105 protein-coding genes and 3 tRNA genes (2 of these 108 only partly in view) are annotated in these 115,343 nt (G+C 68.3%); 39 read left to right on the top strand and 69 right to left on the bottom strand.

The features are described 5' to 3' along the window. Both OG801_RS18215 and OG801_RS18210 read right to left on the bottom strand, forming a co-directional pair. A protein-coding gene (locus OG801_RS18215) for a phosphatase domain-containing protein (RefSeq protein ID WP_406030285.1) crosses the window boundary here: on the bottom strand, positions 1-197 show its 5' end (the start). It extends 823 nt beyond the left edge of the window; 197 of the gene's 1,020 nt are visible here — the first part of the coding sequence; it begins with the start codon at positions 195-197; its stop codon lies beyond the left edge, outside the window. Between the two features lie 64 nt (positions 198-261). Beyond that, positions 262-765: a hypothetical protein gene (locus OG801_RS18210; protein ID WP_355020875.1), complete on the bottom strand. Its 504-nt coding sequence runs from the start codon at positions 763-765 to the stop codon at positions 262-264. 831 nt (positions 766-1,596) lie between these two features. Between OG801_RS18210 and OG801_RS18205 the strand changes: the two genes are divergently transcribed. Then, positions 1,597-2,085 (top strand): transposase, encoded by a 489-nt coding sequence (locus OG801_RS18205; protein ID WP_406036286.1) that lies wholly within the window; start codon positions 1,597-1,599, stop codon positions 2,083-2,085. A 108-nt stretch (positions 2,086-2,193) separates the two neighbouring features. Here the strand turns inward: OG801_RS18205 and OG801_RS18200 are convergent, their stop codons facing one another. The 15 genes from OG801_RS18200 to OG801_RS18130 form a co-directional block, all read right to left on the bottom strand. Further along, a complete protein-coding gene (locus tag OG801_RS18200; RefSeq protein ID WP_406030283.1) occupies positions 2,194-2,958 on the bottom strand; it encodes a hypothetical protein in 765 nt (254 codons plus the stop codon). Beyond that, a complete protein-coding gene (locus tag OG801_RS18195; RefSeq protein ID WP_406030281.1) occupies positions 2,958-9,872 on the bottom strand; it encodes a DNRLRE domain-containing protein in 6,915 nt (2,304 codons plus the stop codon). The genes OG801_RS18200 and OG801_RS18195 overlap by 1 nt, the downstream gene beginning before the upstream one ends. A 186-nt stretch (positions 9,873-10,058) precedes the next feature. After that, positions 10,059-11,066, bottom strand: coding sequence for a tyrosine-type recombinase/integrase (locus OG801_RS18190; RefSeq protein WP_406036285.1), 1,008 nt, complete (start codon positions 11,064-11,066; stop codon positions 10,059-10,061). Between the two features lie 121 nt (positions 11,067-11,187). After that, the gene (locus tag OG801_RS18185) at positions 11,188-11,448 is read right to left on the bottom strand and encodes a hypothetical protein (RefSeq protein ID WP_406030279.1); all 261 of its coding nucleotides are present in this window, start codon (positions 11,446-11,448) and stop codon (positions 11,188-11,190) included. 708 nt (positions 11,449-12,156) lie between these two features. After that, positions 12,157-13,482: a tyrosine-type recombinase/integrase gene (locus OG801_RS18180; protein ID WP_406030277.1), complete on the bottom strand. Its 1,326-nt coding sequence runs from the start codon at positions 13,480-13,482 to the stop codon at positions 12,157-12,159. Further along, positions 13,482-13,760: a helix-turn-helix transcriptional regulator gene (locus OG801_RS18175; protein ID WP_406030275.1), complete on the bottom strand. Its 279-nt coding sequence runs from the start codon at positions 13,758-13,760 to the stop codon at positions 13,482-13,484. Before OG801_RS18175 ends, OG801_RS18180 begins: the two co-directional genes overlap by 1 nt. A 174-nt stretch (positions 13,761-13,934) precedes the next feature. Further along, positions 13,935-14,010, bottom strand: a tRNA-Ala gene (locus OG801_RS18170). Positions 14,011-14,064: 54 nt separating this feature from the next. After that, the gene (locus tag OG801_RS18165) at positions 14,065-14,901 is read right to left on the bottom strand and encodes a hypothetical protein (protein WP_406030273.1); all 837 of its coding nucleotides are present in this window, start codon (positions 14,899-14,901) and stop codon (positions 14,065-14,067) included. Positions 14,902-15,001: 100 nt separating this feature from the next. Next, positions 15,002-15,601: a GNAT family protein gene (locus OG801_RS18160; protein WP_350836541.1), complete on the bottom strand. Its 600-nt coding sequence runs from the start codon at positions 15,599-15,601 to the stop codon at positions 15,002-15,004. Beyond that, on the bottom strand, positions 15,598-16,077 hold the full coding sequence (locus OG801_RS18155) for a molybdenum cofactor biosynthesis protein B (RefSeq protein ID WP_406030271.1): 480 nt from the start codon (positions 16,075-16,077) through the stop codon (positions 15,598-15,600). Before OG801_RS18155 ends, OG801_RS18160 begins: the two co-directional genes overlap by 4 nt. Next, positions 16,074-16,559: a cyclic pyranopterin monophosphate synthase MoaC gene (gene moaC / locus OG801_RS18150; RefSeq protein WP_406030269.1), complete on the bottom strand. Its 486-nt coding sequence runs from the start codon at positions 16,557-16,559 to the stop codon at positions 16,074-16,076. Before moaC ends, OG801_RS18155 begins: the two co-directional genes overlap by 4 nt. After that, positions 16,559-17,767 carry a gephyrin-like molybdotransferase Glp gene (glp, locus tag OG801_RS18145; RefSeq protein WP_406030267.1) on the bottom strand — a complete coding sequence of 403 codons (1,209 nt, stop codon included), beginning with the start codon at positions 17,765-17,767 and terminating at the stop codon, positions 16,559-16,561. The genes moaC and glp overlap by 1 nt, the downstream gene beginning before the upstream one ends. 10 nt (positions 17,768-17,777) lie before the next feature. Next, entirely contained in the window at positions 17,778-17,915 is a 138-nt protein-coding gene (locus OG801_RS18140) for a hypothetical protein (RefSeq protein ID WP_406030265.1), read from the bottom strand. A gap of 2 nt (positions 17,916-17,917) precedes the next feature. Further along, positions 17,918-18,367 carry a hypothetical protein gene (locus OG801_RS18135; protein ID WP_406030263.1) on the bottom strand — a complete coding sequence of 150 codons (450 nt, stop codon included), beginning with the start codon at positions 18,365-18,367 and terminating at the stop codon, positions 17,918-17,920. 67 nt (positions 18,368-18,434) lie between these two features. Next, positions 18,435-19,811: a UTP--glucose-1-phosphate uridylyltransferase gene (locus OG801_RS18130; RefSeq protein ID WP_406030261.1), complete on the bottom strand. Its 1,377-nt coding sequence runs from the start codon at positions 19,809-19,811 to the stop codon at positions 18,435-18,437. Positions 19,812-19,954: 143 nt separating this feature from the next. Between OG801_RS18130 and OG801_RS18125 the strand changes: the two genes are divergently transcribed. From OG801_RS18125 to OG801_RS18110, 4 genes are all read left to right on the top strand, one after another. Continuing rightward, positions 19,955-20,452 carry a 5-formyltetrahydrofolate cyclo-ligase gene (locus tag OG801_RS18125; RefSeq protein ID WP_406030259.1) on the top strand — a complete coding sequence of 166 codons (498 nt, stop codon included), beginning with the start codon at positions 19,955-19,957 and terminating at the stop codon, positions 20,450-20,452. Between the two features lie 59 nt (positions 20,453-20,511). Further along, positions 20,512-20,781, top strand: a complete 270-nt coding sequence (locus OG801_RS18120; RefSeq protein ID WP_160025529.1) for an FmdB family zinc ribbon protein — start codon at positions 20,512-20,514, stop codon at positions 20,779-20,781. A 102-nt stretch (positions 20,782-20,883) separates the two neighbouring features. Then, positions 20,884-21,543, top strand: coding sequence for an SAF domain-containing protein (locus OG801_RS18115; RefSeq protein ID WP_406030258.1), 660 nt, complete (start codon positions 20,884-20,886; stop codon positions 21,541-21,543). A 67-nt stretch (positions 21,544-21,610) separates the two neighbouring features. After that, the gene (locus OG801_RS18110) at positions 21,611-21,964 is read left to right on the top strand and encodes an MscL family protein (protein WP_355020855.1); all 354 of its coding nucleotides are present in this window, start codon (positions 21,611-21,613) and stop codon (positions 21,962-21,964) included. Between the two features lie 23 nt (positions 21,965-21,987). Here the strand turns inward: OG801_RS18110 and OG801_RS18105 are convergent, their stop codons facing one another. Next, positions 21,988-22,191 carry a hypothetical protein gene (locus OG801_RS18105; protein WP_406030256.1) on the bottom strand — a complete coding sequence of 68 codons (204 nt, stop codon included), beginning with the start codon at positions 22,189-22,191 and terminating at the stop codon, positions 21,988-21,990. Next, positions 22,191-24,278, bottom strand: coding sequence for an LCP family protein (locus OG801_RS18100; protein WP_406030254.1), 2,088 nt, complete (start codon positions 24,276-24,278; stop codon positions 22,191-22,193). The genes OG801_RS18105 and OG801_RS18100 overlap by 1 nt, the downstream gene beginning before the upstream one ends. Before the next feature lie 203 nt (positions 24,279-24,481). On the opposite strand from OG801_RS18100, the gene OG801_RS18095 reads away from it, so the two are divergent. Then, positions 24,482-24,557: transfer RNA gene (locus OG801_RS18095), tRNA-Arg, on the top strand. Between the two features lie 15 nt (positions 24,558-24,572). Here the strand turns inward: OG801_RS18095 and OG801_RS18090 are convergent. Further along, positions 24,573-25,763, bottom strand: a complete 1,191-nt coding sequence (locus OG801_RS18090; RefSeq protein ID WP_406030252.1) for a saccharopine dehydrogenase family protein — start codon at positions 25,761-25,763, stop codon at positions 24,573-24,575. A 176-nt stretch (positions 25,764-25,939) separates the two neighbouring features. Here OG801_RS18090 and OG801_RS18085 point away from each other — a divergent pair, with 176 nt between their 5' ends. From OG801_RS18085 to OG801_RS18075, 3 genes are read left to right on the top strand one after another with little or no spacing between them, the layout of a single operon-like run. Further along, a complete protein-coding gene (locus tag OG801_RS18085; RefSeq protein ID WP_355020851.1) occupies positions 25,940-26,701 on the top strand; it encodes a response regulator transcription factor in 762 nt (253 codons plus the stop codon). 31 nt (positions 26,702-26,732) lie between these two features. Then, positions 26,733-27,002: a DUF2277 domain-containing protein gene (locus OG801_RS18080; RefSeq protein ID WP_355020850.1), complete on the top strand. Its 270-nt coding sequence runs from the start codon at positions 26,733-26,735 to the stop codon at positions 27,000-27,002. A gap of 44 nt (positions 27,003-27,046) precedes the next feature. After that, positions 27,047-27,883, top strand: a complete 837-nt coding sequence (locus OG801_RS18075; RefSeq protein ID WP_406030250.1) for a Sir2 family NAD-dependent protein deacetylase — start codon at positions 27,047-27,049, stop codon at positions 27,881-27,883. On the opposite strand, the gene OG801_RS18070 is transcribed toward OG801_RS18075, so the two are convergent. The 7 genes from OG801_RS18070 to OG801_RS18040 all read right to left on the bottom strand — a co-directional run bounded on the left by OG801_RS18070 (position 27,869) and on the right by OG801_RS18040 (position 36,021). Next, positions 27,869-28,135 carry a hypothetical protein gene (locus OG801_RS18070; RefSeq protein ID WP_091042652.1) on the bottom strand — a complete coding sequence of 89 codons (267 nt, stop codon included), beginning with the start codon at positions 28,133-28,135 and terminating at the stop codon, positions 27,869-27,871. The genes OG801_RS18075 and OG801_RS18070 overlap by 15 nt on opposite strands. A 241-nt stretch (positions 28,136-28,376) precedes the next feature. Continuing rightward, positions 28,377-29,063, bottom strand: a complete 687-nt coding sequence (locus OG801_RS18065; RefSeq protein ID WP_141802577.1) for a metal-dependent transcriptional regulator — start codon at positions 29,061-29,063, stop codon at positions 28,377-28,379. A 101-nt stretch (positions 29,064-29,164) separates the two neighbouring features. Next, positions 29,165-29,647: a MarR family winged helix-turn-helix transcriptional regulator gene (locus OG801_RS18060; protein ID WP_406030247.1), complete on the bottom strand. Its 483-nt coding sequence runs from the start codon at positions 29,645-29,647 to the stop codon at positions 29,165-29,167. A gap of 14 nt (positions 29,648-29,661) precedes the next feature. Continuing rightward, positions 29,662-31,287: an MDR family MFS transporter gene (locus tag OG801_RS18055; protein WP_406030245.1), complete on the bottom strand. Its 1,626-nt coding sequence runs from the start codon at positions 31,285-31,287 to the stop codon at positions 29,662-29,664. 337 nt (positions 31,288-31,624) lie between these two features. After that, the gene (locus tag OG801_RS18050) at positions 31,625-33,616 is read right to left on the bottom strand and encodes an ABC transporter ATP-binding protein (protein WP_406030243.1); all 1,992 of its coding nucleotides are present in this window, start codon (positions 33,614-33,616) and stop codon (positions 31,625-31,627) included. Beyond that, complete coding sequence (locus OG801_RS18045) at positions 33,613-35,361, bottom strand: ABC transporter ATP-binding protein (protein WP_406030241.1); 1,749 nt, start codon at positions 35,359-35,361, stop codon at positions 33,613-33,615. The genes OG801_RS18050 and OG801_RS18045 overlap by 4 nt, the downstream gene beginning before the upstream one ends. Further along, on the bottom strand, positions 35,362-36,021 hold the full coding sequence (locus OG801_RS18040) for a TetR/AcrR family transcriptional regulator (protein WP_406030239.1): 660 nt from the start codon (positions 36,019-36,021) through the stop codon (positions 35,362-35,364). Between the two features lie 180 nt (positions 36,022-36,201). Between OG801_RS18040 and OG801_RS18035 the strand changes: the two genes are divergently transcribed. From OG801_RS18035 to OG801_RS18000, 8 genes are all read left to right on the top strand, one after another. Continuing rightward, positions 36,202-37,914 (top strand): S8 family peptidase, encoded by a 1,713-nt coding sequence (locus tag OG801_RS18035; protein ID WP_406030237.1) that lies wholly within the window; start codon positions 36,202-36,204, stop codon positions 37,912-37,914. A 165-nt stretch (positions 37,915-38,079) separates the two neighbouring features. Further along, entirely contained in the window at positions 38,080-38,703 is a 624-nt protein-coding gene (gene pnuC / locus OG801_RS18030; RefSeq protein WP_355022040.1) for a nicotinamide riboside transporter PnuC, read from the top strand. Continuing rightward, on the top strand, positions 38,696-39,745 hold the full coding sequence (locus OG801_RS18025) for an AAA family ATPase (RefSeq protein WP_406030235.1): 1,050 nt from the start codon (positions 38,696-38,698) through the stop codon (positions 39,743-39,745). Before pnuC ends, OG801_RS18025 begins: the two co-directional genes overlap by 8 nt. Further along, a complete protein-coding gene (locus OG801_RS18020; protein WP_355022042.1) occupies positions 39,742-41,307 on the top strand; it encodes a MoxR family ATPase in 1,566 nt (521 codons plus the stop codon). Before OG801_RS18025 ends, OG801_RS18020 begins: the two co-directional genes overlap by 4 nt. Then, the gene (locus tag OG801_RS18015) at positions 41,304-41,972 is read left to right on the top strand and encodes a hypothetical protein (RefSeq protein ID WP_406030232.1); all 669 of its coding nucleotides are present in this window, start codon (positions 41,304-41,306) and stop codon (positions 41,970-41,972) included. The genes OG801_RS18020 and OG801_RS18015 overlap by 4 nt, the downstream gene beginning before the upstream one ends. Continuing rightward, a complete protein-coding gene (locus tag OG801_RS18010) occupies positions 41,969-43,819 on the top strand; it encodes a hypothetical protein (protein ID WP_406030230.1) in 1,851 nt (616 codons plus the stop codon). The genes OG801_RS18015 and OG801_RS18010 overlap by 4 nt, the downstream gene beginning before the upstream one ends. After that, the gene (locus tag OG801_RS18005) at positions 43,812-44,438 is read left to right on the top strand and encodes a hypothetical protein (protein WP_406030228.1); all 627 of its coding nucleotides are present in this window, start codon (positions 43,812-43,814) and stop codon (positions 44,436-44,438) included. The genes OG801_RS18010 and OG801_RS18005 overlap by 8 nt, the downstream gene beginning before the upstream one ends. A gap of 2 nt (positions 44,439-44,440) precedes the next feature. Next, on the top strand, positions 44,441-45,805 hold the full coding sequence (locus OG801_RS18000) for an AMP-binding protein (RefSeq protein ID WP_355022046.1): 1,365 nt from the start codon (positions 44,441-44,443) through the stop codon (positions 45,803-45,805). On the opposite strand, the gene OG801_RS17995 is transcribed toward OG801_RS18000, so the two are convergent. Together OG801_RS17995 and pdxH are read right to left on the bottom strand one after the other, a co-directional pair. Next, positions 45,789-47,801, bottom strand: coding sequence for a beta-galactosidase (locus OG801_RS17995; RefSeq protein ID WP_406030226.1), 2,013 nt, complete (start codon positions 47,799-47,801; stop codon positions 45,789-45,791). The two genes, OG801_RS18000 and OG801_RS17995, sit on opposite strands and share 17 nt — an antisense overlap. Then, the gene (pdxH, locus tag OG801_RS17990; RefSeq protein ID WP_406030224.1) at positions 47,798-48,445 is read right to left on the bottom strand and encodes a pyridoxamine 5'-phosphate oxidase; all 648 of its coding nucleotides are present in this window, start codon (positions 48,443-48,445) and stop codon (positions 47,798-47,800) included. The genes OG801_RS17995 and pdxH overlap by 4 nt, the downstream gene beginning before the upstream one ends. Positions 48,446-48,514: 69 nt before the next feature. Between pdxH and OG801_RS17985 the strand changes: the two genes are divergently transcribed. Next, positions 48,515-49,618, top strand: coding sequence for a citrate synthase 2 (locus tag OG801_RS17985; RefSeq protein WP_355022049.1), 1,104 nt, complete (start codon positions 48,515-48,517; stop codon positions 49,616-49,618). A gap of 12 nt (positions 49,619-49,630) precedes the next feature. On the opposite strand, the gene OG801_RS17980 is transcribed toward OG801_RS17985, so the two are convergent. Both OG801_RS17980 and OG801_RS17975 read right to left on the bottom strand, forming a co-directional pair. Then, complete coding sequence (locus OG801_RS17980; protein ID WP_355022050.1) at positions 49,631-50,476, bottom strand: PhzF family phenazine biosynthesis isomerase; 846 nt, start codon at positions 50,474-50,476, stop codon at positions 49,631-49,633. A 58-nt stretch (positions 50,477-50,534) separates the two neighbouring features. Continuing rightward, the gene (locus OG801_RS17975) at positions 50,535-51,008 is read right to left on the bottom strand and encodes a GNAT family N-acetyltransferase (protein WP_406030221.1); all 474 of its coding nucleotides are present in this window, start codon (positions 51,006-51,008) and stop codon (positions 50,535-50,537) included. A gap of 43 nt (positions 51,009-51,051) precedes the next feature. On the opposite strand from OG801_RS17975, the gene serC reads away from it, so the two are divergent. Beyond that, positions 51,052-52,167 carry a phosphoserine transaminase gene (serC, locus tag OG801_RS17970; protein ID WP_406030220.1) on the top strand — a complete coding sequence of 372 codons (1,116 nt, stop codon included), beginning with the start codon at positions 51,052-51,054 and terminating at the stop codon, positions 52,165-52,167. 38 nt (positions 52,168-52,205) lie between these two features. Here serC and OG801_RS17965 read toward each other — a convergent pair whose 3' ends face one another. Together OG801_RS17965 and OG801_RS17960 are read right to left on the bottom strand one after the other, a co-directional pair. Next, on the bottom strand, positions 52,206-53,174 hold the full coding sequence (locus tag OG801_RS17965) for a hypothetical protein (RefSeq protein ID WP_406030218.1): 969 nt from the start codon (positions 53,172-53,174) through the stop codon (positions 52,206-52,208). 10 nt (positions 53,175-53,184) lie between these two features. Continuing rightward, the gene (locus OG801_RS17960) at positions 53,185-54,396 is read right to left on the bottom strand and encodes a class I SAM-dependent methyltransferase (protein ID WP_406030216.1); all 1,212 of its coding nucleotides are present in this window, start codon (positions 54,394-54,396) and stop codon (positions 53,185-53,187) included. A 240-nt stretch (positions 54,397-54,636) separates the two neighbouring features. Between OG801_RS17960 and OG801_RS17955 the strand changes: the two genes are divergently transcribed. Then, a complete protein-coding gene (locus OG801_RS17955) occupies positions 54,637-55,008 on the top strand; it encodes a DUF4267 domain-containing protein (RefSeq protein WP_355019304.1) in 372 nt (123 codons plus the stop codon). 20 nt (positions 55,009-55,028) lie between these two features. Here OG801_RS17955 and OG801_RS17950 read toward each other — a convergent pair whose 3' ends face one another. After that, a complete protein-coding gene (locus OG801_RS17950) occupies positions 55,029-57,827 on the bottom strand; it encodes an FAD-binding and (Fe-S)-binding domain-containing protein (RefSeq protein ID WP_406030213.1) in 2,799 nt (932 codons plus the stop codon). 151 nt (positions 57,828-57,978) lie between these two features. Here OG801_RS17950 and OG801_RS17945 point away from each other — a divergent pair, with 151 nt between their 5' ends. Further along, positions 57,979-59,337, top strand: a complete 1,359-nt coding sequence (locus OG801_RS17945) for an MFS transporter (RefSeq protein ID WP_406030211.1) — start codon at positions 57,979-57,981, stop codon at positions 59,335-59,337. Between the two features lie 17 nt (positions 59,338-59,354). Next, a complete protein-coding gene (locus OG801_RS17940) occupies positions 59,355-60,314 on the top strand; it encodes an ornithine cyclodeaminase family protein (protein ID WP_406030209.1) in 960 nt (319 codons plus the stop codon). A 174-nt stretch (positions 60,315-60,488) separates the two neighbouring features. On the opposite strand, the gene OG801_RS17935 is transcribed toward OG801_RS17940, so the two are convergent. Both OG801_RS17935 and OG801_RS17930 read right to left on the bottom strand, forming a co-directional pair. Then, complete coding sequence (locus OG801_RS17935) at positions 60,489-61,433, bottom strand: NUDIX domain-containing protein (protein WP_406030208.1); 945 nt, start codon at positions 61,431-61,433, stop codon at positions 60,489-60,491. Further along, entirely contained in the window at positions 61,433-62,665 is a 1,233-nt protein-coding gene (locus tag OG801_RS17930) for a geranylgeranyl reductase family protein (RefSeq protein ID WP_406030206.1), read from the bottom strand. The genes OG801_RS17935 and OG801_RS17930 overlap by 1 nt, the downstream gene beginning before the upstream one ends. A 126-nt stretch (positions 62,666-62,791) precedes the next feature. On the opposite strand from OG801_RS17930, the gene OG801_RS17925 reads away from it, so the two are divergent. From OG801_RS17925 to OG801_RS17915, 3 genes are read left to right on the top strand one after another with little or no spacing between them, the layout of a single operon-like run. Continuing rightward, positions 62,792-63,850 carry a FecCD family ABC transporter permease gene (locus tag OG801_RS17925; RefSeq protein ID WP_406030204.1) on the top strand — a complete coding sequence of 353 codons (1,059 nt, stop codon included), beginning with the start codon at positions 62,792-62,794 and terminating at the stop codon, positions 63,848-63,850. 16 nt (positions 63,851-63,866) lie between these two features. Continuing rightward, positions 63,867-64,835, top strand: coding sequence for an ABC transporter substrate-binding protein (locus tag OG801_RS17920; protein WP_406030202.1), 969 nt, complete (start codon positions 63,867-63,869; stop codon positions 64,833-64,835). Further along, the gene (locus tag OG801_RS17915; protein WP_406030200.1) at positions 64,832-65,587 is read left to right on the top strand and encodes an ABC transporter ATP-binding protein; all 756 of its coding nucleotides are present in this window, start codon (positions 64,832-64,834) and stop codon (positions 65,585-65,587) included. The genes OG801_RS17920 and OG801_RS17915 overlap by 4 nt, the downstream gene beginning before the upstream one ends. A gap of 7 nt (positions 65,588-65,594) precedes the next feature. On the opposite strand, the gene OG801_RS17910 is transcribed toward OG801_RS17915, so the two are convergent. The 4 genes from OG801_RS17910 to OG801_RS17895 form a co-directional block, all read right to left on the bottom strand. Continuing rightward, positions 65,595-66,080: a pyridoxamine 5'-phosphate oxidase family protein gene (locus OG801_RS17910; protein WP_406030198.1), complete on the bottom strand. Its 486-nt coding sequence runs from the start codon at positions 66,078-66,080 to the stop codon at positions 65,595-65,597. Positions 66,081-66,103: 23 nt separating this feature from the next. Then, positions 66,104-67,171, bottom strand: coding sequence for a glycerophosphodiester phosphodiesterase family protein (locus OG801_RS17905; protein WP_406030196.1), 1,068 nt, complete (start codon positions 67,169-67,171; stop codon positions 66,104-66,106). A gap of 30 nt (positions 67,172-67,201) precedes the next feature. Next, positions 67,202-67,666, bottom strand: coding sequence for a DUF4232 domain-containing protein (locus OG801_RS17900; RefSeq protein WP_406030194.1), 465 nt, complete (start codon positions 67,664-67,666; stop codon positions 67,202-67,204). Positions 67,667-67,971: 305 nt separating this feature from the next. Beyond that, positions 67,972-68,358: a helix-turn-helix domain-containing protein gene (locus OG801_RS17895; RefSeq protein WP_355019316.1), complete on the bottom strand. Its 387-nt coding sequence runs from the start codon at positions 68,356-68,358 to the stop codon at positions 67,972-67,974. A 109-nt stretch (positions 68,359-68,467) separates the two neighbouring features. On the opposite strand from OG801_RS17895, the gene OG801_RS17890 reads away from it, so the two are divergent. Beyond that, the gene (locus OG801_RS17890; RefSeq protein WP_406030191.1) at positions 68,468-69,349 is read left to right on the top strand and encodes an alcohol dehydrogenase catalytic domain-containing protein; all 882 of its coding nucleotides are present in this window, start codon (positions 68,468-68,470) and stop codon (positions 69,347-69,349) included. A gap of 53 nt (positions 69,350-69,402) precedes the next feature. Here OG801_RS17890 and OG801_RS17885 read toward each other — a convergent pair whose 3' ends face one another. From OG801_RS17885 to rplJ, 15 genes are all read right to left on the bottom strand, one after another. Further along, positions 69,403-73,278 carry a DNA-directed RNA polymerase subunit beta' gene (locus tag OG801_RS17885; protein ID WP_406030190.1) on the bottom strand — a complete coding sequence of 1,292 codons (3,876 nt, stop codon included), beginning with the start codon at positions 73,276-73,278 and terminating at the stop codon, positions 69,403-69,405. A gap of 86 nt (positions 73,279-73,364) precedes the next feature. Continuing rightward, positions 73,365-76,835: a DNA-directed RNA polymerase subunit beta gene (rpoB, locus tag OG801_RS17880; protein WP_378681944.1), complete on the bottom strand. Its 3,471-nt coding sequence runs from the start codon at positions 76,833-76,835 to the stop codon at positions 73,365-73,367. Positions 76,836-77,184: 349 nt separating this feature from the next. Beyond that, entirely contained in the window at positions 77,185-78,108 is a 924-nt protein-coding gene (locus OG801_RS17875; protein WP_406030188.1) for a J domain-containing protein, read from the bottom strand. Continuing rightward, positions 78,105-78,737 (bottom strand): hypothetical protein, encoded by a 633-nt coding sequence (locus tag OG801_RS17870; protein ID WP_406030186.1) that lies wholly within the window; start codon positions 78,735-78,737, stop codon positions 78,105-78,107. The genes OG801_RS17875 and OG801_RS17870 overlap by 4 nt, the downstream gene beginning before the upstream one ends. A 136-nt stretch (positions 78,738-78,873) precedes the next feature. Next, complete coding sequence (locus OG801_RS17865; RefSeq protein ID WP_406030185.1) at positions 78,874-80,142, bottom strand: MCE family protein; 1,269 nt, start codon at positions 80,140-80,142, stop codon at positions 78,874-78,876. Beyond that, positions 80,139-81,602, bottom strand: a complete 1,464-nt coding sequence (locus tag OG801_RS17860) for an MCE family protein (RefSeq protein ID WP_406030183.1) — start codon at positions 81,600-81,602, stop codon at positions 80,139-80,141. Before OG801_RS17860 ends, OG801_RS17865 begins: the two co-directional genes overlap by 4 nt. Beyond that, entirely contained in the window at positions 81,599-82,741 is a 1,143-nt protein-coding gene (locus OG801_RS17855; protein ID WP_406030181.1) for an MCE family protein, read from the bottom strand. The genes OG801_RS17860 and OG801_RS17855 overlap by 4 nt, the downstream gene beginning before the upstream one ends. Then, complete coding sequence (locus tag OG801_RS17850) at positions 82,738-83,712, bottom strand: MCE family protein (RefSeq protein ID WP_355019325.1); 975 nt, start codon at positions 83,710-83,712, stop codon at positions 82,738-82,740. Before OG801_RS17850 ends, OG801_RS17855 begins: the two co-directional genes overlap by 4 nt. Then, a complete protein-coding gene (locus OG801_RS17845; RefSeq protein ID WP_355019326.1) occupies positions 83,709-84,761 on the bottom strand; it encodes an MlaD family protein in 1,053 nt (350 codons plus the stop codon). The genes OG801_RS17850 and OG801_RS17845 overlap by 4 nt, the downstream gene beginning before the upstream one ends. Further along, positions 84,758-86,119, bottom strand: coding sequence for an MCE family protein (locus OG801_RS17840; RefSeq protein WP_406030179.1), 1,362 nt, complete (start codon positions 86,117-86,119; stop codon positions 84,758-84,760). The genes OG801_RS17845 and OG801_RS17840 overlap by 4 nt, the downstream gene beginning before the upstream one ends. Next, entirely contained in the window at positions 86,116-86,943 is an 828-nt protein-coding gene (locus tag OG801_RS17835; protein WP_355019328.1) for an ABC transporter permease, read from the bottom strand. The genes OG801_RS17840 and OG801_RS17835 overlap by 4 nt, the downstream gene beginning before the upstream one ends. Before the next feature lie 12 nt (positions 86,944-86,955). Then, on the bottom strand, positions 86,956-87,741 hold the full coding sequence (locus OG801_RS17830) for an ABC transporter permease (protein ID WP_160025586.1): 786 nt from the start codon (positions 87,739-87,741) through the stop codon (positions 86,956-86,958). Beyond that, a complete protein-coding gene (locus OG801_RS17825; RefSeq protein WP_406024396.1) occupies positions 87,741-88,727 on the bottom strand; it encodes an ABC transporter ATP-binding protein in 987 nt (328 codons plus the stop codon). Before OG801_RS17825 ends, OG801_RS17830 begins: the two co-directional genes overlap by 1 nt. Positions 88,728-89,124: 397 nt before the next feature. Beyond that, a complete protein-coding gene (gene rplL / locus OG801_RS17820) occupies positions 89,125-89,511 on the bottom strand; it encodes a 50S ribosomal protein L7/L12 (protein WP_179660967.1) in 387 nt (128 codons plus the stop codon). Positions 89,512-89,603: 92 nt separating this feature from the next. Then, positions 89,604-90,185 carry a 50S ribosomal protein L10 gene (gene rplJ / locus OG801_RS17815; RefSeq protein ID WP_355019330.1) on the bottom strand — a complete coding sequence of 194 codons (582 nt, stop codon included), beginning with the start codon at positions 90,183-90,185 and terminating at the stop codon, positions 89,604-89,606. A 242-nt stretch (positions 90,186-90,427) separates the two neighbouring features. On the opposite strand from rplJ, the gene OG801_RS17810 reads away from it, so the two are divergent. Then, positions 90,428-91,417 carry an aldo/keto reductase gene (locus OG801_RS17810; RefSeq protein WP_406030176.1) on the top strand — a complete coding sequence of 330 codons (990 nt, stop codon included), beginning with the start codon at positions 90,428-90,430 and terminating at the stop codon, positions 91,415-91,417. A 150-nt stretch (positions 91,418-91,567) separates the two neighbouring features. Further along, positions 91,568-92,782 carry an MFS transporter gene (locus OG801_RS17805; protein WP_406030174.1) on the top strand — a complete coding sequence of 405 codons (1,215 nt, stop codon included), beginning with the start codon at positions 91,568-91,570 and terminating at the stop codon, positions 92,780-92,782. Here the strand turns inward: OG801_RS17805 and OG801_RS17800 are convergent. The 3 genes from OG801_RS17800 to OG801_RS17790 form a co-directional block, all read right to left on the bottom strand. Beyond that, entirely contained in the window at positions 92,762-93,472 is a 711-nt protein-coding gene (locus OG801_RS17800; protein ID WP_406030172.1) for a maleylpyruvate isomerase family mycothiol-dependent enzyme, read from the bottom strand. The genes OG801_RS17805 and OG801_RS17800 overlap by 21 nt on opposite strands. A 10-nt stretch (positions 93,473-93,482) precedes the next feature. After that, entirely contained in the window at positions 93,483-94,358 is an 876-nt protein-coding gene (locus tag OG801_RS17795) for a phosphotransferase family protein (RefSeq protein ID WP_406030171.1), read from the bottom strand. Between the two features lie 73 nt (positions 94,359-94,431). Continuing rightward, positions 94,432-94,971, bottom strand: a complete 540-nt coding sequence (locus OG801_RS17790) for a CGNR zinc finger domain-containing protein (RefSeq protein WP_406030169.1) — start codon at positions 94,969-94,971, stop codon at positions 94,432-94,434. A 64-nt stretch (positions 94,972-95,035) separates the two neighbouring features. Between OG801_RS17790 and OG801_RS17785 the strand changes: the two genes are divergently transcribed. Then, positions 95,036-96,217, top strand: a complete 1,182-nt coding sequence (locus tag OG801_RS17785) for an MFS transporter (protein WP_406030167.1) — start codon at positions 95,036-95,038, stop codon at positions 96,215-96,217. Positions 96,218-96,228: 11 nt separating this feature from the next. On the opposite strand, the gene OG801_RS17780 is transcribed toward OG801_RS17785, so the two are convergent. The 6 genes from OG801_RS17780 to rplK form a co-directional block, all read right to left on the bottom strand. Next, positions 96,229-96,996, bottom strand: a complete 768-nt coding sequence (locus OG801_RS17780; protein ID WP_406030165.1) for an amino acid ABC transporter ATP-binding protein — start codon at positions 96,994-96,996, stop codon at positions 96,229-96,231. After that, entirely contained in the window at positions 96,996-97,808 is an 813-nt protein-coding gene (locus OG801_RS17775; RefSeq protein ID WP_355019338.1) for an amino acid ABC transporter permease, read from the bottom strand. The genes OG801_RS17780 and OG801_RS17775 overlap by 1 nt, the downstream gene beginning before the upstream one ends. Then, positions 97,805-98,596 carry a transporter substrate-binding domain-containing protein gene (locus tag OG801_RS17770; protein WP_406030163.1) on the bottom strand — a complete coding sequence of 264 codons (792 nt, stop codon included), beginning with the start codon at positions 98,594-98,596 and terminating at the stop codon, positions 97,805-97,807. Before OG801_RS17770 ends, OG801_RS17775 begins: the two co-directional genes overlap by 4 nt. Positions 98,597-98,675: 79 nt before the next feature. Then, on the bottom strand, positions 98,676-100,238 hold the full coding sequence (locus tag OG801_RS17765; RefSeq protein WP_406030161.1) for a carboxylesterase/lipase family protein: 1,563 nt from the start codon (positions 100,236-100,238) through the stop codon (positions 98,676-98,678). A gap of 154 nt (positions 100,239-100,392) precedes the next feature. Beyond that, on the bottom strand, positions 100,393-101,109 hold the full coding sequence (gene rplA / locus OG801_RS17760; protein ID WP_355019341.1) for a 50S ribosomal protein L1: 717 nt from the start codon (positions 101,107-101,109) through the stop codon (positions 100,393-100,395). Positions 101,110-101,170: 61 nt separating this feature from the next. Then, positions 101,171-101,599 (bottom strand): 50S ribosomal protein L11, encoded by a 429-nt coding sequence (gene rplK, locus OG801_RS17755; protein ID WP_355019342.1) that lies wholly within the window; start codon positions 101,597-101,599, stop codon positions 101,171-101,173. A 212-nt stretch (positions 101,600-101,811) separates the two neighbouring features. Here rplK and OG801_RS17750 point away from each other — a divergent pair, with 212 nt between their 5' ends. The 3 genes from OG801_RS17750 to OG801_RS17740 all read left to right on the top strand — a co-directional run bounded on the left by OG801_RS17750 (position 101,812) and on the right by OG801_RS17740 (position 106,105). Continuing rightward, positions 101,812-103,005, top strand: coding sequence for a lytic murein transglycosylase (locus tag OG801_RS17750; protein WP_355019343.1), 1,194 nt, complete (start codon positions 101,812-101,814; stop codon positions 103,003-103,005). 115 nt (positions 103,006-103,120) lie between these two features. Beyond that, positions 103,121-104,836 (top strand): alpha-glucosidase, encoded by a 1,716-nt coding sequence (locus OG801_RS17745; protein WP_406030158.1) that lies wholly within the window; start codon positions 103,121-103,123, stop codon positions 104,834-104,836. Between the two features lie 111 nt (positions 104,837-104,947). After that, entirely contained in the window at positions 104,948-106,105 is a 1,158-nt protein-coding gene (locus OG801_RS17740; protein ID WP_406030156.1) for a glycosyltransferase family 4 protein, read from the top strand. Between the two features lie 90 nt (positions 106,106-106,195). On the opposite strand, the gene nusG is transcribed toward OG801_RS17740, so the two are convergent. The 3 genes from nusG to OG801_RS17725 all read right to left on the bottom strand — a co-directional run bounded on the left by nusG (position 106,196) and on the right by OG801_RS17725 (position 107,429). Next, a complete protein-coding gene (nusG, locus tag OG801_RS17735; protein WP_355019346.1) occupies positions 106,196-107,002 on the bottom strand; it encodes a transcription termination/antitermination protein NusG in 807 nt (268 codons plus the stop codon). Between the two features lie 62 nt (positions 107,003-107,064). Further along, positions 107,065-107,340: a preprotein translocase subunit SecE gene (secE, locus tag OG801_RS17730; protein ID WP_160025598.1), complete on the bottom strand. Its 276-nt coding sequence runs from the start codon at positions 107,338-107,340 to the stop codon at positions 107,065-107,067. Positions 107,341-107,356: 16 nt separating this feature from the next. Further along, positions 107,357-107,429 (bottom strand) — tRNA-Trp (locus OG801_RS17725). Between the two features lie 143 nt (positions 107,430-107,572). On the opposite strand from OG801_RS17725, the gene OG801_RS17720 reads away from it, so the two are divergent. Genes OG801_RS17720 through rlmC form a run of 5 tightly spaced genes read left to right on the top strand, consistent with a single transcriptional unit; the run spans position 107,573 to position 112,139 of the window. After that, complete coding sequence (locus OG801_RS17720; RefSeq protein ID WP_355019347.1) at positions 107,573-108,856, top strand: aminotransferase class I/II-fold pyridoxal phosphate-dependent enzyme; 1,284 nt, start codon at positions 107,573-107,575, stop codon at positions 108,854-108,856. Beyond that, positions 108,853-109,914 carry an adenosine deaminase gene (locus OG801_RS17715; RefSeq protein WP_406030153.1) on the top strand — a complete coding sequence of 354 codons (1,062 nt, stop codon included), beginning with the start codon at positions 108,853-108,855 and terminating at the stop codon, positions 109,912-109,914. Before OG801_RS17720 ends, OG801_RS17715 begins: the two co-directional genes overlap by 4 nt. Before the next feature lie 15 nt (positions 109,915-109,929). Continuing rightward, a complete protein-coding gene (locus OG801_RS17710) occupies positions 109,930-110,619 on the top strand; it encodes a DUF4190 domain-containing protein (protein ID WP_406030151.1) in 690 nt (229 codons plus the stop codon). Next, a complete protein-coding gene (locus OG801_RS17705) occupies positions 110,619-111,023 on the top strand; it encodes a DUF4190 domain-containing protein (RefSeq protein ID WP_406030150.1) in 405 nt (134 codons plus the stop codon). Before OG801_RS17710 ends, OG801_RS17705 begins: the two co-directional genes overlap by 1 nt. A gap of 3 nt (positions 111,024-111,026) precedes the next feature. After that, the gene (gene rlmC / locus OG801_RS17700; RefSeq protein WP_406030148.1) at positions 111,027-112,139 is read left to right on the top strand and encodes a 23S rRNA (uracil(747)-C(5))-methyltransferase RlmC; all 1,113 of its coding nucleotides are present in this window, start codon (positions 111,027-111,029) and stop codon (positions 112,137-112,139) included. On the opposite strand, the gene OG801_RS17695 is transcribed toward rlmC, so the two are convergent. Further along, a complete protein-coding gene (locus OG801_RS17695; protein ID WP_406030146.1) occupies positions 112,136-112,495 on the bottom strand; it encodes a DUF6223 family protein in 360 nt (119 codons plus the stop codon). The two genes, rlmC and OG801_RS17695, sit on opposite strands and share 4 nt — an antisense overlap. A 171-nt stretch (positions 112,496-112,666) precedes the next feature. Here OG801_RS17695 and OG801_RS17690 point away from each other — a divergent pair, with 171 nt between their 5' ends. Together OG801_RS17690 and OG801_RS17685 are read left to right on the top strand one after the other, a co-directional pair. Beyond that, positions 112,667-113,776: a sensor histidine kinase gene (locus OG801_RS17690; protein ID WP_406030144.1), complete on the top strand. Its 1,110-nt coding sequence runs from the start codon at positions 112,667-112,669 to the stop codon at positions 113,774-113,776. Continuing rightward, positions 113,773-114,444: a response regulator gene (locus tag OG801_RS17685; protein WP_406030143.1), complete on the top strand. Its 672-nt coding sequence runs from the start codon at positions 113,773-113,775 to the stop codon at positions 114,442-114,444. Before OG801_RS17690 ends, OG801_RS17685 begins: the two co-directional genes overlap by 4 nt. Here the strand turns inward: OG801_RS17685 and OG801_RS17680 are convergent. Then, positions 114,422-115,343, bottom strand: the 3' portion of a protein-coding gene (locus tag OG801_RS17680; protein WP_406030140.1) for a UDP-N-acetylmuramate dehydrogenase. Its footprint extends 95 nt past the window's final position; the window shows 922 of its 1,017 coding nt (coding positions 96-1,017); its start codon lies off the right edge, out of view; its stop codon occupies positions 114,422-114,424. The genes OG801_RS17685 and OG801_RS17680 overlap by 23 nt on opposite strands.

The following is a 115,343-nucleotide window of genomic DNA, read 5'->3' as shown; positions in this document are numbered from 1 at the left end:
CCCGCGCCCTCGCCCTCCACGGCCTCGGAGGGCGGCGGATCGTCGACGACCCGACCGCGTACCACGACCCCCTCGGCACTCCCGTGCCCGCCGTAGCACTCGATCCGGAAGTCCGCCGGAACCCGCGACCCTGCCCGACGGAATCTCGCCGCATCCCACGCTCGCTCCAGCCCGAGCATCCATTGACGTGCCGACATGGCCACAGCCTAGAGTCCGCCCCGTCTCGACGGCTCACCGCCGCGACGGGACCAAGGGACGTGCTCAGCGCGCGTCGCGCGCACCTTGGCGACGAGCACCCTGTGCACGCGAGGACGCGTCCCGCTTGAGGCCTCCGGTCGTCCGCGTCGCGTCCCGCCGCGCGCTGGGCACAGGGGTGCCCCCGTCGTTCACGGCAGTTTCACGAGGTGGCCCTGCGCTGGTGGCGGCTCGCGCCGCGGCGATCCGTTCGGCCCGCAGCTCCTGCGAGGCCTTCCTCGCCGCCGCGCTGACCTGTCGACTGACCTGCGCCAACACGGACTCGAAGACCTCCACCTTGGCCCTAGCGCGCTGGTTCTGGTCGTAGGCCTTACCGCGTCCGCCGACGCTCTCCACCGCGGCGCTGGCACCGCGACGGTAGACCTTCATGTGCTTGCTGCGCTCGCGTCTCACCCGCTCATGAAGCTCGAGGAGCTGGTCCTCGTCGAGCTCGCGCAGGACAGCAGGGTCCGCCTCACGGACGAGAGCTGCTTCTTTCTCGGTCAGGGAATTCAGCAAAGCCTTGTTCACAGGACCCTCCGGTGCCTTCGACGACTGCGCCGCCCCCGGTTGACGCCCACGGCGCAAGCCCATGCTACGCCCGGCGCAGGGCCCCGGTCTGGCGTTCAGGACCCTGCAGGGACACGAGGGGGGGGCACAAGACGAAGAGACAGGCGAGCGGAAAGCAGAAACCCGGCCCGTTCAGCAACGAATTGCCTACTGAGACCGGGTTTCACCTGGTGGAGCTGAGGGGATTCGAACCCCTGGCCTTCTCATGCCTCCGAGATCTCTCGGTCTCATCGCATGATCATTCGGCTTCCTTCGAGAAGTCTCGCCTTGACCTGCACCGATGCCCAACGTCAGTTGATGATTCATCTCGCACTGTAGCGCGTCAGCTGGGCCCACTTCGAGACCCAAAGTGCGGAGTTTCCGCGGAGCAGTTCGGTATATCGGCGTCAAGACGTCCCGCAAGTCGGTGGACATGGCGTACAGGTCTGCCCGGAGAGAGCAATGGTCCGGGCTTTGACGTCGTCACGGACCGGGGGTTCTCTCACTCGGAGCTCATCGTGGACAGGAAAGAAGGCCTGGCCGAGCGCGACCTGTTCAGAGGCCTTCGCGTTCTAAGCGCCTGCGGCGATCGAACCCCTTACCTTCTGGTCGAGATCGCGCAGACCGACATCTCGGCCGATCTCGTCCAACTTCGGCTCAGCTCGCAGCGTCTCCGGCTCTGACCAGCAGGAACGTCCGACACTCCGGTTCCGTCACCGGTCAGGCTACCCGACTTCTCGGACAACTTCGAGGCTTCTACCAGCGCCTTCACAAGCCTGAAGTGTGGAGTTTCGTTGAGCACCGACGCGGCGAATTCGGGCTAACTATGGTCACCGCGGCGTTGAAACCGAAACACCGTCACCAGGAGTTCCTCGCGTTCCTGCGGCAGATCGACCGCGCCTACGCCGAGGCTCTCGACCAGGACGGCCAGCCGGTCGAGTTGCACCTGGTGATGGACAATACGCCGCTCACAAGCACGCCAAGGTCAAGGACTGGCTCGCCGCGCACCCCCGGTTCAAGGTCCACTTCACCCCGACCCACGCCTCCTGGATGAACCTGGTCGAGTGCTGGTTCAGCCTCGTCGAACGCCAAGCCGTCCGCCGCGGCGTGTTCAAGTCCGTCAAGGACCTCAACGCCAAACTCCGCGGCTTCATCGAGGGCTGGAACAAACGCACCCACCCCTTCGTATGGACCAAGACCGCCGACCAGATTCCTCAAGAAGGCCAACCATCCAACAACTTCAAGCTCACGCCACTAGGAGGACAGGGGCAAGCAGCTCGGCGAGACTGCTTGCCCCTGTAAGTTTCCTACTTGATGGCGGCTGTTTGTTTGCTATTTAAACTAGAGGGTTCCGGGCCATCGCGTCCCTGAACTCCCAGGCACCAAAGGCCAGGCTCGGGTGTGCCTTGCTTACCGGTTGCGCGCTGCACTGGCAGCCAACTCGAGGCTGCTGACCAGTTCGGCAACCGGCAACTTGAACCGAAAACCGGCTTGGCGAACAAGATCTACGACGAGCTCAATCCCCACATCTGACCGGTCCTCGGGGAGGACATCGAGATCGAATACCGCAGACACCTTGCACCGCCCGTTACGACGGGAAAACTTCGGAGCCTCAACGGTGCCATCCATATGCCACGCGAAAATCTCGACATAGACCGACTTGACCTCACCGCTGTCAACGACAGCCTGAAGCGCCTTGTCGCTTTCGACGATCCCCTCCGCACGTTCAAACCCGCGCGCGATGTTAGGCGCGCGGGCGGCGACCTCAGTGCTACCCGGAACCGAGAAAATCACCTTCCCGTCGGCCCAATCATGCTCAGGCTCTTCAGTCTCCGCTTCCAAGACCTCCATCAGCTCGAGCCCCCGCTCCACAGGCTCAGGAACGGTCACCACACCATCGGCAATCGCCTTTACAGTGCGGTCACGCCCGCTCGCCACGAGCATCACCGCCGCAGCCAACTTCGCATCCCCGACATAGGAACAACCCTCGCCATCGACGATATCGACCACAGACACAGCCTTGAGCGTCCTGTCCAGGTGACCCCGAAAGCCCTTGAACTGCCTCTTCGACAACAGCTGCAGCATATTGCGGAACATGACGAGGTCGTCCGAATCCTCGGCGCCTGTCGAGAGGAGTTCCCACATGATTCGTGAGCCAGTGAGCTTGGCACCCATCAGATACAACTAAAGTACTGTCCGGGCGGGCAGTGCCCATGCCTCATCGCATATTTCCAGATCAAACCAGCCTCGGCCATGCGGGCATGGTACCAGCCACGAACGTAGAACTTCGCCGACCAATCGCACTTGCTGCCGTAGTACCTTGCGCATTTGGGCAACTGGCTCGCAGGCCGGGAACTACCACCCTGGCGCGAGATTCCGTACTTGTAGGTGCGCCCCGAACTGACGTTGTAGATCCGATAAACGAGATATCTCGTCCCGTGGTACTTCCAAGCAGAACGAGCGAATGGGTTCGGGAACGGAATCGAGAAACTTCGTACCTTTACGTTGCACCCAAATGTGCAATTGCGAAGCAGGTACCAGGTCAGCATGATGAGGCCCGCAGTGACGGTGAAGATCGCCAGGAGCAAAGCCACGCCGTCATCGACCCCGGCGAAGAGACCGCTCGTGTCGGAACTGTTGACCGGATCAGCCGGGTATGTGTAGGCGGTTGCATTTCCTCCGAGCACTTTATCGACGCTGAGGAACGACCCGGAGATGGGATTGTAGAGGCGAGCTCCCATGAGCGTGAGGCCGCCGAGGTTCGTGGGTGCGCGTTGGCTGGCCCCGAGGTACCCGTATCGCGAATCTGGGTTTGAACTGCTGGGCACGGCATTGCCGAACTCGTCAGTTTCGCCGTAGCTACTTACGCCTGGTTCTGCCAGGCCGACGGTCGCGACGGTGTCCCCGTGAAGGTTCGCGAGGTTGAGGGTTGCCGTGGCATCCGTGATCGATGCCACCATGCCGGCGGTTCCGATCGAGACGTATCTCGTTGTTGACCAGTTGGTTCCGGCGTTGGTCGAGGTACGCACGACTCTCGGGCTGTCGCCGCCTGCAGCGAAGACGAACTGTTCGCGACTGGTCTCGGCGCCGGCAGTGGTGTTGGTGATGGTGTTGATGCGGCCGGTTGGGTCGAGGCCATAGCGCGTGGTTTTCGCTACCTGCGTGGGGCCGGTGTCGGTTACGCCGTCGCCGTCGGTGTCGGTTCCTGCGGTCTGTACTGTCTGAGTGAGCGACTTGGCCATGTCGTTGGCGTAGTAGGTAACGCTGAGGGGGCTGACCGAGACGTCGGACCCGTTGGACGTATCTGCGGCCGGGACAGTTTGAGTGCGGCCAAGGGCATCGTAGGTGTAGCCGGCGTCGCGGATGCGGCTGGCTGTGTCGTAGGTCGTCGTGTCCGTCGATTTCGCGGTGGTTGTCTGGCATCGGCCGATACCGGAGTCAAGTTCTCCGTCACCATCGGTGTCGGTCCCGGTAGCAGGTGCGTAGGTTGCGAGGCCGGTGCGCTCGGATGTGGCGCTGAATCCGTAGACCCGGCTGATACATCCGTCGGCTCTGGTGTCTTCGGTCTTGGTGAGTCGACCGAGAGCGTCGTAGGTATAGGCCCGGGTGGATTCCGGACTAGTGGACTCCACGACACGTCCATCGACGTCGAGCGTGTTGGTGAACTCGAGCAAGTCGCTTCCGTCACCGTTGGTGTACTCAAGCCCGGTGATGGCTCCGGCCTGGTCGCGGGTGTAGACCGCAGTGGTGCCGCCGGGATAGCTGATCTGAGCGGTGCGGTCGGCCGCGTCGTAGGAGAGCTTGAACGGGGCAGCCGAGGTGCCGTCGGCCTTGAGAATGCCGGCGTGGACGGTGGTTGCGACGCGGCGGTGCTCCCCTGAGGGCCCGTCGTAGGTGTAGGTGTAGGTGCCTGCTGAGTCGTTGAAGGAAGCGATCTGTCCGTCGACGGTGTAGGACGTAGTTGAGGTGTTCCCCAGCGAGTCGGTGTATGTGCTCACCCTGCCCCAGGTGTCGTAGGTGGTCGTGATGGCGCCATCAGTGTTGGACTGTGTGGTGGGCATGCCTGTTTTGGGGTCGTACCCGGTGGTCATTGACCGTGAATCGGCCTCGATCCCGCCACCTTGAGTGGTGGTCGTGGTGGTCTGGCTGCGCCCGAGGAGGTCATAGGAAATGGTCGTGGTCCGAGTCGTGGCCCCAGAGCTCTCCGTAACCCGTGTGGGCTGGAGGGCTTCGTCGTACGCGGCGTAGTGGGTCACCGGCATGGTTGGTGCGTCCGTCGTATCTGGCTGCGCTGCGGGACCGCTCTTGCAAAGCTGGCTCTCCCAGCCGGCACGTTCGGGGTGACCGGTGACGCCACAGTCGGGATCAGTGCTGTTCTTGGCGTAGTAGGAGAACACGGTGGCGTGCGCGTCGGCACCAGACCCGTCCGCGTTGGCGGCACCGCCCGGCTGCCGGGACTCGATGCGTCGCCCGTCGCTGTCGTGGCGTGTGATCTGGGTCGACCATGTCGGAGCCCCAGTACTGTCCGAGCCGGTCCGTGTCTTGATCTTGGTCGGCGAACTGAGCTTCCACCCGCTTCCGTCGCCCGCGACGACGGGATCATAGATATTGCGGGTGAGGGTGATGTCGTAGTCAGCACTCATGTCTGCGCTCGCGGCGGAGTCGGATTGCTCGACCACAAGGTTGAACGTTGCCTGCCCCTCGGGGAGGGCGGGCTTGTCGTCGCCTCCGAGCTCGGGAGCTTGGTCGTCGTAGACATAGTGGCTGTGGCTTCGATACTGGCCGATGCTGCCGTCCTCGAGAGTGGCGGTGTGAGCAGGACCGTACTCGTCGAGGACACGGTCACCGAGACCTTCATCGCTGCCCTCGGAACCTCCAGCGACCTTGGGCACGGGTCCGTAGACGGTGAACGCGGAAGCATCGAAAGCGACCTGCGAAGTGACTGCAGGGTCCGTAGAAGCCGCCAACGCCTGGGCTCGTCCAGCCGCGTCCAACGTTCTGTGAGTGTTGCCGGCGTTGTCGTACCACGTGGTGTCGACCAGCCATTCGCCGTCGCCGCTGCCGTCGTGGGTCACGTTGCCGTGCTTGGCCGTGTTGACGGTTTGGCCAGTGGCGTCTGTGTAGTAAAGCGAGGCGTAGGACAGGTCGGCAGTGCTTGGCGTGCTACTAGGAACACGTTCGGGGCCGAAGACGGCATAGACCTTGGCAGGTGCGGTGTCCTGGCCCCACTTGGACGTTGCGGCTGTACTCATGTCAGGAAGGCCAGCGGTACTTGTGGTCAAACCGTAGGCGATGGTCCAGATTGCCTCGGTCGTGTTCGAGGTGACGTTGGCTGGATCCAGCGGCCTGGACACGCTGGTGAGACGCCCGGTGGAGTCGTAGTCGAACTTCCAGGGTTTCTGGCCAGGTGCGGCCGCGCTCACGAGCAGAGTCCTGCCACCTACTGTGGTGTAGTCGTAGCTGGCACACAGCGCCGTCTTGGCGCCGGCACCGTCAGGGTCAGGCCCGCAGACGTCGACGAGTTGACCAGCAGCGTTGTACGAGTAGGTGGCCAGGGTGGTGAGCCCTGTCGTGCCTGCGATGCCTCGCTCGATCTTGGTGACCCGTTTGGCATCGTCGGCACCGGTGTAGGAGATCTGCAGCCAACGACACCCGCTGGTCTGCTGAACTGGCGTACAAGTGGCGGCGGCCCCAGCCTCAGTCTGGCCGATCCAGGTCGTGCCATCGACGCTACCGCTGAACGAGGCGGTACCTCCTCCATTCGCCTTCACCAAGACCCATTCCTCTGGTTCAGTGCCCGGCGTCGTGTCGGTGGCATCGGGCCGCTTCCAGGTCCATGTCGTGCTCACCTGCTGCGGACGGGTCACCACCACGCTCGATGGGGCCTGAGCCGATGCCGGCGACAGGACGAGACGCGAACCGTCTTCACCACCAGTTGGAACGAACGTAACCGGACCTGTCGGGTTGACAACATCAACGCTGTTATCTGCCGGGGTGTAGGTCTGGGACGCATTCCCAGCGGTGACAAGAACGAATGTGGCGTCTTTGGCTCGGTTGTCTACCAGATAGGCGTCAGAGTCACCTTCCGAGAGCAGCTCGGTTGACCAGCCAAGGCCGAACTCACCCGGGCTGGAGGTGGCAGCATCGTAAGAGGAGAACGTACGCCCAACCCCTGCGAGCGTGTCCACAGCATCGGTCTCGCTGAAGGCGACCTCGCCTGTCAAGAGCGCGACGCTGGCCGGTCCGAGATCAGTGGTCGGGAAGTTGTCACCGAACGCAGAGGGAACCAACTCAACGGGCTGCGCCGGCGTGCAGGCCTCTGCCGCCCCGCTGGGGTAGCTGAAGCAGACTCGAAGCTCGATATGAGACGGGGCCTTGATCTCGACGGGGTCAGCCTCGGTTCCGGCCGCTGGGTCCGCCTGCGCGGAGGCGTCCCAGTTCAAGGTTCCTGTCGCCGAGGATGCCGAGTCACTGGTGACAGCGCCATCCCACTCACCGCTGCCCTTGGTGACGTCGTCGGCCGTGTTCCATTCGGGTGTCGTGGTCGAGGTGGAGGTGTAGCGCCAGGAAACGCTGGCACCCTCTGCACCCGGAGGTCCTTCGGCAGACACTGGGAACACCCCGGTCGAGCGGGTGTCCTTGTTAGGCAGGACGAAACCGGCAGACCCTACGCCGAACGTGAAGTCGTCAGGTGTGTAGGTGTTCCCGGCTTTGTCGGTCGCGGTGACCTTCAGCATGTGGGAGCCGTTGGCGGGCACCCATGACAGGGACGCATCACCCGAGCTGTTCGCGGTCAGCATCGTGGCGGCACCGCCGTCGCGGACGACGCTGAACGACTTGGTGTCGGTGGGCCCGTTGAAGTTGAACGTGTTCGAGGCCGGCCGGTCGGTGCGCCACTGCCCGTTGGTGAACGACGACGCGGTGACCGTAACGTTGGGCTTGGCTGTATCGACCGTGAATGTCTTCGAGGCCGAGTAGCTCTTCGACCAGTCGGTTCCGTCGAAGGCGCGTGCCCGCACGGTGTAGGTCGACCCGTTGGTCAGCTTGCCGGCCGCGATCGTGGGGCAGACGTTTGTGCCGGTCGAGACTGCGTTGGCGTCGGTCGCCGTCCAGGACCACAGCGCGGTCCCGGACGCCGTCGAGCCTGCGTAGACCTCTACCGAGCCCCGCAGCTTCGCGCCGGCATCGGTGTCAGAGACCGTGAAGCAGACCTTCGGGGTCAACGACGTGGCATACGGCGCCGTGCCAGGTGAGACCACCGGAGTGCCAGCCGTACCCGGGTAGGAGTTGTAGGTCACCGACAGCGTCGGGGCCAGGGACGTATCGGTGAAGTTCGCTGACCGGTACCGACGCCAGGAACTGTTGACGTCCTCATTGACGGCCATCAACCGGAGGCCGTAGTTCTTGGTGCCGCTGGCCCAGGCCTGGACCATCGAGGTCAGGTTGAAGGACACGTCAGCGGCCGGGCACGACGAGCTGAATCCACGTGCGGTCGACATGTCGGTGTAGTTGGTGGTCGCGCCGTTGGGCTGGTTGCCCCAGGTCAATCCGGACAGGTCCCAGTTCGACGTGAGTCGCGAGGCCCGGATGGCCGATCCCGTGCAGGATCCGGAGTAGAAGTTGCGCAGCTTCATGGAGGCCGAGGTGACGTGCTTGCCGGCCCACTTGCTGTTGCCGTCGTCGAACTTCAGGTACGACCGCGCCTTGTGGCCGCCGTTGTCGTTGGTGCCGACGCGGAGCTCTTGTGAGGTCACCTGGGAGGTGGTGTAGTCCGGTGTCTGGATCCAGGTGTCTGCGTTGGGGTCGACAGTGAACGACGGGTCGACAGTGACGGGTCCGGCCGCGGCGGCGCTCTTGAGGACGTCCGCGGGGATGCCCAGCCTGATCACGGAGACACCGGTGGCTTTGCCGTTCTTGGACAGGTTGCGGGCGCTGGTCTTCGCCTTGTGCACGTGCCCTTCATCCGCTGGTTCGCCTGGCGGGGTGGTCCGCTTCGGGGGCTTCTTGCCGCGCGTCTTCAGCGCTTTGGCTGCCGGGTCGAACTCATCGGGTCCCGTGGTGGTGGCGTCCCAGTAGAGCGGCCCAGGCGCCTGCAGCACCGAAGTGCCCTTGCCCGTGAGGATCTTGATCCCGCCACTGTCGGTGGTAACCACCTCGACCGGGTCAACCTTCGAACTCTTCTGCGCGGTCACGTCGGTGACCGTCAACCCAAGGTCAAGATCGGTGATACTCGCCGCGGCGAGCGCGGCACCCTCCTCTGCCGCTCCCGCCGAGGGTGCCGTCGACTTCTGTGCCGTGGTCTGCACGGGGTTCAGGACCCACCAGTGCTCGAACCCGATGGCCGATGCGCGGACCACCAGGTCAGCGCTCCACGCCTCATCGGAGGCGACGTTCTTGTACACCGCTGTGTTCTCCGAGACCACAGGCGTCCCGAACTGCACCGGCGACCCGTCGCCGGTACCGGCATCGGTACCACCGGCAGCCAGGTCACCATCCAGACCGAACCGAAGCTCATGACCCGCCTGAGTCAGCGAGGCGAACCAGTCTGTCCCACCCGCGGTGAACGACTGCTCCACCACCGCATGAGCCGGCCGCCACCCGGCCGCGGTGCCCGGAACCTCGACGAGAGTCGGGTCAACCAGATTCCACTGAGCTGTCCCGTCGGACCCCGAGGCCCCGTCCTGCACCTGGGTCGGCTCCGATGCCGTCTCCGAGGTCCAACTGCCATCAGGGTTCGCGAACACACGCTCGGACTCACTGCGCTGCGAGATGTCCTCCACGGCCACCCCGGAGGTCCGGGCCGTCACCGAAGCCGACACCGCATCCGGGCGTCCGGGCCGGTCATCGAGATCACCAGGCCCCAACACGGGGTCATCCGCCGCTTGGACCGAAGCCGCCGCCGGCGTTACTGGTATCCACAGACCGACGACCGCCACGGCCAACGACAGGACGCCGACAAGAGCAGCCAATGTCCACGGACGGACACAACGAGCACGAAAAGAGATGAACGAGTCGACGCATAGGTCAGACCCGCAGTTAGACAGGCGCCGGATGGCATGGGAAAGCACACCGGGGTGGGGGAGGTTCACAGAACTCCTGAAGAATCGAACAATCAGAAACGCATCTCCGACCCCGAGCCGGCGAGCAAGCGGAAACGTAGCCCGTGGGGGTATTACGCGCGTCAGTTTTCGAACCCATTGTTAACCGTTTGTATCTCCCAGGTTTTCACGAAACGAGACTCCAACACCGACATCCAAACCGAAGGAAGGGCGCCGTCAGATCGCCGCTCCGTCCTCGATCCGTGCCTTGGGCCCGGGTGCCAGCCCCCGCCTCCCGCGGCGCTGCACCCGAACGCCATCACGGGACGTCGTGGGCCGTACGCTCAGTCCGCGAGGAACGCGACCAGGGTGTACGAAGGGTGCCTGTCGAGACTGTGTCGGCCGCGGTTCGTGGCGCCTGGTGGTGCGGGGGTCGGCGTGGCGGGCCGCGACTTGGACGTCCTCGAGCAGAGCGCCAGCCTCGCGGGCGAGAGTCACGAAGGTGTGCCGCAGGCTGTGCGGCGAAATCCGGTCAGCATGCTCGATCCCGGCTGCCTTCGCGATGCGCCGGATCAAGCGGAAGGCGCCGGGCTGGTCGAGCCGGGTCCCATTCTTCGTGATGAATACCGGACCCGCCTCCCGGTCGCCTACGTACGCATCGATGACGGCGGCGGTCGTCGGGGCGAGCACGACGTCGCGGCGGGCCCGCCCTTGCGGATGATCGTGAGGGTCCTCAACGACGGTCTTCGACGTGCGGGCAGGGCGTCTACGACACTGCAGACCCTCAACACCCGCTGCGGAGGTTCGATCTCGACGCCAAGCGCGAACGGTACGAGTCCGAGGTCGCGTTCGTCCGACTACCGAAGGAGGAGCAGAACGCACACACTGCTGACGCGATGCGACGACTTTCAAATCTCCTCGGCGACGAGGACTGACCCCAGGCTCGCGACCAACGACCCGTCGAGCATCTGACGAAACCAGGCGTGGGCGGTGCGCAGGGAGTGAGAGGTGACCAAGTTCTGCCCGAAGATGGATGGGATTCACTTCCGCGCATCGCGGAAGGCCCAGCCTTGCGGTCGTCGACCCCGTCGCCCTGCGAGGAACTCCGTTGAGCAAGGCGGGCGCCAGACATTCCGGCCCCCTACCAGTCGGCGCAGCAGGGCCGCGGGATCGGCCGCCACAGGGTCGGCAAACGGATCCGCTCGGTCGCTCCGATCGCAGCCGCACGGCATCTCCCCGCAGCATGCCGAGGTATCGAACGCTGACGATCACTGCCGACACCTGAATCAGCAGGCGCCAGGCACCCTCTTAGCCCTTCAAGACTCCCAGCACGCATGCGACCGTCGTCAGCGCGCGCGAACGGAGGTCAACAACTCACCTCGACCGCGGGCAGGGTGAAGGTGCCCTGGGTGATCCGACCGACCATCGAGTGCGCCGTGACGAGTCTGTTGACTGTGCGCTGGTATCGCACGTCCTCGACAATCTGACCCAGCGCGATCCGCACGATGAACTCGTCGAGCAGCACCTGCATCGCGTCCGGTGAGTCAACGATCCAGTCGATGACCTCTTGGGCTTCCTGTACCGAGATGCTCTCCTGGACTTTCCGAAGCAGTTCGGCCGTGGTCATCGGCCGCCGCGACTGGGCTCCTGTTTGGGCTGATAGCGGCGCGCGGCGCGGCTTGGGCGTCGTCCGACGCGCATGCGCACGGTTGCGGCACTGCGGACTGCAATACAGTCGCGGACGGCCTCGGCCGCCCTTACGCGGGAACTCCCGACCGCATTCCACGCAGGTCTTGATCTTTCGCGTCTGGCTCACGTCCAGCAGGTGCGCCCCACACTCCGCTCAGTGACGAAATTCCTCGATCTGCCAACCGTGTGAATATGGTGAGGTGGTGAGCGACGGCACATCGTGACACGACTGGTTCGCTGATCGACGCCAATGGCCACATGCGTACTCAGCGTTTCAGAGTCGGCAGGGTCGAACGTTGATGAGCGCTAGGCTGTACGGCCATCGTGACTCCCCATGACGACACCAGCCGTCCTGAGCAAGTCTCAGGTAAGGCCCGCCGGTCCAACCGCACGACCTCTCCGATGATTTCAGGGGAGCATGCCTCTGACCTGCATGGACGCAGATTGCTCCCCCAACCGGCTCCTAGCGATTTGCACCCAAGGAAACCATCCAGGCAACCGCCGCGATCGATCATCGAACCCGTGAAGCCTGGTGTGGCCGCGGTGGTACGGGGGTGGGACAGTACGACATCAGCCATGCGCCTTGACCCGGCTTAGGCCAGAGAGCACGGTTCCGGCGACTCACCGGAACCGCAGGCCGGCAACCTTACTGCGGGCCTTCACCTTCAGCGCCTGCAGCCGTGTCGGCGCCGACCGCGTCACCTGGCACCCCGTCCTCGAGCTGATCGATCTCGTCGAGTAGGTCTTCCTCGGCTGCAACCGCTGGTTTAGCGAGCAAGGAGCCGTCGGAGTTCCCGGACCGCAGCGTACGGTCGAGAAGGGCAGCCGGGGCCTGATCAACGGTGAGGTCCGGTTCGATGTAGTAGCCCTCGGTGATCTTCGAGGACGTGTGACCGAGGAAGGTCGCGGCGGCGTCGGTGCCGAGTCCGCGGGCTAGGACCGTGGCACCCGTGCGGCGGTACCAGCGCAGGCTGATCCCGGTTCCTTCGAGGCCGGCGAGGACGACGAACTCACGGAAGGTGCGGCGCACGTTGTAGGGGCTGAGCGGGCCGCCGATGCGGTTGGCGAAGACGGTCCGTTCCCGGTCGGCGGCCTTGATGGTCGTCAGCCGGCGCCGGATCACGACGGCGGCGAACTCGGGCACGGGGACGTAGCGGTCGGAGGCGTCGGTCTTGGGGTGTGTCTGGCGGACGACTCCCTTCTTCTTGCGGAATACGACCGTGCCGCTGACGTGGGCGACCATGCCCCGGGGGCCGTCGGTGACGTCGCAGGGTCGCAGAGCGAGGACTTCACCAGGGCGCATCGCGGTGCCGAGCAGGACCTCAATGATGTCGCGGACCTGACCGTCGCTTCTGGGCCCGGGCAGGCCTGGCTCGGTGCGCCAGGTGGCCGCGGCTTGCCGGAGCTTGGCGATCTGGACGAGGGTCAGGGCCTTGGGGGCGTTCTTCGGGCGCGGCAGTGGGGAGGTGCCCTCGACGGGGTTGCGGGTGATGGCGTCGTGGCGCAACGCGAAGGCGAACAGCAGGTTCAGCACCGTGCGGGAGTGGCTGGCCTGGGAGTAGGAGATGGCGAGCTCAGACTTGAGGAACCGCTCCACGCGGCCGGTGGTGATCTCACCGAGGGTGTAGTGCTCCATCGCGGGTCGTACGTGCAGGCGCAGTCGATCCTGGTAGGCCTCGCGGGTGCGGTCAGCGAGGTCTTGGATCTCGAGGTCCCCCAGCCACTCATCGGCGAGGTCGTCGAAGGCGCTGTCGGGGCGTAGGACCCCGGCAGCTCCGAAGGCAGGACGGGTGAGCAGACGGTTCTTGAGCCGAGCGGTGGCCAGGTTGGAGGTGCGGCCACGGACGCGGACCTGGCGTAGCCGGCCGTCGGCGTCACGCACCCGGGTCTCGGCGAGCCAGCCGCTTGGCTTGCAGCGCCGGGTGGTGATTGTGCCGTAGGTGCCGATGGTGGTGCGTGGGCGACCGGCCATCACCGACCACCTCCCGGTCCCGCATTACTATCGCCGGCGTGGTTCTGATCGTCGCAGTCCTCGAGCCGAGCGAGCCAGGACTCGATCTCGCCGATCCGGAAGCGCAGCTCACGGCCGACCCGGAACCCTCGGGGTCCGCGACCCTGGCTGCGCAGGTCGTAGATGGTCTGAGCCGGCACGTGCAGATGCTCGCACAGCTCGGTCAGGGAGAGGACCGGCTCGATGCCGGACACGAAGGGCGTGGTCTCGGTGCTGGCGTTCGTGGTGTGAGTGGTCATGCCCCTCAGGTGCGCCAGCCGCGCCACGAGACACCGAGACGGCCCGAGAGATCGCCCTCCCTCCGGGCACGGGCCACGCTCGTCGAGGGCCAAAGTGCGGAATAAACGCGGAACCGCCATCCGTACGTCCATTGGTTCAGGATGTTGGACAGCGGTTCTGACCTGCGATTTCCTTGGTGGAGCTGAGGGGATTCGAACCCCTGGCCTTCTCATTGCGAACGAGACGCGCTACCAACTGCGCCACAGCCCCAAGCGATGAGAAACGTTAGCATCTCGTCGCGGGTGTTACCCAATCAGTATGGCCTCAGGAGCCGGTGGCGCGACCGCGGGCAGCCTCGGCGGCCTCGGCCGCTGCACGCTCGGCCTCCTCGGCCTGGCGGACGAGCTCGGAGTCGGCTGCGTTGCGACCCGAGCTCCACACGCCGGTGGCGTCCAGATCGATGGTGCGGACTGTGCGGCGCGGCGCGGCCTCCTTGGAGACGTACGTCGGCAGCGGTGTCTCCACCGGCTTCCAGGATCCCGCGGGGAGGTGCTCGCCAGTGTCGTCGTGCTCGACGACGGCGACCAGATCGCCGGTGTCCTGGTCGATGTCGAAGGTGACCCGGGGCGGGGCGACCGGCTCGGGCTCGGGGAGGTCCTCGGGGAACGGGATCCGCGCCCAGACCTCACGCTGGTGGCGCACGCTGAGCCGGCAGGTGACGAGCCAGGCGACGACCAGCGCGCCCGGGATCGCGATCCAAACCGGCCCGAAGACACCGAAGCCGGCGAGCGCGCCGACCACGGCCAGACCGAGGACGAGCACACCGAGCACGATGCTGCGGCGCTTGGCCGCGGCGCGAGCAGCGCGGCGGCGTACGGCCATCGGGACGGGTCGCGGAGCGGGCTCCGGGATCGCCGCAGGCTCAGCCTCAGCCTCAGCCTCCGCCTCCGGCTTCTTCGGCGACTTCTCGGTCACCAGATCGGTGGAGTCCTTGCCGGTGGCTTCTCGCCGTGCGAGGATCCGGCGGGATTTGGAGATGGCGGCGCTGGCCCGGCTCTTGGTCCCGTCCTCGGCCGTCGCTGTCTGTTCGAGCATCTTGGGCACCAAGTACACCGCCCACGCCACGGCGAGGGCGACGAAGATGAGTGCGCTCGGGTCCACGTTAAGAAGCGTAGGAGCCATTACCAGCCCGTAGGCGGACGTGCAGTGGTGTGTCGCGTGTGACTTGTGTGATTTCAGAAGGACACGCCGAGTCAATGCCTCATTCAGGTGACAAACCGAGCCTGGCCAGCATTCCTTGGTGACATTCTTCAACCGTTATCGCGAAGATACGGTGATCTCGCCAGGCACCGTCGATATGCAGAAATCGGGGCGCATATCCGATCTCGTTGATGCCCAGTTTCTCCACGACGCGGAGCGAGTTGGAGTTCTCCGGGCGGATGCAGATCTCGATCCGATGCAGCCGCGCGGCGGTGAAACAGTGGTCGATGACCAGCGCCACCGCCAGCGGCATCACGCCGCGTCCGGCGAAGCGCTGGTCGATCCAGTAGCCGATCGAGGCGAACTGCGCGGAGCCGCGCACGATGTTGTTGACCGTGACCTGACCAGCGAAAACACCGTCGACATCGATCGCGAACGGATAGGTCACGCCACGCTTGGCCTGACGCCTAAGACGACGTACGAGGCTCGCGAACGTCGTGGGCCGCGCGCTGGATCCCGGAGGGACGGTCGCGTCCCACTGGTGCAGCCAGGCCGCCGAGCGGCGGCGCGCCTCGGTCCATGCCTTGGCGTCGGTGCGGTCGAGCGGGCGTAGGGTCACCGCGCCGTGAGAGAGGACGGCGGGCCAGCCGGGATCGGTCACTGATGGTCGCTTCCTACACTCTGCTCCACGGCGTGGGGCAGCACTGGACGAAGGACCTCGATCGCATCCTTCACGCCGCCCCGGGACCCGGGAAGGTTCACCACCACACACGCTCCGATCTGACCGGCCAGACCGCGGGACAGTAGCGCCGTCGGGATCCCCTTGGCCACTCCGGCCGCGCGGATGCCCTCGGCGATGCCGGGGATCTCACGATCGAGCAACGGGCGGGTGACCTCGGGGGTGCGGTCGGTGGGGGTCAGCCCCGTGCCGCCGGTGGTCAGGACGACCCGCGCTCCCTCCTCGGCCGCCCGGGCGATGGCCTCGCCGACCGGGTCTCCGTCGCGTACGACCTCGGGAGGGCCGACCACGAAACCGAGCTCATTTAGAAAGGCGACCAGGAGGGGTCCGGTGGTGTCCTCATAGACGCCTGCCGAGGCGCGGTTGGAGGCGACGACGACGGTCGCTTTGAGGCTCATCGCTGGCTCTGCCCGATTTCCCAGGTGCCCGACTTTCCGCCGGTCTTTTTCTCGACCCGGATATCGGTGATGACCGCTCCCTTGTCGACGGCCTTGATCATGTCCACGACGGTGAGTCCGGCGACCGCGACCGCGGTCAGCGCCTCCATCTCGACACCGGTGCGGTCGGTGGTCTTCACGGTCGCGGTGATCTCGACGGCGTCGTCAGCGACACTCAGCTCGACCTTGACGCCCGAGACCGCCAGCGGGTGGCACAGCGGGATCAGATCGGGGGTCTTCTTGGCGCCCATGATCCCCGCGATGCGGGCGACGGCGAGCGCGTCACCCTTGGGTACGCCCTCGCCGCGGAGCAGCTCGACGACCTCCGGTACGACCAGCACCCGCCCGGACGCGGTCGCCGTACGAGTCGTGACCGCCTTCTCGGAGACGTCGACCATCCGAGCCGCGCCGGTCTCATCGACGTGGGTCAACCTGTCGGCCATCAGAACTCCACGTCCAGCTCGATCACGTCCACCTCGGCGTCCTTGTCCAGCGAGATCGTCTCCGGCGGAATGACGATCAGACAGTTGGCGCCGGCGAGGTCCCCGATCAGGTGGGACCCGGGCCCACCGATCGGCGAGACACCGGCACGGGAGCCGTCGTACCAGCCGCGCAGATACTGCTCCTTGCCCTTCGGGGAGCGCACCGCGTGGGTCAGGGCGGCGCGGCGTACGGGCCTGGCCTCGGGGGTCATGCCCATCAGCCGGCGCAGCGCCGGGAGCACGAAGAGCTCGAAGGAGACGAACGAGGAGACCGGGTTGCCGGGGAGGCACAGGACCGGCACCCGCTCCTCGCCGATCCGGCCGAAGCCCTGCGGCTTGCCCGGCTGCATGCTCACCGGGCCGAACCAGACCCCCTCCGGCGTCAGCGCCTCCTTGACCACGTCGTAGTCCCCCATCGAGACGCCGCCGGAGGTCACCACCAGGTCGGCACGGACGAGCTGGTCGGAGAGCGCGGTCATGAACGCCCGCGGCTCGTCGGGCACGATCCCGACACGGTAGGCGATCGCGCCGGCACGGCGAGCGGCGGCGGCCAGCAGGAAGGAGTTGCCGTCGTAGATCGAGTCGTGGCCCAGGGTCTCGCCGGGCTCGCGCAGCTCGGTGCCGGTCGAGAGCACCACGACCCGGGGGCGCGGGCGCACCGCCACCTGCGCGCGGCCCACGGAGGCGATCAGGCCCAGATGGCGAGGGCCGAGCACCGTGCCCGCGGGGATGAGCAGATCGCCCTTGGCGACATCCTCCCCCGCGTAGCGGACGTGCTGAGCCTCCTCCGGCGTCTGCCGGATCTCGACCTCGGCGACGCCTCGGTCGGTCCACTCGTACGGCACGACCGTGTCGGCACCCGTCGGCAGCGGAGCGCCCGTCATGATCTTCGCCGCCGCGCCCGGCGGGAGCGCCAGCAGCGAGGCCTGCCCGGCACCGATCTCACCGAGCACCGGCAACCGCACCGGAGCCTCGGCCGAAGCGGTCGCGACATCGGCGTAGCGGACCGCGTAGCCGTCCATCGAGGAGTTGTCGAAGCCCGGCAGGGCCACCTCGGCATGGATGTCCTCCGCCACCGCCAGCCCGAGGCAGTCCATCAAGGGCTGCGGGTAGGCCGGCATCGGCTCGAGGTCGTCGAGAATGCGCTGGCGATATTCGTGGGGTGTCACCCCGGAAACACTAGCCGCCCGCAGCGCCGTTCTGCGTGGTCGCCTGCGCTCGGCGGGCACGGAAGTCTCGAACGTACGGCAGCAGACCACAGGCGAGGAGGAAGACTGCTCCGAAGATCAAGGTGACGGTGCCCTGGACCGGGGTCAAACTCAACCCTTGGGCACCGTCTCGGGGTAGTCGCTGGTCGGTAGCTCTCGCCCGTCGATCCGAACCTCGATGATCCGACCGCGCCAGAGGGTCGCGGCGACCGGCGTGCCGTAGGTCAGTCCCTCGATGTCCTCGCGGTCGAACTTCTCGACAGCACGGACGAAACCGGGGCTACCGTCCGGATCCAGCCTGGTGTCGCGGAGGTCGATCGAGTACCAGCTGCGGCCGCGATATCCCTCGTGATACTCGGAGCCGACGAACTCGAACTCGCCTTTCCACGTGCACGCGGCCGGCTTCGTCGGCTGGCTGTCACACGCCGGAGCCGAACGCAACGACTCCATCTCGGCTGCGGCCTCGCCATCGGGATCGTCCGGCCCAAAGGCTCCCACCGCGGTGATCACCACAGCGAGCAGCCCCCCGACGATCGGCGCCACGAGCCGTACGCTCTCCACGCCGGAAAGATGGCACAGGGTCGGGTCGCCCCGCAGAGCAACCCGACCCTTGTGGATCAGCCGTTGGTCAGTCGGACAGGACGGTGGCGGGCGCGACGCGTTCGGCGTCGGCGCCGTCGAGCGAGACCGCCCCGACGACCTGGACGCCCTTGCCGAAGGTCCAGTCGCCGTTGACGGTGAGCGAGGCCGCCTTGCGCAGCGACGGAGCGCCCTCAGGGAAGCGCTCGTCGAAGTTCGCGACGTACTTGTAGTAGTCGCCGTCCAGGTCGATGAACGGCACCACGTCGGCGACCTGGTCGAGCACGAAGTTGTCGCCGATGTCGTAGACGTCGGAGCGGAGGACCAGGAGGTCGTTGGTCGTCTTGACCGGGACGAACCGGTCGCGACCGACCTCGATCAGCTGCGAGCCCTCGAAGACCTCGATCGCGGCGCCCATGGCGGTCTCGATCTGGACGACCTTGGGGGTCTTCGGGTCGGCGGGATCGACGGTCTTCTCGTTGCGGATCAGCGGCAGGCCGAGGATGCCGTCGCGCTCGGAGAGGACCTTCTTGAGCGCCTTCAGGTCGAACCAGATGTTGTTGGTCGAGCAGTACTTGTGGCGGTTGAGGTCCTGCAGCGCCACCTTGTCCTCGTCCAGCGTCTGCGCGGTCTCACGCAGGATCAGGCGGCCGTCGGACTTGCGGCGCGCGAAGTGACCGCCCTTGCGGTCGCTCGGCGTGCGGCGTACGGCCTCGATCGCGAAGGGGGCACCGGACTTGGCGAACCAGCCGGCGACCTTCTCGTCGGGGACGGCGCCGAGGTTGTCGGAGTTGGAGACGAAGACCCGCTCGTAGCCCTGCTCGATGAGCAGGTCGAGGAGCCCTGTGTCGAGCAGGGCGGTGTAGATGTCGCCGTGGCCGGGCGGGCACCACTCGAGCTCGGGGTCCTTGGGCCACTCGACCGGGGTCAGGTTGTCGACGAGCAGGCGCGGCTCGCGGTTCTGCAGGAACTCCAGCGGCAGGCCCTCGACCGGCAGGTCCTGGTAGCGCTCGAGCGCGGCCAGGCTGTCCTCGGAGGTGCGGAAGGAGTTCATCAGCAGCAGCGGGAGACGTACGTCGTACTTCTCGCGCATGTGCAGGATCTGGCGGGCGATCACGTCCAGGAAGCTCAGACCCTTGCGCACGCACAGCAGCGACTTCGCGCGGTCCATGCCCATCGAGGTGCCGAGGCCGCCGTTGAGCTTGATCACCGCGGTGGTCGAGATGGCGGCGTGCGCCTCCTCATCGGTGACCGCGGCGTCGCTGATCGACGGGATGTCGACCGGCTCGATGGTCCCCTCCGGGATCATCCCGGTCTCACCGTGCTCGAGCTGGCGGTAGTAATGTGCGAATGTCTGCACCGCGACGTCGTCCACGCCGGCATCGCGCATCTTCGCCATTGCCTTGGCCAAACCTGGGCTACCCATAGAGGAAAGCCTAGGCTGTCGTTGTGTCGGGTTCACACACCCCTCCGGGTTCTGATAGTCCAGCCCCCGCTGACTTCGTGGGGCGCAAGACTGCCTTACGCGACCAGTTGCTGACTAGCCGGGGGCGCATCGGGCTCCCTCGGTTGGGTTCGCTCGCGCGCGCCCTGTCGCAGGTGGTCACTGATATTCCAGACGTACGCAGCGCCGGAACGGTTGCGCTCTACGTCTCGATCGGCACCGAACCGGGCACCGGACCTCTGATCGACGAGCTGGACGCGGCCGGGAAACGCATCCTGCTGCCCTGTCTGCTGCCGGACAACGATTTGGACTGGGCCGCCTACGACGGAGAGCTGGTACGGGCGCCTCGGGGGCTGCTGGAGCCTGGCGGGGAGCGGTTGGGCGTCTCCGCGATCGCCGGCGCTGACGTCGTGCTCGTCCCCGGCCTGGCCGTCGACTCGCGTGGGCGTCGGATGGGGCGTGGCGGCGGATCCTACGACCGTGTGCTGTCTCGGGTGCCGGCCGGAACCTTCACCTGCGCACTTCTCTATCCATGGGAGATCGGCGTCTCGGTGCCGGTCGAGGCGCACGACCGGGCGGTCGGAGCTGCGGCGAGCGCGGAGGGAATGCAGCGCTTCTCCTAGGCGTTCGCTAATATTGGCAGTCGCGCCCGTCGAGTGCCAGATTCTGTTCTAGGAGAAACGTGCCCACCTATCAGTACGCCTGCACCGAGTGCGGCCACGCCTTCGACCAGTTCCAGAGCTTCAGCGACGCCTCGCTGACCGAGTGCCCCGAGTGCGGCGGCAAGCTGCGCAAGGTCTTCAGCGCCGCCGGCGTCGTCTTCAAGGGCTCGGGCTTCTACCGCACCGACTCCCGCTCCGGGTCCTCCTCGTCGACGTCCTCCACGTCCTCGACGACGTCGTCCTCGAGCACCTCCTCCCCGGCGCCGGCCGCCTCCAGCTCCTCGGACTGAGACCCACCCGCGGCAGCGGGTTATCCACAAGGTCATCCACAACCTGATCTGGGCTGTGGATAGCGAGATGCGGGAATCGCGCGGGCGACTTAGCGTGCCCGCATGTTCACTCGAGTCACGTCCTTCTCCCGCCGCGTACGCCGCGGAGTCCTCGCCCATCGACGCCTGCTGGCGTTCCTGCTGACCGCATCGGCGGTCGCGATCGGGTTCTCGGCCACCCGGCCGGACCCACCCGACACCTCGACGATGGCGGTAGCGTCCCGAGATCTGCCGGTCGGCACGGTACTCACCGCCGCCGACCTCACCGACGTCTCGACCGACCCCGCCAACGTGCCCGTCGACCTCGCCGAAGCGCCGCTCGGCGAGCGCCTCGCAGCGCCCCTGCGGCGTGGCGAGCCCGTCACCGACGTGCGTCTCGTCGGTCCGGAACTGACCGAGGGACACCCCGACCTGGTGGCCGTCCCGGTCCGGCTCCCCGACGCCGAGATGGCCGGGCTGCTCCACGTCGGCGACACCGTCGACCTCTACGCCACCGACCCCGCCACCGCCGAGACCGCCCTGGTCACCACCGACACGCTGATCCTCAGCCTCCCTCAAGCCGCGGAGCCGAGCCGGGATGATTCCATGGCACAGGGAAAGACCGAGGGATTTGGCGTCACGAACACTTCGGCGGGGCGTCTGGTCATCGTCGGAGTCGCCGAGAACAGCGTCGAGGACGTCACATCAGCAGGGGTGGGTGGCTACCTCACCTTCGCGTACTGACGGCCCACGCACGCCACATCCGGGGTCTCCTTCACCTCACACAATGAGCAACAGGAGAAAGCAACACATGAACGGTTTCAAGAAGTTCCTGCTCCAGGGCGACCTGATCAAACTAGCGGTCGCGTTCATCATGGGTGCCGCGTTCGCCTCGGTGGTGACCGCGACGGTCGACGTGATCATGGACCTGATCGGCAAGGTCGGCGGCACGCCCGACTTCTCGAACTACGAGCCGGGCGGCGTCAGCCTCGGCGCATGGCTGACCGCGGTTATCGCCTTCCTCATCATGGCCGCGGTGGTCTACTTCATGATCGTCAAGCCCTACACCGCCGCCAAGGAGCGCTTCTTCCCGGAACCCGAGCCGGGCGAGACCGAGATCGACATCCTCAAGCAGATCCGCGACCGCCTCAGCGCCGCCCGCTGATCCGTTCGCGCCCAGGTGCCGTCTCACCCACCGTGGTGAGGCGGCACCTGCGATTTCAGCCATCGATCCGACGCCGACTCCTCCGACTCCGCCGACGAGTCCCGCTCGTCGCTGGTCGTCTCGGGAAGTACGTCACCGAAGATCCGCGCCAGCCTCTGCTTGCGCTTCCACTCCGGCTCCTCAGGCTCGTCCGGTTCTGCGGCCTCAGGTGAGGTGTCCTCAGCCATCAGCAGAGTCCGGCACGCTCGCGTGCAGCCTTCGCCTCTTCGGCGATCTGGGCGAGCTCCTCCTCGGAAGCACCGCTGCTGGCATCGCCCGAGGCGGTGTCCGACGACTCGCCGGACGCGGCATCGTCGCTGGGTGAGGTTTCCGCGGTCTCGCCATCGGTCACGCCGTCATCTGGAGCTGCGTCGCCTTCGCCCGAGCTCTTGCTCTTCTTGCCCGAGGCCTCGCCGGCGTCCAGCGCCCCGGCGGCGATCTTCTTGGTCAACGGCTTGTCGTTGGCGATTGCTTTGAAGACGTTCCGGGCCTTCTCCTCGTCGAGGACGACAGTGGCCTCAGGGTTCTGAGGGTCGGCGACCGTCGGAATCGTGAGGAACTTGATGTTCTCCATCCCGATGCTCTGGAACCCGACGCCGATCTGCGCCATCGTGTCGAGGTTGTCCTTGAGACCCTCGTCCATGGTCAAGCCCTTGGTCGCGGCGTTCAGGAAGCTGAGCACCTTCGTAGGACTGGAAAGGGTGTCCCCGGAGAGCAGCTTGGCCGCCATCGACCCGATGAACGCCTGTTGGCGCTTGGACCGGTCGAGGTCGCCACCGTCGCCGAGGCCATGTCGCAAGCGCACGTAGTTGAGCGCCTGTTTGCCCGTCAACTTCTGCTCACCAGCGTCGAAGTGAGCGCCGGTGTACTTGTCGTCGACCTCTTCAGGAAGGCAGACGTCGACCCCGTCGATGGCATCGACCATCCCCTTGAAGCTCGCGAAGTCGACCACCACGAGGTGGTTGACAGTGAGGTCGCACTTCTCACCACACATCTCGCTGGCCACGGACTCCAGCTGCTCGATCGTGCAGGTCGGGCCCGCCGTCGCGTACGCAGCATTCCAACGCACGTACTCAGCGGGCGCCGTCTTACCGTCCTCGGTCTTGCACGAAGGCCGATTCACCATCGTGTCGCGCGGGATCGAGACGCCGTAGGCGAACTTCCGGTTGGCGGACAGGTGCAGCAGGATGTTCGTGTCCGAACCACCGCCACTCTCACCGTCGACGCCACATCCCTTGCAGTCGCGGCTGTCCGAACCCATCACGAGGATGTTGATCGGTTCCTTCGGGCCGACGTCAGCAGCTTCCTCGCCAAGACTGACGGTGCTGATGTTCGACCGCAGGCTGCGGTAGGTGTAGACGGTGAACAGGCCGACGAGCAGCGCCAGCACGAGCAAGGTAGAGCTGAGCACCTGCCACACACTGACCCGCGGCTTGTCGCGCTCCTCGCGCTCGTCGTCCGGGTAGGGGGCGTACGGCTCCTGGTAGCCACCCTCGGGCGGATAGTCGTCGTAGGACTCGTCGTCATAGCCCGACGCGTACGCAGCGCCCCGGCGCCCCGGGGCGGGATAGGCCTCATGACGGGCCTCGTGCAGCTCATCGCGCGAGGACGTACGCCCTCGGGGCCGGTCGGCCGGGTCAGGCCGGGGCGCGACAGCGGTCGCGCCAGGGTCGTTCCAGTCGAACTCGCGCGCGGCCGGCGGGGCGAGCTGCTGGTCGGGGACCTGGGGGGTGGGAGGGGCGGGGTGAGGATCTTGGCGATACCACTCCGGCGCCGGCGCGATCGCGGTCTCCTCGACGGAGGGTACGGGGGCCGGCGGCGCGGGTATTCGGCGTCCAGGGCGCGGAGTCTCGCGCAACGGAGGGGCCACGGCCGTCGCGTCGGGGTCCCACTCCTGAGGGGCTGGAGGGGCAGGCATCGGCGACGGCCCAGGGGTCCCCCGGCCCATCGCCTGCAAGCGCTCGGCGCGGGTCGGCTCCTGCCGCACCGGTTCTGCGTGCAGCGGCTCGACGGCGGGAGGCTCGGGTTGAGCCGGCTCCTGGCGGGCCGGACGCGCAGCCCGACGGCCACCACCCGACGATCCCGATCCGGGCCCGGGAGGCGGCGGCGACACGAAGTCGGACTGCGGACGCGCAGCTCGCCGGCCACCCCCCGGCTCCGCCGACGGCTGGTCGGTCGGTACGTCGGCGACCCGAGCACCACGGCCGGAATGAGTCCCCCCAGACTCGTTGCTCTCAGGCTCGTCGGCGCCGTACATCCACTCGAATCCGGACACGCCGGAGCCTGAATCCGCACCCCCACGTCGGGGAGGCATGGAGGAGTCAGGCATAGATCACCGTCATTCGTCGCTTGTCATTGGGGGGATTCGGGTTGAGTCGACGGTGACTCAACCTACGCGAGGGCCCCAAGTTTGGCCCCTCACCGCATCGAACCCCAAACCGTAGTATCACCTGCCACCATGGCAAGATATTCGCGAATGCCCCAGTAGCTCAGTGGATAGAGCAGCCGCCTCCTAAGCGAAAGGTCGCAAGTTCGACTCTTGCCTGGGGCACCAATTCCAGATATTTCCCTATGCCACCGCGACCTGTGACGCGTCGATGACCTCGAACCGGATCCCCGCGGCCTGGAGCCGATCGAGGAGCGCATCGCCCATCGCGACCGCGGTGGTCACCGAACCGGACGTCTCGGGCAGCGTGTCGAAGGCCAGGCAGAGCGCCGACTCGGCGAGCATCTTCGCCGTCTCGGTGTAGCCGGGGTCGCCTCCGGAGACCTTGGTGTGGATCTTCCGGCCGCCGGACTCGGCGACGAAGTCGACGGTGAACCACGACTTCTCGCGGCGGCCCTCGGAGGGCCCGGTGCCCTGCTTGACCCGATCGCCCAGCTTGGCCCGCAGCGGCGGCACCTGCATCGCGAGGGCGAGGGCACCGACGCCGACCGCGCCGCCGACGGCGTACCTCAGTGTCTTGGTTCCGGCGAAGTGCGAGTAGGTGAACGCGGGGCCATAGGCCTCAAGGGCCCGGCCGGAGCGCGCGACGATGAACGGGTCGATGGTCGGCAGCGGCAGCAGCCAGTAGCCCAGTTCACGGTCGCGGCCCAACGAAGGCTTCGCCGGTCGAGACGTACGCCCCTTCGGCCGCTCTTCGAGCGCACGGCGCTCGCGCGACGCGGCCGCCATCTCCCGGGGCCGCGACATCTGCCCCAGCGCGGAGTGGAAGGTGCCACCGGAGAAGGTGGCGTTGGAGCGGACGACGCCCTTCATCGTCAGCGGCCCGGTGATCTCCCCGCCGGCGGCGAGCTCGCGCACCGTGAAGAAGGCGCCGAGGTCGTGCGGGATCGAGTCGAACCCGCAGGCGTGCACGATCCGGGCACCGTTGGCGCGGGCGACGGCGTCGTACATCACGAACATCCGGTCGACGAACTCGGGTTCTCCGGTCAGGTCGACGTAGTCGGTCCCGGCCTCGGCGCAGGCCTTGACCAGCGGCTCGCCGTACTCCAGGTAGGGCCCGACCGTGGTGATCACGACGCGAGCACGTGCCGCGAGCGCAGCCAGCGACGAGGAATCGTGCACGTCGGCCTGGATGAGCTCGACGCCAGGAGAGTCGAGCGAGTCACGGACGGCCTCGAGCCGCGACAGGGAGCGGCCGGCGAGCGCCCATCGCAGTCCCTCGGGCGCGTGCTCGGCGAGATATCCGGCCACCAGACCGCCCGTGAATCCGGTCGCGCCGAACAGGACGATGTCGAGATCGCGAGGAGACGTCATAACCGCTACCTTTCCAGAAGCAACGAAATCCGAGACGGCACGGGTCTCTCAGTGATCAAATGTTGCATCAATAGGGATACTCTTGAGCGGTTTCTTTCGGTGAATCAGCATTTGAGTGAACGACCAGGCACCATCCCCAACCACGAGATGAGTGAGACGAGCCTGTGGGCGACGCGGTGATCAGCGTTCTGCTGGCCGACGGTCACGACGTTGTGCGTGTCGGCGTGCGTACGGTCCTGCTGCCCGAATCGGACATCGAAGTCGTGGGTGAGGCCCGCACCGCCGCCGAGGCACGACCGCTGATCGCGACGCTCCGTCCTGACGTACTCATCCTCGACGCCCACCTGCCCGACGCCTCCGGGGTGGCGCTGTGCCGCGAGGCGCTCGCGATGAAGAGCGACATCCGCTGCATGATCCTGGCCACCGACGCCGACGACGAGGTGATGAGCCAGGCGATCATGGCCGGGGCGGCCGGTTACGTGCTCAAGCAGATCGAGGCGACGAGCCTGGTCTCCGGCGTACGCCTGGTGGCCAGCGGCCACACCCTCTTCGACCCCGAGGCGGCCGCCAAGGTGGTCCACAACGTCGAGGAGCGCCGCCGGATGCACGAGGTGGTCGCCGACCTGACTCCGCAGCAGCGCCGGATCCTGGTCCTGCTCGCCGAGGGCATCTCCAACCGGCAGATCGCCGACCGTCTGGTGCTGGCGGAGAAGACCGTGAAGAACCACATCACCGGTCTGCTCGCCAAGCTCGGCGTCAGCCACCGCACCCAGGCCGCTCTGATGGCGAGCCAGCTGCTCGAGGACGGCGTCGTGCCGCGGCCGGCTCCTCCGGCCGATGACGTGAGGCAGGCCAAGGGCGCCGCGCCCAACGGCGGGCCGATGCCACCGCATCCGCGCGGCCAGGCCCCCTCCCACACCCCTGGCCGATCGCGCTGACCGTCGCCTGGATCCAGGTACCGTGGATGGCATGTGCCGCAACATCCGCCCGCTCCACAACTTCGAGCCGCCCGCCACCAACGACGAGGTGGCCGCTGCCGCCCTGCAGTTCGTACGCAAGGTGAGCGGTACGACCAAGCCTTCGGCCGCCAACCAAGAGGCCTTCGACCACGCCGTCGCCGAGATCGCCCACATCACCCGGCATCTCCTCGACGATCTGGTCACCAACGCCCCCAAGAAGAACCGTGAGGCCGAGGCCGCGAAGCGCAAGGCTCGCGCCGAGGGCAGGTACGCCTCGTGACCCTCGCCCCGGGGGCGATATCCGAAGATTCGTACGCGGCAGCCATGGCCCTCCTGCAGGCCCGGCGCCTCGTGGTGCTGACCGGGGCCGGCGTCTCGACCGACTCGGGCATCCCCGACTACCGCAGCCCGGGCAGCCCGTCCCGGCAGCCGATGACGTACCAGCAGTTCATCTCTGGCCCGCAGGAGCGGCAGCGCTACTGGGCTCGCAGCCACCTCGGCTGGCGGCGGATGGGCAGGGCGGTGCCGAACGCCGGCCATCGCGCCCTGGCCGCGATCGATCCCGAGCTGCTGATCACCCAGAACGTCGACGGTCTGCACGAGCAGGCGGCACCCGAGCTCGCCAGCGGCGGCCGGATCGTGACGCTGCACGGGCGGGTGTCCGATGTGATCTGCCTGTCCTGCCGCACGCTGAGCCCGCGCCGCGACCTTCAGGAGCGGATGGAGGCGCTCAACGCAGGTTGGGCCGAGGCGCACGCGGACGTCGAGTCCCGGCCTGACGGTGACGTCGCGCTCGAGGAGACGCAGGACTTCGTCGTGCCCGACTGCGAGATCTGCGGTGGCATCCTCAAGCCTGACGTCGTCTTCTTCGGCGAGAACGTGCCCAAGGACCGGGTCGCCCGGTGCATGGCGGCGGTCGACGCGCTGGCGGAACCAGGCCTCGAACTCCGCGACGAGCGGCAGGGGAAGGGCGTGCTGCTCGTCGCGGGCTCGAGTCTCGCGGTGATGAGTGGCTATCGGTTCGTGCGCCGGGCGGCGAAGGCCGGGATCCCGGTCGTCATCGTCAACCGCGGCGCCACCAGGGGCGATGGGGACGCTGCGTACAAGCTGGAGGTCGGGACCAGCGAGTTCCTCACCACCTTGGCGTCACGCAGAGCGTGATTGGGGCAGGTCGGCCATGCGGCCGGCGGCCTCGTCGACGGAGAGTCTGGCCCCGATGAAGAAGTGGTAGACCGGGCCTTCGTCGATCAGTAGCACCTTGGCGCTGTGGTAGTCGCCACCGAGGTCGGTGAGCACGATCTCCTCGCCGCGCTCGAGGTGACGGGTCAAGCCGGTGTCGGTGTGGTGGACGGCGACTGGGCGGAACGTCTCATCCAGCTCGCGGCCGCGAGCGGGCAGATGAACGACCTCCATAGAGCTCTCCCCTCCGGAGACCCCCGCAAGTCTCGACATGACAACTGCTGAAGCCCACATCGACAATCGGGCTTCCAGCAGGCCTTGCACGTCAAACATAAGCATCTATGACGTAATCGGTCCAGAGTGATGTGCCAGATTCTGCCGACGTCGAGAGAATTTCACCCGCGGTTACAAAAGTGGGTGCAGCGTTGCCACATCGAAGACGACTCGTGGAGCCGACCAGCGACGCATCTGCGGGTCAGAGGGCCTTTACGAAGATATGGTCCGCGGCCTCGGGGATGATCTCCGCGGTCTCCCCACCGGAACCGAGCATGACCCCGTCGGGGGTCGCCTTGATGGCGACGGTCTGGTCCGGGGTCGCACCGACCCGGCGCAGGGCGCTCATCAGCGACTCGTCCTTCTGCATCTCCTCGGAGATGCGACGCACCAGGACGGTGGCGCGCTCGGAGCTCGCCGCAGCCGTGAGCGACTGGACGCCGGCCATGAAGTCCTCGTCGGCGGGCTTGCCGCCGAGCTCGTCGAGACCGGGGATCGGGTTGCCGTAGGGCGACTCGGTCGGGTCGCCGAGCAGGTCGAGCAGTCGCTTCTCGACGGTGTCGGACATGACGTGCTCCCAGCGGCACGCCTCCTCGTGCACGAGCTCCCAGTCGAGACCGATGACGTCGGTGAGCAGCCGCTCCGCGAGGCGGTGCTTGCGCATCACCCGGGTGGCCAGGCGAAGGCCCTCGTCGGTGAGCTGCAGGTGGCGGTCACCCTCGACGGTGAGCAGCCCGTCACGCTCCATCCGGGCGACGGTCTGGGAGACCGTGGGGCCGGACTGGTGCAGACGCTCTGCGATACGGGCGCGCAGCGGAACGATTCCCTCTTCGACCAGCTCGTAGATCGTGCGGAGGTACATCTCGGTGGTATCGATGAGATCGCTCACGGGCTAATCCTACATCCTTGAATCAGTCAGAAAAACCGAACCCAGCAGGGTGTGTCCCGAACGACGTCGGCCTGCAGGAGAGATCATCACGGCGCGATCCCCTAGGAGCCCTGGCGTTCTAGGGCTTCGTTGTATCTGGAAAGCATAGCGCTGAGCCGGTCGATCTCGTCCGGACTCCAGTCGGCCAGCCGGTCGTTGAAACGTACGCGACGCTCCCGGGCCACCCGCTCGAGCCCCTCACGGGCCTCGGCGGTCAGCGAGACCAGGCTGGCCCGCCCGTCCTCGGGGTCGGGATGGCGCTCGAGGAGGCCCAGGTCGATCATGGCCTGCACCATCCGGCTGACCGCTCCCTTGTCGATGCCGAGTCCGTCGACCAGCGCGGAGGCGCGTACGGGGCCACGCTCGGCGATCCAGGTCAGCATCATGTAGCCGCCGGGCGGCAGATCCGGGTGGAGCATCCGGCCGCGTGCCTTCATCGCCCGCTTGGCCCTCCACACGAGCACACCGACCTCGGACTCGAGCCGGCTGAGCGACTCACCGCGAGGGCCGTCCTCGAACTGCTCGCCCTGAGCGGCTTTGTCCATGGCTGTCATCCCTGTCATCTCCGGCCCGCTCCTCCCGCCTCGAGCTCCGCGGCGACCTCAGGAGCGATCTCATCGTCGGCGAGGTCCTCGATCGTAGTCTTGAGCGGAACCTCCTTGATACCCAGGATCGCAACCAGCGCGATGACCGCGCACGGGATGGCCACCAGGAAGAGATCGGCGGTGGCGACGGCGAAGGCGTGCTCGTAGAGGGCCTGCACCGCGCTCGGCATGCTCGCCGGATCGGCGAGCCCGCTGCCCTGCAGGCTCTGCAGCTCTTCGGGGGTCACCTTTCCGCTGGCCACCAGCTCCGGGATGCCGTCGGTGATGACGTCCTCGACCCGGTGGGAGAGCACGGCGCCGAGCGCGGCGATGCCCATCGAGCCGCCCATGGACCGGAAGAACGCGACGACCGAGGAGCCGGCACCCATGTCCTTGTTGTCGAGGTTGTTCTGCACCGCGAGGACGAGGTTCTGGTTGGTGGCACCGACGCCGAGACCGAGAACGGCCATGAAGGCGCCCACCAGGGCCAGGTTGGTGTGCTCGTCGATCGTGCTGAGCAGATAGAGCCCGATCGGCAGCATGATGCCGCCGAAGATCAGGTAGCGCTTCCAGCGTCCGGTAGAGCTGATCAGGCGCCCGGTGATCATCCCGGCACTGGAGAGTCCGAGCACCATGCAGATCGACATCAGGCCGGCGTGGGTCGGCGTCATCCCGCGAGCGGTCTGGAAGTACTGCTGCAGGTAGACAGTCGCGCCGAACATCCCGGCACCGACGAAGAACGAGGCGAGGGTGGAGAGGACCATCGTGCGGTCGCGGAAGAGGCGCAGCGGGATGATCGGCTCCTTGGCGAACCTGCCCTCGACCAGGATCGCGAGGGCCAGCACGACGACGCTGCCGGCGACCAGGGCGTACGACATCAGCGAGGTCCACGCGAAGGAGTCGCCGCCCAGGGTGACCCAGATCAGCAGCGTCGAGACGCCGGCGACCAGCAGGAACGCGCCGAGGTAGTCGATGCTGACCTCGCGGCGTACGTGCGGGAGGTGCAGGGTCTTCTGGAGCAGGATGAAGGCGACCACCGCGAACGGCACGCCGACATAGAAGACGCCGGGCCAGCCCAGCGGGGAGTCGACGACCACGCCGCCGACGAGCGGCCCGATGACCGTGGCCAGGGCGAAGACAGCGCCGATGTAACCCGAGTAGCGACCGCGCTCACGCGGGGAGACGATCGTCGCGATGATCACCTGGATCAATGCGATGATGCCGCCCATGCCGAGGCCGGCGATGACCCGGCCGGTGATGATCACCGGCATCGACGGCGCCAGACCACAGATCGCCGATCCGACGATGAACAGGCCGAGCGCGGCCTGGACCAGCACCTTCTTGTTGTAGAGGTCGGCGAGCTTGCCCCAGATCGGCATCGTCGCGGTCATCGCCAGCATGCTCGAGACGACGATCCAGGTGTAGCCACTCTGGGTGCCGCCGAGGTCGGTGACGATCCGCGGCAGGGCGTTGGCGACCGACGTACCGGACAGCATGGCGACGAAGAGCGCCATCAGAAGGCCGGAGAGGACCTCCATGATCTGGCGGTGGGTCATCTGCGGTGCCGCGATGGCCTGCGAGGACTGCTGGGACTCTGACAAGTGGGACTCGGCTCTCACGCGAATTGGTTGAACATCGACAACCAATGTACGTCGGATTAGTTGCTAAACGCAACTTGTCGCCGGTCCGGCTGATCCCAACAATGCAGAAAACGGGGCGACCCGCAGGCGGGCCTGGTGGCCAACCCGGTGGATGAGTCCGGTACGCCTGCGGGTCGGGTGGCTGCTGATGTATTGCCAGCCCCCATCCGTAGTTGGGGAAGCTGCTAGCGAGCAGCCACCTCACGCATCCAATCGTTCTTCATCTGATCGGATCACCTCCTTTCCCGTGTGGCTCTACGGTAGGCGCCGGGCCATAACGGGATCAAAGGGTTATTTCTCAAGCCGGCTCCTCGACGAGGGCGTGGCTGAACTGCGACTGGTAGAGCTCGGCGTACGCACCCTTCGCCTCGAGCAGCTCGGCATGGTTGCCCTGCTCGACGATCGCGCCGTCGCGCATGACCAGGATCAGGTCGGCGTCGCGGATCGTGGAGAGCCGGTGGGCGATCACGAACGACGTACGGTCCGAGCGCAGTGCCGCCATGGCGTGCTGCAGGAGCAGCTCGGTGCGGGTGTCGACCGAGGAGGTCGCCTCGTCGAGGATCAGCAGCGACGGCTCGGCGAGGAAGGCCCTCGCAATGGTGATCAGCTGCCGCTCGCCCGCCGAGAGGTTGCCGCCCTCGTCGGTGATCAGGGTGTCGTAGCCATCCGGCAGCGAGTGCACGAACCTGTCGACGTACGTCGCCCGGGCCGCCTCGAGGAGGTCTTCCTCGGTCGCGTCCGGCCGGCCGTAGCGGATGTTGTCGCGGATCGTACCTTCGAAGAGCCAGGTGTCCTGGAGCACCATGCCCGTGCGTTCACGCAGGTCGGAACGGGGAATCGAGGCGATGTCGACGCCGTCGAGGGTGATCTGCCCGGCATCGAGCTCGTAGAACCTCATGATCAGGTTGACCAGGGTGGTCTTGCCGGCACCGGTGGGGCCGACGATCGCGACGGTCTGCCCGGGGCGGGCCACCAGGGACAGGTCCTCGATGAGCGGCCGGTCCTTGTCGTAGGAGAAGCTCACGTGCTCGAACCGGACCTCGCCGGCCCCGGCGCCGTTCCGGGGAGCGCCGACATCGGGCGTCTGCTCCTCTGCGTCGAGCAGCTCGAAGACCCGCTCGGCCGAGGCGACGCCCGACTGGAGCAGGTTCATCATCGAGGCGAGGGTGGTGATGGGTTGGGTGAACTGACGCGAGTACTGGATGAAGGCCTGCAGCTCACCGAGGCTCAGGGCTCCACTGGCGACCCGGAGGGACCCGACGACGCAGACCACCACGAACATCAGGTTGCCGACGAACATCATCAACGGCATCAGGATCCCGCTGATGAACTGTGCCTTGAAGGATGCGGCGAAGAGCTTGTCGTTCTCCTCGGCGAAGGTCTTCTCGACCTCCTCCTGACGCCCGAAGACCTTGACCAGGTCGTGGCCGGAGAAGGTCTCCTCGATGTGGCCGTTGAGCTTGCCGGTGTGGCGCCACTGGGCCACGAACTGGCCCTGCGACCGCTTCATCACCGCGCTGGTCACCACCAGCGAGACCGGCACCGCGAGCAGCGCGATCAGGGCCAGCATCGGGCTGATCCAGAACATCATGAACAAGACCGTGACCAGCGTGAACAGAGCGGTCAGCACCTGGCTGAAGGTCTGCTGCAGAGTCTGGCTGATGTTGTCGATGTCGTTGGTGACGCGGCTGAGCAGCTCGCCTCGCGGCTGCTTGTCGAAGTAGGACAGCGGGACGTTGTGGACCTTCTTCTCGACGTCCTCGCGCAGACCCTTCACGGTGCCCTGGACGACCGAGTTGAGGATCCAGCCCTGCACGAAGGAGAGCAGGGAGGCGACCAGGTAGACGGCGAGCACCACCAGCAGCGCGCTGCGCAGCGCGTCGAAGTCGACGCCCTGGCCCGGGGTGACGTACTCCATCCCGGAGAGCATGTCCGCGAGCTTGTCGTCGCCCTGGGCACGCAGACCCTCGACGGCCTCCTCCTGGGTGACCCCCGCCGGCAGCTCCCTCGAGAAGACACCGCCGAAGATGATGTTGGTGGCCTTGCCCAGCAGCCACGGACCCAGCGACATCAGGGTGACGCTGATCGCGGCCAGGCCGATGGTGGCGTAGGCGTGGACCTTGTAGGGCGCCATCCGGCGCAGCAGCCGCTTGGCCGAGGGGACGAAGTTCATCGCCTTGTCCCCCACCGCGCCGCCTGCGCCCATCGGGCCGGGGCCGCCCTGGGGACGTACGATCCGCTCGGTCTTCTTCATCTGGCCATCTGTCTGGCTGGTGTTCTGGTCGCTCATGCTGCCGCCTCCTCTGCGCTGAGCTGGGAGGAGACGATCTCCTGGTAGGTGGCGTTGCCGGCGAGGAGCTCCTCGTGGGTGCCCTCGCCGACGATGGCGCCGTCCTCGAGCACGAGGATCTTGTCGGCGTCGCGGATGGTGGAGACCCGCTGGGCGACCACGACGACCGTGGAGTTGCGGGTTTCGGGGGCGAGCGCCGCGCGGAGGCGGGCGTCGGTGGCGACGTCGAGCGCGGAGAACGAGTCGTCGAAGAGATAGATGTCGGGCCTCCTCACCAGCGCCCGGGCGATGGCCAGACGTTGCCGCTGACCACCGGAGACGTTGGTGCCGCCCTGGTCGATCTCGGCGTCGAGGCCGGTGCCGTCCTCGGGGGCCATCCGCTCCACGAAGTCACGCGCCTGGGCGACCTCGAGGGCATGCCAGAGCTCCTCGTCGGTGGCGTCCGGCTTGCCGTGGAGCAGGTTGGAGCGGACGGTGCCGGTGAAGAGGAACGCCTTTTGCGGCACCAGCCCGAGGGAGCTGCGCAGGGTGGCCGGGTCGAGGTCGCGTACGTCGATCCCACCCACGCGGACGACACCTGCGGTCGCGTCGAAGAGCCGCGGGATGAGGCCGAGGAGGGTCGTCTTGCCGGCGCCGGTGGAGCCGATGATCGCGACGGTCTGCCCGGGCCGGGCCTCGAAGGTGAGGTCGTGGAGGACGGGGTGGTCCGCGCCGGGGTAGGTGAAGCCGGCTCCGCTCAGGTCGACGTACCCGTGCCGGGAGATCTCCGTGACGCCCGCCGCCGGCGGGGTCACGCTGGTCTCGGTGTCGAGGACCTCGGCGATCCGGTCGGCGCAGACGGCGGCGCGCGGGACCTGCATGAGCATGAAGGTGCCCATCATGATCGACATCAGGATCTGCATCAGGTACTGCAGGAAGGCGGTCAGGGGGCCGACCTGCATCAACCCGTTGTCGACCCGGATGCCGCCGAACCAGATCACCGCGACGCTGGCGACGTTGATGACCAGCATCATCAGCGGGAACATGGTCGACATCCAGCGCCCGGCCCGCAGCGCGACGTCGGTGAGGTCGTCGTTGGCCTTCGCGAAGCGCTCGGTCTCCTGACGCTCGCGTACGAACGCGCGGATCACCCGGATGCCGGTGATCTGCTCGCGCAGGATGCGGTTGACCGCGTCGATGCGCTCCTGCACCTTGCGGAAGTTGGGGACCATGCCGCGTACGACCACGGTCATGGAGATGAGCAGCACGGGGATGACGACCGCGAGCAGCCAGGAGAGCCCGGCGTCCACGCGGATCGCCATCGCGACGCCGCCGACCATCATCATCGGCACCATCACCGCGAGCGTGCAGGTGAGCACGGCGAGCATCTGGACCTGCTGGACGTCGTTCGTGGTCCGGGTGATCAGCGACGGGGCGCCGAAGCGGCCGACCTCGCGAGCGCTGAACGAGCCGACCTTCGCGAAGATCGCCGCCCGCAGGTCGCGACCGAAGCTCATCGAGCTGCGTGCGGCGAAGTAGACGCTGACGATCGAGGCGAGGATCTGCACGAGCGCGACGCCGAGCATGATCGCGCCGATCCTCATGATGTAACCGGTGTCGCCCTCGGCCACGCCCTTGTCGATGATGTCGGCGTTCAGGCTGGGCAGCAGCATGAAGGCCGACGTCGAGATGAGCTGCAGGATCGCGATGACGACCAGGAATCGCTTGTACGGGAGCAGGTAGTCCCGCAGGAGTCGGAGAAGCATTCAGGGGGTCTCTCTGGTCAGGCTGTGCTCGATGGGACTGTGCTCGATGAGAATGCCGCCGAGCAGCACGTCGATGACGTCTCCGCTGCTCAACGGCTGGTTCGTTCGGTTCAGACCAGGGAGCCAGGCCCCGATCGTGAGGCTGCGCAGCACCAGCGCGGCCTTGCGCGGCGGCAGCCGCAGCTCGTCCACGTGCGGCTCGAAGACGAGCCGGGTCAGGTTGTCGACGAGGGCCTTGTTGGCATCGATGATGAACTTCGGGGGTCCGTGCTGCTGACGTACGTCTTCGGGGTCTGGCTGCTCGAGCACGGCCGAGCGCACCGCCATCATCACGAGGAGGTTGCGCTGCGAGGATGCCGCGAGCAGGTCGATGACCGCACGGAGCTTGTCCTCGATCTCGGCCTTGCCCGCCACGACCTCCGTGATCGACTCGTCCGCTCGGACCGGGTCGAAGATGTTCTCGGCCACGGCCCGGTAGAGCTCCCGCTTGTCGCGGAAGTGTCTGAAGATCGTGCCTTCGGCGACTCCGGCCGCCTCGGCGATGAGCCTGGTCGTTGTCGCCGTGCCGTGCTCGATCAGCAGTGTCTCGGTCGCCGCGATGATCGCGGCGCGCCGGTCGGCGGCGGGAATCGGCTTGGCCCGCGTACGTCGTTCGTCCACGTCGACCAGGGTAAGTGAGTGAGCACTCACTCACAAACCTAATTATGGGTCAGTGCTCCTGCCAAACCCTGTTCGACCAGATGCGGACTAGGGCATGCTGGGCCCACTGTCGGGCCGACAAGGGCCATGACAGCGGTGGTCCCGACAATCTCGACCACCGAATCCAGGAATGGAGACAGCATGCGTAGGTTGTTGACAGGCGCGGCCGCAGTCGCGCTGGGGGTCACCGGCACCCTCGTCATGGCGAACTCGGGCAACGCCACCTCTGACCAGGAGGTCCGCTATGTCGTGGCATATGCCGAGGGATCCTCGGCCGCCAGCGCCCGTGCCGCGGTGAAGGCCGCGGGGGGCGAGATCGTCTCGGAGAACAGTGCCATCGGAGTCGCGACGGTGACCGCTGGTGAGGGATTCGCCGAGGCGGCCAACGCCTCGAGGGCCCTCGTCGGCGCGGCCCAGGACAGGATCGTGGGCGCCACGACTCCTGACGCGGCCAGCAAGGCCCGCAAGCAGGAGGTTTCGAAGGTCGAGACCGAGTTCCGCAGCGGCACCAAGGGCACCGGGCCCAAGGCGCCGAAGCCCAAGGGGTCCACGGAGCCGCTCTCCGGTCTGCAGTGGGACATGAAGCAGATCGACGCCGCGGCGGCCAACAAGACCGAGCGCGGCAAGGGTGTCCGCGTCGGCATCCTGGACACCGGTGTCGACGGTTCGCACCCCGACATCGCACCCAACTTCGACGCGAGGCTGAGCCGCAACTTCACCACCGACATCCCGGTCGACGCCAACGGCGCCGTGGTCGACGGTCCGTGTGAGGACGAGCCCGACGCGTCGTGCAGCGACGCGGCCGACGTCGACGAGAACGGCCACGGCACCCACGTCGCCTCGACCATCGCCTCGCCGGTCAACGGCGTCGGCATCTCCGGCGTCGCCCCGCAGGCCGACATCGTCAACCTGCGCGCCGGCCAGGACTCCGGCTACTTCTTCCTGCAGCCGTCGGTCGACGCGCTGACCTACGCCGGCCGCAACGGCATCGACGTGGTCAACATGAGCTACTACGTCGACCCGTGGCTGTTCAACTGCACCAACCACCCGGCCGACTCCGCCGCGGACCAGGCTGAGCAGGCCACGATCATCACCGCGATGCAGCGTGCCCTCGACTACGCCCGCGCCCGTGGCGTCACCCTCGTCGCGGCCGCAGGCAACCAGGCGATCGACTACACCAAGCCGCAGACCGACGCGAGCAGCCCCGACTACGCCAGCGAGCCCGGCGAGGCCGCCTACGTCCGCGACCTGCTCGACCCGGAGTCGTGCGTCTCGATGCCCACCGAGGGCAACGGGGTCATCGCGGTCAGCTCCACCGGTCCGTCCGAGCGCAAGTCCTACTACTCCAGCTACGGCGACGGCTTCGTCGACGTCGCGGCGCCTGGTGGGGATGCGTACGACACTGCGGACGGCACGCGCGACTTCGCCGCGACCATCCTGGCCGCCTACCCGTACGACCTGGGTGTGGCCGAGGGCGCGATCGACCCTGCCACCGGCGAGGTCCTGGTGCCTTGGGCCGTCGCGGACTGCTCCAGCGGTGAGTGCTCCTACTACCAGTACCTGCAGGGCACCTCGATGGCCTCCCCGCACGCTGCTGGTGTGGCCGCGCTGATCGTCGGCGAGTACGGCAGCCGCGACTTCTCCGGCAAGACCCTCTCGCCCAAGAAGGTCGAGAAGATCCTGCTGAAGTCGGCCACCGACAAGGCCTGCCCCGTCCCGGCGGACTTCACCTACGTACGCCACCTGCCCAACGGCACGACGGCGACCTCCACCCACACCTGTGAGGGTGGCAAGGCCCCGAACGGCTTCTACGGCAGCGGCATCGTCGACGCCAAGGCGGCGGTCGGTCGCTGAGCTGCTGCAGGGATACCCGGTTAACCGGGTATCCCTGCACTTCTCTGGCATTGCAACACCTGAGAAGTGCAGGTTTCCCCGGTTAACCGGGGATTCCTACCGCCGCGAAGGGCCCGGATGCTCAACCCGAGCATCCGGGCCCTTCGCGTCCCATAGGGTTCGGCCATGCAGAGTTGGTTGGTGGCGCACTGGGTCGAGATCGCGGGGGTCGTCACCGGGGCGGCGTGCGTGATCCTGGCGGCGCGGCGGAGCATGTGGACGTACCCGATCGGGATCGCGAACACCGCGCTCTACCTGGTGGTCTTCGCCGAGAGTGCGCTCTACGCCGACGCGGCTCTGCAGATCATGTTCATGGTGCTCTCGGTGACCGGCTGGGTCGACTGGGCCAGGGCCCGGCGTCGGGAGTCCGAGGCCCATCTGCGCCGTGACGAGGCGTTCGTCGGGGTCGCGTCGGCCCGGACGCTGCTGCTCCTGGCACTGGGGTTCGTGGTGGCGCTGGCGGCGATCGCGTACGTCCTGTTCGCCTTAACCGACTCCACGACCGAGCTTCCCGACGCCACGGTGACCGCGGGCAGCGTGATCGCGCAGATCATGCTCAACCGCCGCTGGTGGCAGTGCTGGCTGGTCTGGCTGGCCGTCGACGTCGTCTCCGTCGGTCTGTACGCCTACAAGGGACTGTGGCCGACCGCCGTGCTCTACCTCGGCTTCTGCGCGATCGTCCTGGTCGCGCTGCGGGACTGGCGCCGAGTGCTGGTCGGCCAGCGCGAGCCGGAGGTCGCGGGTGTCTGAGCCGTACCCATCTGAGAAGGCATACGGGCACGGTCTGGTCCTCGGGAAGTTCTACCCGTTCCACGCCGGCCACCAGGCGCTCATCCGCGCGGCGCTGCGGGCATGTGACCGGGTCACCGTCGAGCTCCTCGGCTCGCAGGTGGAGACCATCCCGCTCGAGGTGCGCGCGGAGTGGCTGCGCGAGGAGCACCCGACCGCCCACGTGGTGGCCGCGATGGACGAGGCCCGGGTCGACTTCGACGACCCGGCGGCCTGGGACGAGCACATGGTCGTCATCTCCGAGCTGCTCCCGGGCCCGGTCGACGCGGTCTTCTCCTCCGACGCCTACGGCGAGGAGCTCGCCCGGCGGCTGGACGCGACCTGGGTCCAGGTCGATCCTGGGCGGGCGTTCAATCCCGTCTCCGGCACCGCCGTACGCCCCGACCTGACCGAGCACTGGGCCGAGCTACCGGCTCCGGTCCGCGCCTGGCTCACCGAGCGGGTCGTGGTGCTCGGCGCGGAGTCGACCGGGACCACGACGCTGGCCGAGAGACTCGCCGCCGACCTGGGCACCCACTGCGTCCCGGAGTACGGCCGGCTCTGGTCCGAGATCCGCCCCGGCGGACTGTTCACCCCCTGGCGCAGCGACGAGTTCGACCTCATCGTCGACCGGCAGATCGGCTGGGAGGACACCGCCCGCAGACGGGTGCCGAAGCCGGTCCTGGTCTGCGACACCGACGTGCTCGCGACGACGCTGTGGCACGAGCGCTACGTCGGCCCGACCCCCGACCACCTGCTCGCGCGCGCCGCCGCGCACCAGCCGGTCGCGTACGTCCTGACCGGGGACGAGATCCCGTTCGTGCAGGATGGGATGCGCGACGGCGAGCACCTCCGTCATGGGATGCAGGAGCGGTTCCGCGAGGTGCTGGCCGAGCAGCCGGTGCCGTGGATCGAGGTCCGCGGCAGCGTCCAGGAGCGGCTCGCCACCACCCAAGAGTTTCTCGAGCCACTGCTCGGGCTAAGCAACCGGATCGGTCCGTCATTGGAGGAATTGGGTAGATGAGTGACCGATGGCAGAAGACTTCGGCGTCGCCGACTGTGCCGCACGTCCAGCACGGCGGGCCGCGTGACGGCCTCACCGCCGCCGACCTCTTCAGGTCCCCGGACGAGACCGTCGAGCTGGACGAGAAGCTGCGACGTACGTATTTCTGGCTGGTCAACAAGGCGGTGATCTCGCCGTTCTACGACGTCGAGTTCGACGCCGCGAAGGCCAACCGGTTCCCCCTCGGCGATGCCGGCGCGGAGATCACGCTGCCGACCCAGCCGGCGTACTCCTCCAACGTGCTGCTGCCGCTGCTCACCTTCGCGGTCGGCGGGAAGTGCCTGATGATCGGCGGGCCCGGCCGCGGCAAGACGACGCTCGCGGTGCTGATGGGGGTGCTGTCCGGGGCGACCCCGGAGGACGTACGCCGCCACCTCCAGCAGGGGCAGCCGCAGCTGACCGTGTCAGATCTGGTCGGGCTGCCGCTGCCGCGCGACCTCGTCAGCGCGGGGTCGCTGGCGGAGATCACGATCGCCTGGAAGTCCTGGCTGACCCGATGCGTCAAGATCGTCGACGAGTACAACCGCATCCCCACCAAGACCCAGTCGGCGCTGCTCACCATGGTCGCCGAGGGCTATGTGGAGAGCCACGACCAGCTGCGCCGGACGGCCCCGGACGAGGGTGTCGAGAGCTGGTTCTTCACCGCCAACGACGACTCCGGCGGCGGCACCTTCCAGGTCATCCAGGCCCTCAAGGATCGGCTCGACGTCACCGTGCAGGCGTTCGGCTTCAACGGCCGCTTCTTCGACGAGCTGGTCACCCGGGTCGAGGCCGGCGAGCGGCCGGAGGAGCACGTGCCGTCCTCCTTGGTCTTCTCCGCCGACGAGCAGACAACGATGCTGGCCGCCATCCGGGCGGTCCCGCTGCCCGCGGACGTACGCCGGAAGCTGGAGTACTTCACCGGGCAGTTCGAGTTCGTGCAGCACGGCGGGCGGCGGTTCGAGTACCGCACCAAGGACGTCGTCGCGACCGCCGGCGGCGACGTGAGCGCGGTCATCGACGCCAACTCCGGCGCCGACCTGGTCGTCGACCTCGGCGCGCAGACCCTGAACGGACTCTCCGTGCGGGCGCTGCAGACCCTGATCCTGTACGCCAAGGCTTCGGCCTGGTTCCGCGGCGCCTCGTCCGTCGGGCTCGACGACGTGCGCGCCATGGTGCCGTTCGTGCTCCGCGGGAAGCTGCTGCCCAACCCGCAGCACCCGCGCTTCGAGGCCGGCGACAGGGAGCTCGCCCACGACCCGGCCTCCTGGCTCGTCGACCTCTTCGACACCGCGATGAAGCAGTTCGTCGCGCTCGGCCTCGACGCTTCCGACCCCGTCGGCGACCTGCTCGCCGAGCTCGGGGGCGGGCTGGACGGGCTCGACCGGCTGACCGTCTCGCAGCGGCTGACCCGGATCGAGTCGGAGGTCGGCCGGATCTCCAAGGTCGGCAAGATCTACGGCCGCGACTACGACGATCTGGTCGCGCTGAAGTATCTCCACCAGCGCTACTCCAACTACCTCCACTGGCTGGAGGGTTCATGATCCGGCGTCCTGGCCACTCGGTGAACGCCTCGGCGGCTCGCGAGCCCGTCTCGCTGCCTGCCGTCACCGGCCTCGATCTGGATCTGGCCGTCGCCAACGTTGCCCGCTGGGGCGGGGACACCGGGCTCTTCGGCGCCTCCCTGATCGCCGGGCTGGCCGCGGGTTCGCGCGTGCGCGAGACCGCGGCGGTCCAGGAGCTGGCCGCCGTGGCTGCCTGGCGCGCAGGAGTCATCGGCCTGCGCAAGGATGCCCTCCGAGCGGCGTCGTCCTGTCTCGACGCCGGGCTGGCGGACGCGGTCGGCGCGACACTCGGGATGCCGGGGACCGACGTGGCCGGATTCGTCGAGGGGCAGCGTACGGACCGGTTCTTCTGGCCCGCCTGGCAGCAGCTCGGCCGTGCCTATCTGATCGCCCGGATCGGCGGCTTCGCCGGGCTCGGCGGACCCTGGCTGGCGCACCCTGGCGACGTCATCGCGGCGGGTGAGGGACGGTGGCTGGTGGAGGTCGGCGAGGAGCTGTGGGCGGTCGACGCCGACCTGTTCGGCCACTCGGTCTCACTGGCCGGCGACGATCCGGCGGACACCGGCGACCCCGGCGACCGCGGCGTCCGGGTGGTCAGCGTGCCCACGTCCTACCTGCTCGAGGTCGTGCGGGAGGCCGGGTGAGAGCGCCGACCGCGACGGAGCGCGAGGCCTGGGAGGAGGCCCTGGATCTGTGGGGCGTGGACCTCCATGACCCGGTCGTGCACACCCGTTCCAACGAGGGCAGCTTCGCCTGGTTCGGGTTTCCGCCGGAGGTCAACATCGACCCCGGCGAGCTCGCCCGCCACGGCGGAGAAGGGCATCTGACCAGCGTCTTCGCTCACGAGATCGGCCACCACGTGCTCTCCCCAAGCACCCGGGTCGACTCGCTGAAGATCCGTCAGCAGATGGCGCGGGTGATCGACCTCTACGACCGGCAGCACCGGCTCGACCTGGTCGCCGCGAGCGGGTTCTGCGCCAACCTGTGGTCCGACATGCTGATCAACGACCGGGTGATACAGCTGCAGCGCGCCCGGCTCGCCCCGGACGAGACCCCCGACATGGTGCAGCTCACCCGGGCCCTCGCGGCGCCTGCGCTGGCCAAGGGTCTGCGCGGCGCGGAGGACAACGAGCTGTGGTGGGTGGTGCAGCGGGCGTACGAGCTCCTCTGGCGACTGCCAGAGGGCGACCTCGCCTGGCCCGAGCCGCCGATGCGGTGGAAGTCGGACTACGAGCAACAGCTCCGCAACGCCCGGCGCCGCCTGCACGGCTCGAAGTCGAAGCAGCGGAACGAGGCCTATCCGGCCAAGCGGGAGGTCGCCGAGCTCGAGTACGACCCACGAGCGGGCCTCGACCCGGCTCATGACGCGACGACGGTGGCCGACGTGGTGCGTACGCTCGCCGCCGACCCGGTCAGCGGCGCGGTGCCCTGGGCCATGGTGATGGCGCCCTACCTGCTGCTGGGCTTCAAGAGCAGCGGGTGCCACGAGGACTCGCCGGGCGCCCCCAGCGCGGCCGAGCTCGCCGGTGCGATCGGCGACCCACGGCTGCAGAAGCCGTTGGTGCACCCCGACGACGCCGAGGTCGTCGTCGCCGAGGGTGACGCCGCAGCGGCCGCCTCCGACGGCAGCGGACAGGCGCTCGGTCTGGCCAGAACGCTCGAGCTGATGGCCGGCGCCGACCCCAACGCGGTGATGGCGGCCTGGTACGAGGCCGAGGCCCGCCCACACGTCGCACCCCTGGTGCAGCGCGGGCTCGCTCCCGCCGGCCCCGCGATCCCCGGCCCCCTGGAGGAGTGGGAGCTCGGCGACGACCTGGCCGAGCTGGACTGGCCGGCGACGCTGACCACGGGTGCGGTGTTCGTGCCGGGAGTGACCACCCGACGGCGTACGTTCATCGCGGACGAGCCCGAGCCGGAGTACGAGCCGGTCCTGCTCGACCTCTACCTCGACTCCTCGGGGTCGATGACGAACCCGCAGCGCGGTTCGGCCGCGATCGTCGCCGGGACGATCCTGTCGCTCTCGGTGCTGCGCGGAGGCGGGCGGGTTCGGGTCACCTCGTGGAGCTCGGCCGGACAGGTCGCCGGCGACAGCGCCTACACCCGTGACCGGGTCGAGATCATGCGCCAGCTGACCACCTATTTCGGCGGCGGCACGACCTTTCCCCTGGACCTCCTGCGTGCCCGCTATCCCGAGAACCAACCGCCGGCCGAAGGACAGCGCCACCTCGTGGTGCTCTCCGACGCCGGGCTCGACACGTTCCTGGGCCGCGGCCAGGAGGAGTACGCCGATGTGGCCCCCGCCGTGCGGCGCGTGATCGACACCGGGTCACTGATGATCATCGGACACTGGCGCGGACAGTCGCGCGAGCAGGCCGAACGGCTCGGCTACGACGTCGCCGAGATCCCGGACGTGATGCAGGCGCCCGCGGCGTGCGCGGCGCTCGCCGCCCGGATCGCCGTCTACACCCCAGAAGGAGCAACCCGTGGCTGACGAGGAGCTGTTCGAGGCCTGGCTCGACGAGGAGCTCGACCTCGACACCGCCTGGAACGGGCTGACGCCGGGCCCGTCCGTCGACGAGGTGATGGCCCGGATCTCGACCACGCCGTCGTGGTTCCTCGACGACGCCGTCGACATCGTGGCGCTGGCCGGGGACGTGCTCGACACCTCCGGCGGGCAGTTCATCGCGGCTGCCCGGAGGGTGGCCGCGACCGGGAAGACAGCCGCGCGCCAGGGAGCCGGGGTCGTCCTGTGGCTGGTCGCCTCGCAGGAGCTGGCGGGACCGTTCTCGCCCGCGCTGCGTGAGGACCGGTTCGACCGGGCGCTGCTGACGCTCTCGCTACGCCTGGCCGCGGTCGTCGAACCGCAACGCTGGGTCGAGGAGGCCGAGCGCCGGGAGGAGGCGGCGCGGACCTTCCTGCTGTGGAACGGGCAGCTGCCGGCTCGCGAGGACGAGCGCAACGCCCGCGCGCTGTTGTCGCGCCTCGACTCCGCCGCCCGCGCCGAGGCGCTCGAACGGGCCCGGCGCGACCGGGAGCACCGCTCCGAGATCCGGCGGCGCTTGGAGGACGCGCGAGCGCGTGAGGCCGCCAGCCGTTACAGCCCGGAGTGACCGTGAGCGAGACACAGGACCCGCTTGACCTGGCCGAATACACCCCGATGGCCTCGGCCGCCCTCACCGACGCCGAACGCTGGCCGGGGCTCTCGGCCGCCGGAGAAGCTCGCCTGGCCGCGGCGGACGACCATCCCGCAGCGCCCGTCTGGCGGCACCGGGTCGGCCACCGGCTCACTCCGGCCGAGCAGGAGGCGGCCCGGTCACAGCTTCCGCTCGCGGGCTGGCTGGAGCAGCACCTGGCGGTGGCGCGGTCACTGCCTGCGTACCGTCGGCATCGGGGGACGCTCGACACCCTCGGTGAGTTTCCGCTGATCAGCCGGCAGAACCTGGTCGAGGACATCGGCGGGTTCGTGCCGCTGGACGCCGACTACGGACGGATGCTGCACGGCACCTCCTCGGGGAGCACCGGGGCGGCGCTGGTGATGCCGGACGACCCCGACGAGCTGGCCCGTGGGTTCCACTGGCTGCGCGACCTGGTCGCCGGACTGACCGGCGGCTGGGCGCCGGATCCGGCTCGTTTCGCCGTGGTGCAGGTCGTGTGGCAGCGCCAGGCGTTCACGTACGTCTCGGTCGCACCCGGCTTCGGCGAGAGCCTCGTCGCGCGGGTCAACCTGCACCCCGGCGAGTGGGCGACGGAGCAGCAGCGGGCGTTCCTGCGCGACGCCGACCCGCAGGTGGTCTCCGGCCACCCCACGTCGCTTGAGCATCTCCTCGACCTCCGCGACGTCGTATGCCCGATCGCGATCATCTCCTCCGCGATGGCGTTGAGCGCGACGCTGCGCGCGGACCTGGAGCGGACCTTCCAGTGCCCCGTGATCGACGTCTACGGGCTGCACGAGACACGGCCGGTGGCTGTCAGCACCGATGGCGGGCCGTTCGTCGTCGCCGACCGCCGGGTCCACGTCGAGATTCTCGGTGCCGACGGTGCGCCGCTCCCCGAGGGCGAGATCGGCGAGATCGTCGTCACCGCAGGTGAGAACGCCTTTCTGCCCCTGGTCCGCTACCGCACCGGCGACACCGGCCGCCTGGTTCGCGTCGACGGCAGGCTCGCGATCGATGCCCTCGAAGGGCGCGAGGCCACCGTCTTCACCACCCCGGTCGGCACCCTCGTCCCCTGCGTCGACCTCACCCAGCATCTCCAGGACGCGGGCGCTCGTGGCTGGTCCGTCGAGCAGACCGCCGACGGCACGGTCGTCGCCACCATCGCCGGCGGCGACGCCGGCGCGGTCGCCGCCCGCCTCGGCACCATGCTCGCCCGCGACGTCACCGTCCGCCGCGTCGACACTCTCGCCGACCTGGGCGAAGGCAAGCCCCGCCGCTACCGGTCGTCCATTCCCCGGGGCGTCGTCACCCCTCCCGGATGACCGCGACCTGACCCGCGCGGACGAGGTGCGGGCCGCCCTCGTTGCCGGAGAGCAGGTCGGTGCCGCGGACGGGGACGATGACCGCCTCATGGGTGTGGTTGATGACGAAGACGTACGCCCCCTGCTCACCGACCCGCCGGGTCGCCTCGACACCCTCGGGGAGGCCCCCGACGACCGGCTTGGTCGCGGTGAAGATCTGGGTGGCCAGGGTGTCGAGGGCGTCGGGGGTGAGCTCGGTGCCGACGTACCAGGCGGTGCCCTTGCCGACGCGTCTGCGCGTGACGGCCGGGTCGCCGGCGCAGTCGCCGGTGGCGTACGTCGCCAGGACGTCGGCCCCGACGGCACGGCCGCGCTCGCTCCAGATCGCGCCGGAGCCGTAGGCGGTCAGCGGGATCTCGTCGCCCTCGGGCAGCGGACAGAACTCCTCGATCCGCACGCCGAGAAGATCGGACAGCGCGCCCGGATAGCCGCCCAGCCGGATGTGATCGTGCTCGTCGACGATCCCGGTGAAGTAGGTGGCGACCAGGGTGCCGCCGGCCTCGACGAAGGCGGTGAGCCCGTCGACGGTCCCGTCAGCGAGCAGGTACTGGACCGGCAGCACCACGACGTCGTAGCCGTCGAGCGGGTCGGTCACACCCACGACGTCGACGCCGAGGTTGCGGGCCCAGCAGGCCTTGTGCCAGGCCCGGGTGGTCGCCATCGGGTCGACGTCGACCGACGGGTGCGAGTCGAAGGTCGCCGCCCACCACGAGTCCCAGTCGAAGACGATCGCGACGCTCGCCTGGTCCACCCTGGTGCCGGCGACCTCCGCGATCGCGGAGAGATCCGCCCCGAGGCGTACGACATCTCGCCACAGCCGGCTCTCGGTGCCGGCGTGCGGAACCATCGCCGAGTGGAACTTCTCCGCACCACCGCGCGAGGCACGCCACTGGAAGAACAGGGCGCCGTCCGCGCCACGCGCGACGTGCTGGAAGGAGTTGCGGCGCATCTCGCCGGCGGTCTTGGCGATGTTGCGCGGCTGCCAGTTGACCGCGGAAGTCGAGTGCTCCATCAGCAGCCACGGCTCGCCGTGGGCCAGCGAGCGGGTCAGGTCGGCGGTCATCGCGAGCTGCGGAGTGCGGTCCTCGTCAGCGGCGTTCAGGTAGTGGTCGTTGGAGACGAGGTCCCCGACGTCGACCCAGCTGCGGTAGTCGAGCGACTTGCGGAAGCCCATGAAGTTGGTGGTCAGCGGCTTGTCGGAGTGCGCCCGCACCGCCGCCGCCTCGACCCGGTAGATGTCGCGGATCTCGTCGGAGCAGAACCGCCACCAGTCCAGCTGCTGACCGGGGTTGGCGAAGTTGCCGTAGGAGACCTGTCGCGGCGGCCCGATCTGCTCCCAGCTGGTGTAGCGCTGGCTCCAGAAGGCCGTCGCCCACGCATCGTTGAGCGTCCGTACCGACCCGTGACGCTCCTGCAGCCAGCGCCGGAAAGCCACCGCGCTGGCGTCGCAGAAGCAGTGGTCGTTGTGGCAGCCGTACTCGTTGTTGACGTGCCACATCACCACCGCCGGGTGGTCGTCGTACCGCTTGACCAGCTCAGTGATGAGGGTCGTGGCCGCGTCGCGGTAGGCGGTCGACGAGGGACAGTACGCCTGGCGCGCACCGAACGCGCGCGGGTTGCCGATCTGGTCGACGAGCATCGCCTCCGGGTGACGCTCGAGGAACCACGGCGGCGGGCTCGCGGTCGCGGTCGCCAGGTCCACGGCGATCCCCCCGGCATGCAGCTTGTCGAGAACCCGGTCGAGCCAGCCGAAGTCGTACGTCCCGGGCTCGGGCTCGAGCAGGGCCCAGGAGAAGATCCCCACGCTGACCAGGTTGACCCCGGCCTCCCGCATGAGGCGTACGTCCTCGTCCCAGACCTCCTCCGGCCACTGCTCCGGGTTGTAGTCGGCGCCGTAGGCGATCCGTCCGCCGAGCGCCTGGGTGACCTGTTCCATCCCCGTCGCGGGTCCCGTCACGGGGCCAGCCGCTCGGTGCGCCACTTGTCGCCATCGCGCAGGTAGACGAGCCGGTCGTGCATCCGCCCCGGCCGCCCCTGCCAGAACTCCACCCGCTCCGGCTCGACCCGGTAGCCGCCCCACTCCTCGGGCACCGGGACCGGCCGGCCCTCGAACTGCGCCTCGATCCGAACGTAGGCCTCCTCCAGCTCCTCGCGCCCGGCGACGACCCGACTCTGGTGGGAGGCGTGGGCGCCGAGCTGGGAGCCGCGCGGACGCTGGGAGAAGTAGGCCTCGACGGCTTCGCTGGAGAGCTCGTGGGCGAGCCCGTCGATGCGTACCTGCCTCTCCAGCGGATGCCACGGGAAGAGCACCGCGCAGCGCGGGTTGTGCTCGAGGTCGGAGCCCTTGCGGGAGGCGGTGTTGGTGAAGAAGGTGAAGCCCTCGGTCGAGAAGCCCTTCAGCAGCACGGTCCGCGACGAGGGCGCGCCGTCCACCGAGACGGTCGAGACCACCATCGCGTTGGGCTCGACGATGCCCGCGTCCCGAGCCTCGGCGTACCACCTCTCGAACATCAGGAACGGGTCGCTCGCGAGGTCGTCCTCGTGCAGCCCGCTGCGGGTGTAGTTCTCTCGTGCTGCCGCCAGCTCAGCCGCCAGATCCATGCCGTCGAGCCTATCTTCTGGGCGGGTGGGGCAGAATGCGGAACGACACTAGGAGAATGGGAGACGGCAGTGAGCCAGGTACAGCACGGTCTCGAGGGCGTCGTGGCCTTCGAGACCCAGATCGCGGAGCCCGACAAAGAGGGATCGGCACTTCGCTACCGCGGGGTCGACATCGAGGACATCGTCGGCCGAGTGCCGTTCGAGAACGTCTGGGGCCTGCTGATCGACGGCTCATACGGCCCCGGCCTGCCGCCCGCAGAGGCTTACAACCTGCCGGTGCACACCGGTGACGTGCGCGTCGACGTCCAGGCCGCCATCCCCATGCTCGCGCCCGCCTTCGGGTTCGGACAGACGTACGACATCTCCGACGAGCAGGCCCGCGAGGACCTGGCTCGCGTGGCCGTCATGGTTCTCTCGTACGCCGGCCAGTCGGCCCGCGACATCCACCTGCCGATCGTGCCGCAGCGTGAGGTCGACAAGGGCAAGACCCTCGCCGAGCGCTTCCTGATCCGCTGGCGCGGCGAGGCCGACCCCGCCCACGCCCACGCGATCGACGCCTACTGGTCCTCTGCCGCCGAGCACGGCATGAACGCCTCCACCTTCACCGCCCGGGTGATCACCTCCACCGGTGCTGACGTGGCTGCCGCCTTCTCCGGCGCGATCGGCGCGATGAGCGGGCCCCTGCACGGTGGCGCGCCCTCACGCGTGCTCGGCATGATCGAGGACGTCGAGAAGGCGGGCGATGCCTCCGGCTATGTGAAGGGGCTGCTCGACTCCGGCGAGCGCCTGATGGGCTTCGGCCACCGCGTCTACCGCGCCGAGGACCCGCGTGCGCGCGTCCTGCGCCGCACCGCGCGCGAGCTCAACGCGCCCCGCTACGAGGTCGCCGAGGCCTTGGAGAAGGCAGCGCTCGAGGAGCTCCGCGCCCGGCGCCCCGACCGCGTCCTGGAGACCAACGTCGAGTTCTGGGCCGCCATCGTCCTCGACTTCGCCCAGATCCCGGCCAACATGTTCACCTCGATGTTCACCTGCGCCCGCACGGGTGGCTGGTCCGCACACATCCTGGAGCAGAAGAAGACCGGGCGCCTGATTCGCCCGAGCGCCATCTACACCGGCCCCTCCCCCCGCCCCGCCGACGCGGTCGAGGGCTGGAACGCCGACTGGGCGAAGTGACCCGTCCGCTCCTCAGATCCTGATCGCGGCGCCGGTGACCCGCACCCGCGGGTCGCCGGCGCGCAGGTCGACCTCCAGCAGTGACGGGCTGCCCATGTCGTGCCCCTGGTGGAGGGTGAGGCTCGCGTCCTCCGGGACCAGGGCCATCTCACGGGCGTAGGCGCCGAAGGCCGCGGCCGCGGCTCCGGTCGCGGCGTCCTCCACCACTCCGCCAACCGGGAACGGGTCGCGGACGTGGAACACCGTCGGCGACTCCCGCCACACCAGCTGCACCGTCGCCAGATCGAGCTGCTCCGTCAACCGGAGCAGCCGGTCGAAGTCGTAGTCCAGCTCCGCCAGACGCTCGCGGGTGGCGGCCGCCAGCACCAGGTGACGTACTCCCGCGAAGGCGATCCTGGGCGGCAGCTCGGCGTCGAGCTCGTCCTCCCGCCAGCCGAGCGCCGCGAGAGCCTCCGCGACGTCTGCCGGGTCCACGTCATGCACCCGGGGCTCGACGCTGGTGAGAGTGGCCTTCAGGACGCCGTCGTCGTTGCGCACCGCGACGGGGACGTGGCCGGCCGCGGTGTGGAAGTCGAAGTCGCCCACGCCGATGTGCTCGCCGAGTGCCACCGCGGTGGCCACCGTGGCATGACCGCAGAAGCCCACTTCGGCCTTGGGGCTGAAGAAGCGCAGGGTGAATGACCGGTCGTCGTCCGGGCTCGGTCCGGGGGTCAGGAAGGCGGACTCCGAGTAGCCGAGCTCGGCGGCGATCGTCAGCATCTGCTCGTCGTCGAGTGCGGATGCGTCGAGGATGACGCCGGCTCCGTTGCCGCCGCTCGGGCTGGTGGTGAATGCGGAGTAGTGCAAGATCTCGGTCATGGCTGGGATCATCCATCCGCAGGTGGACCTCGGCGAAACGAATTTTCGTTCGGCCAGGTCAGAGCCTCTTGGCCATGCAGCGGACGAGCTCGTCGTCCTTGTAGAAGCCGAACGGCTCGACGTGGGAGTAGCCCTGCGCCTCGTAGAGCCCGATGGCCTCGTGCTGGAGGCCGCCGGTGGTGAGGACCATGGCCTCGAAGCCGACGCTGCGGGCCGAGTCCTCGACGTGGGCGAGCATCCGCTTGGCGAGCCCTCGGCCCTGGGCCTCGGGCACGACGTACATCCGCTTGATCTCGGCGGTCACCACGGTCCCGAGGGCGGGCTCGCCGGAGCGTCGCCAGGCGCCGGAGGCGACCGGGACCTCATCGAGGTAGCCCAGGAAGTACGCACCCGCGGGCGGCTCGAACATCTCCGGCACGGTCGGGTCGTAGTCGGGTTCGCCGTAGCGTTCGACGTAGAACTCCTGGACCCGGTCGACCAGCTTCTGAGCATCAGGGTGGTCGTACGCGACCCGGCGAATCTCAACAGACACGTCGGTATTCTGGCCGATGCCCGCAACTTGCGAGAATGGGTTTATGACGCTGCAGATCCCCGCCGACCTCCTGCCCGCCGACGGACGTTTCGGGTCCGGGCCGTCCAAGGTGCCCGCCGGCCGCCTGGAGGCGCTCGCCGCGACCGGGGTGTCGGTGATGGGTACCTCCCACCGGCAGCAGCCGGTGAAGGATCTCGTCGCCCGCGTCCAGACCGGGCTGGCCGACCTGTTCTCGCTGCCGGAGGGCTACGAGGTCGTCATCGGCAACGGCGGCTCGGTGGCGTTCTTCGACCTGGTGACGTACGCCCTGGTACGCGAGCGCAGCCAGCACGCCGTCTTCGGGGCGTTCGGCAAGAAGTTCCTCTCCGCTGCCAAGGCGGCGCCGTGGCTGGCCGACCCGTCGGTGATCTCGGCCGACCCGGGGTCGCTGGCCGCACCGGCGTACGAGGACGGCGTCGATGTTTACGCGTGGACACATAACGAGACCTCGACGGGCGTGATGGCTCCGGTCGTACGTCCGGCCGGCGCGGGGGCGGACCAGCTCACCATCGTCGACGCGACCTCGGCCGCCGGCGGGCTGCCGCTCGAGGTGACCCAGAGCGACGTCTACTACTTCGCGCCGCAGAAGTCGTTCGCCTCCGACGGCGGCCTGTGGCTGACCCTGCTCTCCCCTGCCGCGATCGCGCGGGCCGAGGAGATCGCGGCGAGCGGCCGGCACATCCCGTCGTTCTTCTCGCTGACCGAGGCGATCAAGCAGTCCCGCAGCGCGCAGACCGTCAACACCCCCGCGGTCGCGACGCTCTTCCTGATGGCCGAGCAGCTCGACTGGATGAACTCCTCGGGCGGGCTGGACGCGATGGTCGCCCGCACCACCGCCTCCTCCGACGCGCTCTACGCATGGGCCGAGAAGGCGCCGTACGTCCGCCCGTTCGTCGAGGACCCCACCCACCGCTCTCTCGTCGTCGGCACCGTCGAGCTCGACGCCGGCATCGACAAGGACGAGCTACGCCGCGTACTCGCCGAGAACGGCGTCGTCGACCTCGACGCCTACCGCGGCGTCGGCAGCAACCAGCTCCGGATTGCGATGTACCCCTCCGTCGACGCCGCCGACATCGAGGCCCTCACCGCCTGCATCGACTGGGTCGTCGACCGCCTCTGATTCGCCGAGTCGGCTCGTCATGACGAGCCGACTCGGCGTCAGGTGCGCTTGCGGAAGATGAAGTACGCCGCGACTGCGAGCGCCACCAGGGCGATCGGGCCGGCGGAACCGCCGTCGTCGCCATCCTTGCCCTCACCGTCGCCCTCGTTCGCCGGCTCGGCCTCGTCCGGGGCTGTATCGGCGGTCGGGTCGGCGGTCGGGGGCGGCTCGTCGCCGAGCACCTCACCGACCAGCTCGGGGTCGACCCGGATCACCTCGGCGCGGATGCCTTCGCTGGTCACGACGACCTCGCCCTTCGAAGTGACACCGATGGCCTCGCCCTGCTCCTGGTCGGGGGTCCGGAAGGAGCCCACCCGGTCCATCGAGGGCCAGGAGTAGATCGTGGCGGAGTAGTAGCCGCGTACGACCAGGTGCTTGCCGTCGGGGAAGAAGGCGCCGTCGGTGGCCATCGGGATGACCGGGGCGACCTCCTTCAACCGGTTGGGGCCGTCGGGGTCGAGGTGCTTCGGAACCGCGTAGAGCCGCCCGCCTCCCCAGTCCTTCGTGGCGACGAAGACGCGGCCGTCGGGATGAGCCAGCAGGGACTCGGCGTTGTGCGGCCCGTCGGGGTAGACGAGCTCGTAGACGGTCGGCGAGACCGTGCGCTCGCCGCGCCCGACGCGTACCTTCGCGATCCTGATCGAGTCCCAGACGCTGTTGTTGTCGCCGATGTCGCCGACCCAGACGTGGTTGCGGCCGGCGGGCGCGAGCCCTTCGACGTCGACCGGGTCGGCGGCCCAGTGGGTCACCCCGACCGTGTCACCGCGCGAGTCGACGGTGAAGACGCGGCCGCTGTCCCCGGAGTCGTTGGTGGTGGCGTACAGACCCTTGCCGAGCGGCGTCAGCGCGCTGGCCTCGCTGATCGTCGGGTCGGAGAAGGCGAAGAGCACGTCGTCGCCGGCGGCGCTCGCGGGCACGGCCGAGATCAGCACCAGCCCGAGTGCGCCCGCGGCGACGACCGCCTTCATCGCTCGGATCTCATCGCTCCGCGAGCAGCTCGCCGAGCTTCGGACGTACGCCCCACTCGGCCACGAGCTCGTCGTACTCCTTCTTCACCGAGCCGCCCTTGACCGGCGAGCCGGTGCGGATCGCCCGGAGCATGGTGTTGCGCGGGGTGTGCTGGCTCTCCACGAACTGCACGACCTCGACGCGGTAGCCGGACAGGCGCAGCAGGCTCGCGCGCAGGGCGTCGGTCAGCGTGTCGGCGAAGCGCTCGCGGAGGATGCCGTGGCGGGTGAGCATGGAGTAGGGCGCCGGGGTCGGGGCCTTGCGCAGCTGGGCGGCGATGTCGTGATGGCAGCACGGCGCGGCCAGCACCAGCGGCGCCTCCCACTCGATCGCGCGAGCGAGGGCGTCGTCTGTGGCCGTGTCGCAGGCGTGCAGGGCGAGCACCACGTCGGGCTTCTCGTCGAGCTGTACGCCCTCGATCGTCCCTGCCACGAACTCGGCGTGCACTCCCAGCTCGTCAGCGATCTTCGAGTTGTGCTCGCGCGACTGCTCTTTGACGTCGACGCCGGTGACGACGACGGGCAGCTCGCGGACCTCGGTGAGGTAGCGCTGGGCTGCGAAGGTGAGGTAGCCGTTGCCGGCACCCAGGTCGATGATCCGCAGCGGCTCCTCGGCGGTGGGCGTGCGGACCTTGCCGGACTTCATCGCGTCGGTCAGGGCGGCGTCGAGCTGGCGCAGGAACTCCTCGACCTGGCGGTACTTCGCCTGGCGCGACGGCTTCAGCTTCCCGTCCTTGTCCGAGAGACCGAGCACCCGGAAGACCGGGTCGGACTCCGGCAGCAGTCGCTCTTTCGCCTGGTCATGGCCGCGTTCGACCTCGACCGGAGCGGTCAGCTCCGTGGTCGAGACCAGCGCCGTCGTCGGCGACTTCGCCTGGATCTGGGTCTGCTCGGTCGCGGTCGTCACGACCCAGTTGGCGAACGGCAGGTCGAGCAGGTCGTCCAGCGCGGCCGGGTCGCCCACCGGGTGGTTCGCGGTGAACGCCTGGGTCGCGTCGTACGTCGTGATCTGCAGGTGTCGGCCAGCCTTCAGGTCGACGTAGCGGATCTCGGCGCGACGCCACTTCGGTGCACTGCCACGCTGCTTGCCGGACGCGACCGCCTTGACCAGCTGCTCGGGATCGAGGATCACCGACCGCATCCGGTTCAGCGCCCGCAGCAGCGGCTCCGACTCCCTGCTCAACTCAGCACCCCGGCAATGACGACCACCAGCAGAAGCGCGACCAGCGCGCCGGGAATGATCATTCGGCGGTAACGCGGGTTCACCGCTTCAGTCTAGGCGCGCGCCACACCCCAACGCCCATCGCCGAGGCCCGTCGCTCCCGAACGTCCCCGGGACAGAAATCTAGCAACGCTAGACACTCGCTGCTCCTATCGCTAGCATTGCTAGAAAATCTGGCATCGAAAACACAGGGAGCTACAGATGCTGTACACCATCGGAATGGTCCTGATCTGGATCGTCGCCCTCGGGATCATCTACGTCGGCGTGATGTATCTACTGAGGAACGAGGCCAACGCCGCCGGCTTCGGCCTGCCGGTCCTACCCGCCCCCGAGGCTCGCGCCTGGTGGCAGCTCAAGGGCGTACGCGACATCGCCAGCGGGCTCGTCCTGATCCCGCTGATCTTCGTCGAGCCCGACGCCGTCCCCTGGGTGGTCCTCGTCGAGGCCATGATCCCGGTCGGCGACATGCTCGTGATTCTCGGCAACCGAGGGAGCAAGGCGCGCGCCTTCGGGGTCCACGGGCTCACCGCGGCCTTGATGCTCATCGCCGTGGCGCTGCTCTGGCTGGGCTGATCCAGCCGGGCCGACCACCTTCAGACGCGTGAGGCGAAGAGCTCGGCGAGGTGCATCGTGGGGACCGAGGCGAGGTCGTCGAGCTGGACGCGGCACGACATCCCGTCGGCCAGGATGACGGCGTCGGGGTGGGACCGGACAGCCGGAAGCAGGTGGGTCTCCGCGACCGCGACCGACACCTCGTAGTGCCCCTCCTCGACCCCGAAGTTGCCGGCCAGGCCGCAGCAGCCGGAGACCCGGGTGACCTTCGCGCCGGCCTGGGTCAGCAGCGCCTCGTCGTCGACCCAGCCCAGGACGGCGTGCTGGTGACAGTGCGGCTGGGCGACGACCTCGACGCCGGTCAGGTCCGGCAGCGTCGCCCGCCCCTCGCCCACCAGCCGCTTCACCAGCTCGGCGAAGGTGAGCATCCCGTCACGTACGACCTCGGCCTCGGGCAGCGCCGAGAGCTCCACCGAGTCCGACCGCAGCGTCGCGGTGCACGACGGCTCCAGGCCGACGACGGGGACGCCGGAGGCGACATAGGGGGCGAGCGTACGCACGGTCTTCTCCATGATCTTCCGCGCGTCGTCGAGCTGGCCGGTGGTGATCCAGGTGAGCCCGCAGCAGGCCTTCTCGCCGATCACGCGGACGGTCAGGCCCTGCGACTCGAGCCACGCGATCGCGCCGTGGCCGGACTGGGCGAAGAAGTGGTCGGTGAAGGAGTCGGCCCAGATCCACACGTCCGGGGTCTCGGGGAGCTTCGCGGTCGGCGCCGACCGCTTCAGCGTCTTCGGCGCGAACGCGGGGATCGAGCGCCGCTGGTCGATGCCGGCGGTCTTCTTGGCGATCTTGGCGAGCGGCGAGATCTTCAGCGACGCGTTGGCCATGCCGGTGAACGGCGCCGCGAGCCGTGCCCACTTCGGCAGCTGCCCGAGAAGAGCGTGCGAACGCGGCCGCCGCTCCCCGAGGACGTCGTGCTTCTGGTAGAGCGCCTCGGACTTGTACGTCGCCATGTCGATGCCCGTGGGGCAGTCGGAGGCACACCCCTTGCAGGCCAGGCAAAGGTCGAGCGCCTCGCTCACCGCGGGGTCGCCGAGCCCACCGACGAGCGACCCGTCGAGCGCCTCCTGGAGCACCCGCGCGCGTCCACGGGTCGCGTCCTTCTCCTCGCGGGTCGCGAGGTAGGAGGGACACATCACTCCGGCGGTCTTGGGAGCGACGCACTTGCCGACGCCGGTGCAGCGGTGCACGGCGGCACCCAGGTCACCGGAGTCGTGGATCAGCCGCAGGCCCGTCCGAGGAAGGGCGCGGGGTCGCACCGGACGCAGGTCGTCGGTGATCGACGCGGGCCGCACGATGTTGCCCGGGTTGAGCAGCTCCAAGGGGTCACAGATGCCCTTGACCTGCTCGAAGAGTTCGATGGAAGTGGAGTCGTACATGATGGGCAACAGCTCCGAGCGCACTCGCCCGTCACCGTGCTCGCCCGACAGCGAGCCGCCGTAGGTCACCAGCTGCGTCGCGCACGCGGTCATGAACTCGCGGAACACCTGGGCCGACTCCGGCGCGTCCGGCGCGAACGGGAAGTCGATGCGGCAGTGGATGCAGCCGTCGCCGAAGTGGCCGTAGGGGTAGCCGTGCAGGCCGAAAGACTCCAAGATTCCCTCGAAGTCGCGCAGCCAGGCACCGAGGTGCTCCGGCGGGACCGCGGCGTCCTCCCAGCCGGAGTGGGCCGGCGTGGGCAGCGAGACCCCGGCCAGCCCGGCACCGTCCTCGCGGATCCGCCACAGCGCGGCCGCCTCGAGGGGATCGACGACGACCCGCGACTCGAGCGCGCCGGACTCCGCGGCGATGCGTTTCACCAGGTCAGGCGCGTCCTCTCCGGCGACCTCGACCATCAGCCAGCCAGCGCCCTTGGGCAGATCCGGCACCGGGCGGCCCTTGGCGCGCACCAGGTCGGCGATCCGCGCGTCCATCCCCTCGCACGCGATCAGCCGCCCCGGCGCCACCTGCAGGAGCGCAGGCACCGCGTCGGCGGCCTCTGCCATCGTCGGGTAGCCGAGCACCAGCAGCAGCCGCCCGGGCGAGTCCTCGACGAGCCGCACGGTCGTCTCCAGGATCGTCGCCAGGGTGCCCTCGGTGCCGGCCAGGAACCGGTCGACCCGCCCGCCCTTCTCGGGCAGCAGGTGCTCGAGCGAGTAGCCCGAGACCTGGCGCCCGAACCGGCCGAACTCGGTCCGCACGTGACCGAGGTTGGCGCCGACGAGCGCCTGGAGGCGCTCGGCGGTCTCCCCGGTCGAGACGCCATCTGCATAGATCGCCTGCTCGCCGTTGCCGAAGAGCACGGTCAGCGCCTCGATGTTGTCGACTGTGCGGCCGTAGCCCAACGCCCGGTTGCCGCAGGCGTTGTTGCCGATCATCCCGCCGATGGTGCAGCGGGTGTGGGTTGACGGGTCGGGCCCGAACCGCAGCCCGTGCGGAGCCGCTACCCGCTGCAGGTCGGCGTGCACGACGCCCGGGTCGATCCGCGCGGTCCGCGCCTCCGGGTCGATCTCGTAGATGGTCCGCAGGTCGCGCGTGTCCACGACGATCCCGGACCCGACGGCGTTGCCGGCGATCGAGGTGCCCGCACCTCGCATCGTCACCGGCGCCCCGGTCGAACGGGACACCGCGTGCACCGCGAGCAGCTCGTCGCGGGACTGCGGCCGTACGACGACGGAGGGCACGACCCGATAGAGGCTCGCGTCGCTGGAGTAGAGCGCCCGGGCCAGCGGCGAGTCGTCGACCCGGCTGATCCCCTGGTTGCGCAGCTCATTCGCCAGATCCGAGGCAGTCGCATTCACCCGCACATTGTCACAGACCTCGGCGCGGTCACCGGTCAGCGCCCACCGTCGACGACCACAACCCGAACCCGTCTCAGTGAGCGATATTCGACTCTCATATAATGGGACAGCCCGCGAGAGCGCGGGCACTTCCAGACCTCGGAGAGAGACCATGTCCGCCACCCCCGCACCGGCCAACCCGCGCTCGCGCGTGCTCGTCGCCAGTCTCATCGGGACGACGATCGAGTTCTACGACTTCTACGCGTACGCGACCGCTGCCGTCCTCGTCTTCCCCGCCCTCTTCTTCCCGGCCGGCGACCCGACCACCGCGCTCCTGGCGAGCTTCGCGGTCTTCGGCGCCGCGATGGTCGCCCGCCCGATCGGCGCGATCTTCTTCGGCCACCTCGGCGACCGGCTCGGCCGCAAGACGACGCTGGTCATCTCGCTGCTCACCATGGGCATCGCGACGTTCCTGATCGGTGCGCTCCCGACGTACGAGACCGTCGGCTGGGTCGCCACCGCACTGCTCGTGCTGATGCGCCTGGCCCAGGGCTTCGCGCTCGGCGGCGAGTGGAGCGGTGCGGCCCTGGTCGCGACCGAGAACGCCCCGGAGGGCAAGCGCGCCATCTACGGTACGTTCCCGCAGCTCGGCGCGCCGCTGGGCTTCATCCTCGCCAACGGCCTCTTCCTGGCCATCGCGGCGCTGCTCTCCGCTGAGGGCGCCGACCCGACCAGGCCGTCCGAGGCGTTCCTGGAGTGGGGCTGGCGGGTGCCGTTCCTCTTCTCCGCGGTGATGGTCATCGTCGGCCTGTGGGTCCGGCTGCGCCTGGTCGAGAGCGACGTGTTCACCAAGAGCCAGGACGCCGGGCTGGTCCGCAAGGTCCCGCTCGCCTCGGTCGTGCGCAACCAGGGCAAGCAGCTGGTCCTCGGCACCTTCTTCATGCTGGCGACGTACGTGCTCTTCTACCTGATGACCGCGTTCTCGCTGTCGTTCGGCACCGCCGCCACGGACCTCCCGGTGCCCGGTCTGGGCTACGGCTACACGACCTTCGTGCTGATGCTGATCTTCGGCGTGATCTTCTTCGGCATCTTCACCATGGTCTCCGGGCCGCTGGCCGAGCGCTTCGGCCGGCGCCGGCTGCTGATCGCGGTCACCCTCGGGATCATCGTCTTCGGCCTGGCCTGGGTGCCGCTGGTCAACGCCGGCACCGTGGGCGTACTCCTCTGGCTGGTTCTCGGCTTCTCGCTGATGGGCCTCACCTTCGGCCCGATGGGTGCGCTGCTGCCAGAGCTGTTCCCGACCAGCGTGCGCTACACCGGCTCCGGCATCTCCTACAACGTCGCCTCGATCCTCGGCGCCGCGGTCGCGCCGTTCATCGCGGTCGCGCTGTGGAAGCAGGCCGACGGCTCGCCGGTCCTGGTCGGCGTCTACCTCTCCGTGATGGCCGTGATCACCCTGATCTCGCTGGTCATCGGCAAGGAGACCAAGGACGTGGCGCTCGAGGAGACCCCGGAGAAGGCCACCGTCTGAGGGGCTAGCGTGGCGGGGTGACCGTCAGGATCCTCTCCGCCACAGACGTACGCAGCATCTTCACGCCCCGCCTCGCGCTGGAGTCCCAGCGTGAGGCGTTCACCCGACTGGGAGCCGGGGAGGCCGTCCAGCCTCCCCGGCTTCTCGTGCCTGGACCGGACTCCTCGGTCTCGTTCTGCTACTCCTCCCGGATCGCCCCCGACGCCCCCGCGGTGAGCAAGTTCGGCAGCGTCAACCCGGCCAACGCCGCCCGCGGGCTGGGTGCCGTGCACTCGGTCATCACGGTCCTCGACGCCGAGACCGGCGCACCGCGCGCGATCATCAACGGCGACAGCGTCACCGGCCTGCGCACCTCCGCCGCGACGACCCTCGCCATGCAACAGGTCGCGCCCGATGCCGAGAACGTCCTCGTCGTCGGCACCGGCGCCCAGGCCCGGGCCCATCTCGACGCCTTCGACGTGACCCACCCCGACGCCGAGTTCTGGATCTTCGGCCGCAGCACCTCCGCGGCGGAGGAGATCGCCCTCCATCACGGCGCTCGCGCCGCCCACGACCTTCCCCAAGCGGTACGCCGTGCCGACATCGTCGTCCTCTGCACCTCGTCCCTCACCCCGGTGATCGAGGACTCCTGGGTCACCGACGGCACCACCGTCGCCAGCGTCGGCTCCTTCGCCCCCGACCGCGTCGAGCTGCCGCCGTCGCTGCTGTCGCGCTCCACGGTCGTGGTCGACTACCGCCCCTCGGCGCTGACCGACTCCGGCCCCCTCGTCGAGGCCATAGCCTCCGGCTTGGTCGCCGCGGACCGGATCACCGACCTCGGCTCCCTACTCACCGGCGCATCCTCCGTGACCCCCGCCGCGGCCGACACCGTCACCTACCTCTCCGTAGGCGTAGGTGCCCAAGACGCAGCCGCCGCCAGGTTCGTCCTGGCAGCAGCCGAAGAACAGAACGTAGGCACCCAGGCCGCCCTCGACTAACCCGCGAGAAGTCAGAATCTGACGCCGAGACGTCAGTTCTTGGCGTCGAAGAGTCAGTCCTCGGCGTCGAGATGTCGATTTATGGCGTCGACAAGTCGATTTTCCGTACGCCACATCGGTGGCAAGAACTGACCTTTCGCCGTCAGAAATCGACGTCTCGGCGCCAGATTTCGACTACTCGGCGCCAGATTTCGACGCTTCGGCGGCCAGGGCTGCCTGCACCACGTCTAGGAGGGGGAGGGTCTCCAGGTCGGCGCGGGTCACCCAGCGGACGTCGTCCGTCGTGCCGTTCTGCTCGACCACCCGCGGATCCTCGCCGTCGGCGACAGTCGCGGCGAAGATCAGGTGGACGCCGTGGAACTCCTCGTGACGACCGCTGGGGGCGGTGCCGGTGATGTTCACGTCGTGCACGTCGAGCAGCGCGCCGACCTCGCAGGTGAGGCCGCACTCCTCGACGACCTCGCGCACCAGCGCCTCGCGCGGCTGCTCGCCGAAGTCGACCCCGCCACCGGGCAGCGTCCAGGTGCCTGAGTGGTAGCCGAGCGGCGAGATCCGGGTGAGCAGGATCGCGTCGTCGGAGGGGCGGGTGATGAACGCGTACGCAGCCAGCCGCTGCATCCGCGACGGCTTGTGCACCTCGAGGGCGTCGGTGACCAGCGGAGACGTCGGGATCTCGCCGCTCGTCACCGCGGCCAGGGGCAGCCAGGCCGCCTCCGCGGTGGATCCGTCGACCTCCATCGTCTGCGGTTCCGGAGCGTCGTGGGGCACCCAGCCGTCGTAGACGATCCGGATCGCGTGGGCGTTGACCCGACGGCCAAGCCGCCAGGCCTTCGCCTGATGGACGGAGTAGACCCGTGCCTCGACGCCGACCTCGACCGGCACGCCGGCCTCCTCGTAGACCTCGCGCACGACCGCGTCGCGCGGGTCCTCGCCGTGGTCGATCCCGCCGCCGGGCAGCGTCCATCGCTCCTCCGGCGTGACCTTCTCCGAGAGCCGGCTGAGCAGGATCTCCGGCTCAGCGGCCGCACCGGCCCGGATGATGACGGCGTACGCCCCCACCCGCTGCACCTTCGGAAGCTTGCGTCGCCGCCCGCTGCGGCCCCGATTCCGCGTCGCCATCAGCTGAACGGGGGTCGGGAGTCGAGAGCCAGCGAGCGGCGACCGGCCCAGCTCCACACCTTGGCGGCGCGGTCGCGGTCGTCGTCGGTGACCAGGTTGCCCATCCACCGCAGGGCCAGCGTCATCAGCCAGTCGGAGCGCATTCCCGCAGGTCCGAGGGTGGATACCAGGCGCGGACGAGTGGCGATGCCGGCCAAACGGCGGGCGATGGAGAATGCCTCGCCATAGTGTTCACGCAGGGTCGCCGGCCAGGCGGTGGCCAGGTCCTCGCCCGCGATCAGCGCGTCGGCGACCATCCGTCCCGTCTCGAGGCCGTAGTCGATCCCTTCGCCGTTGAGCGGGTTCACGCACCCGGCGGCGTCGCCGATCAGCGCCCAGTTGGCGCCGGCGACACCGGAGACGGCACCACCCATCGGCAGCAGCGCGGACTTCTCCGCCCGCAGCTCGCCGGTGAGCCCGAACTGGTCGCGACACTGCTCGGTGTAGTGCCTCATCAGCGGCTTGATCGCGACGTCTGCGGGCCGCTTCGAGGTGGCCAGCGCACCCGCGCCGATGTTCACCTCGCCCGATCCGAGCGGGAAGATCCAGCCGTATCCCGGCAGCGCCTCACCAGACTCGTCGCGCAGCTCGAGGTGGGAGGAGATCCATTCGTCGTCGGCCTGGTCGGAGGCGATGTAGGCCCGACCGGCGACGCCGTAGACGGTGTCGCGGTGCCACTCCCGGCCCAGCACCTTGCCGAGCGGCGAGCGCACGCCATCGGCGACCACGACCGACCGGCAGGCCACCTCGTGGCCACCCTCGAAGACAACCGCGGCGATCCGATCGCCGTCCCATCGCACGTCCACCGCGCGTACGCCGTCGACCGCCGTCGCGCCGGACTTGATCGCCACCGTGCGGAGGTGATCGTCGAGCTCGGCCCGCGGCACCGCCGAACCCCACGACGGCAAGGTTCCGCCGGGCCACGGCAGGTGCAGCGTCTGCCCGAAGCCGTGCGCCCGCAGGCCCTTCGAGACCGGGTGCGCACGCAGCCAGTCCTCCAGCCCGAGCCGGACCAGCTCGTGGGTCGCGCGCGGAGTCAGCCCGTCACCGCAGGTCTTGTCACGCGGGAAGACGGCCGCGTCGGTCAACAGGACATCGACCCCGGCGCGCGCCAGCCAGGCCGCCGCGGCCGAGCCCGCGGGCCCTGCCCCCACGACGAGCACGTCAGCTGACTGCGGAAGGGACGAGGTCATGCGCATATCTTCCCAGAACCGGCCAACGGCCCGCGAAAGAACCCTCACCTCAGGCCGAAGCGAGCCTCTGCTAACTTATTGCAAGTTCTTCGCATTAGTCCCGGAGCAGTCTCGGAAGGCCCCCACGTGCACGACCCTCTCGGCGTACGTCGCCGCCGCCGGCGCGCCGCCATCTGGCTCCTGGGCCTCCTCGCCGCCGCCGTGGCGACGGTCGTGGTCGCGGTCGGGCTGGGTGCTGCGTACGTCTCTCCGGGGACGGTCGCCCAGATCCTCGGCCACCACCTCCTCGGCCTGCCCGAGGCCGGCTGGAAGGCCACCGAAGAGGCGATCGTGTGGAAGGTACGCCTCCCCCGCGTGCTCCTCGGCGCCCTGGTCGGAGCGGGCCTGGCCGTCACCGGCATGGCGCTGCAGGCGATGGTCCGCAACATGCTCGCCGACCCCTACCTGCTCGGGATCAACTCCGGCGCCTCCAGCGGCGCCGCGGCGGCGATCCTCTTCGGCGCGGGCACCGGCCTCGGGGCGTACGCTCTGCCCGGCTCCGCCTTCCTCGGTGCCCTCGCGGCCTCGTTCCTGGTGTTCGCGCTCGCCCGCAGCGGCGGTCGGGTCACCTCGCTGCGGTTGCTCCTCTCCGGCGTCGCCGTCGGCTACCTCCTCTACGGCCTGACCAGCTTCCTGATCTTCGCCTCGGGATCGGCCGAGGGCGCGCGGTCGGTGATGTTCTGGCTGCTCGGCTCGCTCGGCCTGGCACAGTGGAACGGCCTGCTGGCCGTCGTGGCCGTCGCCGTGCTCGCCACCATCGCCCTGCTGACCCTGTCCGGTCGTGGTCTCGACGCCCTCGCGATCGGCGATGAGACCGCCCACACCCTCGGCGTCTCCCCCGACCGCTTCCGCACCCTGCTGCTGGTCCTCGTGGCACTGACCGTGGGCGTGGTCGTCTCGGCCGCCGGCAGCATCGGGTTCGTCGGCCTGGTCGTGCCCCACCTGGCCCGGCGTGCCGTCGGCTCCGCCCACTCCGTGGCGATCCCGGCCGCCGCCCTCATGGGCGCGATCCTGCTGGTCTGGGCCGATGTGCTCGCCCGTGTGCTCCTCCAGCCCCAGGAGATCCCGATCGGGATCGTCACCGCGCTCCTGGGCGCCCCGTTCCTCATCGTCCTCATCCGGCGCTTCTCGGCGCGCGACGTCTGACCATCAAGGAGCCGAAATGATCCGCCCCATGCTCGCCACCGCCACCCTCGTGCTGGCCACGACGACCGCCTGCGGCGCCGACGCCGCCGGCGACCTGCCCGCAACCGCCGGCTTCCCGGTCACCGTCGAGAACTGCGGCGCAGAGGTCACCTTCGACGCTCCGCCGGAGCGCGTCGTGATGCTGAAGAGCTCGGCGGTGCCCTACCTGCACGCGCTCGGCGTGATGGACCGGGTCGTGGCCAGGGCCGGTGAGTATCCCGCCGACTACTACGACGCAGAGACCCAGGCCGAGCTCGACGACATCCCGCTGCTCACCGACGAGATGGACACCAGCGGCCACCTGCAGATCTCCAAGGAGATCGTGATCGCCGAGCAGCCCGACCTGGTCCTCGGCGAGGTCGACAACCTCTCCCGCGACACCCTCGACGCCGTCGACATCGACCTCCTCGAGGAGCCGGCGATGTGCCCCGAGGGCGTCGACGACCCCGGCTTCGACGACGTCTACAGCCAGCTGGAGACCTACGGGAAGGTCTTCGACCGCGAGGACGAAGCCGCCCAGGCTGTCGCTGACCTGCGCAAACGCGTGACGGAGCTGGAAACGAAGAAGGTCGGCGAGGGACGTACGGCCGCCGTGCTCTACCCCACCGTCGGCGGCGGCGTGACCTACGCCTACGGCACCAGGTCGATGGCCCACCCGCAGCTGGAGGCGGCCGGGTTCGAGGACGTCTTCGCCGACGTCGATGAGCGCGTCTTCGAGGTCTCGACCGAGGATCTCCTCGAGCGCGACCCCGACGTGATCATCCTGCTCCACAACGCCGGCGACCCTGCCAAGGTCGAGGAGTCGATCACCCAGCTCGCCGGCGCCGAGGACCTCACCGCGGTCAGGAACGGCGACGTGATGGCGCAGCTGTTCAACTTCACCGAGCCGCCCTCCGCCCTCTCCGTCGACGGCCTGGAGCGGATCATCGACAGGTTCGGCCGGTGATCGAGGCAGCGGGCCTGTCCTGGACGTACGGCACCACGACGATCCTCGAGGACGTCGACGTCGCCTCCCACGAGGGCCGGGTGCTGGGCCTGATCGGCCCGAACGGGAGCGGCAAGACGACCCTGCTCCGGCTGCTCTACGGCGCCCTCCAGGGCACGGGCACCGTCGAGATCGACGGCGACGACCTCGCCAGGCTCCCCGCCAGGCAGGTCGCCCGGCGCCTGGCGGTGGTCGTCCAGGAGTCCGGCACCGACACGAGCTTGACCGCCGGCGAGATGGTCCTGCTGGGACGTACGCCGCACCTGTCCGCCTTCGCCAGGGCCGGCGAGCACGACCTGGCGATCGCCGCGGAGTGCCTGGAGCGCGTCGGCGGGACCCACCTCGGCCCGCGCTCCTTCGCCGCCCTCTCCGGTGGCGAGCGGCAGCGGGTGCTCATCGCAAGGGCGCTGGCACAGGAGGCGACCCATCTGCTCCTCGACGAGCCGACCAACCACCTCGACATCCGCTACCAGCACGAGATCCTCTCCCTGGTCCGGAAACTGGGGACGACGGCGATCGTCGTGCTCCACGACCTCAACCTCGCGGCTCGCTACTGCGACGATCTGGTGCTGCTCGACCAGCGCCGCGTCGCCGCCCGCGGCACCGTCGACGAGGTGCTCCGGCCCGAGATCCTGGAGCCGGTCTACGACATCGGCATCGAGCGGCTCGAGCTGCGCGAGGAGATCCACCTCCTCTTCCGCCCCACGACCTGAACCCGCCTCAGACCTCCGGGGCGGCCTCGACCCTGGTCTCGGGCACGGACTCGTCATCAGGATCGACGCCCGGAAGGTGCGCCTCCCAGAGCTCGACGTCCATCACGTAGAGCCGGAGCGAGGCCTCGCCGCGCAGCTGCTCGGGCTTGAACGCCCGAGCTGTGCCGACCAGCCGGTGGAACGCCACCGCGCAGCGCTTCTCGAGCTCGAAGTCGGGCACCTGGCGCGCCATCCCGGTGACGTACGCAGCGCTCGCCCCGTACCCCGGCAGCACCGAGGAGTCGAAGATGACCCCGGCCACGCGCGGGTCGCGGATGAGGTTGCGGGAGTGCTGCGCGTCGGGCGCCGAGACCCAGTAGAGGTCGCTGTAGCCGTCGTGGGAGAAGTAGACCGGCGACGTACGCGGCCGGCCATCGGGATCCGAGGTCGCCAGCACCAGGTAGGCGACGCCGTCGACGATCCCGCGGACGTGTCTGTCCAGATCAGCTGCCATACCCCAGAGGGTAAACGACTTTTCTAGTGGTGACCTGGGTATATGCGCGGCAGCTTGTAGCCGTGCTCGGCCAGCACCTCGCGCAGCACGTCCGGCCTGTCGGTGATCAGTCCGTCGACGCCGAGCCCGATCAGATGCTCCATCGTGGCGACGTCGTCCACCGTCCACGGCACGACCGCGATGCCGCGCGCGTGCGCCGCGTCGACCAGCTCCTGGGTCGTGAACGGCACATAGCCCGGATCCGACACGGAGCCGCCCTGCGGGTCGCCGTGGACCGGGGAGACCGCATCCGCCCCGAACGAGTCCGCGGCCGCGACGTACCGCTCCTGCAGCGACCCCTCGAAGTCGTCGATGTCGATCCCGCCCAGCCACGGCGAGGCGCCCGGCTGTCCCTGCTGGAGGAACTGCTGTCCGTTGGTCAGCGCAACGATCGGCAGCCGCGGCTCGACCTCGCGGAACCGCTTCAGCGCGCCCCAGTCGAAGCTCTGGATCGTGACCTGGTTGCGGATGTGCGCCCGCCTGATCTCGGCCAGGACGACGCGGACGAACTGCTCGCGCGGCGCGGTCTGCTCCGGCGCTCCAGCCTCGACCTTCGTCTCCACGTTCAGCTGGACCTGGCCGGCGTGGTAGCTGTTGACCAGCGCAAACACCTCCGAGAGCAGCGGCATCCGCTCGCCCGGCGAGAGCACCTGGTCGGGGAACTGCGGCTGCCGCAGCGACCCGCAGTCGATCGTGCGCACCTGCGCGAGCGTCAGGTCCTTGATGTAGGTCCGGTTCGGCACGTACGGGAACTCCGGGTCACCGGGGAACGCCGGCGAGGTGTCGACGCACTTGGCCGGGTTCGGGTCCCGGTCGTGCGTCACGACCGCAAGGCCGTCCTCGGTGATCTGCACATCGAGCTCGAGGGTGCTCACGCCCAGCTGGAGCGCCCGCTCGAAGGCCGGCAGCGTGTTCTCGACCGTCAGCGCGATACCGCCGCGGTGCGCCTGGAGGTCGAAGGTACGCGGATCGTTCTCGGCGTACGCCGGGGCGATGGCGGAGCTCGCCAGGAGCGCCGCGGACACAAGGAGGCCTGCTCGGACACGTCTCATGCCCGACAGGATCCCGCAGCCGGATGGCCGCTAGTGGAACGCGTGATGAGACAGGAGCGACACGTTCTTGTCCGCACACCCGGTGGTCTCGTGGCGGACGAACTGCGAGTCGTAGGAGTCGGGCACGTAGACCCGGAACCCGTCCACCTCGGTCGGCTTGCAGGCCGAGGCCGGATAGTTCTCGGCCGTCGACTCGGAGACCTCGCTCACGGCCACCTGACCTGGCTTCATGATCACCGTGCGCCACTTGCCCTCACGTGCCGCGGGCGCGCCGACCTGGGCGCCGTCGCCACCCCCGACGTACGACAGTCCGCCGAAGCCACCGAGGGCACACGCATGGCCGGAGACATTGGTCAGCGTGATCTCGCCGAACCGCGATCCGGCGCCGGCGTCGGTCGCGCGATAGCCGGCCTTCAGGTCGGTGTTCGTGCACTTCGGCGTCTTCCGATCCGCCGGCGCGGGGTCAGAGGACGAAGCAGAGGACTCAGTCCTCACCGGCGAACCCCCCGTGGCCGCCGGTGAGGACTGAGTCGGGGACGATGGTGTGCTGCTCGCTTGGGCGGGATCCGCGGTCCCGGAGGCAGATGGTGACGAGTCGACCGCCCCGTCCTTCGTCGACCCACAACCTCCCACCGCGAGCACGCCGAGGACCCCGATTCCGACCACCATCAGTCGTAGGTGCCGCATCTTCGCTCCTCGAGTAGCAGATGCCAGCTAGATAGATCCAGCCAGTTAACTCATCGTCCCAATCCTGAGACGCGCGGACCGTTCGCTTCGTTGCGTCGGATCTCGAGAAAATCTCAGACCCTGCTGTCGTACACCGTCCGAGCCGCGTCGACCTCCGGCATGTGCTCCTCGGCCCAGGCCTTGAGGTGGCCGATGACCGGCAGCAGCGTCTGCCCGAGCGGGGTGAGCTCGTAGTCGGTTCGCACCGGCACCGACGGGGTCACCGTGCGGATCAGCAGGCCGTCGCGCTCCATCTTCCGCAGCGACTGGGTCAGCATCTTCTGACTCACCCCCTCGATCTGCGAGGCCAGCTCCGAATACCTCAGCGGGCCGCGGAGCCCCAGCGCCACGATCGCCAGGCTCACCCACTTGTCACCGATGGTGTCCAGCAGCCGCCGGCTCGGACACAGCGCCGAGAATGCGTCGAATCCGCTCGGCCGCTCGGCCGTCGTCGTCCCCATGGCAGACCTCCAGGTGCGTACGCCACTTCAAAGTGCCTTCTTCCCAAAGGAGAGTAGGGCACCGAAAGTAGTGCATGCAACCAGAAGACCACTGCAAAGGACCAACACCATGTACGCACTCATCTCCCGCGCCGGCGACCCGACCCCGCGCCTCGAGGAGCTCCCTGCCCAGACGCTCGGCCCCGACGACATCCGCGTCGAGGTGGCCGCCGCCGGCTTCACCCTCTTCGACGCCTTCGTCGCGAGCGACCACGCAGCCATCAGCCTCCCCGACGTCATCGGCCTCGGCTTCGACTTCAGCGGCGTGGTCACCGAGGTCGGCGAGGCGGTCTCCGGATTCGCCGTCGGCGACCGCGTCGCCGGCCTCCACGGCAACCCGGCCGCAGGCGCCCGCGCCCACGCGACCGAGGTCGTGGTCCCCGCCTCCGCCGCAGCGGCCGTACCCGACGGGCTCACTCTCGAGTCGGCCGCCGCGGCTCCGCTCAACGCGCTCACCGCCCGCCAGGCGCTCGACCTGCTCGGCACCGAACGCGGCAGCCTTCTCGTCACCGGTGCCGCCGGCGGCGTCGGCCTGTGGGCACTGGCGCTGGCCAAAGCCGACGGTTGGACGGTCGACGCCCTGGTACGCCCCGGCACCGAGCACCTCGCCACCGGCGCCGACCGCGCCGTCACCGAGATAGAACCGCACGCGCACGACGCCGTCCTCGACCTGGCGGCGCTCAACGATCCGGCCCTGGCAGGCGTACGCGACGGCGGCCGCTACGTCAGCGTCAAGCCCGGCCGGGCACCGACGGCCGAGCGCGGCATCAAGGTCTCGACCGCACTGAACCAGCCCGACGGCGCGGTGCTCGCCGACCTCCTCCGGTTGGCGGCCGACGGCACGGTGCCGACCCGGATCGCCGCGACCCGCCCGCTGAGCAAGGCCGCCGAGGCCTACCAGGAGGCGGAGGCTGCACCGGGATCCGATGGCCGCTGGCTGCTGATCCCGTGAAAAGGACGAAGGCCCCGCCACCCGAAGGTGGCGGGGCCTTCTAGACCACTCGATCAGCTCTGGTACGAACCAAAGTCGAAGTCGTCCAGCGCGACGGCCTGGCCGCCGGTGTTGCCGAACTCGTAGTCGTAGTTGTCGTAACCGGTCACGGAGTACGCCGCGGCGCGAGCCTCATCGGTCGGCTCGACCTTGATGTTCCGGTAGCGCTCCAGGCCGGTACCGGCCGGGATGAGCTTACCGATGATGACGTTCTCCTTCAGACCGCGCAGCGAGTCCGAGCGGCCGTTGATGGCAGCGTCGGTGAGGACGCGGGTGGTCTCCTGGAAGGAGGCCGCCGACAGCCAGGACTCGGTGGCCAGCGAGGCCTTGGTGATGCCCATCAGCTCCGGACGACCCGAGGCCGGCTTGCCGCCCTCGGAGACCACGCGCCGGTTCTCCGACTCGAAGTCGATGCGGTCGGCCAGGTCGGAGGGCAGCAGGTTGGTGTCACCGGACTCGAGCACCGTGATCCGGCGCAGCATCTGCCGCACGATGATCTCGATGTGCTTGTCGTGGATGGACACACCCTGCGACCGGTAGACCTGCTGGACCTCGTCCACGAGGTGCTGCTGCGTCTTGCGGACACCGAGGATACGGAGGACCTCCTTGGGGTCCGGCGTACCGATGGTCAGCGGAGCGCCGACCTCGATGTGGTCGCCGTCGCCAACCCGCAGACGCGAGCGGCGCGACACGACGTACTCCTTGACCTCGGAGCCGTCGTCCGGGGTGACCAGGACCTTGCGGGCCTTGTCGGTCTCCTCGATCTCGACGCGTCCGGCGACCTCGGAGATCGGCGTGACACCCTTCGGCGTACGCGCCTCGAAGAGCTCGACGACACGCGGCAGACCCTGCGTGATGTCGTCGGCCGAGGCCACACCACCGGTGTGGAACGTACGCATGGTCAGCTGGGTGCCGGGCTCACCGATGGACTGGGCGGCGATGATGCCGACCGCCTCACCGATGTCGACGAGCTTGCCGGTGGCCAGCGAGCGGCCATAGCACTTGGCACACGTACCCGTACGAGCCTCACAGGTGAGGACCGAACGGACCTTGACCTCGGTGATGCCGGCGCGAACCAGCTCCTCGATCTTGACGTCGCCCAGGTCCTCGCCGGCGACCGCGAGAACCTCGCCGGTCGACGGGTGCTCGATGTCGACGGCAGCCGTGCGAGCGTACGCAGCGGTCTCGGCGTTGTCGTCCTTGACGACGACGCCGCCCTGGTCGACACCGATGACCTTGGGCAGACCGCGCTCGGTGCCGCAGTCGTCCTCACGGATGATGACGTCCTGCGAGACGTCCACCAGACGACGGGTCAGGTAACCCGAGTCGGCGGTACGCAGCGCGGTGTCGGCCAGACCCTTACGAGCACCGTGGGTGGAGATGAAGTACTCCAGGACGGAGAGACCCTCGCGGAAGTTCGACTTGATCGGCCGCGGGATGATCTCGCCCTTCGGGTTGGCCACCAGTCCTCGCATGGCGCCGACCTGGCGGATCTGGTTGAAGTTACCCGAAGCACCCGAGGTGACCTGCATGTAGATCGGGTTCTTGCGGTCGAACGCCTTCTCCATGGCAGCACCGACGACCTTGGCGGCCTCGGTCCAGATCTCGACGAGCTCCTGACGGCGCTCCTCGTCGGTGACCAGGCCGCGCTCGAACTGCTTCTGCACCTTGGCAGCCTGCGTCTCGAAGGTCTCCAGGATCTCGGCCTTGTTCGGCGGCGTGGTGACGTCGTCGATGGAGACCGTGACACCCGAACGGGTGGCCCAGTGGAAGCCGTTGTCCTTGAGCGCGTCCAGCGACGCCGCGACCTCGACCTTGGTGTAACGCTCGGCCAGGTCGTTGATGATCGCGCCGAGCTGCTTCTTACCGACCTCGTAGTTCACGAAGGGGTAGTCGGCCGGCAGGGTGTCGTTGAAGATCACCCGGCCCAGCGTGGTCTCGAGCACGAGCGGGTTGCCTTCGGTCCAGCCCTCCGGCACGTCGTAGCCGATCGGCGGGACGATGTCGTCGAGGCGGATCTTGATCTTCGACTGCAGCGTGATCTGGAGGTGGTCGAAGGCCATGATGGCCTCGGCCGGGGACGAGAAGGCACGGCCCTCGCCGATCTCACCCTCGCGGTCGGAGGTGATGAAGTAGAGACCGATGATCATGTCCTGGGTCGGCATCGTGACCGGACGACCGTCGGACGGCTTGAGGATGTTGTTGGTCGAGAGCATCAGGATGCGAGCCTCGGCCTGAGCCTCCGCCGACAGCGGCAGGTGGACAGCCATCTGGTCACCGTCGAAGTCCGCGTTGAACGCGGTGCAGACGAGCGGGTGCAGCTGGATGGCCTTACCCTCGATCAGCTGGGGCTCGAAGGCCTGGATGCCGAGGCGGTGCAGGGTGGGCGCACGGTTCAGCAGAACCGGGTGCTCGGTGATGACCTCTTCGAGGACGTCCCACACGACCGGGCGAGCACGCTCGACCATCCGCTTGGCGGACTTGATGTTCTGAGCGTGGCTCAGGTCCACCAGGCGCTTCATCACGAACGGCTTGAACAGCTCCAGGGCCATCTGCTTCGGCAGACCGCACTGGTGCAGCTTGAGCTGCGGACCCGACACGATGACCGAACGGCCCGAGTAGTCGACGCGCTTACCGAGCAGGTTCTGACGGAAGCGGCCCTGCTTGCCCTTGAGCATGTCGGAGAGCGACTTCAGCGGACGGTTGCCCGGCCCGGTGACCGGGCGGCCACGACGACCGTTGTCGAACAGCGAGTCGACGGCCTCCTGCAGCATCCGCTTCTCGTTGTTCACGATGATCTCGGGGGCACCGAGGTCGAGGAGACGCTTGAGGCGGTTGTTGCGGTTGATCACACGACGGTAGAGGTCGTTGAGGTCGGAGGTCGCGAAGCGGCCACCGTCGAGCTGCACCATCGGGCGCAGGTCCGGCGGGATGACCGGGACGGCGTCGAGCACCATGCCGGTCGGCTGGTTGCCGGTCTTGCGGAAGGCGTCGACGACCTTGAGGCGCTTGAGCGCGCGGACCTTGCGCTGACCCTTGCCTGTGGCGATGGTCTCGCGCAGGTTCTCGACCTCCTCGGCGATGTCGAAGCTCTCGAGGCGCTTCTGGATCGCCGTGGCGCCCATGTGGCCCTCGAAGTACTTCCCGAACCAGGTCTTCATCTCGCGGTAGAGCAGCTCGTCGCCCATGAGGTCCTGGACCTTCAGGTTCTTGAAGGTGTCCCAGACCTCGTCGAGACGGTTGACCTCACGCTCGGTGCGGTCGCGCAGCTGCTTCATCTCGCGCTCGGCGCCGTCCTTGACCTTGCGCTTGGCGTCGGACTTGGCGCCCTCGGCCTCGAGCGCGGCCAGGTCGGTCTCGAGCTTCTTGGCGCGGTCGTTGATCGCCACGTCGAGCCGGCCGGTCAGCATCTTGCGCTGCTGGTCGACCTTGGCCTCGAGCGAGGACAGGTCGCGGTGACGCGAGTCCTCGTCGACCGAGGTGATCATGTACGCAGCGAAGTAGATGACCTTCTCCAGGTCCTTCGGAGCGAGGTCGAGCAGGTAGCCCAGCCGCGACGGAACGCCCTTGAAGTACCAGATGTGGGTCACCGGAGCGGCGAGCTCGATGTGGCCCATCCGCTCGCGGCGTACCTTGGAGCGGGTGACCTCGACGCCACAGCGCTCACAGATGATGCCCTTGAAGCGCACGCGCTTGTACTTGCCGCAGTAGCACTCCCAGTCCCGGGTGGGACCGAAGATCTTCTCGCAGAAGAGGCCGTCACGCTCGGGCTTGAGCGTGCGGTAGTTGATGGTCTCAGGCTTCTTGACCTCGCCGTGGCTCCACGCGCGGATCTCGTCCGCGGTGGCCAGGCCGATCTTGAGCTGATCGAAGAAGTTGACGTCGAGCACGGTGGCTTCCAGTTCCTTCGTTAGTTCTTGGAAAATTCAAAGGGGACTGAGGGAGGGGAGGTACGCCGAGGCGTACCTCCCGCTCGTCAGACTTCCTCTACGGAAGAGGGCTCGCGACGGGAGAGGTCGATGCCGAGCTCCTCGGCGGCGCGGAAGACGTCTTCCTCCGCGTCACGAAGCTCGATCGCCGAACCGTCCTGGCTCAGCACCTCGACGTTCAGGCACAGCGACTGCATCTCCTTGACGAGAACCTTGAACGACTCCGGGATACCCGAGTCGGGGATGTTCTCGCCCTTGACGATCGCCTCGTACACCTTCACACGGCCGGGCACGTCGTCCGACTTGATGGTGAGGAGCTCCTGCAGGGCGTAGGCGGCGCCGTACGCCTCCATCGCCCAGACCTCCATCTCACCGAAGCGCTGGCCACCGAACTGGGCCTTACCGCCGAGCGGCTGCTGGGTGATCATCGAGTACGGACCGGTCGAACGCGCGTGGATCTTGTCGTCGACCAGGTGGTGCAGCTTGAGGATGTACATGTAGCCCACGGCCACCGGCTCCGGGAACGGCTCGCCGGAGCGACCGTCGAAGAGGCGGGCCTTGCCGTCGGTGCCGACCACACGCCGACCGTCCCGGTTGGGGAGGGTCGCGCTGAGCAGACCGGTGATCTCGTCCTCACGCGCACCGTCGAAGACCGGCGTGGCCACCTTGGTGCCCGGGTCGGCCTTGTCGGCGTGGATCTTGATGAGGCGCTGCTTCCAGGCGCTGTCCTCGGGGTCCTCGGAGAGGTTGAGGTCCCAGCCCTGCTTGGCGAGCCAGCCGAGGTGGAGTTCCAGGACCTGTCCGATGTTCATACGACGCGGAACACCGAGCGGGTTGAGCAGGACGTCGACCGGGGTGCCGTCCTCCATGAACGGCATGTCCTCGACCGGCAGGATCTTCGCGATGACGCCCTTGTTGCCGTGACGGCCGGCGAGCTTGTCACCCACGGAGATCTTGCGCTTCTGCGCCACGTAGACCCGAACCAGCTGGTTCACACCCGGGGGCAGCTCGTCGCCCTCCTCACGGTCGAAGACGCGGACACCGATGACGGTGCCCTCCTCGCCGTGCGGAACCTTCATCGAGGTGTCGCGGACCTCGCGCGCCTTCTCACCGAAGATCGCGCGGAGCAGGCGCTCCTCCGGGGTCAGCTCGGTCTCGCCCTTCGGGGTGACCTTGCCGACCAGGATGTCACCGGTGGTGACCTCGGCGCCGATGCGGATGATGCCGCGCTCGTCGAGGTCGGCCAGCATCTCCTCGGAGACGTTCGGGATGTCCCGGGTGATCTCCTCCGGCCCCAGCTTGGTGTCGCGGGCGTCGACCTCGTGCTCCTCGATGTGGATCGAGGTGAGGTAGTCCTGCTGCACCAGACGCTGGGAGAGGATGATCGCGTCCTCGTAGTTGTGGCCCTGCCACGACTGGAAGGCGACCAGGAGGTTGGCACCCAGCGCCATCTCGGCACCCTGGGTCGCCGGACCGTCGGCCAGCGGGGAGCCGACCTCGACCCGGGCGCCCTCGTCGACCAGCGGCTGCTGGTTGACGCAGTTGCCCTGGTTGGAACGCTCGAACTTCGCGAGCTTGTACGAGGTGTAGGTGCCGTCGTCGTTGAGGGTCTCGATCAGGTCGGAGGAGACCTCCTTGACCACACCGGCCTTCTTCGCGACGAGCACGTCACCGGCGTCGACAGCCGCGCGGTACTCGATGCCCGTGCCGACCAGCGGCGAGTCGCTGCGGACCAGCGGCACCGCCTGACGCTGCATGTTGGCGCCCATGAGCGCACGGTTGGCGTCGTCGTGCTCGAGGAACGGGATCAGCGCGGTCGCGACCGACACCATCTGGCGCGGCGAGACGTCGATGTAGTCGACCTCGTCGGCCAGGAGCTCGGAGACCTCACCGTCGCGCTGGCGGACCAGCACGCGCTCGGTCGCGAACTTCATGTTCTCGTCGACGGCCGCGTTGGCCTGCGCGATGACGTAGCGGTCCTCGTCGTCGGCGGTCAGGTAGTCGATCTTGTCGGTGACGACACCGTTCTCGACCTTGCGGTAGGGCGTCTCGACGAAGCCGAACGGGTTGATCCGGCCGAAGGAGGCCAGCGAACCGATCAGACCGATGTTGGGACCCTCAGGGGTCTCGATCGGGCACATCCGGCCGTAGTGCGACGGGTGGACGTCTCGGACCTCCATGCCGGCGCGGTCACGGGAGAGACCACCCGGACCGAGAGCCGACAGACGCCGCTTGTGCGTCAGGCCCGCAAGAGGGTTGTTCTGGTCCATGAACTGCGACAGCTGCGAGGTGCCGAAGAACTCCTTCAGCGCAGCGACCACGGGACGGATGTTGATCAGGGACTGCGGCGTGATCGCCTCGACGTCCTGGGTCGTCATCCGCTCGCGCACCACCCGCTCCATACGAGCAAGGCCCGTACGCAGCTGGTTCTGGATCAGCTCGCCGACCGTACGCATCCGGCGGTTGCCGAAGTGGTCGATGTCGTCAGCGGCGACCTCGGTGATGCCGGCCGGCATCTCGAGCTGCGCACGCCCGTCGTGCAGCGCGACGATGTACTTGATCGTCGCGACGATGTCGTCGACGGTCAGGGTCTGCTGGTCGAAGGCCTCGGTCAGACCGAGCTTCTTGTTGACCTTGTAGCGACCGACCTTGGCGGTGTCGTAGCGCTTCGGGTTGAAGTAGTAGTTGTTCAGCAGCGTCTGCGCGGCCTCACGCGTCGGGGGCTCGCCCGGGCGCAGCTTGCGGTAGATGTCGAGCAGCGCGTCGTCCTGAGCGGTGGTGCTGTCCTTCTCGAGGGTCAGCATCATCGACTCGTACTCGCCGAACTCCTCGCGGATCTGCTCGTTGGTCCAGCCGAGGGCCTTGAGCAGCACCGTGACGTTCTGCTTGCGCTTGCGGTCGAGGCGGACGCCGACCAGGTCGCGCTTGTCGATCTCGAACTCGAGCCAGGCGCCGCGGCTGGGGATCAGCTTGGCGGTGTAGATGTCCTTGTCGGACGTCTTGTCGGCGGTGCGCTCGAAGTAGACGCCCGGGGACCGGACGAGCTGCGAGACGACAACACGCTCGGTGCCGTTGATGACGAAGGTGCCCTGCTCGGTCATGAGCGGGAAGTCGCCCATGAAGACCGTCTGGCCCTTGATCTCACCGGTGTCGTTGTTGGTGAACTCCGCCGAGACATAGAGAGGCGCGGAGTAGGTGAAGTCCTTCTCCTTGCACTCCTCGACGGTGTACTTGGGGTCGTAGAAGACAGGGCTCTCGAACGAGAGGGACATCGTCTCCGAGAAGTCCTCGATCGGGGAGATCTCCTCGAAGATCTCCTGTAGACCGGACTTGTGAGACACGTCCTCCCCCGCTGCTTCGCGGGCGGCGACCTGCTCCTGCCAGCGCTCGTTACCGATCAGCCAGTCGAAGCTGTCGGTCTGGAGGGCGAGGAGCTTGGGAAGCTCGAGAGGCTCTGAGATCTTAGCGAAAGAGATGCGGCGAGGGGTGGAGTCACCCGACGAGGTGCGCGCGGCCAAGAGGAATCCTTCGACAAGGTTCGCAGGTGGATTCGCGCTGCCGACCACCGAACAGCCACCGGGCAGGCTGAGGGGCATATGAAGGCATGCGCAAAGCGCCATCGTACGGCACAAAAGCGCACTTCACAACACCGGGCCCAATTAAAAGTCCGGCGTACCTTCATTCACACCTGCGGCGCTCGAACCTCGGCGTTGTCGGTGCAGTGCCATTGTCGAGCATCGCGGATGATCATGCGCCCCATCGGCACCCCGGGTCAAGCATCCGCGCCAATCGGTCCGACCCACGGAAAAGTTATTCCAATCACTTGACAGGTAGCGCAAAAGCCTGGATGGCCAGGTCAGCTCGGGCCTAGTCCTGGCTCGGCTGGGTCTCGACCTTGTCCACCAGCCACTCGTCGCCGACCTTGGCCATCGTGAGCATCGCGTACTCCTGGTAGCCGATCGGGGTGCTCCGCTGGGCGTTGGTGACCTGACGGTCGACCAGCACGAGGATCTGCACGGTGTCCTCGGAGACCCGGATGACGCCGGCGTCGACCGGGGCGAGCGTCTTCACCACGGTCTTCGTCTCGGGGACGTTGTCGACGAGCACGGCGAAGAGCCGGTCGTAGTCCTCGCGGTAGTCCTTCGTCATCACGTCGTGAGCCTTGCTCTTCGACTCGTCCATCTTGCTGTAGTCGTAGGAGAGCAGCGGGACGACAGCCTTCTTCGCCGCCTCGAGCGCCTCGGCGCCCTGCTCCTCGACGAGAAGCTTGTGGTTGCGGGTGATCTGCTTGCCCACCGCACCCTCGACGGTGCTGGTCGTGACGTTGTTGTTGGCGACGGTGCTGACCTTGTCCTGCCCGAGGAAGACCACGCCGGCAGCGACGACCGCGGCCAGGGCGAGCGCGCCGGCGGCGACCAGCCCCCACGTCGGGAGCAGCGGCAGCGTACGTCCGGTGGCCGCACTCTCCTCGGCGTCGGGCTCCTCGTCGGCGGGCTCGTCGTCGTCATCCGCGTCGGCTGCCACCGCGGTGTCGGCGGTCTCCTCGTCTGCCCCGCGGTCCTCGTCCTCGACCGCAGCCTCCTCGAGAGCGGCCAGCTCCGCGTCGTACGCAGCCCGCTTCTTCTGGTCCAGCAGGACCGCGGCGGCATCGTTGAGGGTGCGGAAACGGCGGTCGGTGGGGTCCAGGTCGGCGATCGCGGACTTCCACGCCGCGCGGATGTCGTCGGTGGCGGCATCGGGCTCGACGTCGAGCAGGTCGTACCAGGTCGGACTAGTCATCGTGGAACTCATGGTGTCACCCCTTCGCTGCTTTCCGAAGTAGGAGCTTCCTCGGCGGGGTACCAGTCGTCGACCAGCCACTTCCCGTTCTGCTTCACCAGCTCCACCTCTGTACGGGCGAGCTGACGCGCCGCCTCGACGCGCTCCTCGGAGCCCTCGGACTTCGGGTAGCTGATCGCGAGCTCGGCGACGACGAGCACGGTCGCGCTGTCCTCGTCGAGGCCGGCGACGCCCGTGCTGTGCACGCTCGTGGTGCGACCGACGCCCTGCTGGACGACGGTGGCCTCGGCGAAGGCGACGTTGCCCAGGAAGCTCTTCTCGAACTTCGGGGTCAGCAGCTCACCCACCCGCTCGCGATACTTCGGCATCGTCTTCTTGTCGCTGCCGACGTCATCGGGACCGTAGGTGTTGACCCGGCCGACGAACTTGTCGGCCGCCGCCATCACCTGCTCGCGCTGGCTCACCACCGACTCGTCGGCGCCGCGGGCCAGCTGCCAGCCGACGTAGCCGACTGCAGCCAGGATCACGGCGATCAGCAGGGCCAGGACGCCCCAGCGGAGCAGTGCGCCCCGGTTCGCGGTCGCCTGGTCGGTCTCTGCGCCGGTCTCCGTGTCGGGTCCGGGGTCGGTCGTGGTGCTCAAGACGGATCACTCTCTGTGGTCAGCGGCTCCAGGAGCCATTTCCAAGCATCAACACCGTACGCCGCTGGCGAATCGGTCGATGCAGCAGCGTTCCGGGCCCCGACCCCGGTCGGCTGCGTGGTGGTCAGGGGTCCGGCTACTCGGTCTCCATCGGCTGCAGGTAGAGCCACTTCCAGGCGTCCTCGCCGTAGGAGGCGGGAGCGGCGGTCGACACCGTGGTCTCCTCGGCCTCGCCCCAGGTGAGCTCGCCGGTGTCCGGGTCGAAGCTGGCGATCGAGTCGGTGCCACCGACGGCCGCGCGCGGCACCTGGCTGGAGCCACGAGGGTTCGACTTGCTCGGGTCCTCGGTGCAGGAGACCTCCGTGTTGAACGGACGGCTCTGCAGGTCCAGCGGGCTGCGCTTCTTGGTGCTCTCGTAGCCCTGCTTGCACGGCGCCTGGGTGGTCAGCGCCAACCCGAAGTGGGCCTGCGCCAGGCCGGGGTGGCCGACGTCGACGACCGCGAAGCTGCCCTCGACGACGACCGGGAAGATCGAGAGCAGGTGCCTGACACCCGGCAGGTTCTTCCGGACGACCTTGCCGGTCACCAGCACCTCGTTGAGGAGCTCGCTGATCTCCACGTCGTTCTGCTCCAGGAACTGCCGCAGCTCGATCGAGCTGGCCGAGCCACTCTCGATCAGCCTGATCAGGTCCTTGTTGGAGCCGGCCAGGGTGCCGGTGAACAGCTCCAGGTCGGTCGCGAACGACTTGATCGCCGAGCTGCTGTCCAGCTGGCCTTGGAGGACCGTGTTGCTGTCCCGGATCAGCTGGGTGGTGAGGGCGAAGTTCTGGTCGGCGGTCTCCACGAAGGCGGTGCCGGTGTCGATGATGGTCTGCAGGTCCTGACCGGTGCCGGCGAACCCCTTGCCGAGCTCGTCGATGGTCGTGGTGAGCGCCTTCTGGTCGACCGAGTTCACCGTCGTGGTGACGTCCTCGAGGAGCTTCTCGGTCGGCAGCGGCGTGGTCGTCGCGGCGCGGGCGATCTCGGAGCCGTCCTCGAGGTAGGGCCCGCCCTTGGACTGCGGCTGCAGCTCGACGTACTGCTCACCGACGGCGGAGCGGTTGCCGACCACGGCGAGGCTGTCGGCCGGGATCTTGTCCTCCCAGCCCTTGTCGATCTTCAGGGTCACGTCGACACCAGTGCGGTTGAGCACCAGCTCACCGACCTGGCCGATCTTGACGCCTCGGTAGTCGACCTCGGCGTCCTCGTAGATGCCGCCGGACTGCTCGAAGTGGGCCATCACGACGTAGTGGTCCTTGACGAACAGCGACCCCAGGCGGGCGTAGCGCGCACCGACGAAGCTGACCCCGACGAGGGTGATCAGCAAGAAGATCATCAACTGCATCTTCGTACGGCGGGTGATCATGAGACGCCCTCCTGGTGAGTGTTGCTCGAGGTGCTCAGCGCGGGGATCATCAGCGAGGTCAGCCCCGGGTCGAGCTCCTTGCTCAGCTCGTCGTACGTCACCGCATGGGTCCCCGGTGTCGCACCGGCACGGCAGAACAGGAGCAGCACGCACCCGGAGCCGTCGTCGGTGGTGCTCCCGCCGTTGGACGAGGGAGCCCCGAGCCCTAGCAGGCCGTCGAGGGTCTTCCCGATCGAACCCAGCACGCCCGTCACGCACGCCTGGGGCGCCGAGGAGGACTGTCCGGTCAGTACCTCCTGGCAGGTGTCGATGGCGCTGGCCAGCCCGCCGTCCTTGCAGACGTTCGTGAGGTTGTTGAGCCAGTCGAGAGCCGTCTCCTCGTCCGGATACGTCTTGAGCTTCCTGTTGATCTCCTCGAGACCCCAGCAGACGGTGCTGCCGACCCGAGGCGCGTTCTGGAGCAGCGTGTCGAGGTTGAGGTCGACGGTGACGTCGAGGTTGACGAAGTCACCCATGTGCAGGTTGCGCGCGGCCTGCGGCGAACCACCGACCGCCGCGTCGACGAACGGATAGGTGAGGATCGTGTTCATCGCCCGGACGAAGTCGTCGCCGGAGTCGGCCAGGTTCGACAGGACCGGCCTGAGGTCCTTGATGATGCCGATGGTGTTGTCCTTGGACGCCCGGATGACGCGTACGCCGGTGTCTCCGAGCCGCTCCAGGGCCTTGAGCATCTTGACCAGGTCGGCGCGCTGCTTGTCGATGCTGGAGATCGCCGAAGGCAGCTCGTCGAGGGCAGCGTCGATGGAGCCCATCTGCGCGTTGGTGGCCTTCGCCAGCGCATCGAGCGCCTCGATGGCCGCGACGATCTTCTCCTTGTTGTTGTCGAGGTCGCGCGCCAGCTTCTCCACCTGGTGGAGTACGGAGCGGGCGGAGTCCTCACGGCCGGCGAGCGCCTTGTTGAGCTCGGTCGAGATCGTCTTCAGCTGAGCCACGCCACCACCGTTGAGCAGCAGGCTCAGCGCACTGAAGACCTCTTCGATCTCCGGGTTGCGGCCGGTCTGCGAGAGCGGGATGGTCGAGCCGTCGGCGAGCTTGGTCGACTCGGGCTCGGCCGGCCGCTCCAGCGAGACGAACTTCTCGCCCAGCAGGGACGTCTGCTGGATCGACGCGCGGGCGTTGCTCGGAAGACTGACGTCCTTCTTCAGCAGCATCTCGACGGTGGCGACGCCGTCGTCGAGCCAGATCTTGTTGATCTTGCCGACGTCGATGTCCTCGAGCTTGACGGTCGACTGGGGCACCAGGTCGAGGGTGTCCTCGAACTGCGCGGTGACCGAGATGGCGTCGTCACCGGCGTCCACGCCGCCCGGGAGCGGCAGGTCGTAGACGGAGAAGGTGCCGCAGCCGGTCAGCATCAGGGCGCCGGCGATCACGCCGACGAATGCCTGGAGGGCGCGCTTCATCGTTTCACCTCCACCAGGCCGCCGAGCGACATGTCATAGGGCACTCCGTAGGACGAACCCGTGCCGAGTCCGATCGCCGCGGAGCGGTTCAGTCCCGGCATCTGCCGGATCTGCGAGCAGATCTCGGCGCTGCTGCCGTCGGTCGCCTGGTCCACGAGGCTGCACAGGAACGACGCCGGGTTCTCGATGATCTCGTCGAGGATCATGGTGATGTTGGCGTTGGTGTCGAGCGTGCCGGTCTCCGGGTTGTACGCCAGGCCCAGGTTGTTGAGCGCCAGCGGCGCGGTCCGGAGGCTCTCGTCGAGCGCCTTGCGCTGCTTCACGAGGACCTTGCCGATCCGGTTGAGGCTCTGGATGTCCTCGCGCAGGATCGCCTTGTTGTCCCGGACGAACTGGGTGACCTTGTTCAGCGCCACCGAGAGGTTCTTCATCGACGCGGCGAGCTCTTCGCGCTCACCTTCCAGCATCGAGGAGACCTCGGCGAGCGCCTGGGCGAAGTCGCGTACGGTCTTGTCGTTCTCGGCGAGCGTGCCGATGAAGCCTTCGAGCTGCTCGGCGGAGTCGAAGAACTGCTCGTCGCGGTTGTCGAGCACCTTGGTCAGCTTGCCGAGGTCGCCGACGGTCGAGTTGATCTTCTCGCCCTGGCCGCCGAGGTTCTTCGCGGTCTGCTGCAGCAGGTCGGTGAGGGCGCCGTTCTTGTTGGCTCCGTCGGGACCGATCGCGACCACGAGATCGTCGACGCTGGAGTAGATCTGGTCGAGCTCGACCGGGACCGACGTCTTGTCGGTGCTCAGCACCGCACCGTCGGCCAGCTTCTTGCCGCCGTCGTAGGCGGGCGTGACCTGGACGTAGCGGTCGCCGACGATCGACGGCGAGATGATCACGGCCTTGGCGTCCGCGGGCAGGTCGACGTCGCTCTTGTATTCCAGGGTGACCTTCACGTCGGTGCCGTTCGGCTCGACCGAGGTCACCTTGCCGACGGCGACGCCGAGCACCCGCAGGTCGCTGCCCTCGTAGAGCGAGACCGTGCGCGGGAAGTGCGCCACGAGCGTCTTCTCACCGGTGTCGCGGACCAGCGCCCAGGCCCCGACCCCGAGGACGAGAGCACCGATGATGATCGGAACAATTACCTTGTTCATGGGGTCCTCCCAGTGAGAGCCGGAACGGGAGGCATGTTCTGGATGTAGGTGTCCCACCAGGGGCCGTTGCCCAGGGTGTTGTTGAAGACCTTGTAGAACGGCGCCATCAGCCGCAGGGACTTCTCGAGGTTCTCCTCGTTCTTCGTGAAGACGTCGAGGATCACGTCGAGGCTCTCCAGCGCCGGCTTGAGGTCGGCACGGCTGTCGTCGACCAGCTGGGAGAGCTCCTTAGAGAGCAGCTGGGTCGAGATCAGCAGGTTGTGGACCGCCTCGCGCCGCTCGACCAACGCAGCGAAGAGCTGGTTGGCGTCGTTCATCAGCGTGATCAGGTCCTCGTCGCGCTCGTCGAGCACCTTCGTCACCCGGTCGAGCTGGGTGAGCAGCGACTCGATGCGCTCGTCCTTGGCGGCCAGGTTGCGGGATAGGTCGGAGACGCCGGTGAGGGCGGCCTGGAACTCCTCCGGCGTCGACCGGGTCAGGTCGGCGAGCGTGGTGAGCGCCGCGGCGAGCTGGTCCTTGTCGATGTTGGCGGAGGTATCGGCCAGCCCCTCGAAGGCCTCGACCACGTCGTAGGGAGACTCCGTGCGGTCGACCGGGATGGTGGCTCCCGCCTTCATCTGGCCCTCTCCGGCCGGCTGCAGCTCGAGGAACATGTCGCCGAGCAGCGTCTTCACGCGTACGCCGGCTCCGGAGTTCTCACCGAAGTTGACCTTCTCGCGGATCTTGAAGCCGACCTTGACCTGGTTGCCGTCCAGCTCGATCGAGTCGACCTTGCCGACCCGGACGCCGGCCACGCGGACCTCGTCGCCGGCCTTGAGGCCACCGGCCTCGGAGAAGTTGGCGTAGTAGGTGGTGCCACCACCGATCAGCGGCAGGCTGTCGGCCTTGAACGCCATCACCAACAGCATGACGAGGACGGCGATCGAGACGGCGCCGATCTTGACTGGGTTACGTTCGCGGAAGGGAATCATCCGAGGTTGCACCTCGCTTGACCGGGCTCGTAGAGCGGAATCTCGAGGTCCTTGCCCTCAGGGTCTCGGATCGTGCCCCGCAGACCGCACAGGTAGAAGTTGAACCAACCGCCGTAGCTGGCCGTCGCGCCGATCTTGTCCAGCTTGATCGGCTGGAGCTCGAGGGCGTCGTCGAGCTGGCGCTTGTCCTTGGCCACCTCGTCGGAGAACCTCCGGGCCTGGCGCAGGTCCTCCAGGAGCGGGTCCTTCGCCTCGTGCACCAGGTCGGCGGTCTCCACGGAGAGCGCCGAGATCTGGTCCAGGGAGCCGAGGATCGCCTCGCGGTCGTTGTTGAGACCTCCGACGAAGTCGCGGAAGGTCACGATCAGGCTGGAGAGCTCCTTCTCGCGGTCGCCCACGTGCTCGAGCACCTCGGTGAGGTTGTCGATCAGAGCGTTGATGACCTGGTCCTTCTCGGCCAGCGTCGAGGTCAGCGAGGCGGTGTGAGAGAGCAGGCTCTCCAGCGTGCCGCCCTCGCCCTGGAAGACCTGGACGATCTCGTAGGACAGGGTGTTGACGTCGTTGGGCGACAGCGCCTGGAAGAGCGGCTTGAACCCGTTGAAGAGCACGGTCAGGTCGAGCGCCGGGTGGGTCTGCCCGACCGGGATGGTCTGGCCCTCCTGCAGGGCGGAGGAGTCGCCCACCAGCTGGTTGGTCAGCGCCAGGTAGCGCTGGCCGATCAGGTTGCGGTACTTGATCGTCGCCTCGGTCGTGGTCGCGATCTGCTGCGCGCTGTCGACCGTGAAGGTGACCACCGCGCTGCGGGCATCGTCGGAGATCTCGATGCCCTTGACCGAGCCGACCTTGACCCCGGAGATGCGTACGTCGTCGCCCTTGTTCACACCGGTGACGTCGGTGAAGACGGCCTTGTACTCATCGGTCTGCCCGAAGGTGACGTTGCCGATGGTGATCGCGAGCAGGCCGGTGGCCAGGGTCGTGACGATCACGAAGATCACCAGCTTCCAGAAGTCCTGGAAGGTCTTGGCGTCGAAGAGCTTCACTGCGCTCATTCGTACGTCACCTCAGCTCCACGTGCGGCCGGGCCGAGCAGCAGCCCGCCTAGGTCCGGGACCTCACTGGCGGTCATGCCCATGCCGGGGGCGAACAGCTCGTTGATGACATCGGTCTCGGCCGACGTACCGACGTAGGACAGGGCCGAGTAGCCGGTCGTCCCGGTGGCGGAGCGCATGACACCCTTTCCGGTGGGCTCGTCGACGCCGTCGTTCTTGTTGGGGAACGGCGCGAACGGCTTCTTCTGGCTCCAGGACGCGTTCGGCATCTCACCGCAGTAGGGCCCGCTGTCCTCGCCGTAGCGCGGCTTGTCCTTGGTCGAGTAGGGACGCGACTGGTGCGGCAGCGTCTCCAGCGTGATGTGGACGGTGTTGTTGCGGAACACTTCGGTGAACTCGTCGGTCAGGACGTCCATGCCACCGATGAGGCACGGGAACATCGGGGCGTAACGGGCCAGCGTCTGGGTGACCGGCCGACCGACCTCGCCGACCTGGATCAGCGTGTCGCCGTTGTCGTCGAGGAATTTGTCGGCGGTGTTGGAGAACGCGGTGACGTCGGTCAGCATCTTGTTGAGCTCCACCTCGCGGTCTTCGAGCGTGGTCGCGGTGACGATGGTGTTGCGCAGGATCTGACCGATCTCCGGGAGCACGGCCTGGTAGGTGCCGGAGACCTCCGTGGCGAGCTCGAGGTCCTCGATCAGCGCCGGGATCTCGGGGTTCAGCCGCTTCAGGTAGGAGTCGAGGGTGTCGAGCGACTCCCCGAGCTTGTCGCCGCGACCCTCGAGGGCGGTGGCGAGCGCGTTGAGCGTGTTGTTGAGGTCGGCCGGCTGGATCGTCCGCAGCAGCGGGTAGAGGTCACGCAGCACGGCCTGGACCTCGGTGGCCATCTTGGTCTTCTCGATGACCGCACCGGCCTGGATCGGCTCGGTGAAGTCGGTGTCGGGCGGGACCAGCGAGACGTACTTCTGGCCGAAGAGGGTCTTGGGGAGGATCGCGCCGGTCACGTCCGGGTGGACCTTGCTGATCTCCTCGGGGAACAGCCCCAGGGTCAGCTCGGCACCATCGTCGGTCGGCTTCATGTCGAGGACCTCGCCCACGATCAGGCCACGGACCTTGACGTCGGCGCGCTCGGGGAGCTGCAGACCGACGCGGTCGGCCTTGAGGGTGATCTCCTCGAACTGTCCGAACCGGTTGGTGAACTGCGCCCAGGTCAGGACGAGCGCGGCCAGGAGCAGCGCGAGGAAGAGGATCCCGAGGATCTTGCCCTTCTGCCGGCCCCAGGCGAGCGCCACTGCGCTCCGCTTGTGCGGCGCGGGCAGGTCGTGATGGACCTCGTCGCGAGCGAGTGTCTGAGTCATCCCGCCAACCTCACTGTCGTCGTGCTGCCCCAGATCGCCATCGAGAGCATCAGGTCGAGCACGGAGACGGCGACGATGCTCGTACGCACCGCCTTACCGACCGCGACACCGACCCCTGCGGGGCCGCCGGAGGCGTTGTAGCCGTGGTAGCAGTGGATCAGGATCACCACGACGGCGAAGATCAGCACCTTGCCGAAGGACCACAGCACGTCGACGGGCGGCAGGAACGTGTTGAAGTAGTGGTCGTAGGTCCCCGCACTCTGGCCGTAGAAGAGGATCACCGTGAACCGGGTGGCGACGTAGGAGGAGAGCAGGCCGACCACGTAGAGCGGCACGATCGCGATCAGGCCGCCGATCATCCGGGTGGTCACCAGGAACGGCAGCGACGGGATCGCCATCACCTCGAGGGCGTCCACCTCTTCGGAGATGCGCATCGCGCCGAGCTGGGCGGTGAAGCCGCAGCCGACCGTCGCCGCGAGCGCGATGCCGGCGACCAGCGGCGCGATCTCACGGGTGTTGAAGTAGGCCGACACGAAGCCGGAGAACGCCGAGGTGCCGAGCTGGTCGAGGGCGGTGTAGCCCGACAGGCCGACCTGGGCACCGGTGAAGAAGGTCATCGCCAAGATCACGCCGACGGTGCCGCCGATGACGGCCAGCGCCCCCGACCCGAGGGTGACCTCGGCGAGGATCCGGAGGATCTCCTTCTTGTAGCGCCTCAGTGTGCGCGGAAACCACGAGATCGCGCGCAGGTAGAAGCCGAGCTCGTCACCGAGGTGGTCGAGGCTCTTGGCAGGCTTCTGGTAGATCGCCTTGATGTTCGCCATCCGTCTCGCCTCCTATCCGGACTTGCTCGGGATGATCTGCAGGAAGATCGCAGACATCACGAAGTTCACGATGAACAGCAACAGGAACGTGATGACGACCGACTGGTTCACGGCGTCACCGACGCCCTTGGGGCCACCGCCGGCGTTCATGCCCATGTACGAAGCCACGATCGCCGCGATCAGACCGAACACGAGCGCCTTCGCGAGGCCCTGCCACAGGTCGGCCATCTGCGCGAGCGCGGTGAAGCTGGCCAGGTAGGCACCCGGGGTGCCGCCCTGGATGATGACGTTGAAGACGTACCCGCCCATGACGCCGACGATCGAGACCAGGCCGTTGAGGAAGACCGCGATCATCATGCAGGCGAGTACACGCGGGACCACCAGCCGCTGGATCGGGTCGATGCCCAGAACCATCATGGCGTCGAGCTCTTCACGGATCTTCCGAGCACCGAGGTCGGCGGCGATCGCCGAGCCACCGGCACCCGCGACCAACAGCGCGGTCGCGATCGGGGCAGCCTGCTGGACGACCGCGAGGACCGCGGCCGATCCCACGAAGGACTGCGCACCGAACTGGGCCACGAGGCCACCGACCTGCAGCGCGATGACCGCGCCGAAGGGGATCGCGACCAGCGCGGTCGGGACGATCGTCACCGACGCGATGAACCACGCCTGCTGGATGAACTCTCGGAACTGGAAGGGGCGCCGAAACACGGCGCGCCCCACGTCCAGACCGAACGCGAAGAGCGAGCCAGCGGTCCCGATCGGCTTCAGGACCCTGGCGGCGGTCAGAGATGACATCAGTAAGGAGCCTCTGTGGGGTCTGCTGCTTTCACACCACCGGGGGCCATGGCCGCGTCTGCTCGGAACGATCCCGGCGGCGGGGTGACACCGTTCTCTCGGCACCAGGCGCCCGGCGGACGCTGGTACTTGCGCGGAATGCCGTTGGACGGCTCGAGCTGCATCGGGATCGGCGGCAGCGGGGGCAGGCCCATGTCCTTCTCGGCGGCCAGCTCGTCGGCGTCCTTCTCCTCGGACATGCCGATCGGGCCGATCGTCTGGGCGTTGAGGAACTGCCGCACCACCGGCTCCTCGGAGCTCAGCAGCATCTCGCGGGGCCCGTACATGGCCAGGTGCTTGTGGTAGAGCAGGCCGATGTTGTCCGGGACCGTACGCGTCGAGTTGATGTCGTGGGTGACGATCAGGAAGGTCGCGTCGATCTGCGCGTTCAGGTCGATGAAGAGCTGGTTGATGAAGGCCGTACGCACCGGGTCGAGACCAGAGTCGGGCTCGTCGATCAGCAGGATCTCGGGGTCGAGGACCAGAGCACGCGCCAGACCGGCACGCTTACGCATACCACCGGAGATCTCGCCGGGAAGCTTGTTCTCGGCGCCGATGAGACCGACCAGGTCCATCTTCTCCATGACGATGTTGCGGATCTCGGACTCACTCTTCTTCGTGTGCTCACGAAGCGGGAACGCGACGTTGTCGAAGAGGTCCATGGAACCGAACATGGCGCCGTCCTGGAACAGCACGCCGAACAGCTTGCGAACCTCGTAGAGGTCTCGCTCCGAGCAGCTGGCGATGTCGACGCCCTCGATGACCACGGAGCCCGTGTCGGGCTTGATCAGACCGATCAAGGTCTTGAGGAGCACCGACTTGCCCGTGCCGGACGGACCCAGCATCACGCTGATCTCGCCCGCAGGCAGGGTCAACGAGACATCTTTCCAGATGAGCTGCTTACCAAAGCTCTTGGTCAGCCCTTCGATCTTTACGTCTACACCCATCCGGGCCGGCTCCCTTCCTGTTCGCGCGGGGATCTCCCTCAAGTCCCCACTGCCCGACTAACGGCAGAGTGTGACGGGGGTTACGCACTTTCCGCGACACGCGTCACACTTTTGTAAACCATAGTGGCCTGCGAACGATGACGGTGATCACCACCCGAGACGGACTCCCCCAGCCAGAACGTCGACGGTCGGATTGCGACCCTTCACGCCCGGCGTGTGTTCAAGATAACGAAACAAACCGCGAGTGGCTACTCAGGAGTAGCAACCCGCGGCTCGAACGATCGGAGCGCTGCGCTGCAGCTTGCCCGATCTGTTGCGGAACTGTTTCCGCAATGTAGAGAAAGCCCGGGCCCGGCGGAATCCGCCGAACCCGGGCTCAAGGGCCGAAGCCCTCAGATCACTTGACGGTGACCGTGGCGCCGGCGGCCTCGAGGGCCTCCTTCGCCTTGTCAGCGGTCTCCTTGTTGGCGGCCTCGAGGACAGCCTTGGGGGCACCCTCGACGAGCTCCTTGGCCTCCTTCAGACCGAGGGAGGTCAGGGCGCGCACCTCCTTGATGACGTTGATCTTCTTGTCGCCAGCGGCCTCGAGGATGACGTCGAACTCGTCCTTGGCCTCCTCGGCGGCGGCGGCGGGGGCACCCGGGGCGCCGGCGGCGGCGACGGCAACCGGAGCAGCAGCGGTGACGCCGAAGGTCTCCTCGAACTCCTTCACGAACTCGGAGAGCTCGATGAGGGTGAGCTCCTTGAACGCGTCGAGCAGCTCGGCGGTGGTGAGCTTCGCCATGATGGCATTTCCTTTCGTGGTGGCCCTCTGCGTTTTTCTTTGAGTACCGCAGCGGGCCGGGTTACAGGTGGTGGTTAGTTACGACCGGGGCCTCAGGCCTCGGCCGGAGCCTCCTCGGCGGCAGCCGGCTCAGCGGCACCACCTGCGAGGATCGAGGGGTCCTCCGCGGCCTTGGCCTCGAGAGCGGCAGCGAGCTGCGCGGTCTTCGAGGGCAGAGCGTTGAAGGCGTAGAGCGCCTGCGACAGCGACGCGGTCATCGCGCCGGCAAGCTTGGCGAGCAGGACATCGCGCGACTCGAGGTCGGCAAGCTTGCCAACCTCAGCAGCGTCGATGGCCTTGCCGTCCAGGTATCCACCCTTGATGACAAGGTTGGGGTTGGCCTTGGCAAAGTCACGCAGACCCTTGGCCGCCTCGACGACGTCACCCTGGATGAAGGCGATCGCGGTCGGGCCGGTCAGCAGGTCGTCGAAACCCTCGATGCCGCTCTGCTTGGCGGCGATCTTGGTCAGCGTGTTCTTGACCACGCCATAGTTGGCGTTCTCACCGAGCGAGCGGCGAAGAGTCTTCAGCTCGCCGACGGTGAGACCACGGTACTCGGTGAGCAGGGCGCCGCTCGAGGCGCTGAACTTCTCAGCGATCTCCGCGACGGCAGCCTGCCTTTCAGCCCGCGCCATGGGTCTCCTTCTTCCGGGAATCGATCCCACCGGCGAGGGCCCTGCATGACAAACGCCCCGAGCGCAGGCTCAGGGCGTGACGTACGATCTCGTCTTGCTCTTCACCTACGCTGGCCGTCCGCATCCTGCGGAACCTTCGATCGAGTGCATGCGCACCTGACAACCGGCGGTCTCTGGTTTCAGACAACAATTATGCGTACGCCGCGGGGTGCCGCCAAATCGGCGGGCAGTACGTTTGCGGCATGGAGAGCCACACCTTCGGAAGGATCGGTCGCTCGGCGTCGGTCATCGGTCTCGGCACCTGGCAGCTCGGCGCCGACTGGGGCGAGGTCAGCGAGTCGGACGCCCTGGCGGTGCTCGAGGCCGCGGTGGGCGACGGGGTGACCTTCCTCGACACCGCCGACGTCTACGGGGACGGCCGGAGCGAGCAGGTGATCGGGAGGTTCCTGCGGTCGCACGACGGGATCTTCGTGGCCACGAAGATGGGTCGCCGGGTGGACCAGGTGCCCTCGAACTACACGCTCTCCGCCTTCCGCGAGTGGCTCGAGCGCTCCCGCACCAACCTCGGGGTCGACACGATCGACCTGGTACAGCTGCACTGCCCACCGACGGAGACGATCGAGTCCTCGGCCACCTATGACGCGCTGGACACCCTGGTCTCGGAAGGGGTGATCGCTGCGTACGGCGTCAGCGTGGAGACCTGCGACCAGGCCCTGGCCGCGATCGCGAGGCCCAACGTGGCGTCCGTCCAGATCATCCTGAACGCGTTCCGGCTCAAGCCGCTGGATCTGGTGCTTCCGGCGGCCGCGGAGGCCGGCGTCGGGATCATCGCGCGGGTGCCGCTGGCCTCCGGACTGCTGTCAGGTCGCTACTCGGAGTCGACCACCTTCGCCGCCGACGACCACCGCACCTACAACCGCCACGGCGAGGCCTTCGACGTCGGCGAGACCTTCTCCGGCGTCGACTACGCCACCGGGGTCAAGGCCGCCCAGGAGTTCGCCGCCCTGGCTGCCGAGCACGGCCCCGAGGGTGCGACGCCCGCGCAGGTCGCCCTCGCCTGGGTCGCTCAGCAGCCCGGCGTCACCACCGTCATCCCCGGTGCCCGCAACACGTCCCAGGCCCACGCCAACTCCGCCGCCGGCTCGCTGCCCGCGCTCTCCGACGAGCTGCTCGCCGGCGTACGCCAGATCTACGACACCCACTTCCGCGAGGCCATCCACTCCCGCTGGTGACGATCCCCCGCCGAGGCGTCACTCGCGTCGGCCGAGTGGGCACCTCGTTGCCGATTCGGCCGACCTGAGTGACGCCTCAGTCGACGGGCGTGACGTCTCGGTCGGCGTACAAATAGTGAGCCTCGGTAACGAATCGGGCAGAGTAAAGGGGTGACGACGGAGACGACGACGGAGTTCCGGTTCCGAGACATCGCGCTGGTGGCGTACGCGCCCTCGATCGTCAGCTCCATGGGACACGGTGCGGTGATGCCGGTCCTGGCGCTTCGGGCCTCCGACCTGGGGGCGGACGCGTCGACCGCCGCGTTCGTGGTCGCGCTGCTCGGGATCGGGTCGCTGGCCACCTCGTTGCCCGCCGGGTCGTTGGTGGCACGGATCGGCGAGCGGCGGACGTTGATGGGCGCCGGGGCTCTCGACGCGGTCGCGATGACCGTGGCGTTCCTCAGCAGCTCGGTCGCCGTGCTCGCGATCGCCGTGTTCGTGAGCGGGATGAGCTGGACGGCGTTCCTGATCGCGCGGCAGGGCTTCCTCATCGACGCGACCCCGCTCTCGCACCGGGCGCGGGCGATGGCGCTGCTGGGCGGCTCGTTCCGGCTCGGGGTCTTCGTCGGACCCCTGCTCGGCGCCGGGCTCATCCATGCCTTCGGCCTCCCCGTGGTCTTCCTGTTCGCGGCCGCGACGTCGCTGTGCTCGGCGGTGATCGGCGGCTGGATGCCCGAGCTCGGCCGGACTCGCTCGCGTGAGCAGGGGCATCTGAGCGTACGCAGCGTGTTGTGGACCCATCGCCGGACCTTCGCCACGCTCGGGGTGGCGGTGGTGATCATCGGGATCTCCCGGTCCGTACGCACCGGCCTGCTCCCGCTCTGGGCCGACCACATCCACCTGGAGGCGTCGGTGGTCTCGCTGCTCTTCGCCGGGGCGGCCCTGGTCGACATCGCCCTCACCCTTCCCGGCGGCTGGCTGCTCGACCACCGCGGGCGTCAGGTCGTGGCGATCCCGGTGGTGCTCGCCGTCGGCCTCGGCTGCCTGCTGCTCCCCCTCACCCACGACGCGCTCAGCCTGGGCGCGGTGATGGCGCTGATCGCCGTCGGCAACGGCCTCGGCTCGGGGATCGTGATGACGCTCGGCGCCGATGCCGCACCGGAGGACGGACGCGCCCAGTTCCTCGGCGGCTGGCGGCTGTGCGGTGACCTCGGCGGCACCGGCGGACCGCTCCTGGTCTCCGGTCTAGCCGCGGTCTTCTCGATCGCCGCCGCCCCTGTCGCGCTCGGGCTCTTCTCGCTCGCCGGAGCGGTGTGGGTCGGCTACTGGACCGGCCATGCCGACCGTTCGCGGCTTCAGGCTCGACTAGGGGACGAGCGCACGTGAGAGCGCTTCGGCGAGGGCTGCCTCGTCACCGGTGACGGTCAGCGCGGCGGACCGGGGCGTCGTACGACCCCAGAGGAGCAGCGCCAGGTCACGAGCGGATCCGGTGACGAACACCTTCTGCACCGCGTTCGGAGCGCCGATCGCCCAGGTCTGGTCGATGTCGGTCGCGGTCAGCTCGATGCGGGTGACGATCTTTCGCGTGCGCTTCAGTGCGATCTGCCGCGGGTACATCACGGTCAGCACCTCGTCGACCGTGTCCGCCCAGAGCTCCGGAGTCGCCTCGGGTGCGTCGAGCCCGAGCGCAGTGCGGATGTCCCAGAGGTGGACCAGGGTCTCGTGCACCTGGCGCCGGAACCAGAACGAGACCGGCCCACGGCCGTCCTCGGTCAGCCCGTTGAGGATCCGGCCGGTCGCCTCCGGCCCCAGCGCCGAGAGCGTCTCGCGCAGCCCGGCCGCCTGCTCCTCGTAGGCCGCGACCAGGTCCAACGGCACCGGCAGCGGCGCCTCGTCCTCGTCGCGCGCCATCGCCGCCGCCCAGTGGTGCACCCCGGCCAGGTGATCGGCCAGGTCGCCGATCGACCAGTCGTCGCAGGACGGAACCGGCACGTCCGGGTCGGCCTGCTTCAGCGCGGCCACGAACTCGGCCTGCAGCACACCGAGGGTCACGAAGTAGTCGTCAGGCGTTGGCACGACGCAGACCCTACTTGCACCGCAACAGGACCGTGGCGAGCCGCTCCTCCAGGCGCTCCAGGTCGGCGGAATCGGTGATGAACGACGTCTTGCCGGGCGGCGGGAGGAAGCCGACGATGTCCATCACGTCGAAGTAGGGCTGCGGCGGGCGACCGGTCGTCGTGGCGTACGCATCGGCGAACCGGTCCGCGACCTCGGTCCCGTGCAGGATCGCGAGATTGCTCGCACAGTGGGCAACGTCCAGCCAGGCCGGCCCGATCGACGTCTCCACCCAGTCGACGACACCGCTGATCTCGCCGCGCTCCCACAGCACGTTGCGCGGCTGGAAGTCACGGTGGATGAAGCAGGGTTCGTACGTCGGTGGCTCGCTACGCAGCAGCGCAAAGGCGTCCTCCCACAGACCTGCATCCGAGGCCCACACCGGGACGACGAACTTCGCCTCCCACGCCCACGACTGGTAGCTGCGTACGTCGATCGTCGGCTCGACCGCATGAATACTCGCCAGCAGCTCGGCGAGCCGCAGGAGCGAAGCGTCGTCTCTCCGCTGCGGCTCGATCGCCCCCGGAAGCAGCGTCATCAGATGCGCCGGGTGTCCACACCTGTCCCCCGTGGCGTCGAGCGCGAGCGACCGCGGCGCAGGCACCTCCGTGGTCGCGAGCATCCGCTGGATCTCGCTCTCCCGGGTGGTGAGCGGCTCACCGTGCGTACGCCACGGCTCGTTGGTCATCAGCCGGAGAACGACTGCCTCGTGCAGCCTTGGGGTGATCGCCAGCATGGTCGACGTCCAGCCACCGGAGAGGCGTCGCACGTCATCGATTTGTTCCCCCAACACTCCCTCGGCCCACTCGAGCGCGGCAGAGCAGTCAACCCCGGGATCGGTTCGCACGCGGCAACTCTAGAAGGCAGTCCGGGACGTTCCCGCCCATTACTCGGCCGTAGATGGACCAGAACGTCCCGGACTACTTCTGTCGGGCGCGGTGGGCGGCGGCCTTCACGCGGCTCTGGCAGCGGGTGGAGCAGAAGCGGCGGCCGGCGTTCTTGGAGGTGTCGACGAAGACCCGGTCGCACGGGTCGGCCTGGCAGACGCCGAGGCGGCCGGCCAGGTCGGAGCCGATCGCCAGCGCGAGGCCAGCGGCGATTCCCGCGCCCCAGCCGATGACGAGGCCGGGGTCGCGTCCGTGGAAGTGCAGCGCCCAGCCTCCTCCGCGGGCCCGGTCGAGCTGTGGGACCGAGCCCATCTCGCGCATGAGCACGTTGACCGCGGTGGCGGCGGTGTCGAGGTCGCCGCCGGCCGCTGCCTCGAACACGACGCGCAGCGACTCGGCGAGCGCGACCATCCCGTCGGCGTCGCCTTCCTCGACCTGGGGTCGGTAGTCGGGACGGGCCAGCAGGTCGCTGACTACCTGCGCCCGCCGGCCGGTCGGAGGCGGCTGCACCGGGTGGGTGCCGTCATGCCCAGGGGTGAGCGCGTTGACGAGCTTGCAGGCCTGCTCGGTCACCGTATGCACGTGACTGTCGAAATGTATTTGACCAGTCACGAGTTCGGGTCCCACCGTCTCCTCCATGACTGTCATTCAACCATTGACCAGTCACGGACGCACACGGTGGCCGCGATCCCTCGTCGTGCTGGTCATCGCCCGAGCGGTCAACCGGCTGGGTTCGTTCGCCATGGCCTTCATGGCGGTCGCCCTGGTCGAGGTGCATGGGGCCTCCCTCGCCACGGCCGGTGCGGTCGTGACGGCCTTCGGTGTCGCCACCATCCCCTCGCGGCTCCTCGGCGGGTGGATGGCCGACACGGTGGGCCGCCGGCCGACCATCGTCGTGGGCCTCGTCGCCTGCGCGGTGGCCCAGCTGGTCATCGCCGCATCCCCTGGGATCGCCGGCGCACTGATCGGCGCGACGCTGCTCGGGCTGGCGTACGAGATCTACGAGCCCGCCTCTCAGGCGCTGATCGCGGAGTCGGTGGAGGTCGAGCGGCGGCCGCAGGCCTACGGACTCTATGGTGCTGCGATGGCGGTCGCCGGTGTGGCGGCAGGAGCACTGGCCGCCCTCGTGGGCGGCATTGATCTGCGCCTGCTCTTCGTCGCCGACGCGCTCACCTGTCTGTGCGCTGCAGTTCTCGTCCTCGCCCTCGTGCGTGACACCACGGCTCGGAGTCGGCGCCGGCAGCGGTCCGGGCCGAGTCCGTGGCGTGATCGCAGGCTCCTGACGATGCTCGCGCTCGGTACCGGGTTCGCCACCGCATGGATCCTGAGCACGATCGCTCTCCCGCTCACCGTCTCCGCCCGCGGGCACGACGCAGCGGCCACCGGCTGGCTGCTCGTGGTCGCCGCGCTGGTCACGATCGCCGGCCAGCGCCTTCTCCGTGGCGCCGCCGCCCGGCCCTTCACGCTCATCCGCGCAGGTCTGGTCCTGATGGCCGTCGGCTTCGCCGTGATCGCGTACGCAGCACCGCTGCCGCTCCTCGCACTCGGCTCCGCGATCGTCGCCCTCGGCGAGGTGCTTCTGCTCGGCCCACCGATCGCGCTCGTGGCCGGCCTGGCGGCGACCGACGGCTCGCGAGCGGGCTATCTGGCGGCGTACGGGACCTGCTGGGGGATCGCACAGACGATCGGGCCGATGGTCGCGACCGGTCTGTTGTCGCACGGGGTTCCGACGGTCTGGCTCGTCGGCGCGGGCCTCTGTCTCGGCCTCGCAGCCATCACCGCCAGCTGCGGCCGGATGCTCACCGAGGCAACTCGGTGAGCATCCGCGCCTCAGAGCACCCGGGCGAGGAACGCCTGGGTGCGTTCGTGCTGGGGGTTGCCGAGGACGTCGGCGGGGAGGCCCTCCTCGACGATCACGCCGCCGTCCATGAAGACGACCTTGTCGGCGACCTCGCGGGCGAAGCTCATCTCGTGGGTCACCACCATCATGGTCATACCGTCGGCAGCCAGGTCCTTCATGACCGCCAGAACGTCCCCGACGAGCTCGGGGTCCAGCGCGGAGGTCGGCTCGTCGAAGAGCATCATGTCGGGATTCATCGACAGCGCCCGGGCGATGGCGACGCGCTGCTGCTGGCCACCGGAGAGGTGAGCCGGATAGGCGTCGGCCTTGTCCGAGAGCCCGACCTTCTCCAGGTTGGCCCGAGCGATCTCCAGCGACTCGGCCTTACCGCGCTTGAGCACCTTCTGCTGCGAGACCGTCAGGTTGCGCAACACGGTCATGTGCGGGAACAGGTTGAACTGCTGGAACACCATCCCGATCCGGGCGCGCAGCCCGTCCACGTCGGCGTCCGGATCGGTGATCTCCTCGCCGTCGACCAGGATCGTGCCGCTGGTCGGCTCCTCGAGAAGGTTCACGCAGCGCAGCAGCGTCGACTTCCCAGAGCCCGAGGGCCCGATCACGCAGACGACCTCTCCCCGCGCGATGTGGAAGTCGATGCCCTTGAGCACTTCGTTGTCACCGAAGTACTTGTGCAACTGCTGTACGTCGATCACCGCCGCGCTGCGGTCGGCAGCCGGTGTCGTCTCGGTCTGGGTCATCAGCGGGCCTTCCCGGACTTGGCTTCCATGCGGCGTACGACGATCGAGAGCGGCACCGTGATCAGCAGGTAGCACAGCGCGATCGTGACCATCGGGGTCAGGTTGGCGAAGGCGTTCATGTTCTCGCGACCGAACGCGGTCAGCTCGTACTCGTCCAGCGACATCCCGAGGATGTAGACCAGCGAAGAGTCCTTGGTGAGCAGGATCAGCTCGTTGGTCAACGGCGGCAGGATGATGCGGAACGCCTGCGGGATCACGATCGTGACCATCGCGCGCGTGTGGGTCATCCCCAGAGTGCGGGCCGCTTCGTACTGCCCCTTCGGCACCGCCTGGATGCCCGCGCGGATCGTCTCAGCCATGTAGGCGCCGCCGACCAGACCGAGCGCCAGCGTCACTGTGACGATGTTGCCGAGGTTCACACCGAAGGCGATGGGCAAGCCGAGGCCGAGCACCAGGAAGACGACCAACGCCGGCAGCCCACGGAAAAGCTCGATGATGCCGGTGGAGATCCACCGGTACGGACCCACGCTCGAGAGCCGCATCAGCGCCAAGACCAGGCCCAGCGCCAGACCGAAGGCGAACCCGCAGGCGGTGTAGATGATCGTGTTCTTGAGCGCGATCAGGATGACATCGGGAAACAGCTGCGAGGCGATGTCGATGTCAAGGAACGCACGCCTGATCTCACCCCAGTCGGCGATCAGGGCAAGGACGACGACCAGCAGCACCAAGATGGCGTACTGGATGTAACGGACGAGCGCCGCGCGTTTGCGCGGCGACATCCGCTTCTTGGGAACTACGGCCGCGCTACTCACTGCGCGGCAGCCTCCCCGAACCACTTGTTGTAGACCTCGTCATAGGCAGCCTTGTCGTTGATGCCCTTGTTGAGCACGTCGAGCAGCTTGTCGTTGCCGCCCTTCTTGACCGTGAAGCCGTACGCCTCACCGGTCTGGAACTCGCTGGTGATCTCCATGTCCGAGTTGGACTTCACGAAGTCGTAGAGCAGACCGTTGTCGTTGACGCCCGCGTCGGCCTTGCCGGACTTGACCGCCTGCATCATCAGCGCGGAGTCCTCGAGCGTGATGATCTTGGTGTCCTCGGGGGCGTTCTCCTTGACGTAGTCGGCGCCGGTGGTCGCCTCCTGGACCGCGATGGTCTTGCCGCCGAGGTCGTCGAGCGACGCGTAGCCCGCGCCCTTCTTGGTCATCAGGGCCTGGGTCGCCTCGAAGTAGGGCTCGGTGAAGTCCATGACGTTCTCGCGCTCCTCGGTGATCGTCATCGCACCTGCGGCGACGTCACACTTGCCGGAGTTGAGGGCCTCGCCGGAGACGATGGTCTCCCAGCCGATGTTGACGACCTCGGTCTCGAGCTTCTCGGCGTCGGCCGCGATCTTGAGCACGTCGATGTCGAAGCCGACGACCTCGCCGCCCTCGTTGAACTCGAAGGGCTTGTAGGGAAGGTGCGTGCAGATGGTCAGGGTGTCGGCCGTGACCAGCTTCGCACCCGACGGGGAGGTGCCACCCTCGTCGCCGCCACCGCAGGCGGCGAGCGCCAGGCCGAGGACGGGAACGGTCAGGGCAGCAGCGAACTTCCGCAGATTCATGCGTGGCACTCTACGTGTCTTCGGCCGCCGATGGCCCGCTACCCCTTGAGGTGGCGGGCCATCGTAGTGAGATCGTGGGTCAACTGAGAACGGCGGCCCAGAACCCACAGTGGCTCGTCGCGGCCGTGTCCACCGGGCGAACCCCTGCCTCGCCAGGAGCCAGCTGGAGTACGTCGCCAGAGTCCCGGAAGGTCGGCCAACGAGGCGCACCGGGCGCGACCGGGCGACCGTGATGGGCGAACGAGGTCCAGTAGGCGACCATCGTGTCGGACAGCTTCTGCTGTCCTTCGTCGAGCTCGCCCAGGAGACCCGGGAACAGGAACGTCAGCTCGGTCGCGTGCTCCGCGCCCTCCTCGTAGCCCGGCAGGTCGATCAGCGGCGGGGCGCCCCGGTCGGCGAACTGGTAGGCGAAGACCGACACCCCGGCGGCCTCGAGCTTCGCGAACGCCTCCTGATGGGCGCAGGTGGACAGTGCACCGGCCGAGTCTGTACGGATCGCTGCCAGGGCGTGCCGCGGGTCGTCGTAGGCGCTCGCCGGGTAGAGGCCGAGGACGGCATCTGCGGCGGGGCCGTAGGTGCTGCGTACGATCTGCTCGTACTTGGCCACCGTGATCGGCTGCGGGTACTCGAGCCCGACGTAGAGCCGCATCTCGTCGAGGGTCGAGCCGTGCATCACCGGCACCCGGTTGAACCTTCCGGAGTCGATGGCTTCGGGATAGGTCCACGGCAGCACCCGCGGGTCGCCGACGACAGGTCCGGCGTTGAGCCCGGCAGCGCCGAAGGCCTCGATCAGCTCCTTGACGGGGGTGGCCCGCAGGCAGGCGGCCACGTCAGCCGCGTCGCCGCAGCCCACCGCGGCGGCGAGCCGCTGGCCCTCGGCCGCGGAGCCCGCGTCGCTGCGCGCGCCGGCCGCACAGCTCCCGCTCTGCGGGATCGCCTTGTGGAACAGTCCGGCGGCGGCCGGCGAGGCGATCTGGGCGCAGGTGTCGATCGACCCGGCCGACTCACCGAAGATCGTCACGTTGCCCCGGTTGCCACCGAAGGCAGCGATGTTGCGCTGCACCCAGCGCAGCGCAGCCTGCTGGTCGAGCAGCCCGTAGTTGCCGGACTCGTACGTCCCGTCCAACCCGGGATGCGCCAGCCAGCCGATCGCGCCGAGGCGGTAGTTGACCGTCACGACCACCACGTCACCCTCGACGGCGAGCTTGCTCGCGTCGTAGCCGGAGCTGGAGCCGGTGGTGTTCCCGCCGCCGTGGAACCACACCATCACCGGCAGCTTCCGCTTCGTCGGCCGGTCCGGGGCGAACACGTTGAGGAACAGACAGTCCTCGTCGTAGGTCGTCGCCCCTCCGTACGCCGGAGCCACCTGTGCACACTGGCTGCCCGGCTCGGTGGCGTCTCGCACCCCTGTCCACGAATCGGCCGGCGCTGGGGCGCGCCAGCGGAGCCGGCCGACCGGCGGGGCGGCGTACGGGATCCCCTGGAAGGTTCGGAAGCCGTCGTGGGCAACGCCGCCGACCGCTCCCTTGTCGGTCCGGACCACCGGTTCGGACGGTTCGGGCGGGTCGGCCGCGGCGGTGACGCCCGCCGCCGCGACCAGGGCCATGGCGAGGACCGGGACGAGAGCACGAAGTCTGAGCACCGATGTTCCTTTCGTCGACCGTCCGAACCTAGGGGGTTGGCACCCTCGCCCGGCAGTGACAGAGGAACAGAAAGAAGACGTACGCAGCGCACAAATGCATCGAGCGCCGCCGCCCGGTCTGGGCGACAGCGCTCGATGAGTTGGTCGGAGAGACTCAGCTCTCGTCCTCACCCGCCACGTTCTTGACGCGGTTGGGGTCGACCTGGACACCGGGGCCCATGGTGGTCGAGAGGGTGACCTTCTTCAGGTAGCGGCCCTTGGAGGAGGACGGCTTCAGACGAAGCACCTCCTCGAGAGCAGCGGCGTAGTTCTCAGCGAGCTGGGCCTCGGAGAAGGAGGCCTTGCCGATGATGAAGTGAAGGTTGGCGTGACGGTCGACGCGGAAGTCGATCTTGCCGCCCTTGATGTCGGACACGGCCTTGCCGGGGTCCGGGGTGACGGTGCCGGTCTTCGGGTTCGGCATGAGGCCACGGGGGCCGAGCACGCGGCCGAGGCGGCCGACCTTGCCCATCATGTCGGGGGTCGCGACGACGGCGTCGAAGTCGAGCCAGCCACCGGAGACCTTCTCGATGAGGTCGTCGCCACCGACGACGTCCGCGCCGGCCTCGCGAGCGGCCTCGGCCTTGTCCGGAGCCGCGGCGAAGACGATGACGCGCATCGTCTTACCGGTGCCGTGGGGCAGGCTGACGGTGCCGCGCACCATCTGGTCGGCCTTGCGGGGGTCGACGCCGAGACGCATGACGACGTCAACGGTCTCGTCGAACTTCTTCTTGCTGGAGGACTTGGCGATCTTGATCGCGGCCAGCGGGGCGTAGAGCTCGTTCTTGTCGAACGTCTCTTCCGCCGCGCGGTAGGTCTTGCTGCGCTGCATGGTGAATTCCTTAAGGGTTAAGAGGAGATGTGGTTAGCGAGCCAGCGCGGCTCTCCCACGGTCAGTCGGTGGTGACGCCCATGGAGCGGGCGGTGCCCTCGACGATCTTCATCGCGGCGTCGATGTCCTCCGCGTTGAGGTCGGGCATCTTGGTGGTCGCGATCTCGCGCACCTGGTCCTTGGTCAGCTTGCCGACCTTGTCCTTGTGCGGGACGGACGAGCCCTTCTTGAGGCCGGCGGCCTTCTTGATCAGCTCGGCGGCCGGCGGGGTCTTGGTGATGAAGGTGAAGCTGCGGTCCTCGTAGATGGTGATCTCGACGGGGATCACGTTGCCGCGCATGGCTTCGGTCTGGGCGTTGTACGCCTTGCAGAACTCCATGATGTTGACGCCGTGCGGACCGAGCGCGGTACCGACGGGCGGGGCCGGGGTCGCGGCACCGGCCTGCAGCTGCACCTTGACGAGCGCTGCGATCTTCTTCTTCGGAGGCATTCTTGAGATCTCTTCCTTCTCGTGGTCATGACGAAGCCGCTTGTACGTTGCGGCCTCTGCCACCTGCTGTGTTGCTCTCGCAACTGGTCAATTGTCCGTGATCCGTCCGGCTTCACGAAATCAGCGGAGGCGGCCCACTGAGTGAGACCCCCTGAGTGACGACCACCACTCCCCTTGGCATACTCCCCCAGGGATTTACAAAGGGAGCTGAATTGTTCAACCGACGTCTGTCCATGTTCGCCGCGCTCGTGCCGCTGGCCGCGCTCTCGGCGGGGTGGACCGCCGCTGCCACCGGCACCGGGTTCGATCCGGTCGAACCCGTGACGCTGCCCGGTGGCGAGACGCTGGTGACGTCGGCGATCGACCAGCCCGCGAGCGTCACCGAGCCCGCGCCCGCTCAAGGAGCTCGCAAGGGCGCCCGAACCGGCACGATCGCCGTCGCGATGGCGCAGGGAAGCGACATCCCGATGTCGGCACTGGCCGCCTACCAGCGTGCGGCCGCCGTCGTCACCACCGCCGACCGGGCCTGTGCCCTCGACTGGACGCTGCTCGCCGCCGTCGGGATGGTCGAGTCCGACCACGGGCGTCTGAAGAGCAGTCGGCTCGACGACTCGGGCAAGGCCACGCCTCCGATCTACGGTCCCGCACTGACCGCTCCCGCCGGCGACCCCGCACCCGACACCGACGCCGGTGCCGTCGACAAGCTCACCAGTGGCGACCGGGCTGTCGGGCCGATGCAGTTCATCCCCTCCACCTGGCCGTTGGTCGCCGTCGACGGAGACGGCGACGGCGTACGCGACCCGCAGGACATCGACGACGCCGCCCTCGCCGCCGCCGTCTACCTCTGCTCCGGTGACGAGGACGTCTCCACCGATGCGGGGAAGCAGGCCTCGCTCACTCGCTACAACCGCAGCGAGGCGTACGTCTCCACCGTCCTGAAGATCGCCAAGGGCTACGCCGACAGTCCCTACGGTGGCGACGACATCGAGCTCGCCGCCGCGCCCGCGCACGCCGAGCCGAAGCCAGGCCGCCCGGGGCAGAGTGCGGCGAAGAAGGCCGACCAGAAGCCCGGGAAGAAGAAGCCCCCCGCCGTCACCCCGAAGCCGAGCTCGGGCGCCCGGCCCTCGAACAAGCCGAGCCCGACCCCCTCGACGGCCCCGAGCCCGAGCCCCACCCCGACCGATGACGGCAGCTGGGCCTCGATCTCCGAGCGCCGCGGCATCTGTGCCGCCGAGCTGTCCTCCCGCTTCCCCGACCTCGCCGACGGCTGGGACACCAACCGAGCCGTCGACTCCTGCAGCATCCGGCTGCTCGGCAAGACCGTCACCCAGGCCAACGCCGCCGTCCCCGGAGTCGTCACCGACATCACCGGGTACGTCGAGTGGCTGATCAAGACGCTGCCGTAAGGCTTCCTTCCGACCCCGAATGCCCACTTGGCATTCGGGATAGGCTCGAAGCAGGGCCACAGTCGTCCAGGTCATTCTCGACACTGGCATGGTGGCAAACCCGAGGCGGTGGCACATGGCCGCACTCGGCGCGTCTCGGTCGGCCTCGGGCAACGAAGCGTGGTGGAAGTCGGCGGTGGTCTACCAGATCTACGTCCGCAGCTTCGCCGATTCCGACGACGACGGCATCGGTGACCTTCCGGGCATCCTGGAACACCTGGACTACCTCCAGGAGCTGGGGATAGATGTCATCTGGCTGTCCCCGGTCTACCGCTCGCCGCAGGAGGACAACGGCTACGACGTCAGCGACTACCAGGACGTCGACCCGCTCTTCGGCACCCTGGAGGACCTCGACCGGCTGCTCGCCGCGGTCCATCTGCGGGGCATGAGGCTGATCATGGACCTCGTCGTCAACCACACCTCGGACCAGCACCCCTGGTTCCTCGCCTCGCGCGGCTCGCGTGAGACGGCCACCTCCGAGTGGTACTTCTGGCGGGATGCCCGGCCGGGGACGGTGCCCGGTGAGCCCGGGTCGGAACCGAACAACTGGGGTGCATCCTTCGGCGGGTCCGCATGGGAGTGGGTGCCGGAGCGAGGCCAGTACTACCTGCACCTGTTCGCTCGGTCCCAGCCGGACCTGAACTGGGACAACCCGGACACCCGCGAGGCGGTCTTCACCATGATGAACTGGTGGCTCGACCGCGGCATCGATGGCTTCCGGATGGACGTCATCAACTTCATCTCCAAGGATCCACGGCTCCCCGACGCGCCGCTCAACCGCGACGGCTACGGCGACGGGATGCCGTACTTCAGCCATGGTCCGCGGATCCGCGACTATCTGTCCGAGATGAAGCGCCGGGTCTTCGACTCGCGGCCGAGCAGCTACCTCACCGTGGGTGAGATGCCAGGGGTCACACCCGAGCAGGCCCGGGAGTTCACCGACCAGGTGCACGGCCAACTCGCCATGGTGTTCCAGTACGAGCACGTCACCCTCGACGCGGACGGCGACAAGTGGACCCAACGACGAATGAGCGTGAAAGACCTGCGGGACACGCTCGCGAAGTGGCAGACCGCCCTCGGCGACACCGGCTGGAACAGCCTCTACTGGAACAACCACGACCAGCCCAGGGTCGTCTCCCGCTACGGCAACGACACGATGTACTGGCGCGAGTCGGCCACCGCCCTGGCCACGGTGCTGCATCTGCACCGGGGCACGCCGTACGTCTTCCAGGGCGAGGAGATCGGGATGACCAACACCCGGTTCACCGGCATCGACGACTTCCGGGACGTCGAGTCGCTCGACTACTACGCGAGAGCGGTCGGTACGCACCGCGTGGACGCCGCCGTCGCGCTGGACACCCTGCGACGCCGGAGCCGGGACAACGCGCGTACGCCGATGCAGTGGAGCGCCGCGTCGGGCGCCGGCTTCACGACCGGGAGCCCCTGGATCGGGGTCAATCCCAACCACAGCTGGTTGAACGTCGACGCACAGCGTGGCGCGCCGGGCTCGGTCTATGAGTACTACCGCGCCCTGATCGCACTGCGGCACCGCTTGCCGGTCGTGGTGGACGGGCACTTCGCCGCCATCGACACCGGCCGTGACCAGATCTACGCCTTCCGGCGCCAGCTGGGTGACGTGACCCTCACCGTCCATGCGAATCTGTCCGACCTGCCGGTCTCCGTCGACCGCGACGACCGGGTGGCTCGTGAGCTGGTGCTGGCCAACTACCCCCGGAGCAGGATCGATCCCGATCGGCTGGAGCCCTGGGAAGTCCGCGTCTACGTGAGGTGAGGGCCCGGCGGTTAGGCTGGGGCCAAGACTGCAGGACACCTGCCGCTCGACGCGGACATCGCGGGGGGCACACGGCAGCGGTGTCGGCAGCAACCCGCAGACAGTGGGCAGATGGCTTCGTATCTCGACAATCGTCCGAAGACAGTCGGAAACATCTACTTCGTCTGGAACCCGCACCAGCCGCTGCCGGCAGGAACCGGGGGCACCGAGAACTACACGATCGGCCATGTCCGCGAGCTCAATCGCCGCGGCATCAACGCCCACGTCGTCACCATCGGTGTCGGGATGACGGACGGACGCGACGAGTTCGCGGACATCCCCTTCCTCTCGATGGCGAGCGTCGCGGACGTCGGCGAGCTGGACGGGGTGGTGATCTTCGTCGCCGAGTTCCCCGTCGTGGTGACCAGGCGACCGGCGTACCAGATGCTGCATGTGCCACCACCGGGAGACGCCGTCGACCGGACCCGCATCGCGGCCACCATGCAGGACCGGTCGCTGATCGCGACCAGCCGGTTCTCCGCGCAGTTGTGGGCCGAGTTCCTCGACGTCGACATCGACACCATCAGCATCGTCTACCCCTACGCCGAGGCGTGCTTCAGCACCGAGGTCCGCCCGCCGGCCGACGAGGCCGGGATTCGCATCCTCTACGCGGGCCGGCTGAGCCCGGAGAAGGGGATCTACACGTTGCTGGCGATGCTCGACCTGGACCCGGTCGGCCAGGAGCGGGCCTTCACCTGCACGGCCACGACCGCCGGCTCCGACAAGCCGCAGGGCCGCAACATCGAGCGGGTCCTCGAAGCGCATCCCAGCGTTCGGCTCGTGCCCCGGCGGACCACCTCGCGCGCGATGGCCACGTTGATGGCCCAGCACGACATCATCGTCATGCCCTCCAACAGCCAGTACTGGCACGAGACCTTCGGCATCGTCTCGATCGAGGCCCAGCACTCCGGCTGTCGCGTCGTCGCCTCTGACGACGGCGGTCTCCCCGAGACCGACTGTGGCTCGATCACCCTGGTCGCTCCCGACGACCCCGCTGCGCTGGCGCGAGGCGTCCGCGCCGCCGCCGCCCAGGGCGAGGTCAACGAGCTCGTCAGGATCAACGCTGCCGCTCGGTTCACCGTCGACAACTCGGTCGACGGCCTCATCGACGTGCTGCTGCTGCCGTCACCTCTCACGCCTGCCGCCGTCGTACGGGACCTGGAGACTCTCGTCCTGATGCCGGCTGCCGACGATCCGCAGGAGCTCTCGGCCTTGCAGACGCCTGCCTGACCTTCGCTCAGCTGCAAAACGCATCAGGCTCCTTGCTCGCGGGTGCGGGCAAGGAGCCTGATTGCTACGGGAAAGTGGGTCTCGACCCGCTCAGACCTTTTCAATCTGGTTGAACGAGAGCTCGACCGGGGTCTCGCGGCCGAAGATCTCGACGAGCGCCTTGACGCGCTGGGACTCGGCGTTGAGCTCGGTGATGGTCGCGTGAAGCGTGGCGAAGGGGCCGTCGACGACGGTGACCGAGTCGCCCTCGGCGAAGTCGACGACCTCGACGGGCTTCTTGGCGGTGCCGGTGGAGCCGGAGGTGGCGGTCGCAGCGTCACCGGCGGCGGCAGCCTCGGCCTCGGCCTGGGCGACGACGGCGGGGGCGAGCATGTTCTCGACCTCGGTCATCGACAGCGGGACCGGCTGGTGGCTGTGGCCGACGAAGCCGGTGACCGACGGGGTGTGGCGTACGGCGGCCCAGGACTCGTCGGTGAGGTCCATCCGGACCAGCACGTAACCCGGGAGAACGGTGCGCTTGACCATCTTGCGCTGGCCGTTCTTGATCTCCGGGACCTCCTCGGTGGGGACCACGATCTCGTGGATGTAGTCCTCCATGTTGAGGGAGACGATGCGGTTCTCCAGGTTGGACTTCACCCGGTTCTCCATGCCGGAGTAGGTGTGGATCACGAACCAGTCGCCCGGCTTCGCCCACAGCTCACGGCGGAACGCCTCGAGCGGGTCGTCCTCAGCGGCCTCGGGGGTCTCGCCCTCGACGATCTCGTCGAAGGAGTCCTCGGACTCGACAGCGTCAGCGGACTCGTCGGCCTCGTCGAGCTCAGCCTCTGCAGGCACGTCGGAGGCGGCCTCGGCCGTCTCGAGGACCTCGGTCTCCTCGGTGTAGTCCTGCTCAGACACGTCCTGCTCCAAACCGTTGATTGTGTGTATCGGGTGTGTTCCGCGGGCCGGGGCCCACGCGATCACGCGTCGCGGCCGCCGAACACCCAGAACATCAACTTGCCGAACCCGAGGTCAAGGCCCGCGACGATCGCCATCATGACCAGGACGAAGACCAGAACCACGATGAAGTACGTCGTGAGCTGCTGCTGCGTCGGCCAGACGACCTTGCGGAGCTCGGCCACGACCTGGCGGTAGAACGTCGGGAGACTGGTGCGCTTCTCCGTCTTCTTGTCGTTCGGAGTCGGGACTGCCTTGCTGTCCGTCACGCCGCCACCTTCTCTCGAAAACGTTTCCATCGCTGGTCCGGCTTTGCAGGGCACGAGGGACTTGAACCCCCAACCTTCGGTTTTGGAGACCGATGCTCTGCCAGTTGAGCTAGTGCCCTACGGAGGTCTGCATCAGACGCGCGGTTGAGGGCGCGGCTAACCATGTGGGAAGACCACCAACGGTGAGTCTACGCACTGGGCAATTGGCCCTCCAAAACGAGGGGGTCAAAACCGGGGTGCACCGACCCATAGGATGGCTGACATGACCTCAGATCCCCGTCCCCTCGCCGAGCTCTCGCGCGAGGAACTCGAAGCGTTCGCAACGGAGCAGCGCACGGCGTACGACAACTTGGTGGCCAAGGGCCTGAAGCTGGACCTGACCCGGGGGAAGCCCTCCGCGGACCAGCTCAACCTCTCCGACGGCCTGCTCCATCTCCCCAAGACGACGACCGCCCCGGACGGCACCGACACGCGCAACTACGGCGGCCTGGCGGGCGGCATCGAGATCCGCGAGATCTACGCCGAGCTGCTCGGCCTGGACACCGACCAGCTCATCGCCGGCGGCAACTCGAGCCTCACGATGATGCGCGACACGCTGATGTACCTGTGGCTTCACGGTGGCGTCGACAGCGAGCGGCCGTGGGGCCAGGAGGAGACGGTCAAGTTCGTCTGCCCGGTGCCGGGTTACGACCGCCACTTCACGCTCCTGGAGTGGTTCGGGATCGAGATGGTGACCGTGCCGATGCACGCCGACGGACCCGATGCCGACGCCGTCGCCGCGCTGGTCAAGGACGACCCCACGATCAAGGGCATGTGGCTGGTCCCGACCTACGGCAACCCGACCGGCGACACCACCTCGCAGGAGATCGCCGAGCGGCTCACCTCGATGCCGACCGCGGCCCCCGACTTCAAGATCTTCTGGGACAACGCCTACGCGCTGCACCACCTGACCCCGGCCGAGACCAAGACCGCCGACGTCGTCTCGCTGGCCAACGCGGCCGGCAACCCCCACCGTCCGCTGGTCTTCGCCTCGACCTCCAAGGTCACCTACGCCGGCGCCGGCGTCGGCTTCTTCGGCGGCTCGAAGGAGAACGTCGCCTGGTGGCTGGACCACCTCAGCCACGGCGCGATCGGCCCCGACAAGGTCAACCACCTGCGGCACGCGGAGTTCTTCGGCTCCGCCACCGGCGTACGCGAGCACATGGCCAAGCACCGCGAACTGCTCGCGCCACGGTTCGCCGCCGTCGAGGACGCGCTCACCGACCAGCTCGGCGCGCTCGGCGTGGCGACCTGGACCAAGCCCGCCGGCGGCTACTTCGTCAGCCTCGACGTCCTCCCAGGCACCGCGACCCGGGTGATCGAGCTGGCCAAGGGTGCCGGCGTCGCACTGACCCCGGCCGGTTCGGCGTTCCCCGGCAAGGTCGACCCGGAGGACACCAACATCCGGCTGGCCCCGTCCTTCCCGCCGTTGGAGCAGGTCAGCGGCGCCATGGAGGTCGTCACGGTGTGCGTGAAGCTGGCCGCTGCGGAGAAGCTGCTCGCGTGACTTCTGTTTCTGTCGAGGCCCGACGCGACCTACGTACGCTGCCGAAGGCGCATCTGCACCTGCACTTCACGGGTGCGATGCGCCACGAGACCCTGCTCGAGCTGGCCACCCGCGACGGGATCCGGCTGCCCGAGCAGCTGGTCGCGGACTGGCCGCCGACGCTGAGCGCGGCCGACGAGAAGGGCTGGTTCAGGTTCCAGCGTCTCTACGACGTCGCGCGCTCGGTGCTGCGCACCGAGGCGGACATCCGGCGGCTGGTCATGGAGGTCGCCGAGGACGACGTACGCGACGGCGGCAGGTGGCTCGAGATCCAGGTCGACCCGTCGGGCTATGCGGCGAAGTTCGGCGGGATCACGTCCTTCACCGACCTGGTGCTCTCGGCCGTCGGCGACGCGGAGCGGGCGACCGGGCTCGGGATCGCGGTGATCATCGCCTCCAACCGCACCCGGCACCCGATGGACGCGCGCACGCTGGCGCGCCTGGCCGCGCAGTACGTCGACCACGGCGTGGTCGGCTTCGGGCTCTCCAACGACGAGCGGCGCGGGCGGACCGAGGAGTTCGACCACGCCTTCCAGATCGCCGAGCGGGCCGGTCTGCGGCTGATGCCGCACGGCGGCGAGCTGCGCGGTCCCGAGCACATCCGCACCGTGCTGCGGTCGCTGCACGCGACCCGGTTGGGTCACGGCGTACGCGCTGCCGAGGATCCGGCGCTGCTCGACGAGATCGTGCGCGCGGGCGTCGCGCTGGAGGTCTGCCCGACCTCCAACGTGTCGCTCGGCGTCTACTCCGACCTGACGTCGGTGCCGCTGCCGCAGTTGCTCGACGCGGGTGCGACGGTGGCTCTGGGAGCCGATGACCCGCTGCTGTTCGGGTCCCGGCTGGCGGCGCAGTACGCCACCATGCGGGCCGCTCACGAGCTCACCGACGAGACCCTCGCCGACCTGGCACGGATGTCGATCACCGCCTCGACCGCGCCCGAGTCCACCAAGAAGGGTCTGCTCGTCGAGATCGACGACTGGCTCAACACGCCCTCGCAATCCACGGATCCGGCAAGTTAAGACAGAATGTCGGCCATGACGAACCCGTCCGACGATCAGCCCGATCCCAACAAGCCGGCCGACGCCTCCACCCCGCCTCCGCCGACCCCGTCCGAGCCGACTCCCGCCGAGCCGACCCAGGCCGACGAGACCCAGGTGGCGACTCCGCCTGCGTCGACGCCGCCTGCGCCGACCCAGCCGATGTACGGCCAGACCTACGGTGAGCAGCCCTCGAACCCCTACGGCGGCGCGACCTTCGACCAGAAGCCGCCGGTCCCGCCGGCCCCGACCCCTGGCTACGGGACGCCTCCGCCGGCTTACGGTGGTCAGCCGAACTACGGTGGTCAGCCGGGCTACGGCCAGGCGCCCTACGGTGCTCCGGCTGCGTACGCCGGTCCGGTCGGCACCCCGGACTCGGGGGCGACCACGGCGATGGTCCTCGGGATCGTCGGGCTCGTGGGGTCGTTCCTCTGTGGTCTCCCCATCGTCCTCTCGCCGTTCGCCCTGTTCATGGGTCTCTCCGCCAAGAAGCGGATCGACGCGTCGGCCGGTGCTCTGACCGGCCGCGGAAACGCGCAGGCGGGCTTCATCCTCGGCATCATCGGCACCGTCCTGTTGGTCCTGAGCATCCTGCTGATCGCCGTCGTCATCATCATCGGCGTCAGCGGCGGGTTCGACGACCCGGGCTACGACAGCGGCTACGAGACCTACGACAGCGAGTTCTGATGACGGACACGCCACCGCCCGGCTACCAGCCCGCACCGGCGCCGTACGGCTTCCCGCAGCCCCCTCCGCATCCCGAGGCCAACACGGCGATGGTCCTCGGGATCGTCGGGCTGTGCCTGTCGGTCATGTGCGGCGGGATCGGCGTCTTCGTCGCACCCTTCGGATGGGTCAAGGGCAAGCGGGTGATGGCCGAGATCGACGCCAACCCGGCTGCCTACAGCGGGCGCGGCAACGCTCAGGCCGGTTTCATCACCGGCCTCATCGGGACGATCTTCGGGGCGCTCTACATGCTCTTCTGGATCGCCTACATCATCTTCATCATCGTGATGATCGTCGTCGCCTCCAACGAGACCGACAGCACGACGTTCGACAGCATCAACGCGATGCTGAGCAGCCGAATCTGACGGATGGACTGCGGCTACTTCACCTCCGGCGCCTGCCGCTCCTGCCGCTGGCTGGAGATGGCGTACGCAGACCAGCTCGCGCAGAAACAGCGGCGGGTCGCCGAGGCTCTCGGTGACGTACGTTGGGAGGAACCGGTCTCCAGCCCGGAGGCCGGTTTCCGCAACAAGGCGAAGATGGTCGTCGCCGGCTCGGTGGAGGCGCCGACGCTGGGGATCCTGTCGCACGACGGTCTCGGGGTGGACCTGCTCGCGTGCGGGCTGCACACCCCGGGGCTGCAGGCCGCATTGCCGGTCCTGTCCCGGTTCGTCACGACCGCGCGGCTGACTCCCTACTCCGTGCCGGAGCGGCGCGGCGAGCTCAAGCACGTGATCGTCACCGAGGCGCCCGGCGGCGAGCTGATGGTGCGCTGGGTGCTGCGGTCCACCGAGGCGCTGGCCCGGCTGCGCAAGCACCTTCCGGCTCTGCTGGACGACCTCCCGATCGGCGTCGCCTCGGTGAACATCCAACCGGAGCACAAGGCCGTCATCGAGGGGCCTGAGGAGATCTTCCTGACCGCCCGCGAGGCGCTCACGATGGAGGTCAACGGGATCGGTCTGCGGCTGCGTCCCCACTCGTTCTTCCAGACCAACACCGATGTCGCGGCCGCGCTCTACCGCCATGCCCGCGACCTGGTCTCCTCGGCGGCGCCGACCTCTGTCTGGGACCTCTACTGCGGCGTCGGCGGCTTCGGGCTGCACGTCGCCGCTCCCGGGCGCGAGGTGCTCGGTGTGGAGTCCAGCGAGCAGGCCATCGAAGCCGCCGCCTCGACCGCCGCGGAGCTGGGGCTGCCGGGCACCGGCTGGGTGGCCGGGGATGCCGCTGCGTACGCCCTCTCGGCCGGCTCCGCGCCCGACCTGGTCATCGTCAACCCTCCGCGGCGCGGGATCGGCTCATCGCTCGCCGGGTGGCTGGAGGAGTCGGGGGTCGAGCACGTCGTCTACTCCTCGTGCAACGTCGACACCCTCGCCCGCGACCTGCGCGACATGCCCTCGTTGCGACCGGTGTCGGCGCGACTGCTCGACATGTTCCCGAACACCGATCACCACGAGGTCCTTCTCCTCCTCGAGCGGGGCTAGACGGCTTCGCGAGCCCGCCTGAGCGCGAGAGCGCCGAGGACGAGGCCGGCGAGGCCGAGGACGATCGCCATGCCGCCGCCCACCACGCCGTTGCCGGTGCCGGGTCCGCCGTCGGCCACGAACAGGTTGACGACGCCGACGACGAGGGCGATCGTGCCGCAGCCGAGCGCCACGACGGCGCCGTTGCGGCCATGGTTGCCGACGCCGCGTACGGCACGGGCCAGCGCCACCGCGCCGGCGACCGCTCCCGCCAGGCCGATGAAGGCGGCGAGCGTCGCCCACAGCCGGGCGGTGGTCAGTGTGTAGGCGCCGACGTCAGGGTCGGCGGCGCTGATGAGTACGTCGTTCAGGGACATGGAGGGCTCCTTCGTCGAGTTCGATCGGATGACTCGATCGTCGCGTCGACGCACGCCGGAGTCGTCCTGCCTCCGTGGACTCTTCGGGGCCGTCGCTACTGCGTACGTGGTAGCCGGATCTCCTGCGTCAGAGGGACTCCCGGGCGGCGGGCGCGGGCATATCCTGCTCGCATGGCCAGGCAGCGGATCACGGTCGGAGACTGGGTCATCGCCGCTGGTGTGGCCGTGGCCCAGCTGGCGGCTGCGCTGAGCGGCGGCCAGCCCGGCTCCGGCAACGAGCTTCTCGGTTACGCCGCGCTGGTCGCGAGCGGTCTGGTCCTGGTGTTCCGCCGTCGGGCGCCGGTCGCCGTGCTGGTCGCCAGCGGCGCGTGCGGGCTGGCCTTCCAGGCACTCGGGTTCGACGTCGCGGTGATCGCGTTCCTGGTCGCGGTCTACGCAGCCGTGCGGGAGGGGCACCGGCTGGTCACGGTGCTGGCCGCGGTGGTGATGCAGAGCGGGCTGTTCCTGGTGGCGTACGCCTCCGTGGGTGACCTCGGCGCCGCCTCCGAGCAGGCGCGCGGGGCCCTGGAGATCGCCTGGCTGATCGCGGCGGGCGCCGCCGGCGAGGCCCTCCGGCAGGCCGAGCGGCGTGCCGACGAGGCCGAGCGCACCCGGGAGGCCGCGGCACAGCGCCGGGCCGACGACGAGCGCCTGCACATCGCCCGCGAGCTGCACGACTCCCTCACGCACCAGATCTCGGTGATCAAGGTCCAGTCCGAGGCCGCGGTCCACGTCGCCCAGCGGCGTGGCGAGGAGGTCCCCGAGTCGCTGCTGGCGATCCGGGAGGCCGGGCGCGAGGCTGCCCGCGAGCTGCGGGCCACTCTGACGGCGCTGCGCGACGACGATCCGAACCCGCCGCGGGGGCTCGAGGACGTACGCGACCTGGTGGGATCCGCCGGGTCCACCGGGTTGGACGTCACGCTGACCGTCGACGGGCAGCCCGGCACGGTGCCGGTCGCGGTGGGCCGGACGGCCTACCGGATCGTCCAGGAGGCGTTGACCAACGTGACTCGCCACGCCGCGGCCACCACCGCGTCGGTCCACATCGACCACCGGCCCGACTCGCTCGGGATCCGGGTCGAGGACAACGGCACCGGTGCCTCGGCGACGACCGTGCCCGGCATCGGGCTGCTCGGGATGCGAGAGCGGGTCTCCGCCCTCGGAGGTCAGCTGCGGGCGCAGCCTCGCGAGGAGGGCGGTTTCATGGTCGAGGCACGGCTGCCGGTGGAGCGTACGTCGTGATCCGGGTGCTCCTGGTCGACGACCAGCCACTCATCCGCAGCGGTTTCCGGGCCCTCCTCGACATCGAGGACGACATCGAGGTGGTCGCCGAGGCCGCCGACGGCATCGAGGCAGTGGCGCTCGCCCGCGAGCACCTGCCCGACGTGGCAATGGTCGACATCCAGATGCCCGTGGCCGACGGTCTCGAGGCCACCCGGCGGATCGCCGCCGACCCGGCGCTCGCTGACGTGCACGTCGTGATCCTGACCAACTACGGCATGGACGAGTACGTCCTCGAAGCACTGCGCGCCGGCGCTGCCGGTTTCCTCGTCAAGGACGTCCAGCCGGCGGACTTCGTGCACGCGGTGCGCGTCGCCGCACGTGGCGACGCCCTGCTCGCGCCGTCGGTCACCCGCGCGCTGATCGACCACTACGTCAGCCAGCCTTCCCCTGCCGACGCTCCCCTCGGGCTCGCCGAGCTCACCAACCGGGAGCGCGAGGCGGTCACCCTGGTCGCCCGCGGCATGACCAACGACCAGGTCGCCGAGGCGATGGTGATCAGCGTGCTGACCGCCAAGACCCACATCAACCGGGCGATGACCAAGCTGCACGCGCGCGACCGCGCGCAGCTCGTGGTGGTCGCCTACGAGTCCGGGTTGGTCGCTCCTAGAGCTCCACGCCGAGCATGACGGGCTCGTTGACGAGCACGATCCCGTACGCCGCCTCGACCCCGTCGCGCACCTCTCTCGCCAAGGCGAGCAGATCCTCGGTCGTGCCCTGACCGCGGTTGGTGAGGGCGAGGGTGTGCTTCGTGGAGAGGGACACCCTCTGGTTGCCGTGGCCCTTCTTGAAGCCGGCGTGGTCGATGAGCCAGGCGGCGGAGGTCTTCACCGTGCCGTCGGGCTGGGGGTACGCCGGAGCGCCCTCGGGCACGTCCTCGGGGGCGACCACGGGGTTGGTGAAGAACGAGCCCGCCGACCAGGTGTCGTTGTCGGCCTCGTCGATGACCATGCCCTTGCTGCGGCGCAGGGACAGCACGGCCTCGCGGATCTGCTTGGACGGCACCCGGGTGCCCTGCTCGACGCCGAGGGCCCCGGCGAGCTGGGCGTACGCGATCGGGGAGCCGGTCTCGCCGTCGGTGCCGAGCCGGAAGGTGACCTCGACGACCACGTATCGGCCGGGTCGTGCCTTGAAACGCGACCAGCGGTAGCCGAACGCGCACTCCCCGGCGGTGAAGCTCCGCACCTCGCGAAGCTCACGGTCGAAGACCTTGACCGAGGTGATGGTCTGGGAGACGTCCTGGCCGTACGCACCGACGTTCTGGATCGGGGTCGCGCCCACCCTGCCGGGGATGCCGGAGAGCGCCTCGACGCCGCTCCAGCCCTTGTCGACGGCGGTCGTCACGAAGTCGTCCCAGGTCTCGCCGGCAGCCACAGTGACGCGTACGCCACCCTCGACCGGCTCCGCCGCGACGCCAGTGGTCGCCAGCTTGATGACGGTGCCCGGGAAGCCGGCGTCGGCGACCACGAGGTTGCTGCCGCCGCCGAGGACGAGCACGTCCTTCCCGGCAGCGTCGGCCGCGGTCACG

Origin of the sequence: Nocardioides sp. NBC_00163 (assembly GCF_045206295.1) — a bacterium.
In the GTDB taxonomy this organism is placed as follows: Bacteria; Actinomycetota; Actinomycetes; order Propionibacteriales; family Nocardioidaceae; genus Nocardioides.
The sequence above is the reverse complement of the archived record's forward strand: the minus strand, read 5'-3'. Positions and strand labels throughout refer to the sequence as shown.

Excerpts from the sequence above, each read along its gene's own strand:
- OG801_RS18200 (WP_406030283.1), bottom strand. The coding sequence starts at position 2,958 with ATGGGTGCCAAGCTCACTGGCTCACGAATCATGTGGGAACTCCTCTCG.
- OG801_RS18190 (WP_406036285.1), bottom strand. The coding sequence starts at position 11,066 with ATGCTGCGGGGAGATGCCGTGCGGCTGCGATCGGAGCGACCGAGCGGA.
- OG801_RS18185 (WP_406030279.1), bottom strand. The coding sequence starts at position 11,448 with ATGACCACGGCCGAACTGCTTCGGAAAGTCCAGGAGAGCATCTCGGTA.
- OG801_RS18180 (WP_406030277.1), bottom strand. The coding sequence starts at position 13,482 with ATGGCCGGTCGCCCACGCACCACCATCGGCACCTACGGCACAATCACC.
- OG801_RS18175 (WP_406030275.1), bottom strand. The coding sequence starts at position 13,760 with ATGACCACTCACACCACGAACGCCAGCACCGAGACCACGCCCTTCGTG.
- OG801_RS18155 (WP_406030271.1), bottom strand. The coding sequence starts at position 16,077 with ATGAGCCTCAAAGCGACCGTCGTCGTCGCCTCCAACCGCGCCTCGGCA.
- moaC (WP_406030269.1), bottom strand. The coding sequence starts at position 16,559 with ATGGCCGACAGGTTGACCCACGTCGATGAGACCGGCGCGGCTCGGATG.
- OG801_RS18130 (WP_406030261.1), bottom strand. The coding sequence starts at position 19,811 with ATGGGTAGCCCAGGTTTGGCCAAGGCAATGGCGAAGATGCGCGATGCC.
- OG801_RS18115 (WP_406030258.1), top strand. The coding sequence starts at position 20,884 with ATGTTCACTCGAGTCACGTCCTTCTCCCGCCGCGTACGCCGCGGAGTC.
- OG801_RS18110 (WP_355020855.1), top strand. The coding sequence starts at position 21,611 with ATGAACGGTTTCAAGAAGTTCCTGCTCCAGGGCGACCTGATCAAACTA.
- OG801_RS18105 (WP_406030256.1), bottom strand. The coding sequence starts at position 22,191 with ATGGCTGAGGACACCTCACCTGAGGCCGCAGAACCGGACGAGCCTGAG.
- OG801_RS18090 (WP_406030252.1), bottom strand. The coding sequence starts at position 25,763 with ATGACGTCTCCTCGCGATCTCGACATCGTCCTGTTCGGCGCGACCGGA.
- OG801_RS18080 (WP_355020850.1), top strand. The coding sequence starts at position 26,733 with ATGTGCCGCAACATCCGCCCGCTCCACAACTTCGAGCCGCCCGCCACC.
- OG801_RS18075 (WP_406030250.1), top strand. The coding sequence starts at position 27,047 with ATGGCCCTCCTGCAGGCCCGGCGCCTCGTGGTGCTGACCGGGGCCGGC.
- OG801_RS18070 (WP_091042652.1), bottom strand. The coding sequence starts at position 28,135 with ATGGAGGTCGTTCATCTGCCCGCTCGCGGCCGCGAGCTGGATGAGACG.
- OG801_RS18060 (WP_406030247.1), bottom strand. The coding sequence starts at position 29,647 with ATGGACAAAGCCGCTCAGGGCGAGCAGTTCGAGGACGGCCCTCGCGGT.
- OG801_RS18050 (WP_406030243.1), bottom strand. The coding sequence starts at position 33,616 with ATGAGCGACCAGAACACCAGCCAGACAGATGGCCAGATGAAGAAGACC.
- OG801_RS18045 (WP_406030241.1), bottom strand. The coding sequence starts at position 35,361 with ATGCTTCTCCGACTCCTGCGGGACTACCTGCTCCCGTACAAGCGATTC.
- OG801_RS18035 (WP_406030237.1), top strand. The coding sequence starts at position 36,202 with ATGCGTAGGTTGTTGACAGGCGCGGCCGCAGTCGCGCTGGGGGTCACC.
- pnuC (WP_355022040.1), top strand. The coding sequence starts at position 38,080 with ATGCAGAGTTGGTTGGTGGCGCACTGGGTCGAGATCGCGGGGGTCGTC.
- OG801_RS18020 (WP_355022042.1), top strand. The coding sequence starts at position 39,742 with ATGAGTGACCGATGGCAGAAGACTTCGGCGTCGCCGACTGTGCCGCAC.
- OG801_RS18015 (WP_406030232.1), top strand. The coding sequence starts at position 41,304 with ATGATCCGGCGTCCTGGCCACTCGGTGAACGCCTCGGCGGCTCGCGAG.
- pdxH (WP_406030224.1), bottom strand. The coding sequence starts at position 48,445 with ATGGATCTGGCGGCTGAGCTGGCGGCAGCACGAGAGAACTACACCCGC.
- OG801_RS17980 (WP_355022050.1), bottom strand. The coding sequence starts at position 50,476 with ATGACCGAGATCTTGCACTACTCCGCATTCACCACCAGCCCGAGCGGC.
- serC (WP_406030220.1), top strand. The coding sequence starts at position 51,052 with ATGACGCTGCAGATCCCCGCCGACCTCCTGCCCGCCGACGGACGTTTC.
- OG801_RS17965 (WP_406030218.1), bottom strand. The coding sequence starts at position 53,174 with ATGAAGGCGGTCGTCGCCGCGGGCGCACTCGGGCTGGTGCTGATCTCG.
- OG801_RS17955 (WP_355019304.1), top strand. The coding sequence starts at position 54,637 with ATGCTGTACACCATCGGAATGGTCCTGATCTGGATCGTCGCCCTCGGG.
- OG801_RS17945 (WP_406030211.1), top strand. The coding sequence starts at position 57,979 with ATGTCCGCCACCCCCGCACCGGCCAACCCGCGCTCGCGCGTGCTCGTC.
- OG801_RS17935 (WP_406030208.1), bottom strand. The coding sequence starts at position 61,433 with ATGGCGACGCGGAATCGGGGCCGCAGCGGGCGGCGACGCAAGCTTCCG.
- OG801_RS17930 (WP_406030206.1), bottom strand. The coding sequence starts at position 62,665 with ATGACCTCGTCCCTTCCGCAGTCAGCTGACGTGCTCGTCGTGGGGGCA.
- OG801_RS17920 (WP_406030202.1), top strand. The coding sequence starts at position 63,867 with ATGATCCGCCCCATGCTCGCCACCGCCACCCTCGTGCTGGCCACGACG.
- OG801_RS17910 (WP_406030198.1), bottom strand. The coding sequence starts at position 66,080 with ATGGCAGCTGATCTGGACAGACACGTCCGCGGGATCGTCGACGGCGTC.
- OG801_RS17905 (WP_406030196.1), bottom strand. The coding sequence starts at position 67,171 with ATGAGACGTGTCCGAGCAGGCCTCCTTGTGTCCGCGGCGCTCCTGGCG.
- OG801_RS17895 (WP_355019316.1), bottom strand. The coding sequence starts at position 68,358 with ATGGGGACGACGACGGCCGAGCGGCCGAGCGGATTCGACGCATTCTCG.
- OG801_RS17890 (WP_406030191.1), top strand. The coding sequence starts at position 68,468 with ATGTACGCACTCATCTCCCGCGCCGGCGACCCGACCCCGCGCCTCGAG.
- OG801_RS17875 (WP_406030188.1), bottom strand. The coding sequence starts at position 78,108 with ATGAGTTCCACGATGACTAGTCCGACCTGGTACGACCTGCTCGACGTC.
- OG801_RS17865 (WP_406030185.1), bottom strand. The coding sequence starts at position 80,142 with ATGATCACCCGCCGTACGAAGATGCAGTTGATGATCTTCTTGCTGATC.
- OG801_RS17860 (WP_406030183.1), bottom strand. The coding sequence starts at position 81,602 with ATGAAGCGCGCCCTCCAGGCATTCGTCGGCGTGATCGCCGGCGCCCTG.
- OG801_RS17855 (WP_406030181.1), bottom strand. The coding sequence starts at position 82,741 with ATGAACAAGGTAATTGTTCCGATCATCATCGGTGCTCTCGTCCTCGGG.
- OG801_RS17850 (WP_355019325.1), bottom strand. The coding sequence starts at position 83,712 with ATGATTCCCTTCCGCGAACGTAACCCAGTCAAGATCGGCGCCGTCTCG.
- OG801_RS17845 (WP_355019326.1), bottom strand. The coding sequence starts at position 84,761 with ATGAGCGCAGTGAAGCTCTTCGACGCCAAGACCTTCCAGGACTTCTGG.
- OG801_RS17840 (WP_406030179.1), bottom strand. The coding sequence starts at position 86,119 with ATGACTCAGACACTCGCTCGCGACGAGGTCCATCACGACCTGCCCGCG.
- OG801_RS17835 (WP_355019328.1), bottom strand. The coding sequence starts at position 86,943 with ATGGCGAACATCAAGGCGATCTACCAGAAGCCTGCCAAGAGCCTCGAC.
- OG801_RS17830 (WP_160025586.1), bottom strand. The coding sequence starts at position 87,741 with ATGTCATCTCTGACCGCCGCCAGGGTCCTGAAGCCGATCGGGACCGCT.
- OG801_RS17825 (WP_406024396.1), bottom strand. The coding sequence starts at position 88,727 with ATGGGTGTAGACGTAAAGATCGAAGGGCTGACCAAGAGCTTTGGTAAG.
- rplL (WP_179660967.1), bottom strand. The coding sequence starts at position 89,511 with ATGGCGAAGCTCACCACCGCCGAGCTGCTCGACGCGTTCAAGGAGCTC.
- rplJ (WP_355019330.1), bottom strand. The coding sequence starts at position 90,185 with ATGGCGCGGGCTGAAAGGCAGGCTGCCGTCGCGGAGATCGCTGAGAAG.
- OG801_RS17810 (WP_406030176.1), top strand. The coding sequence starts at position 90,428 with ATGGAGAGCCACACCTTCGGAAGGATCGGTCGCTCGGCGTCGGTCATC.
- OG801_RS17785 (WP_406030167.1), top strand. The coding sequence starts at position 95,036 with ATGACTGTCATTCAACCATTGACCAGTCACGGACGCACACGGTGGCCG.
- OG801_RS17780 (WP_406030165.1), bottom strand. The coding sequence starts at position 96,996 with ATGACCCAGACCGAGACGACACCGGCTGCCGACCGCAGCGCGGCGGTG.
- OG801_RS17770 (WP_406030163.1), bottom strand. The coding sequence starts at position 98,596 with ATGAATCTGCGGAAGTTCGCTGCTGCCCTGACCGTTCCCGTCCTCGGC.
- rplA (WP_355019341.1), bottom strand. The coding sequence starts at position 101,109 with ATGCAGCGCAGCAAGACCTACCGCGCGGCGGAAGAGACGTTCGACAAG.
- rplK (WP_355019342.1), bottom strand. The coding sequence starts at position 101,599 with ATGCCTCCGAAGAAGAAGATCGCAGCGCTCGTCAAGGTGCAGCTGCAG.
- OG801_RS17745 (WP_406030158.1), top strand. The coding sequence starts at position 103,121 with ATGGCCGCACTCGGCGCGTCTCGGTCGGCCTCGGGCAACGAAGCGTGG.
- OG801_RS17740 (WP_406030156.1), top strand. The coding sequence starts at position 104,948 with ATGGCTTCGTATCTCGACAATCGTCCGAAGACAGTCGGAAACATCTAC.
- secE (WP_160025598.1), bottom strand. The coding sequence starts at position 107,340 with ATGGAAACGTTTTCGAGAGAAGGTGGCGGCGTGACGGACAGCAAGGCA.
- OG801_RS17720 (WP_355019347.1), top strand. The coding sequence starts at position 107,573 with ATGACCTCAGATCCCCGTCCCCTCGCCGAGCTCTCGCGCGAGGAACTC.
- OG801_RS17710 (WP_406030151.1), top strand. The coding sequence starts at position 109,930 with ATGACGAACCCGTCCGACGATCAGCCCGATCCCAACAAGCCGGCCGAC.
- OG801_RS17705 (WP_406030150.1), top strand. The coding sequence starts at position 110,619 with ATGACGGACACGCCACCGCCCGGCTACCAGCCCGCACCGGCGCCGTAC.
- rlmC (WP_406030148.1), top strand. The coding sequence starts at position 111,027 with ATGGACTGCGGCTACTTCACCTCCGGCGCCTGCCGCTCCTGCCGCTGG.
- OG801_RS17695 (WP_406030146.1), bottom strand. The coding sequence starts at position 112,495 with ATGTCCCTGAACGACGTACTCATCAGCGCCGCCGACCCTGACGTCGGC.
- OG801_RS17690 (WP_406030144.1), top strand. The coding sequence starts at position 112,667 with ATGGCCAGGCAGCGGATCACGGTCGGAGACTGGGTCATCGCCGCTGGT.